This is a genomic window from Bacillus sp. B1-WWTP-T-0.5-Post-4 (assembly GCF_009183795.1).
GTDB lineage: Bacteria > Bacillota > Bacilli > Bacillales > Bacillaceae_G > Bacillus_A > Bacillus_A cereus.
In genome coordinates this window covers 633278-748620 of sequence record NZ_WEIJ01000002.1, presented here as the reverse complement: position 1 = coordinate 748620, position 115343 = coordinate 633278, and the positions used below count along the sequence as shown (strand labels likewise).

Here is a 115343-nt window from a genome sequence, read left to right as displayed (position 1 = left end):
TTTGTTTATAATAGCAGCTGGAATTTCTGGTTCCACTTTTTTATTTATTGCTACAGAAATATTTTCTTCCGTCTTTTCTTCTGTTTGATTAGAATGTATTACCTGTTCATCTTGATTTGAGAGCTGTTTATTTTTTTGTTGCATCTTTATTTTTCTGCGATCGATTATGCGGCTCATCACAGCCTTTTCTAAAGAGACATATGTTGGTTTTACTTTGCTTTTTTTTGATGACTCTTGTTCTTCCAGTTCTTCTATCGCTGCAGCCCGAATACTACACCAGTTGTTAATTCCGTACATGGGCAGATATAAAGGGGGAAATTTTCTTTTTTGTTTAGAAGATTTTTTCTTCATTCTGTCACCTCCTGCGACATTATATGTAGTGTAATTAAAAAAAGATGCACTTTATTGCATCTTTTTTTAATTACTTTACCTAGTTTTATATGAGATCTGCCTAAATAATACGGTAATCTTTCGCTAAGTAAGGTAGTTATGAAATTGGACGGAATTTCTCAGCGACAAAAGGTAAAGAAGAAGGAACAGAGATAGTCTCCATTTCAGGATAACGTAATCCGGTTAATTTGCCACCAAATACAGCACCAGTATCAATATTGACTGTCTGATTGACGAATCGAGGTTCTGCTACTGGTGTATGTCCATATACAATCCAAGCTTGCCCCTTGTACTCTTGCGCCCAATCGCGACGGACAGGTGAGCCATCGGCATGCTTTTCTCCTGTAATATCGCCATATAATACAAAGGTTTGTACTTTTTTATCTCGTCTTCCTATGTAATCTTGCCGAATCCCAGCGTGACATACGATTACTCTTTTTTCATCTAGTATGTGGTAGAGCGGTGATTGTTCATAAAGAGTGATAAACTTTTCTTTTATAACGTTTTGCTTATGAGAAGGAAGTGCCTCATATTCAGCAACAGTTGTTTCAAGTCCGTGAGCGACTGTTACATTACGCCCAAGGAAAAATCGATATAGTTTATTACAGTGATTTCCAGGAGCGTAATAAGCTTCTTTTTTATGTATGACAAGTTCCCATACAATTTCAATCATACGTAATGAATGAGGACCACGGTCTGTAATATCGCCAACGAATGCAAGTTTACGTTGGTCAGGGTGAACCGGTAGACCGCTACTCCAGTTATATCCTAGCTTCTCTGTTAAATTTTGAAACTCTTGGAAGCATCCATGAATATCTCCTATAATGTCATATTTCATATTTAAACCTCCATCGTATTTTTCATTAGTATATCTAAAAAAGGATAGAGATAAAAATATAGCGTTTTTGTGTTGTTCATTTAAACATAAAGATTTTCGTTCTTGAGCGAACATTTAAAATGAATCCAATCGCAATCATGTATGTAAGCAGTGAACTTCCTCCGTAACTCATAAGAGGTAATGTTATCCCTGTAATGGGGAGTAATCCGATTGTCATCCCGATATTTTGGAATACTTGGAAAGTAAACATTCCGATTGTACCAGCGCAAATGTAACTACCGAAAGGGTCATTACTTTCTAAAGCAATATGAATCATTCGAAAAATGAGTAAGAAAAAAAGAGAAATAATGACACTTGCGCCTAGAAATCCAAATTGTTCAGCGACATTAGTGAAAATAAAATCTGTATGTGGTTCTGGAAAATATACTTGTCCATTTTCCCACCCTTTTCCTTGCATTTCTCCGGATCCAGTCGCTAAGAATGCTTGTCTTAATTGATAGCCTTGTGCATCATATTTGTAAGGTGCTAACCATCCGTAGAAGCGATTTAATTGATATTCTTTTAAAATGTGTGCTTTAAAGAAATCTGTGTGAGTAAAAAAAATATATATTAATGTAGATCCAGCAACGAAAGTACCTGAAACTAATCCAAAAATAAAACGCCATCGTATGCCAGAAACTAGTATCATTGCTGCAAGCATCGCTGAAATGACCATTGTGTTTCCTAAATCTGGTTCTTTTGCAATAAGTAGTAGTGGTGGCAAGCTTGTTGCAAATATTTTTCCAAGTAGTAAAAAATCGTCATGTATCGTTTGGGAAAAATATTTCTCATTATGATTTGCTATAATTCGTCCAATGACGATAATTAAAAACAATTTCATAATTTCAGAAGGCTGAAAATTTCCGATGCCTGGGAGCCTGTACCAAGCGGTAGCGCCTTTAATTGTAACGGCACCTGGTACTTGAAGTTCTAGTCCAATAAGTAGTACCATTGCAAAGCTGTACAAATACCAAGCAATTTTTTGATAACGATCGAAGTCGATAATCATAATAACACCAATGGCTATAAATCCAATGAAATACCATTGGATTTGCTTTAGTACAAAATTGACGTTTTGTAAAAATGGCGGTAAAGAGGCTTGCGCACTTGCAATAGCACAACAACTAACAATCCCAATGGCAAATAAAATAAATAGTAATACGTAGTCTATTTGATATTGAGAATTTGGATCTTTCAATGTAGGTATTCCTTTCTACTGCTCTTTATAGTAATGGATTTTATCCCGCATTAATGGGCAGTAAGACCCCCACCTCAAAATTCAGCGAAAGCGAAGAAGTTAGGTGGGGGATCAACTGCCCGTAAAAGCCCGATTGGTGAGAGCTGATTAAAGTTTCACTTTATAGTATGAGAAAGAATGTATGAACTATACGAATGATTCACATATAGTCCATACACTTTTAATTTTGCAGAGTAGTTTAATTGTTTAGCTCTTTAATAATTATATCCAAACAATGAGAGAGACGTACATGTGCGTCAGGAAAAATATCTAGTTGATGAAGATAGTATTTTAAGGAACTTTTACACCATTGGTAAGCACTAAGTAGAGCTGCTCTATAGTCCGTAGTATTTTGTAAAAAGCCATATTCTTTTGCTGTTATAACAAGGTGTGTGAAATCTTCACAACCTTGAAGGAGCTTATTGTGTATTTGTTGTCCAGCATGGTAGCGAAATTGACTTAAAGGCTCAGAAATGTATATTGCATTTCCTTTAGAAAGTAAAGAAATCCATGAGGCCATATCAACACTACAAGAATATTGTCGCTCTTTAAGGGTGCCAAAAGGTTCAGTGAGCAATTCCTTTCGGAACAAAGTAGTTGTAGGCTCACCGATAATGTTGTGTCCGCCCTTTAACATCCAATTACCTAAAAATATCCCGTTTAATGGGGTGTCTTCACTATATAACCTTTGTGTTGGATGGGAATCACCGATTAGATTTCCATGATCATCAATGCGTACTCGATAAGAAGTAACAAGAGCAAGATTTTTATTGGGATCTTGCTCAAAATAGGTCATCATTTTTTGTATTTTATGCTTATAAAACACGTCATCGTCCATTAAAAAATTTATATACTCACCATTTGATTTTTCTATGAGCATAAGGTCATTGTGAAATTGTCCTAGAGTAGGGGTATTTCGAATGTATGTTATATTTTTATAATTTGGTAAGTATTGTTCGCGTATTAAAGTTGCTGTTTCATCATTTGTACTATCATCTCCGATGATGATTTCAATATTTGAATAAGTTTGTGCCAATGCACTTTCTAGAGCAATTTTGAAATAATGAGGCCGATTATAAGTAGGAATAAGGATGGAAACGAGAGGTGGATTTTTTTCATTCATCATACATAACTTCCTTTCAGAAGCTTTTTTTTGTAAGAACAATATCTTGGTAACTTGTATATTCATGTCTGCCGCACCATAAACCGTAATGCGGCTTATTGATTATTTCTAGGCCGTACTTATTCAATAGATTGCAAATATCTGTCTCAGGATAAGCAACTGCGAAATTCGGAATATCTTTATTTACAACGTAGCAATTTTCGATTCGATGATAAAAACCTAATGTACTTTGTCCTGCATTTAAATAATAGGACGATTCAGGGTTTATAAGAAAGAATGTAATGAAACATCTCCCGTCTTTTTTTAATACACGTACAATTTCAGATACGTAATGTTCTAATTCTTTTGGGAGAAGATGCGTAAATACAGAAGTTAAAAAGATAAAATCGAATGTTCCGTCTTCATAGGGAAAACGATATTGAGAGGCATCTTCTTTTCCTTCCGGATTATAGAATTGATTGTATATGTCAACATGTTCAAAGTGAAAATTATTACGCATAGTTGAAATGTTATTTTGACACCAAGTAATTCCATCTTTAAACAAATCAAATCCATAATACGCTCCATCATCATTTAAGTAATTCATTAATGGTACAGCCATTCGGCCGACACCGCAGCCTACATCTAATACTTTTTCATTTGATTTTAAAGCGCCAATTTGAATAAAATGCTTTAGGAACTCTTTTCCAACCTTTTTGAAGTCGCCACCTACATATTGGACGAGTTCAGGAGGGGGGAGTAAAGTCATTTCTTTGTTAAATTCGCTCATGAGTATACCCCTTTCTTATGTGAGAATATGCAGTAACTCTATTAATGAAATTTTCAATTTGTAGTGAGAGAACACAGGAAAACAATTGTTATATGTAGGGAGATTCCGAAAAAGAATACTTAATTGGATCAGAAGTAAGAGAAGAATGAGTGAAAATGGAATCTCCTATAGATTAAATCTTTTTTATTCTTTTCTCCAATAAACGCCAAATACATCAATTTTAGTAATAGGGGCTTTTAAATTCCGTTGATTTCTAAAGTCTGTCACAGCCTCAGCGCATGGTGGTAGCCCGTAGTCATCGATAATTATATAGCCACCTTTAGAAACTTTATCATATAAGTTCACGAGACCATCCATGGTGGATTCATACATATCACCATCAAGCCGTGCAATTGCTATTTTTTCAATTGGTGCTGTTGGTAAAGTATCTTTAAACCAACCTTTTAAAAATTTCACTTGATCATTTAGTAAATCATATTTTTTGAAATTCTCTTGTACTTGTTCTAAAGAGACGCGTAAGTAATCGAATGTGTGTAAATAATCACCGTAATCTTTTGGATATTGCTCTAGATTCGGTGCTGGCAAACCTTCAAATGAATCTGCAACCCACACATTACGATCCATAATGTTGTTTGCTTGTAAAAAACCATTCATAAAAATGCATGATCCTCCGCGCCATACACCTGTTTCAATAAAATCACCTTCTATATTTTCACGAACAACGGTTTCCATCGCCTCTTGTAATTGGTTCATACGTTCTCGACCAATCATGCTATGTGCTGCTCTTGGCCAATCCATTCCATCATGACGTTCACTTTTTGAGACATTTGGTTTTACAATTTTTAAGTTATGGTTTTCGGCATATTGCTTAATGAATAAAGGGAGGGGGACTGTAACTGGTTCGAATTCTAGTTCTTTCGAAATATGTAGAGATGCCGGTAAGTATGCCTCATATTCTAACCATATTTCAAATAAAATTGTCTTCTTGAGCAATTCGAGATAAAGCTGAACAGCAGATTTACTTTCCATATTTGTGCCTCCTGCAAAATGTCATACAACAATATGATTATGTAGATAGCGAATGTTTCATGATTGAATTTAAAATTGAAAAAGCAGTAAAACTGATAACAGTTCTACTGCTAAGTAAAAATTAAGCAACTTTTTCAATAATAATAGATGCATTTGTACCAAGAGCTAATGATAGCCCAAGTCCTGTAACGATTACTTCAACTAATGATGGAGTTGTCGTAATTTGCGTAATTGCTTGAACAACGATAGGTGCTCCAACTGAGATTAAAGTAGCCCCAGTACCTGGTACAGATACCCCATTTACTTGGATTGTAAGCCCCCCTAATACACTTATTGCCGCAGTATATACGATAACAGTGATTTTATAGAATCCAGTTTCAGCAATAACGAAAGTATCAGCATCTAATTGAGAAATTGCTGTACCAAACTGAGATCCAACAGTATTAAATGGTACTGGAGCATTAAGTCCAAGATCTAAAGAAATTCCAGCGGAGTTAAATGCATACAATCCTGCTGGAAGTCCTAGTCCGGATGGTCCAGTCGGTCCAGTCGGTCCAGTAGCCCCAGTCGGCCCCGTAGGTCCAGTAGCTCCAGTGTCACCAGTCGGCCCCGTAGGTCCAGTAGCCCCAGTGTCACCAGTCGGCCCCGTAGGTCCAGTAGCCCCAGTGTCACCAGTCGGCCCCGTAGGTCCAGTAGTCCCAGTGTCACCAGTCGGCCCAGTCGGTCCAGTCGGTCCAGTTGGCCCAGTCGGCCCCGTAGGTCCAGTTGGCCCGGTAGGTACAGTCGGCCCAGTCGGTCCAGTCGGTCCAGTTGGCCCGGTCGGCCCAGTCGGAAGGGTAAACGGTGGTATCGGTGGTAATGTAGGTCCTACAAGATTAGGGTCAAATGCACTAGCTGATAAAGATTCATCGGGATTTAATCCATTTGAATAATTATTATTTGACATAAATTCACCTCCATAAAGCGTTCATTATATAGTAGATGCAAAACCGAAAGAAAATGACACGGACATTTGAATTATTGAAAAGAAATCTTAAACTACTTGAACAATTTAAAAAAATGGAAAGTTTAGTATATGTATAACATATGATTGATTTGGAAGAGGGTGATTATGTTGAACAAGCAAGGAATTACAATTAGTTTATGTATGATTGTTCGAGATGAGGAGGAGACAATAGCCCGTTGTTTAGACACAGTTGAAAAAATTGTGGATGAAATTATAGTGGTTGATACAGGCTCCGTCGATCGAACGAAAGAAATCGTAGAGAAATACACTTCTAACATATATGATTTCCAGTGGATTGATGATTTTGCAGCAGCAAGAAATTTTTCTTTTTCAAAAGCGACGCAAGAGTATATATTGTGGCTAGATGCAGATGACGTATTATTAGAAGATGCTCAAGAAGCATTGAAACTTTTAAAAAGAGAATTAGATCCTAAAATTGATGCTGTTTCGATGCCTTATCATCTTGCGATGGATTCTAACGGGAAACCTTTATATTGTACAAAAAGAAATCGACTTGTAAAGCGTGAAAAACAATTCCAATGGTTTGGAAAGGTTCATGAGTATTTAGCTATTTCTGGTGAGGTTTTTAGTAGTAATGTTGCTATTACACATAAAAAAGAAAAAAAAGTAACAAATCGTAATTTGAAAATTTTTCAAAATACTGTAGCGGCAGGTGAAGAATTAAGTCCGAGAGATTTATTTTATTACGCAAATGAATCTACGGATAACCAAAAATATGATGATGCAGTTCTTCTATATGAAACATTTCTTAATCAAGACGAAGGATGGTATGAAGAGAAAATTTATGCATGTGGTAAGTTAGGAGATTGCTATGCAAAGCTCGGAATGTGGGAGAAGGCAATCGAATCTTGTGTGAAGTCGTTTCGGTATGGCGTCCCTAGAGGAGAGAATTGTACAAGAATAGGATATATATATATGGAACAAGAAAAATATAATGAAGCGATATTTTGGTTTAAACTTGCAACGGAAGTACCAATGGCAACGGAGAGTCCTTTCCATAGTCCAGCTAGCTACACATGGCTACCCTATTTACAAATGTGTATTTGTTATAGCAGGTTAGGGGAGCAGGATAAAGCGTATTATTACAATGAATTAGCAGCTTCTTATGTTCCGAATAATGCTGCAATTGAATATAACCGTAAATATTTTCGGGGAGTTTTTGATAAACCATATAAAGTGTAATAGGTTTCGTTTTTTAGAAATGATGTATCGTTATTCTAACTCTAATAGATTGGTTATATATTAGAGTATCAGTAACGTAACCAATATAAATAAAAGGTTTTATACTACTATTTGTGGGCTAATAATCAGTGGGGGATGAACAAAATCTGCACTTTATAGAATTCATATGAGATTTATATTTCTAATTCAATTTGCATAAGGAGTGTGTGAAATGAGTCGCGAAAAAAGTTCTTTATATGAAGAAAAATCCGAGCATTATTATAATGCAGCGAATCCGAATTTATTAAAGCATATAAAAAAGGAATGGAAAGAAGTTCTTGATATTGGTTGCTCGAGCGGTGCATTGGGAGCAGCTATTAAAGAAAACGGTACACGTGTATCAGGAATTGAGGCATTTCCAGAGGCGGCAGAAAAAGCGAAGGAAAGACTAGATCATGTTATTTTAGGGGATATAGAAAAAATAGATCTTCCTTATGAGGAGGGGCAATTTGATTGCGTCATATTTGGGGATGTATTAGAGCATTTATTTAATCCATGGGCTGTAATAGAAAAAGTAAAGCCATATATAAAGCAAAATGGTGTGATTTTAGCAAGTATACCAAACGTTGCTCATATTTCAGTATTAGCTCCCTTGCTTGCTGGAAATTGGACGTATACAGAATATGGTTTATTAGATAAAACACATATTCGTTTCTTTACATTCAATGAAATGCTAAGAATGTTTTTAAAAGCAGGATATTCAATTAGTAAAGTAGATCGTGTATATGTTGATCATAAAATGTATGAGCCGCTTATTGAGGAGTTATATGGAATTTGTAAAAAATATCGTCTTGGAAGTGGCTTCATGGCTGAGACAGTTGTATTTCAGTATATTATTGAAGCTGAAAAATCACAATTATGAGTGCTGCAGACAAAACAATATTATTTGTTACATGTATAAATGATCGGAAATTGTATGCAAACTGCGTGCGACATATATTGCAATTGTTAGTACCGCCAGGATATATTGTCCAATTTATGCCGATTCGAAATGCGAAAAGTATGACGAGTGGATACAATCAAGCCATTTCGCATCCAGCAAAGTATAAAGTGTATATACATCAAGATGTTTTTATTATAAATAGAGCCTTTTTATACGGATTACTTCAATTATTTGAGGAACATGAACATCTTGGTATGATTGGGATGGTTGGAGCGCAATATGTTCCTCCAACTGGTGTATGGAACGAAGGGCGTGGAATTGTAGGAAAGGTCATTGGTTATATGAATGATTTGTTTTATATGGCAAGTTTAGAACAACCGTATCATGAATCAAAAACATTTATTCCTGTAGAATGTATTGATGGTTTATTAATGGCGACACAATATGATGTTCCGTGGCGAGAAGACTTATTTGACGGATTTGATTTTTATGATGTATCTCAATCGTTTGAATTTAAAAAAGCAGGATATACAGTTGGTGTACCTGTACAGCGCGATGCTTGGTGTATCCATTATCATTTTGATGTGAATATGACGAACTATGAAAAGTATCGAAAAATATTTGTGGAACACTATATGTCAGATATAAATAAGGAAGAATAAAAGGGGGGACAAAAATGAAAGATCATACAATATTAGTCGTTGTTTGTGTAAATAATGAGGAGCTTTTCAAACAATGTGAGAGCCAAATAAGAAACATTTTTGTTCCCCCTGGTTATGTCGTACAAATTTTTCCGATACGAGATGCACAAAGTATGGCGAGTGCATACAACCGAGCCCTTTCATATCCAGCGAAATACAAAGTGTATATACATCAAGATACATATCTTATTAATCGAGACATGTTTTCTACACTTATATCTCTTTTTAAAGAAAATGAAAAGCTTGGTTTAATAGGAGTCGCTGGAGCTCAGTTTTTACCGAATAACGGGATATGGTGGGAAGGAAAAAATTTAGTAGGGAAAGTGATTGAGTATAGAAGACGGAATTATCAATTATTAAATTTAGATCAGGTTTTTTATGGTAATCAACCATTTTTGTCAGTTCAGGCAATTGATGGTTTATTCATGGCAACGCAGTATGATATTCCGTGGCGAGAAGATTTGTTTCAAGGGTTTCACTTTTATGATGTGTCACAGTCTTTAGAGTTTCAAAGGGCTGGTTATTTAATCGGTATCCCAAATCAAGCAAATTTATGGTGTATTCATTACAACGGGGATGAGTTTGATGCGGATACATATGAGAAGTACCGGAAAGTGTTTGTAGAACATTACAAAGATATATTATCTCCATCATAAAGGAGAGATGCAAAGTGAAAGGAATTATTTTAGCAGGTGGTACTGGATCGAGATTATATCCAATAACGAAAGTAACGAATAAACATTTACTTCCTGTTGGTCGGTATCCGATGATTTATCATGCGGTATATAAGCTAAAACAATGCGATATTACAGATATTATGATTATTACAGGTAAAGAGCATATGGGGGATGTTGTTAGCTTTTTAGGGAGTGGTCATGAATTTGGAGTGTCCTTTACGTATCGTGTGCAAGATAAAGCGGGCGGGATCGCACAGGCGTTAGGGCTTTGTGAAGATTTCGTCGGGAATGATCGTATGGTAGTTATATTAGGTGATAATATTTTTTCAGATGATATTCTTCCGTATGTTGAAGAGTTTGCAAATCAAAAAGAAGGTGCGAAAGTGCTATTGCAATCTGTAGAAGATCCCGAAAGATTTGGCGTAGCACATATTCAAAACCGAAAAATAGTTGAAATTGAAGAAAAGCCGAAAGAGCCGAAAAGTTCTTATGCGGTTACGGGAATTTATTTGTATGATTCGAAAGTCTTTTCTTATATTAAAGAATTAAAACCTTCTGCACGGGGAGAACTTGAAATTACAGATATAAATAATTGGTATTTAAAACGAGGGGTACTTACTTATAATGAAATGAACGGCTGGTGGACTGATGCGGGAACTCATGCTTCGCTTCAAAAGGCGAATACGTTAGCGCGTGATATTAATTTTGGGAAACAGTTTAACGGAGAATAGGTGAGAATATGAAAGTTGTAGAAACAAATTTTACCGATGCAAAATTGTTAGAACCGAGGTTGTTTGGAGACGAGCGTGGCTTTTTTTCAGAGAGTTATAATAAGCAGGTGCTAGAAACATTAGGGATAACGTATTCATTTGTACAGGATAACGTATCTTATTCGGCTAAGGCAGGAACGATTCGGGGACTACACTTTCAAAAAAAACCGAAAGCACAAACGAAACTCATTCAAGTTATGCAAGGGGCAATTTATGATGTTATCGTTGATTTACGAAAAAAATCACCAACATTTAAACAATGGAAAGGATATATTTTAAGTGGAGATAACCATCGGCAATTACTAGTGCCAAAAGGGTTTGCGCATGGATTTTGCACGCTTGTTCCGCATACTATCGTTATGTATAAAGTAGATGAATATTATAGCGCAGAGCATGACTCAGGATTACTTTGGGAAGATAAAGATTTAGCAATTCCTTGGCCAGTAACCGATCCTATATTGTCCGATAAGGATCAGATATTACCATTATTAGAGGAATATGAAGATAGTTTTTAAGTAGGAGCGTTGTTTATGAATATATTAGTAACAGGTGGGGCTGGATTTATTGGAAGTAATTTCGTTCATTACATGCTACAAAGTTATGAAACATATAAAATTATTAATTACGATGCATTAACATATAGCGGGAATTTAAATAACGTAAAATCTCTTCAGGATCACCCGAATTACTTTTTTGTAAAGGGAGAAATTCAAAATGGAGAGCTATTAGAACACGTTATAAAAGAGCGGGACGTACAAGTGATTGTAAATTTTGCAGCTGAATCACATGTGGACCGTAGTATTGAAAATCCGATTCCTTTTTATGATACAAATGTAATTGGGACGGTCACTTTATTAGAACTAGTTAAAAAATATTCGCATATAAAACTTGTGCAAGTATCAACGGATGAAGTGTATGGCTCTTTAGGAAAAACAGGGAAGTTCACAGAGAAAACGCCGTTAGCTCCAAATAGTCCATATTCTTCAAGTAAGGCGAGCGCGGACATGATAGCTCTATCTTACTATAAAACATATCAATTACCGGTTATAGTAACGCGTTGTTCTAACAATTATGGACCGTACCAGTATCCTGAAAAATTAATTCCATTAATGGTTACGAATGCACTAGAAGGAAAAAAACTACCGTTATATGGTGATGGTTTAAATGTAAGAGATTGGTTACATGTAACGGATCATTGCAGTGCGATTGACGTTGTTTTGCATAAGGGACGTGTCGGAGAAGTATATAATATAGGTGGAAATAATGAAAAAACAAATGTAGAAGTTGTGGAACAAATTATTACTCTTTTAGGAAAAACAAAAAAAGACATTGAATATGTTACAGATCGTTTAGGGCACGATCGTCGTTATGCGATTGATGCAGAGAAAATGAAGAATGAATTTGATTGGGAACCGAAATATACGTTTGAACAAGGATTACAAGAGACGGTGAAATGGTATGAAAAGAATAAGGAATGGTGGAAACCACTAAAAGACCAGTAAGGGGCATGTTAAATGAAAGAGAGGGTTATCATAACAGGAGCAAACGGTCAATTAGGAAAGCAACTATTTGAAGAGTTAGACTCTGAAGAATATGATATATATCCATTTGATAAAAAGTTATTAGATGTGACAAATATATCCCGAATACAACAAGTGGTACAAGAAATAAAACCACATATAATTATTCATTGTGCTGCCTATACGAAAGTAGATCATGCGGAGAAAGAACAGGATCTTGCATATAGAATAAATGCAATCGGAGCTCGAAATGTAGCGGTTGCTTCACAATTAGTAGGGGCGAAGCTAGTTTATATTAGTACTGATTATGTATTTCAAGGCGCCAGACCAGATGGATACGACGAATTTCATAGTCCAGCACCGATAAATATATATGGGGCCTCTAAGTATGCGGGGGAGCAGTTCGTCAAAGAGTTACATAATAAATATTTTATCGTTCGCACATCGTGGCTATATGGTAAATATGGGAATAATTTTGTGAAAACGATGATGCGATTAGGAAAAGAAAGAGATGAAATATCTGTTGTAGCGGATCAAGTTGGCTCTCCTACGTATGTGGCGGATTTGAATATGGTTATTAATAAGCTCATTCATACTTCTTTATACGGTACATACCACGTATCAAACAGAGGCTCATGCTCTTGGTTTGAATTTGCACAAAAGATATTTTCGTACGCCAATATGAAAGTGCATGTATTACCTGTTTCAACGGAAGAATTCGGGGCTGCGGCTGCGAGGCCCAAATATTCTATTTTTCAACATAACATGCTAAGATTAAATGGTTTTTCACAAATGCCGTCTTGGGAAGAAGGATTAGAGCGGTTTTTTATAGAAACCAAAAGTCATTAACAAATTTCTGTTAATGACTTTTTTGTTTGCCTTTAAGCGGTTTTATGGTACTATAATTATAGTATCAGGTACTAATAACAAGTATAAGTATTTCTGGGAGGATATATCATGGAACTATTACAAGGGAAAACATTTGTTGTTATGGGCGTTGCGAACCAAAGAAGTATTGCATGGGGAATAGCTCGCTCTTTGCATAATGCAGGTGCAAAATTAATATTCACATATGCAGGAGAACGTTTAGAAAGAAACGTTCGTGAATTAGCGGACACATTAGAAGGACAAGAATCACTTGTATTACCTTGTGATGTAACGAATGATGAGGAACTTACAGCTTGCTTTGAAACAATTAAACAAGAAGTAGGTACTATTCACGGTGTAGCACATTGTATTGCTTTTGCAAATCGCGATGACTTAAAAGGTGAATTTGTAGATACTTCTCGCGATGGATTTTTACTTGCACAAAATATTAGTGCATTCTCTTTAACAGCTGTAGCAAGAGAAGCAAAAAAAGTAATGACAGAAGGCGGAAATATTTTAACGTTAACATACCTTGGCGGCGAGCGCGTTGTGAAAAATTATAACGTTATGGGTGTTGCGAAAGCTTCATTAGAAGCGAGCGTGAAATATTTAGCGAACGATTTAGGTCAACACGGTATTCGTGTTAACGCTATTTCTGCAGGACCAATTCGTACGTTATCTGCAAAAGGTGTAGGCGATTTCAACTCAATCTTAAGAGAAATTGAGGAGCGCGCACCACTTCGTCGCACAACAACGCAAGAAGAAGTTGGCGATACAGCAGTATTCCTATTCAGTGATTTAGCTCGAGGTGTAACAGGAGAAAACATTCACGTTGATTCAGGGTATCATATCCTAGGATAAATATAATATTAAATTTTAAAGGACAATCTCTAAATGATGAGATTGTCCTTTTTATTTGTTCTGAGAAAGAACGATTTTTAACGAAAGTTCTTATCAGGTGATGAATATAACTATAATAGTACACGATTTATTTAGCTACGTATGGAAGTGGGAGGGACGAGTGTGAAGAATAAAAATAAAAGTTCAACAGTTGGAAAACCGTTGTTATATATCACGCAAGTAAGTTTAGAACTTGCTGCACCGAAAATAAAAAGGATTATCCTGACAAACTTTGAAAATGAAGATCAAAAAGAGAAAAGTAATAGACAAGAAAATATTGTAAGTAGTGCTGTGGAAGAGGTAATAGAACAAGAACAACAAGAAGAGCAGCAAGTGGAAGAAAAAATAGAAGAAAAAGAAGAACACGCAGAACAAGAAGAGCAAGAAGAGCAAGAAGAGCAAGAACCAGAACCAGTAAGAACTGTCCCGTATAATAAATCATTTAAGGATATGAATAATGATGAAAAAATTCATTTTTTACTAAACCGCCCTCATTACATTCCGAAAGTAAGGTGCAGAATAAAAACAGCTACAGTCTCATATGTTGGATCGATCATATCGTATCGAAATGGCATTGTATCTATTATGCCGCAAAATAGTATGAGAGATATTAGGCTGTCTATAGATGATATCCAATCGATTAGTATGGCCGGTTTTTAAATATGTAAAGGTGGTAGAAAGCTTCTACCACCCCAATAGTTTTTTAGTTTACTTTACGATAGAAACGTCGCGTAAGCATTGAATCGCACAGAAACAGCTTAAATCAACAGTAATGCAAGTAGTTGTAGATATTAATCTTGCATTTGGTACAGCTAAAAACGTACAAATTGGATCGTCACCAGGTGGTACCGGAGAACTGTCACCTAAAACTACAGTTAATACACGTAGTACAGCACAGCTATCGTCATCTACACTTTCCACACGGAAAATTGGAGAACGGCAGCTAGTAAGGCTTGATGATGGTGCAAATGCTTCAAAAGGTTCTCCAGTTTTTGTGTATAAAATAAAAGGGCGTGTATTAGCTACTGATGCAGTATTGTGTGCACCTAAGAATGGGATTTCACAACCAGATCCACATGTTGTTGTAGAACAATCTTGTAATTCATTGATGAATTTTACAACGTCAACTACACAATGAGAAGAGCCATGGTGTTTATTTTCGTTACAACTCATTAATGTCACTCCTTATCTTCTTGTTTGTATTTACATTAATAAGATATTGGAGTCGAGGAGATTTGGTCACAATCTCAAGACCTTTTTTTTTAAATAGGCGAAAGAGGATAAGGGAAGGTGGAATCATGCTGTTTACAAGCTGGCTTTTATTTTTTATTTTTGCGTTAGCTGCTTTTAGGCTCACTCGTTTAATTGTTTATGATAAAATTACAGCCTTTTTGCGAAGACCATTTATTGATGAATTAGAGATTACGGAGCCGGATGGAAGTGTATCAACGTTTACAAAAGTGAAAGGTAAAGGATTAAGAAAGTGGATTGGCGAATTGTTAAGCTGTTATTGGTGTACAGGTGTATGGGTTAGTGCTTTTTTATTAGTCTTATATAATTGGATTCCTATCGTTGCAGAACCGTTACTTGCATTATTAGCCATTGCAGGAGCAGCAGCAATCATTGAAACGATTACAGGATATTTTATGGGAGAATAATATATTTTCATAATAAGAGAAAAAGCGGAGTTTAAAAGAATGAGGGAACGGAAATAAAGAGTTGTTCATATAGTAAATAGACAGAATTGACAGTAGAGGAGATGTTTGCTGTGAGCAATAATCCAAGGCAAAATTCATATGACCTGCAGCAGTGGTATCATATACAGCAACAACACCAAGCACAACAACAGGCATATCAAGAACAATTACAACAACAAGGGTTTGTGAAGAAAAAGGGATGCAATTGTGGGAAAAAGAAGAACACAATAAAACAATATGAAGAATGAAACACTCATGCTACTGTGAGTGTTTTTTATTATATATAAAAAGCGGTATTTCTGTATTAGAAATACCGCTTTTTACTAGCTAATTTGTGCAACTGTTAATGCTGCAGCACGAATGTCTACAGTTCCAATTAACTGAACTGGCACAATTTGAATTAAGTCACCAGGATTTAAGTTAATAAGAATAACACCGCTGGATACGTCTACTTCACCAGTACCAATAACGTTAGAACGAACTGCTGTACCTGATCCAGGAATAATATTAGCTGGTGTATTTAATGATAAGAAGAAACGACCAGCTTCTGGTGCAACAGGTGAGTTATCAAGACTAATTGTTAATGTATAACTGATTTGATAAATACCAGCTCGTAGAATTCGAATGCCATCTCCGACACTTACTGTATCATTTATTACAGGAACAGTAATATTTGGGTTTGGACTTACGCTAGGTAATAATAGTGGTGTAAATAGTGAAGCAAACTGAGGTGCAGACGCGTTGAAAGCAAAACCAAAGGCAGGTAGTGTACTAGCTGGCTTCGCCTCGCAATCGATTTTAGTAAATTCGCAATCAGAAGAGAACATGTTTTTCACTCCTTTATCTGTTTCTACTTTCAGTTAATGAAAAGGACAGGTTCTATGTTCTAGACAAGTTCCCAATTTTAAGAAATTTACATAAGAATACTCTTTAAGCATGGATTGGGTGGCAGAATTATCTGCCACCCAATCCATGCTTAACTCATTATTTAGTTTTAAATAGAAACATCGCGTAAGCATTGAATAGCGCAGAAGCAACTTAAATCAACAGTGATGCAAGTGGAGGTTGATATTAGTCTTGCATTTGGTACAGCTAAAAACGTACAGATTGGGTCGTCACCAGGTGGTACAGCGGTACCATCACCTAAAACTACAGTTAATACACGCAATACAGCACAGTCATCATCATCTATACTTTCTACGCGGAAAATGGGAGAACGGCAGCTAGTAAGGCTTGAAGATGGTGCAAATGCTTCAAAAGGTTCTCCAGTTTTTGTGTATAAAATAAAAGGACGTGTATTCGCTACTGATGCATTGTTATGTGCACCTAAAAATGGAACTTCGCAACCAGATCCACATGTTGTCGTTGCACATTCTTGTAGTTCATGTATAAAACGAACAACATTCGATACACAGTTGAAATCACACTCATGTTGATGATCTTCATTACAATTGCAGCTCATTATGTTCACTCCTTCTCGTGAGTTCTGACATACACTATTACAATATGAGTGGAATATGGCTGATATTACGTTAATTCTCACGATAAAAACAAGGAATTTATATAGGAGGGATGTACATAACGTGATATAAAAAAAGACATCCTTATTTAGTGGATGTCTTTTCAGGTAAATCTTTTCGCACAGTATATAAAAAACGAGATATATCTAATTTCTTTCCTCTGAAAAATTGCGGAGAAGAAATATAAAGTTCTTCTTTCGCACGTGTAATGGCGACATACAGTAATCGGCGTTCTTCTTCTAACGCTTCAGAAGTTTCCGTAACACGATCATTTGCATCTTTTAAAGAAGAAGTATGAGGCAGGATTCCATCACTTGCTCCAAGTAAAAAGACACATGGAAATTCAAGGCCTTTTGCGTTATGGATTGACATAAGTGAAACGGCATCTTTTTGCGGCATTGTTTTTAATGCTTCCATTTCTTTTTGACCTTGAATCGCCTCGTCGATAAATTGTAAATAAGCTGGAATATCGGTGAAACGAGTTGCAGACTCCATTAATTCTTCCAACATTTCTTCTTGTATGTCTTTATGCATCGTAAAGGAAGAACGATCGTTACTTTGTAAGTACTCTAAATATTTTCCTTTACCATGAATGATTTCTTTTAATGCTTTTTTCGGTTCTAATTCTTTAATAAACTTAATAAAATCGATGCGCTCATTTACCTTTTTCACTTGAAAAGGTTTTAAGCTTGGATTTAATAGTAAGAAATGAAGAAGAGAAGGGAAGCGTCCCTCACCATATTTCCATTGTTCACGTTCAATAAATGAAATACAATCATCACGTCCGATATACATCGTCGGCAATATGTTTGAAAGTGATTCTAGTCGAAACGGCTCAATCACGAGTCTTAAATGATCTAATACAGGCTTGATTAAAGAATGTTCATAAAATGATTGGCTCGCCCCGTGTTTAATAAACGGGATTTTATGAATGGTAAGCTGATCAAGTAACGAACGACTTACAGAATGTGTGCGATACAGTAAACAAAAATCTTTAAAGTTACGTTCACCACTCTCTACTTTTTCTTGAATAAGCTGCAAAATTTGATTTGCTTCGTCAAGAGTCGTAGCAGGTCTTGCATAAAAAGGTTGTACACCTTCCTCACGAACAGAGTATAGCTCTTTATCAAAACGTTCTTGATTTAATTTTATAACTTCATTTCCAAGCCCGACGATAAAGGGATTGGATCGATAATTCGTATTTAGTGCAATGATTGTTGTGTTATCAAATTCTTTTGGAAAAGATAAAATAATTTGGTGACTTGCTCCTCGCCAGCCGTATATCGCCTGGTCGTCATCACCTGCGATAAATAAATTATTTCTTGGCGTGGCTAACAATTTTACGATTTCATATTGTGCATACGATGTATCTTGAAACTCATCTACTTCAATGTAGTGAAACCGTTGTTGTAATTGAGTTAGTAAAGGAGCATTATTTTCTAACATATAATATGTTTCCAATAAGATGTCATCGAAATCAATATAATTGTATCTTTGTTTTACCTCTTCAAAACGTTCGTATACTTCTTTAAATTCTTGTTCGACTGGTGTTTTCGCTTTTACATCTTTCGGACGATTTAATTTGTTTTTCTCAAGTGAAATCATCGCGAGCATCGTTTCCGCATCATAATCGTCTTTTAAACGCAATTCTTTTAAGATTTTCTTTATCATAATTTGTTTATGTTTTTCATTTGCTAAAATTTGCTGATTATACCCTTGGCTACGAAGCAATTTTAAGAAAACAGAGTGGAATGTACCAGCAACTACGTAGCTACTTGCTGCATGATTCATGCCTGGTAACTTCGCAACACGACTTCGTATTTCTTCAGCTGCTTTTTGTGTAAATGTAAGTAATAAAATATTTCGTGGATGAACTTGTTTTACATTTACTAAATAACCAACGCGAGTTGTTAAAACAGATGTTTTCCCGCTTCCGGCACCAGCTAGTGTAAGAACAGGACCTTCTGTTGTGCGCACGGCTTCTAATTGTTTTTCGTTTAAAAAAACATTTTGTTGTTCAAGAGCGCGGAAATAAGCCGCATCTACATCTTCTTCCATAATTAAATGGGTAGATGTTTTCGGAATATGATATGTCGCACGCGGAATATCAGCGTGTGTTAACGATTTTTGTGAAAATTTTTCTTGTGTCATATGTTCACCTTCAAAACTATAGCATCAACATTTAACTTTAGCGGAAGAAAAAGAAAATAGCAATGTAAAAAAACAGGAGGGGTCACCTCCTGCTTTCAAATTACAATTCTTTTATCATTACGACGTGCGGGATATTTGCTTCCATAAATACATCAGAACTTGTTACATATCCAAGTTTTTTATAGAAATCTTCAGCATGTGTTTGAGCGTGAAGTTTCAATTTTGGTAGCGAATTTTCTTTTGCATACGCTTCAAGCGAATCCATAACAATTTTTCCAATCCCTTTTTTGCGATGGGAATTTAGCACGCAAATGCGTTCCATTTTTCCTATACCATCAAGGATGCGAAAACGTCCAGCACCAACTGGAACATCATTGTCATATATAACAACGTGTGTTGAAGTTTCTTCAAACTCATCGTACTCTTCTTCAGCAGAGACATGTTGTTCATTTACAAACACTTGTTTACGTACAGAGAATGCATCTCTTAGTTGTTCGTCCGTTTGTACAATCTGTGCGTGCAAATTAGTTGTTCCCCTTTCCAAGACGGAATGTTTCGTGTACAGTCCATGTTCCATTTTCTAATTGATATAGAAGATGGAAACGATCAATTGGTTGTTCGTAATAGAAATCTTTCATACGTAATCGGCCCAACACATCAGCATGCTCTGCATCTGATAAGCCTTGTCCGATTGTTAAATGAGGTACGAAAGCATATTCGCGTTCTTGCGTGAATAACCCGCTATGCATTTCTTCATTTAAGAAAGTAAGTTCAGGTGTTTTTTCTACTTTAAAGTAAAGGACGTTATTAACAGGTGCGAAAGAACCAACTTTCCCAACATGAAGGGTGAAAGGGTTCGTTTTACTTGCGATTGTATGTAACTCGTTTACAATCGACTCTAATTGTTCATCTTGCGCCTCAAAGGGTGTTTTCAATGTAATATGTGGCGGAACTAATGCGTAGTGCGGGTCATAACGTTTACGCAATCCGTTCGCTTTATCTTGAATCATTTTAGATGGAAAAATTACAATGCCTAATTTCATGTTCCAATTCCTCCCTTTGTAAGTCTAGTTAGATTTTGAGATAAATAAATCTCTTTATCTATTATATCAAATTATTCTGAATACTGCTCTCTATTATTTCATTGATAGAATATGAGAGAAGGCTTTCGGTAAATCAGTCTGCCAATATTTCCAAGTATGATTGCCTTCAAATTCCTCGTAATGCGTGATGAAGTTTCTATCTGTAAGAAGCGTATTTAACTCACGGTTCGGCCCTACGAAATCAGATACTTGTCCATCAGTACGCTTTACAGCCGTTTCTTCTGTACCGATGACGTGATACAGTTCTAACGCCTGTGGATCTTTGAATTCTTTTGCTAAGTTCATCACTGTCTCATCCACAAATGGTGATTGCATAACGACTTTACCGAATGTATGCGGATACATAAGTGCAGTCATAAAGGAAACTGTTCCGCCAAGAGAATCACCAATTAAAACACGACCTTTTCCCATTTGATACGTTGGATAATTTTCATCAATATATGGTGCAAGTTCATGAGCAAGGAAACGAATATATGCAGCATTTTTCACTTCATTTGGGAAATATTTTTCTTTACGATCATGTACATTTTTATATGGAATACCGACAATAATTGTACGGTCAATTTCTTCGGTTTCACGAAGGCGCTCAATTACACGGTGCGCTTTACCGAGCTGAAAATAATCTCTACCATCTTGTGCAATTACAACTGTATGTTTGTGCAGTGGTGTGTAATTTACTGGTAAATAAACGAGAAGTGTAACATCTTCTTGAAGTGATGCGCTATAAAATGAAATTTCTTCAATTCTCCCTATTGTTTGACTCATGTAGATCCCCCTAAATAAAAATTTACTGTAACGATTGTAAGAGCGACGCTTGTAGTGAAAAGGAAAGAAATATTCACTAATTGGTGCCTTAATTTCTATTTTACCATAATGGTACGAAGAATCTAAAAAATTAGTATTTAAGTTACGAAAGAAAACGGATATAATGAAGTGGGATTTTTGACAGGTGAGAGGGGAGACAGGATTTGAAACAAGAAAAATCAATCGCACTACCATTGGCTATTTCTATAATTGCCATTTCCTTTGCAGCAGTTTTTGTAAAGATGTCCTCAGCACCATCTTCAATATTAAGTATGTACCGCTTATGGATTATCGTACTTATTATGCTGCCTATCGTATGGAAAAAAAGAGAGGAATTTAATAGGATTCAAATGAAAGATTGGGGCTTTTTAATTGGATCTGGTTTCTTTTTAGCACTTCATTTTCTTTTATGGTTTGAATCTTTAAAGCATACAACAGTTGCTAGTTCAACAATTATTTTGGCGCTTCAACCAATCGTATCTTTAGTTGGAGGTTTTTTTCTATTTAAAGAAAGAACAACATATTCAGCCATTGCAACGATGGGAATCGCTATTTTAGGAGTAATGTGCATTGGTTGGGGAGATTTAGGTTTAAGTAAGCAAGCAATTTATGGTGACATATTATCCTTTCTAAGTGTAATAGCGGTTGTCGGTTATTTATTTATCGGGCAAACGACAGTGAAGAAAGTATCGCACTGGATTTATAGCTTTACAGTCTTTGCGTTCGCAGGTCTTTTTATGGGGATTTATAATGTCATATTACAAATACCCTTTACAGGTTATACGAAGTGGGATTGGACTGTTTTTCTTTTACTTGCGGTTGTGCCGACAGTGTCACATGTAATTAATAACTGGCTATTAAATTATGTAAATGCAACGACAATTTCAATGAGTATTTTAGGAGAACCTGTTGGAGCATCTATACTTGCGTTCTTCTTACTTGGAGAAAAATTAAATGCAATGCAAATTATCGGTAGCATGCTCGTATTGTTTGGTGTATCTGTATTCTTACTGCAGCAACAAAAACGTACAGCAAAAAACGTCGTAAACGAGCCGGTGTATACACAGGAATTATAGTGTTAGGGGAGAAAAGAGAAGTTGTGATACTTCTCTTTTTGTTTTATAGAAATACGGGTGTAGAAGGGGGAGGAAAATGGAAGAAATATTAAAGAAGTATATGAATGGATTTACAACACTAAGTGAAGAAGAGCAGCAAATGATCCTCAGTGAATTACAAATTGAAGAATATAAAAAAGGAACAGTGCTCCTAAGACAAGGAAATGTTCCGTTAAAATGTTATTTTGTATTAAAAGGATGCGTTAGGCAACATAGTATAGATGAAGCAGGGAAAGAAGTTACATCAAATTTTTATACAGAAGAACAGGCAATTTCGAATTTCAACCATCATAAACAAGATAAATCTTCATCATATACGTTAACGTGTTTAGAAGATTGTACTGTAGTTGTTGGTGATCTACATAGTGAAAAGGACATGTATAATAAGTATTCACAATTAGAAGAAATGACGCGTAAAATGATCGAGTACAATTTCGGTGAAGTACAAGATGGACTTGCTGTATTTATCTCATCGACACCAGAAGAGCGATATAAAACATTGTTACGAAAACGCCCGTATTTAATTCATCGCGTTCCACAATATCAGCTAGCAAGCTATCTTGGCATGACACCAGAATCATTAAGTAGAATTAAGAAACGGCTTAATTAGAGTGTTTACCACCTTTCAATAGTAGCCATATCGCAAGTCCTAATTCACCTGCAATCATAGGTAATTGGAATAGTGATTGCATGATTGAAATCATTGTATCGTATTGTGTAAACATTGTATTCATGACGTGAATTAGCATATAACCGGTAGCAGCAATGAACAGCAGTATACTAATAAACTTTGGTATCTGTTTAGAGAGAAAAGCTACATAGCCTAAAACGAAAAGATGCAATCCAAAAATGATCAATCCTACAGACCAAATGTATTCGAATGCACTGAGAAACAACATTGTATATGTTTCTGGATTTGCAATTGTATTTTTTGAAAGCAATAATGCCAATATTAGATTGAATATAGCAATCCCAAGTACAGCTGTATACATAAGACGAAGCAAAGCGGCTAGTAATGAGAGGCTAGTATGAATTGGTTTTAGAAAGAAATAAAGAGCCCACGCAGCGACAATATCAGTGATAAAAATGATAATCCACCCAAAAACTTCCGCTTTGAAAAGTGAATTTGAAGTTTGGATATTATGGAATGTTGTACTCGCATCTCCTTGTATAACGAGGTTTCCATGAACAAAACCGTAAGAGAAAAATGCAATGAATGCCATAACAAGAAGAGATGTGCTAGCAAATAAGGCGTACTTTCGTTCAGTCATAATACGTCCTCCTTTTCTAATATTGTTTTCATTGTAATAGGGAAGAGGAGGAGATTCATTGACTTAAATCAAGAGAGGGAAAGTTTAGTGGAATTTCCATCAAAAAAAGATGTATGGTTATATCCAAGTTTTTTATTAACCTTGTAAAAAGTAAAAACTCAAATATTGAAATCAAGTAAAAGAGTGGCTATGAAGCCACTCTTTTACTTTGGATTTGTCATATAAGGTTGTACATGAATGACACATAGGTCACGAAATTTGCCTTCAGCAGTTGTGACAATTACGACTGCTTTACCTGCACTTTTTCCAGTAATCGTCACGGTGTCACCTTTTGGATATATGGTGATGATATCAGAATTCATATTTGACCAAATAAGCTCTTTATTCGTTGCTTGTATTGGTAAAATGGAAGCTGATAACACAATGTTTTGTCCTGTTTTTATTTTTAATTTATGTTTTTCCATATGAACACCGATGACTGAAATAACAGAAGGAGCAATTGAAATTTTAGGCGGGTTAGGTTGCATGTTTAAACAAGACGCAGAAGTATTTGTGATAGGTGAAAATTTTCGTGTTTGTTGTTGCTGGAAAGCTGCTAACATGTTGGAGTCCCCTTTCTGTATAAGTGCTGATACTCATACTATAAAGGAGTAGTGTTATGTTAAATTTAACGAAACATAAAGAATTTGTTAAATTTGATAAGAAGATTGTCGAACTGTAAAAAATCTCTGCTGTTATGATAACAGCAGAGATTTTTTTATAAATTATGACGATGTTGTTTTTCGAAATCCTCAAATTGCTCTTCAACTTCTTTTGAAGGTTGTGTTAGTAAACTAATAATTACGATGGCTAGTAAACTAATAGCGAAACCTGGAATCATTTCATATAAGAAATCTTTTAAGAATTTGAATTGAGTCCATATAATAACAGTAGCGGCACCAGAAATCATACCGGCAAGTGCGCCCCATTTCGTCATACGTTTCCAATATAAGCTTAATAAAATAGCAGGTCCAAATGAAGAACCGAACCCAGCCCAAGCGTATCCAACAAGAGCTAAAATTGTATCATTTTGTTTAAACGCTAAAGCGCATCCAACTAATGCAATAACAAGTACAGCCATACGACCGACAAATACAAGCTCTTTATCAGAGGCAGAGCGTTTAAAGAATGTACGATATAAGTCTTCCGTTACTGCACTTGAAGTAACAAGTAACTGAGATGAGATTGTACTCATAATCGCTGCTAAAATAGCGGCTAATAAGAATCCAGTAATAAGTGGATGGAATAAAATTTTTCCTAGTTCAAGGAAAATTGTTTCTGGGTTAGATAATGTTAACTCTTGTTGTGAATAGTAAGCAATACCGATAAGACCAGTAAACATAGCTCCGACAACAGAGAAAATCATCCAGCTCATACCAATTCTTCGTGCGCTTTTCAGTTCTTTTACGGACGAAATCGCCATAAAGCGTACGATAATATGAGGTTGTCCAACATAACCAAGCCCCCATGCGAATAAAGAAATCATTCCTAAAGTAGAGGCCCCTTTAAAAATATCTAGACGTGTTGGATCTACAGATCGAATTGTATCAAATGCAGGTCCAAGTCCGTTCGAATTCATAATTGTTACGATAGGAACAAGAATAAGAGCGACCACCATAATGATTCCTTGTACGAAGTCTGTCCAACTTACTGCTAAGAAACCACCAAATAATGTGTAAGCGACAACAACGCCTGCAACAATGAATAATCCAACATGATAGTTCATGCCAAATGAATTTTCAAATAATACAGCGCCTGAAACTAATCCTGAAGCTACATAAAAAGTAAAGAAAATCATAATAACAAGTCCGGATACTAAACGTAGCATATGAGATTTGTCGTGGAAACGGTGTTCCAAAAATTCTGGAATAGTAATAGAGTTGTTTGCAATTTCTGAGTAGGTACGTAAGCGAGGAGCGACATAAAGCCAGTTTGCATATGCGCCTAGTGTTAGGCCGATCGCAATCCAACTACTACTTAATCCAACGCTAAACATTGCACCGGGTAATCCCATTAAAAGCCAACCACTCATATCGGATGCTCCAGCACTTAATGCTGTTACTGCGGGGCCTAGTGTACGCCCGCCAAGCATATAATCTGTTAAGTTGGACGTTCGTTTGTAGGCGAAATAGCCGATTACTAACATCCCGAGCATGTAAATAGAGATAGAAGTTAAAGTTAACATCTGCGTACTCATGTAGTTCCCCTTTCTTTTGTCAGGTCTTTTGATGCGTTATGCATATTTATCCCGCATTAACGGGTAGCAAAACTCCCACCTTAAAATTGGCTGGGCAAGGAAGTTAGGTGGGAGATCAACTGTCCGTAAATGCCCGATTGGTTCAACTAATAATCAGTGGGGATGAACACCCCCCTACTGATTAAAGTTTCACTTTATAATCTATCATGATTATTCTGAAAAATCCATATAGAAATACGAATTTTCAGAAATGTAAGCGTTTTTTGATGTCATTTTACTTTTTTAATATATAATATTCATACAAAAAACCTTATTTTTAATAGAGTATTTATTATATTTACATAAAAAGAGGTTGTTTTGTCAATATAATATTGAAAGGAAAGAAAAATAAAATTTTTAAAAAAGTATTGACTTGTGAAAAAAGTCAGGTCTATAATGAGTGCAACTTAAAAAAATGCAAGCGTTGATGAAGAAGAGTACACATGATGAACATGTCAGAGAGCTGATGGTTGGTGCGAATCAGTATGGAATTGATGTGGAATGGGCTTCGGAGCTTCCAAACCGAAACGAAAGAAGTAGGCTTTGGCGACATGATCTCATCGATACAAGAGACACGTATTGTTTTTGATACGGTAAAGTGCGTTACATTTGTAACGAATTAAGGTGGCACCACGGGAGTACCCGTCCTTTCTATAGGATGAGTACTCCCTTTTTGTGTATAAAAAATTAAATAAATGAAATCGTTTAAGTAAGAAGAGTACGTATATTGGAGACGTTACAGAGAGCCGGGAATAGGTGGGAGCCCGGTACGGTGCCATATACGGAATGGGCTTACGAGAGGTATGCTGAACAATTATTTTTAGTAGGCAACCCGGGTTCCGCCGTTACAAGGATAAGGTATAAAATTTGTACCTGAACAAAGCGGGATGCTTTTGCATCCAACACGAGGTGGTACCGCGGTATATTTATCGTCCTCTACATATTTTCGATATGTAGGGGACTTTTTTATTTTTCAGAGTGAGGTGAAGGACATGATGACGAAAGAAGAATTTATAAAACAAAAAAGAGAGAGAAAGACATTTTTAGTAATTACTGAAGAAGAAGGAGATAGCATTACGCCAATTTCTTTATATAGACGTATGAAAGGAAAGAAGAAATTTTTATTAGAAAGTTCACAGCTTCATCAAGATAAAGGGCGTTATTCTTACTTAGGATGTAATCCTTATGGAGAAGTAAAAAGCGTTGGTACGGAAGTAGAACGAACGATTTTCGGCCGGGCAGAAAAGTTACAAGGTAACGTACTACAAGTGTTAGAAGAAATAATCGCACCATCACAAGTAGACAGCCCATTTCCATTTTGCGGAGGAGCAGTTGGTTATATTGGATATGATGTCATTCGGCAGTATGAAAACATTGGAGCGGATTTACACGACCCATTAAATATTCCGGAAGTACACCTCTTACTATATCGTGAGTTTATCGTTTACGATCATTTACGCCAAAGGTTGTCGTTTGTATATGTATGCAGGGAAGATGATTCAGCAGATTATGAGGAAGTATACGAAAGGCTACGAGTATACAAAGAGGAAGTGCTACAAGGAGAAGAAACTGAAGTAAATGCAATACAATCCACATTATCATTCACTTCTTCTATAACGGAAAAAGAGTTTTGTGAGATGGTAGAAATGGCGAAAGAATATATAAGAGCGGGAGACATATTCCAAGTTGTACTGTCACAGCGTTTACAAAGTGAATGTATTGGTGATCCATTCGCGTTATATCGAAAACTTCGAATTGCAAATCCATCACCATATATGTTCTATATCGATTTTCAAGATTATGTTGTACTCGGTTCCTCGCCGGAAAGTTTACTATCAGTAAGGGAGGATAAAGTGATGACGAATCCAATTGCTGGTACAAGGCCGAGGGGGAAAACGAAGAGGGAAGATGAGGAAATCGCAAAAGAACTGTTAGGCAATGAGAAAGAGCGAGCAGAGCATATGATGCTTGTAGATCTTGGGCGAAACGATATTGGTAGAGTGAGTGAAATCGGCTCGGTTACGATAGATAAATATATGAAAGTAGAAAAATATTCTCACGTTATGCACATTGTATCCGAAGTTTACGGAACATTGCAAAAACAAATGGGCGGATTTGATGCGTTAGCGTATTGCTTACCAGCAGGGACGGTTTCTGGAGCTCCGAAAATTAGAGCGATGGAAATTATAAATGAACTAGAAAATGAAAAAAGAAATGTATACGCTGGTGCAGTTGGATACGTTAGTTTTTCAGGAAATCTTGATATGGCGCTCGCCATTCGAACGATGGTCGTAAAGGATGAAAAAGCATATGTTCAGGCAGGAGCAGGAGTCGTTTACGATTCAGATCCAGTAGCTGAATATGAAGAAACATTAAATAAAGCGAGAGCGCTTTTGGAGGTAATGAAATGATTGTACTTATCGATAATTACGATTCGTTCACATATAACTTGTATCAACTGTTAGGCGAACATGAAGAAGAAATTGTAGTTGTAAGAAATGATGAAATAACGATAGAACAGTTAGAAGAGGTGAATCCAAGAGGAATTGTACTTTCACCAGGACCAGGAAAACCAGAGGATGCTGGCATTTGTATCGACGTCATCCGTCATTTTTATAAGAACGTTCCCATATTAGGGATTTGTCTTGGCCACCAAGCGATCATAGCTGCATTTGGAGGAGACATTGTTAGAGCAGAATGTATTAAACATGGAAAAACATCGCGTGTGAAACATAACGGAACGTCAATCTTTTCATACGCTACCCAGCCGCTAACGGCAATGCGCTATCATTCCCTTGTTGCAGAGCAAACGAGCTTGCCAGAGTGTTTTGACATATTAGCGACAGCGATGGACGACGGAGAGATAATGGCAGTCCGTCACAATTATTATCCGCTCTTCGGATTACAGTTTCATCCGGAATCAATCGCAACAGAAGAAGGCGGAAAGTTAATACGTGCCTTTTTAACAGAAATAAAAGAGGAGGAAAGAGTATGAATAACTATCTTCGTAAATTAGTGGAGGGTCAACATTTAACAGAAGAGGAAATGTATAAAGCAGGACTACTTTTATTAAGTGAAAACATATTAGAAAGTGAAATTGCAGCTTTCTTAGTCTTACTGAAAGCGAAAGGTGAAACTGCAGAAGAAATATACGGTCTCGTTCAAGCTCTTCGCGAAAAGGCATTGCCGTTTTCGAACCATATACAAGGAGCAATGGACAATTGCGGGACGGGTGGTGACGGTGCTCAAACGTTTAATATTAGCACAACATCAGCATTCGTACTGGCAGGAGCAGGTGTAAAGGTTGCAAAACATGGTAATCGTGCTGTTTCTAGTAAAACAGGAAGTGCAGACTTATTAGAAGAACTAGGTGTAAATATTAGTAGTACGCCAAACGAAATTGATTATTTACTAGAGCATGTGGGCATTGCATTTTTATTTGCACCAGTGATGCATCCAGCACTAAGGCGCATTATGAAAATAAGAAAAGAGTTAAACGTGCCGACGATCTTTAATTTAATTGGTCCTTTAACAAATCCAGTGAATTTAGAAACACAATTTGTCGGTATTTATAAACGAGATATGTTATTACCAGTTGCAGAAGTATTACAAAAGTTAGGCCGGAAACAAGCGCTTGTCGTAAATGGAAGTGGTTTTTTAGATGAAGCGTCATTACAAGGGGAAAATCACGTAGTCCTTTTAAAAGATAATGAAATAGTAGAAATGAGTATTGATCCAGAAAAGTATGGTTTTTCAAGAGTGAAAAATGAAGAAATTAGAGGGGGGAATTCAAAAGAAAATGCAAAGATTACGCTTGAAGTATTGAGCGGAGAAAAGAGTGTTTATCGTGATACAGTTTTATTAAATGCAGGTCTAGCTCTTTTCGCAAATGGAAAAACGGAAACGATTGAAGAAGGAATTAAACTCGCGGCACATAGCATTGACTCTGGAAAAGCATTAACCAAATTAAACTTATTAATTGCAGCAAGCAATGAAAAATTAGAAAGGGTGAACTAAAGTGGGGACGATTTTAGATGAAATTGTAGAACAGAAGAAAAAGGAAGTTGCGGAGTTGTATGAAATATATACACCAGTAAAAACAAAAAGAAAGACACATTCACTTGTAGAAGCGTTACAGCAGTTTACTGTCATTGCAGAAGTAAAGCGAGCATCACCATCAAAAGGAGATATCAATTTACACGTTGACGTACGAAAACAAGTGGGAACATATGAGAAATGTGGTGCAGGAACAGTATCTGTTTTAACAGATGGTCAATTTTTTAAAGGGTCGTTTCACGATTTACAAACAGCAAGAGAAGAAAGTAACATTCCGCTTTTATGTAAAGATTTCATAATCGATAAGATTCAAATTGATAGAGCATATGAAGCGGGAGCAGATATTATTTTACTAATTGTAGCAGCGTTAACGAAAGAGAAGTTAAAAGAGTTGTATAGCTACGTGTTAGAAAAAGGATTGGAAGCGATTGTTGAAGTTCATGATGAACAGGAATTAGAAACTGCGATTGTATTAAATCCGCACGTTATTGGCATTAATAATCGTAATTTAAAAACGTTCGAAGTAGATTTAAGCCAAACTGAAAAGCTTGGAAAAAGATTGAATGAGGAGAAACTACTTTGGATTAGTGAAAGTGGCATTCATTCAAAAGAAGATATTATTCGTGTTAAAAGAGCTGGGGCCAAAGGTGTATTAGTTGGAGAGGCGCTTATGACATCATCTTCTATTAGTAGTTTTTTTGAAGATTGTAAGGTGAATATATGAAAGTGAAAATTTGCGGCATCACTGATGTGGAAACAGCGAAAAGTGCGTGCGAATACGGCGCAGATGCACTCGGATTTGTTTTTGCAGAAAGTAAACGGAAAATCACTCCAAAGAGAGCGAAAGAAATCATTCAGGAGCTTCCAGCCAACGTGTTAAAAATCGGTGTTTTCGTAAATGAATCAGTAGAAGTGATCCAGAAAATTGCAGATAAGTGTGGGTTAACACATGTACAACTACATGGGGATGAAGACAATTACCAAATTAGAAGACTGAATATTCTGTGTATAAAGTCGCTAGGAGTAACTTCAGAGAGGGATATGAAAAACGCTCAAAGGTATGAAACGGATTATATATTATTTGATAGCCCGAAAGAAAAGTTTCATGGAGGAAATGGAAAGACATTTTCATGGGAACTACTTGGGCATATGCCAAAAGAATTGCGAAAGAAAACGATATTAGCTGGTGGATTAAACGCTCTTAATATAGAAGAAGCAATTCGAACTGTTCGGCCATACATGGTCGATGTGAGCAGCGGAGTAGAGACAGAAGGAAAGAAAGATGTAGAGAAAATAAAACAATTTATTATAAAAGCGAAGGAGTGTTCCAAATGAACTACGCATATCCAGATGAAAAAGGACATTACGGTATATACGGAGGACGATACGTTCCAGAAACGTTAATGCAATCTGTACTAGAACTAGAAGAAGCATATAAAGAAGCGATGCAAGATGAAGCATTTCAAAAGGAATTAAATCATTATTTAAAAACGTACGTCGGAAGAGAAACACCGCTTTATTTCGCTGAAAATCTGACGAAGTATTGCGGAGGTGCAAAGATTTATTTAAAACGTGAAGATTTGAACCATACAGGAGCTCATAAAATTAACAATACAATCGGTCAGGCACTACTTGCAGTGCGAATGGGCAAGAAAAAAGTTGTCGCTGAAACAGGAGCTGGACAACACGGAGTTGCAACAGCTACTGTATGTGCTCTTCTCGGATTAGAATGCGTCATTTTTATGGGAGAAGAAGATGTAAGACGTCAAAAATTAAATGTGTTCCGAATGGAATTACTCGGAGCGAAAGTAGAAAGTGTAGCGGCAGGTAGTGGTACATTAAAAGATGCGGTAAACGAGGCGCTTCGTTACTGGGTTTCACATGTGCATGATACGCACTACATTATGGGATCTGTTCTCGGACCACATCCATTCCCGCAAATTGTACGTGATTTCCAAAGTGTAATTGGAAATGAAACGAAAAAACAATATGAGGCGTTAGAAGGAAAGTTACCAGAAGCAGTCGTTGCTTGTATTGGCGGTGGCAGTAATGCGATGGGAATGTTTTATCCATTTGTACATGATGAAGAAGTTGCTCTTTACGGCGTAGAAGCAGCTGGAAAAGGCGTTCATACAGAAAAGCATGCAGCAACTTTAACGAAAGGAAGCGTTGGCGTTCTCCACGGATCACTGATGTATCTTCTGCAAAACGAAGAAGGACAAATTCAAGAAGCACACTCTATTTCAGCAGGACTTGATTATCCAGGTGTTGGTCCAGAACATAGCTTGCTAAAAGATATTGGCCGCGTTTCTTATCAGTCGATAACAGACGAAGAAGCATTAGAAGCATTTCAATTATTAACGAAAAAAGAAGGCATTATCCCGGCGTTAGAAAGCTCGCATGCTGTCGCATACGCATTAAAATTAGCTCCGAAAATGAAGGAAGATGAAGGACTTGTTATTTGTTTATCTGGCCGTGGTGATAAAGATGTAGAGAGTATAAAACGTTATATGGAAGAGGTGTAAAAAATGGGAGTAGAAAAAATTAAAGCAGCGTTTGAAAATGGCAAGAAAGCATTTATTCCGTACGTAATGGGCGGAGATGGTGGCCTTGAAAAATTAAAAGAAAGAATTCGTTTTCTAGATGAGGCTGGAGCAAGCATCGTTGAAATTGGTATTCCGTTTTCAGATCCAGTCGCAGATGGCCCAACGATTCAAAGAGCAGGAAAGCGAGCGCTAGAGAGCGGCGTAACATTAAAAGGCATTTTTCAAGCGTTAGCAGAGGTAAGGAAAGAAGTACAAATGCCCTTTGTTCTTATGACATATTTAAATCCGGTACTTGCATTCGGAAAAGAGAGATTCATCGAGAACTGTATAGAAGCAGGTGTAGACGGCATCATCGTTCCGGACTTACCGTATGAAGAACAAAATATTATTGCGCCGTTACTTCGAGAGGCAAACATTGCGCTCATTCCACTCGTTACCGTAACGAGTCCTATTGAAAGAATTGAAAAAATTACGAGTGAATCAGAAGGGTTCGTTTATGCTGTTACAGTAGCGGGCGTAACGGGAGTACGTCAAAACTTTAAAGAGGAGATTCATAGTTACTTAGAAAAAGTAAAATCACACGTCAACTTACCAGTAGTCGCTGGATTCGGCATCTCAACAAAAGAACATGTAGAAGAAATGGTTACAATATGCGACGGAGTTGTCGTTGGAAGTAAGATCATTGAGCTTTTAGAAAATGAAAAGCGAGAAGAAATATGTGAATTAATATATGCAACAAAACAAAAAGAAGAGGCGTAGTCTCTTCTTTTTGTTTTGCGTAATAAATGTTAAAATATACAGAAAATACATATAATTTAGAGGGTGAGAAGGCATGCTAAGACGTAAACTACTATATCTTCTTTTAACTGTACCGCTATACGCTTGGCTCATTAGCATGACGAAAATAGAGTTGATGGCTCTATTTTTAGGATATGTATTTATCTTTTCCAACTTAAATCGCATTCAAGAACAGTCTATTTTAGAAATATGTCTATTTTCGATTAGTATAGAATTATTTAGTATCGTTTCGATTGTATTATTAAACGAATTATTTCTACGGATTCATTCATTTACATTAATGAAATTTTGGAATATTGCATTGCAAGCAATATGTACTTACATTGTGTTTGTTGTGTTGAAAAAAATAATCGGACAGCAGACAGTTTTTCAGGATAATAGAAAATGGGAGTGAATGAAAAGGGGCCGTTTGGCTCCTTTTTTAAATCTGTTTTAAAAACAATTGAAAATTACAACATCTGTTATATAATAGTTAAAAATTGTATTTTAAATGAAATGAGATGATAATATGGCCATATTGTTGGCACTTATCCCAATTATGATGATTTTCATTTGTTTATTTTTATTTAAACAAACGTCATTAAGGTCTTCGTTAATTTCTTATGCTGTGTCTGTTGGAATCGTTTTACTCTCGCCAACGTTTCAATTAGGGATAAGTGAAACTGTACACGCAACGATTAAAGGATGGTTAATTTGTTTTATTGTAGGGTACGTTTTATTTTTCGGTATTTTTTTATTTCACCTCATGAACAAAATGGGGTACATCGATCAAGTAGCACGTTTTCTAGAAGAAGTTACTCAGGATCGCTTATTACAAATGCTGCTTATGTGTTTTGGCATTTGCCCGCTTATTGAATCAGTAAGTGGATTCGGTATCGGCTTCATGGTTGCAGCACCTATTTTTCTTTCACTAGGATATAAACCATTTCAAGCTGTACTGCTCTCATTCATCGGCTTACTAGCTAGTTCATGGGGCGCAATGGCAACTGGTACGATTATCGGTTCGCAGCTAATAAATATGCCTCTTACAACACTTGGTACAAATACAGCGCTATTAAGTATTCCGATGTTTGCTTACTTTGTTATTCTTTCTTTACACGTTGTTGGCGGCTGGCAAGCGGTTATAGAAAAGTGGAAAGAAGGAGTAGGATTCTTTCTATTATTTTCTCTCGGAATCTATCTTTCTAATGCGTACGTAAGTGTTGAACTAGCCGGGATATTAAGTTCTATCGTTACGATTACATTTGGCTTTCTTATCATTAAATTAAAAGGAAAAAGTGGGCAAAATCTTATAACAGAACATGCGGCTGCAACGGAGAGAGAAGTATCCATTATAAAAATTATTAGCCCTTATATATTTCTAACAGTTTGTATTTTACTTTCTCGCCTCGTTCCAGCATTACATGATTTGTTCAGATCATATGCGGTTCTTGATTTGAAATCATACTCTTACAAACTAGAGTTACTATATTCACCAGGATTTTGGCTCGGTATGACTTGCTTATTTACTATTATTTTCTTCCGCATCCCGTCTAATATTATTAAACAATCACTCTCGCAAACGATCAAACAATGGATTCCTTTTGCGATTACGACGACAATGTTTATCGCCATTTCAGAACTAATGGGTGCATCAGGCATGCATTCATTACTCGCAAAGACAGCTGGTGATACATTTGGAACATTTTTCGTTTTCGTTGCTCCGTTTATTGGCGCTATTGGTGGATTTTTAACAGGTAGTAACGCAGGATCAAATGCAATGTTTATAAAACTACAAATGCAAACCGCACAAAACGTAGCACTCCCGTGGCAATATGTCACAACCCTTCAAAACACTGCATCATCAGTAGCGACAATCGCTTGTCCATCACGGATTACATTAGGTGCTTACTTATGTAATATCCCTTACCGTGAAAATGAACTATTAAAGAAGACGACGTTAATGATCTTTGGTGCGGTTTTACTTGTAGTGGTAGAGGTTATTGTTTGGTATATGTTGAGAAATTAAAAATCCTCCTAACATAGGAGGATTTTTTTTATGAGTGGATAATGATTTAAATATGAATAGCTGCTACTAAATGAATAGGAGATGAAATGTATGCCCCTAAAAAACTACGGTGTGTTAAAAGGTACAGTTATACAATCAAAGATTGGAAAAGGGAAAACACCTCATTATCAAGTTCATTTACAGGGCGAGACAGGAGTAGATTATCGTATTGCAATTAACGTAAAATCGCAAAGTTATCCGTCGGAAGTTTTATATTTTGCGAGTAACAATATTAGGTCAGAGGCGATTCATATTTTACCGACATTACCATTCGGTTTTACAGAAATAAAAAACAATGAACCGAAAGTAGCTTTAGATTATGTAAGAGGAAATCTATTTGACTCAAAACAAATGATTCCTTTGCCTCCCGAAAAAGCAGGAGCAGATAATGATTTAAATGAAAAAATAGAACGTTATATAAAACGAGCGATAGAAGAAAAAGCAATTATTTACGCATTTGGCGAAAGATGGGGACCAGAAGAAAATACACCAGATTCCTATTTTCATTTCAAACCAGGAAACGGTATACATGATATTCACATGAATCAAGGGAATGTAGAAAAATGGCAAGGTGATGATGGCATATGGCAAGACGGAGGAATACTCATTCACTTCGAGAAGGAAGAAGAATGGATTGGTATCTTTCTTGCATTCCAATCACAGTCATGGTGTACCGATGAAGAGGGGCATGCTCGTGTTCCGGTTGAGCATTGTGATTATAAGGGGAATAATTAATAAGAAGAGGGCGTTCAAAAAGAACGCCCTCTTCTTATTTTATAAAACCCAAAACTTACAAGTGTAGAAATACAAGAGAAAAGCAGTGCTACACTAGAAAACGCAATGAGATACATATTATATTTCATAACCTGTCCAAGTAGCTGGTTACTGTCGTATTGAAACAGTCCCGCGATGATGTTGAATAAAAATAAAACGATAAACATGACGATAACTCCGTCTATTGATCCTTTAATGTCTGGTTTACTTAAAGCGATATGTGCGGAAATGCAAATGGCGATAAATAAAAATAACCAAAAGGAAGGATTCAATAAATTACCGATTGTAAATAAGCTTTTCAATAATACAAACGTCGACAAGAGCATGTTTTGGATCATTTCTATATTAATAGAGGTAGAAGCAATCGTTTTTTCGAGAGTTGTATTAAATAAAAAATATGATTCTGGTACGAAATAGCGCATTAAAAGGATTAGTGCAGTAATACCAGAAATAATAGGCCCAATGCCGATGAAGAAATTCCCAATCCGTTGATACACACTTTTTTGATTGTATTGATGTTGTACGTAACCTAAAGCCCCTTGACTTGTATCTGTCGGGAAGAACTGCGTTGCTACAATCTTATGACGGAACAGCACGCACATAATGGCATGTCCAAGTTCGTGAATCGGAACACCAATCCAAGCCGTTAATAGGAATCCTTTTCTTCCGAAAGCTCTCGACCAATACATGCGTGTGAGAGATTCTAAATAGCCTAATAGAAATCCAATTACAATGATAACGCCAATTAAAGATAATAATTGGATTACGCTTGTAAGGAGTATTTGAAAAATTGAGTTTACCAATTCCATTGCCAGTCATCCAATCTGTTAAAAATATTATTTATTCTGTTTCATAATAGCATTTTTTTTCAAGATTACTAGCACATATATTTTCTTTCGGAAGAAGGATTTCAGAATCTTTTTCTTGTAGTCATGTTTTATGTCCAAAGTCATATATTGAACTTGTAACACCCTATATGGTATATGCTTAAGGAGGGATAAGAGAATGAAATGTCCGTCATGTCATACAGAAAATGCAGCGGAGGCAAAGTTTTGCGGGAATTGTGGACATTCGTTAACGGAAGAAGTAGTGGCAAGTAGTGGCCAAGAAGAAGGGCCGGAACAAGCACGTGCGGCACAAGCAAAGGAAGCTCGGCCAAATGAAACGGTAGAGCAAGCGAAACGGTTTGCGAGCGGCTATTTTCAATTTTTTAAACATGCATTACAAGCACCGACAGCGATTATGAAAAGCGGCGCTATTGAAGTGCGAAATGGAATTGTAAGTCTTGTTCTTATTTGTTTTTTAGGAGCATGTATTTTTTATAGAATGATGAGTGCAGCATCAGCAGTTACGAGAACATTTGCACCAGATATATCTACTCCCACGTTTTTTGGAGAATCTATAACGGTCTTTTTCTTTTTATTAATTTTAATTTTATTTGTCGGATTTATTATTTTTGTAAGTGGCAAGATGATGAAATCATCTTTTTCGTTTCTTGAAGTATTTGGTATATGGGGAACGATAGCGACGCCGGCTATTGTCATATTAGTCCTTTCTTTTCTTTTTAGTTTCTTATTAATCTTTTTCTTACCTATATTATTATCCGTAGCTGCAACTTATATAGGGATTAGTATAACTGTAGCCGTATTAAAGCTAGACAATGGCGGATTAGATCTCGTTTACACACTTATTATTGCAAATGTTTTAATTGGAATTGCAACGTTCATTGTACTTTGGTCTTACATTAGCACGATAATTCAAGCCTTAACACAGGGAATAACTGGCTTCTAATGAAAAGGTGGTTGACTGAATGAATGTATGTACAAAGTGCGGAGTTCAGTTTGAAGATGGTTTGCAATTTTGTCAAAACTGCGGGTCGAAGAGGGGACGTCCTGTAGTAAAGAAGAACATGAGCGGTGGTGCAAAAGTTGGCATTACACTGTTAGCGTTATTTGTTATAGTGATTATTGGATTGTATTTGTACGGATCGTCGTATTATACGCAGCTGGCACAAGTAGACCGGATGATTACGATTTTACAAGAGAGGGACGGAGAGAAATTAGCTGAGATCGTTACGGCAGATGATCCATCGGTTATGATAACGAGAGAGAGTGTAAAGCCCCTATTTTCATATATAAAAGAAAATCCATCTTACGTAAATGAATTAAAAGGATATTTGAGACAAGGTGAAAAACAACGGGACGGAATAGAAAGAGCTGATTTTTCATTAACGAAAGACGGAAAGTATTTCTTTATATTTGATCGATATAAATTGAAAGCGAAGACGTACTATACAACTTTGCTTACAAATGAAAAAGGCGTATCGTTAAAAATGAACGGAAAAGAAATTGATAAGACAGATGACAAAAGGTTTGAGAAGCAATATGGGCCATTTCTTCCGGGAAATCAAGTGTTTCAATCAGATTATAAAAATGACTATGTAAAATTATCTCGTGAGGAAAAGGTTGTACTTATGAAACAGAGCCAAAATAACGTAACGATAGATTTAACGTTGCAAGGTCAATATATTACAGTTCAAACGAACGCGCCGGGTGCAACATTGTACGTAAATCAAAAACCGGTTACAGCGCTGGCAGGAGAAGAAATTACATGGGGGCCAGTAGCGACTGATGGAAGTGCGACGATTTATTTAGAACGAAATGGAGAAAGCGGACGGGAAACGACACAAGTAGAGACGGTAACGGCACTTTCGTCTTATAATCTTCCATTCCAAAAGAAAAGTACAGAAAAAACAGTTGTTTATAATGTTACTCCAACGCCCGCGACTGGGTATGTATATAATGGTTTCATCTTTCCTGATAGTGATATTCGAAAATTAACGAGCGCAGATTTAACATATTTATCGAAAGAGCAGTTGAAAATTGCTAGAAATGAAATATATGCAAGGCATGGACATATTTTTCAAACGAAAGATATGCAAGCGTATTTTGCAAAACAGTCTTGGTATAGAGAAAATCCTTATTTTAAAGGAAAGTTAACAGATATCGAAACTTATAATATTGAACTAATCAAATCAAGAGAATAGAACACAGGAAAAAAGGTACAGTGCATAACTGTACCTTTTTATGGTTTTTTATCTGAACCAGGATCCCTTGAGAAAAAGATATGAAAGAGAAATGTGACTTTACTTGCTCCTCCTGATGTACTTGCTTGCACATCAGATAAACCATTAGATGTTAAAACACCTTCAGAATGAGGGGGTACGACTATTTTGAGATTATCATCTGATTCTGATGATGCAGTAACTGTTATTGTATCATCAGATAAGTTCAAAATTTTTACAGTGCCGATTGGTAAGATGGACTTGCCAGCGTGTGATGCTGAAGCGAAGCGAGAGCCTTTCCAAATCGTTTGTGGGAAAGTCTCATCATTAGATAACCAAGCACGAGCACTATAGATGGTTGCGTTAATAGAGAATTCTTGATCAAGCGACAAGGCGGGTTTTGGTTCTTTCGGTTCCTCTGGAGTTTGAGCGAGAAGGCCGGCGCACATGTATGTTTCACCTACTTTCAATTGTTACTGTTATAGCATATTAAACATATTGTTTATAAGACACGACAGTTACCTATTCAAGCATAGGTTTGTGCACAAAATTTGAAGATGAAATTCTCTTTCTTTACAATGGAAGTAGGTGTTATTTCGATAAAATATGGAAAACGTAAAGAGTATGTAAAAAAGAAGGAGTGGTAAAGTGAACTATGTCATTATTGGCGGAGATGCAGCTGGTATGAGTGCAGCGATGCAAATTGTTAGAAACGATGAAAATGCAAATGTTGTAACTTTAGAAAAAGGTGAAATTTATTCATACGCTCAGTGTGGATTACCGTATGTCATTAGTGGTGCTATCGCTTCAACTGAAAAGTTAATCGCGCGTAACGTAAAGACGTTTCGTGAGAAATATGGAATTGATGCGAAAGTGCGTCATGAAGTAACGAAAGTAGATACGGAAAAGAAAATGGTGTACGCAGAGCATACGAAGACGAAAGATGTCTTTGAATTTCCGTACGATCGATTATTAATTGCGACTGGAGTGCGTCCTGTTATGCCAGAATGGGAAGGACGGGAATTACAAGGCGTTCATCTTTTAAAAACAATTCCTGATGCTGAGCGCATATTAAAAACGCTAGAAACGAATAAAGTTGAAGATGTAACGATTATTGGCGGTGGTGCCATTGGACTTGAGATGGCAGAAACATTCGTCGAACTTGGTAAGAAAGTAAGAATGATTGAGCGAAATGATCATATCGGTACGATTTATGATGCAGATATGGCAGAGTACATACATAAAGAAGCAGATAAACATCATATTGAAATTTTAACGAATGAAAATGTAAAAGCATTCAAAGGGAATGAACGAGTAGAAGCAGTTGAAACGGATAAAGGTACGTATAAAGCGGATCTTGTTTTAGTATCTGTCGGAGTGAAGCCAAATACTGATTTTCTTGAAGGGACAAATATACGTAAGAATCATAAAGGGGCAATTGAAGTAAATGCATATATGCAAACGAATGTGCAAGACGTATATGCAGCTGGTGATTGCGCAACACATTACCACGTTATAAAGGAAATTCATGATCATATCCCGCTCGGAACGACTGCCAATAAACAAGGGCGACTTGCTGGACTGAACATGCTGGATAAACGAAGAGCCTTTAAAGGTACGTTAGGTACAGGTATTATTAAATTTATGGATTTGACGCTTGCAAGAACAGGATTAAATGAAAAAGAAGCGAAAGGGCTACACATCCCGTATAAAACAGTTAAAGTAGATTCTACAAATATGGCGGGCTATTATCCAAATGCAAAACCACTTTACTTGAAATTACTATATCGATCCGATACGAAACAATTATTGGGCGGGCAAGTAATTGGAGAAGAAGGCGTAGATAAACGGATTGATGTGATTGCAATGGCACTTTTCAATAAAATGAGTATTCACGATTTAGAAGATGTCGACTTAAGTTATGCACCACCATATAACAGCGTTTGGGACCCAATTCAGCAAGCGGCAAGGAGAGCGGAATAGCACTTTTTAAAGTGCTATTTTTTTTACAATGAGGGAGTAAATAAAGTTTCACTTTATTTTGAATATACCCTTTCCCCTTGAAAACATATTACGTATCGCTTATATTTTCATATAGTATTTATTTTTTAAACGAAGCAATGAATGAACCAGGGGGCGCAGTATGGCAATTAACATGAAAACAATCGAAGAATGGATTGCTGAATCAAATGCAAGACATGAAGAAGACTTTGGACACGTTGTGGAAGAAATGAAAGAAGTATGTGTCGGACTTGATAACGCGACATTAATTTATACGAAAAATGTATTTTGTTTCGGTAAAAAAGTAGAAGTATTTTTCTTCTTCCAAGACCATGTCGTGATTGGACAAGAAAAAGACGAATATATTGAGATTGAAAAATTAAAGTATGATGACATTACAAATAGTAACTTAAAAACAAATGACAAAAATACTACGTTAGAATTAAAGTTTGCTAACGGACAATCTATCAATTTAGATAGTTTAAATGATAACTACGGTACGAAAAATTGGTTATTTGCTAGACAAATTAAGAGTATTTTTAAGTTAATCTAGTAAAAAAGCACGCCGATAGACGGCGTGCTTCTAACAATGCAAAGCCCCTTTTAACCAATTCCGCGCTCGATATGCCCCAACTGGAACTTGAATAAGAGATGTTTCATTCCCAGCATCTATTCCGTACAATTGATCACATGAATTTGTATCAAAACTAAGTAAAGGATGCCCGCCCATCCCCATCGCGGTCGCTGCAAAAACGAGTTTATGAACGAGTATACCTGCTTCCATTTGATGGATACGGTACCCTCTATAGCCTAATGCATTTGTATAATAATCTTTCTTTCCGACTACATGTAGGCAAAGTGGTACTTGAAAAAGGTTTACGTTATCCATCGTCATACTAGACTGAAGTGGGTAGCGAAGGTCTCCATATCGAATTGGTTGTATGGAATGTGTTTTACTGTTATAAGCGTAAGCTCCGTTTTCAATATTTTTCACGTTATAAAAACATCCATATAAGGAGACGCGTGTATTTTTATTTGTATACTTACCATCAAGGTCGTTGTAATAGGGGAAGGAGAGGCTCGCTTCTTGTAGTAAAGTAGCGAGCTCAGCTGCATCCCATTTCGTTAAAGTAAAGTCAGCATCAGGGGAATACCGTTTTCTGCAAAGTTGCAAGAAATCATAAGATAAACGCTCTACTTTCGGCAGTTGTACAGCATACTCATGATGTTGATAGTGCTCTTCATGAGCTAGTGTTTGGAAGTGTGCTGTCGATTCGATCATAGAAGCTTCATTTATTTTTGTTATCATCGGATATTCATCTACATGTTTTGAGCGAACGAAATGTTCATGTGCGAGCGGCGGAATTTGTTGCAACAACTCATGAGAAGTAACTGTTTTATTTTCACGGTAATCATTGTGAAACCAATTAGTTTCTGGCTCTGTACTTAAAGGGATAACGGCATACACACTTTCTTCACCTTCTGACAATCCGAGTAAATGGTTCAGTGCACGGTCTAGAAACTGAAAGTATACGCCATTTGTGTAACCGAATTGTTTGGCACATTCAAGTAATTGTCCGATGAGAACACCACTATCTAATCCTTGAAGTCGATATGAAAAGTTATTGTATTTAAAGAAGTTTTTCCAAAACATAGTGGATACGAATGCAGCACCGAAACAATCCTGTATGTTACAGCGATTACCGAGTGCGTCTGCTAAATAAGAATCGAAATTTCCTTCGCGAAGTAAAATAAGTCGGTGATGCGCGGCGTCATAATGGTAAATGCCGTCTGGATAATCGTCAATCTTTAAATAGATATACAATTCATTCGGGTATAAGGCACCACCTGAAGGAATGGATCTACGTAATACATTTCTCTCGCTATTTAGCTGACATAATTGTGTTACACCAAATGAATACCAAAGGTAGTGACCAATCTCATTTAGAGTAGGTGTAGTAGAAGAGTTCGATAAAGATAACGGGATTTCTAAGGAGAGCGGGATGGTAGGTACATTTCGATATAATTTATAAGGAAGCGGTGCGTCTTTCCAGTCCACCTCATGATTTGGCATAATTTCATCGATAGAGAAATGGAGATGATGTAAAAAAGTATCTAGCTGCATGAAATCCCTCCTTTACTATGGAAACGGATGTGGATGTGGATTTAATCTTTCATTTGTTAAAGGTTCGTCTGTATATCCAAGTGTCATCGGTACGGTATATACCCGGTCCAGTCCTGTAACCCGAGTAAGATGGTGTCCGAACGTCATCGGTAACATACCTGGAATAATAACTTTTACACAGTGTAGTCCGTTCTTTTCTATAAGGGGAACGGTTTGATCTACAACGATTACTTCAAGGTCAGATTGATGCAAACGATTTAAAAGTTGGTGGAGATCGGATGTTAAATCCATATCAAATGATTGTGATACATTTATTTCTTGGAACGTTTGCACCGGTGCATCTTCTCGTAAAAGGAAGTGAAGACGTTCTTCCGTTTCTTTCAATCCGTACAGCATACTATGGTCTTCCATTTTATTAACGAAATAAGGATCTTGTAAGCACTTTTCGTAGTATTCTCTTTTGTGCTCGAGCTCATCGTCTGTTATTAGTAACATGCCTGCTATTTCTTGAATGGCGCTTTTTAAGGCTCGAATAGGATCTAAATGAGCGCCTCCCGCACAAACAACGTTCATTCCATTTTCACGCGTATTTTTTGCAATTACCCATAAGCTCGGGATGCCGTGTTCCATCGTCGCATTAAAAGCGTGTAATTCATACCCGGTAATCGTACGTAACCGCTGGATCATTAATTGTAATTCTGTATCATTTGCTGAACTCAGATCAAGGCGGGGAAGAGGTAATTCTGCATACCAAGTGAGTAAGAAGGCATCACGCTCTACAATTTCTAAAATACCGTGAAAAATCGCTTCTTCTAAACTACCGCCAATTGCACATCCATTTGATGTTTCATACACGAAAGCATCTCGATGACCGAGGCTATAATAAGCAATTGATTCAGGAACTAAAAGCGGTCTGTTTTGTGATAAAGAATATCCCCATACCCAGTTTTGCTCATAATCAGGATCAAACGGCTTAAATGGAAAATTATCACGATTGTAATGTTCATTTGCATGTACACCGAGTGTGAGGGGATTTAGTGCATGTTCCTCTAAATCATGAAAACTACCATGCACATTTGTCTTTTTCCCGCGAGGCGACATACCGCAATATCGTTCTAAACCTTCTAAAATAGCAGTTGCTTCACTCACTGCAAATGAATGAGTTCGGCCTGCAACACCTTCATTTCCGAACATTAATGGCATGTTTATAATGACGTCAGCGAATGGTAATAATGAATGCTGCATTTTGCCGTTCAACATACCGACCCGATAATCTAAATAGTCTCGCGTTAAAAATGTGTTTAATTCATGAATGGAACGGCAGCGATACGTTTCGGTGCTTACTTTTAAACTCGGTTGTAAAGAAACTTCCGCCGCATCCGCAGTATCATCAGGTAAATTACTACATACAGGACAGAGAGGATCTGGAAGAAAAGAATGCCGCGTACATTGTAATGTTTGTAAGTTTAGTAAAATAAGTTCATTTTCTAAAGAAGAATGATTATGAGTTAATATTTTTTCTGTTTCTGCGCAAATAAGATGGCACATTTGTAACATTCCATTTTGGGTGGCACGTACATCACGCCTCGTTACATTATCTGCTTTAAAGGCATATTTCCGTTGTAGTTCCCACATTTCTTTTTGATCAAAGCCAGCGATAAAACGGCGTCCATCAGAACAATGGGAACATCCGGGCGTAAGAGGATGAATGTAAGGACCGATAATACCTTCGCCAAATGAAGTAAAACCACGTAACCACGGAATATGATTTGACCGAAAAATTAGCTCAGCGTCATGATGAATAGTAGAAGGAGATCCGTCATGTAATACGAGAGCGAGATGAATATTTTCAGGAAGTTCTTCTGTAAGGGTATGCTGACGAATGATGGAATATTGTTTGCATAATTGATCATGTACATAGTCTGCAAGAAGGCCATCCCCTATAAGTAATATATTTTGAGTCATAGACCGTCCTCCTTTGCAATTAATACCCCATACACACCGTCTAAGTTTTCTTTCAAAAATGGTTCGATTGCTAAATCAAACACGAAGGGATAAAAATTATGTTCTTCTAAATGCTGTAAGGCAAGCTGTAAAGATTGCACACTTGGAATTTCTTCTTCCGCTTGTATTTCCACTCTAAAAGAATCCGTGTCATATAAAATAATAGATGATTCAGGCAAGATATTAGCTCTGTAAGGAGTCTCTTCACTTTGAATGTGTAGCAGTGATAGTTGTAGTGCGCTTCGTAACGCTAACGTCATATTAATATTAGATGCACCGTACCATCTATCATTTATACCAATCCAAATGACTGGAAAACTGAGAATCTCTTCACTCATTGCAATTTTAGGTGTTTCATGAATTGTAGCAAGAGCATCGTAATAAAATCTACAATGTTTATCGTGAATATCAGTTAAATCAATCGTTGTAAGTTCTTCTAGCATATGTGACTGCCGCTCATACAGTTTATTGTTTAAATGTTGTTGTAGTGCCCGGTAAAATCCTTCTGTCATCGTTTCTCCAGCACCGATACCGATATCGTTATGTTCAGGAATAAGGCGGTGAATGATTTCTGCTACATATGTTTCAATTCCTGTTAAACCGGCTTCTCGGCGTGCTTCATTATGAGTCAATCCACTGCAAGTCATAAGAGGCAGAAGGGGAGCTGGGCCATCTGATAGTGGAGTGGCTACTTGAATATAGCACTGTGATAACGGTAATTGATATGAATCTTGTTCATCCCATACATGGAATATACCGGCTTCTTTAGAAGTTAATGAGTCGAAAAAGCGGAATACATCAGTTGAAGTATGTTGGTTCGACCGATGCTCAAGTTTTTCAGAAAGATTTTCTATCGTATCAATTGTAAAACTTTCATCAGTTGCAAGAGGGTGTTTTATAAAAGGATGCCACGTTCCTTCAAGTGTTTCATAGTTTAATAAAAAGAATTGTGATTCTTTTTCACGATATGAATCATCCGCGACATGTTTAAACAATTCAAAAACGATTACATTTGCTAACATGGCAGATGTAATTTGTGAGAAGGAATCCGATGAATTTTCATTTTGCAAAGTCGTTTCATGTAGTCGATGCCATGCGGATTCCCAGCATTCATCACGGTTTTCCATTACGACAGGTCCAGCTATACCGAGTGTTGATAAACAAATAGCTGGTATAAAATTCTTTTTCGTTTCTCTACAAATAGTGTGAACTGTTTTTAAACCGTCAATGTCTCCGTTTTGAGAAACATATAAAATCCAATCAAAAGGTTCGAATACTTCATGCAAGGGACGGTCAATTGTAGTATCGATTTCTTGAAGGAGTACACTGTTATCAACTTCATATGCACGTTCTATTAGCTCATGTATTCTGTCATAGTTTGTTTCATCCCGATCTGTAACGAGGTAATAAAATGTAGGTAAACCAGATTCTAATAAAGAAGAAACTAAGGAAGTGAGCATATCCCCAGAACCAAGTACAAGGACATTTGCTCCGCGGTACGTTTCGAATTTTAAAGCACCTGAATGAGAATCGGCTTCTAAAAATTCAATTTGCGAAGCATATCTGTCGAGTAATGTACTGTTTAATTCATGAGGTGCATCTTGATTTGCATCACGAACGAAACCATTTTCATATAAAATCTCTCCAATTTCAAATACACGGTTTTGATAGGGGAGAGGGAGGCCATCGGTTATTTCGGCTAAAGAATAATTCCCGTTAAACATTGGCATTAATTTTTCAATCCAGTCATAAATTCCATCACCGTCCATACGAAATGAACTGGCGTTATTTCGAAAATAGACACCCCCGTTTGAATCGGGGAGGAAGAAAGTATCCTTATTTACTTTAAGTTTTGCATGAATTGGAAGGTTATTCATTTTAATCCTCCTTACGTTTAGGCATACATTATTACCTTATGTCATGAAATTTGTCCCGTATGAACACAATAAAAAAAGGCTGTAGAATGAATCATTCTACAGCCTTTAATAGATTTTTAATCTATCAACCTTCTAATAATAATGACTTTGGATCTTCAAGCATATCTTTAACAGCAACAAGGAAGCTAACTGCTTCTTTACCATCAACAATGCGGTGATCGTAAGATAAAGCAATGTACATCATTGGGCGGTTTTCCATACGCTCGTTATCAATTGCAACTGGGCGTACTTGGATTTTATGCATTCCTAAAATACCAACTTGAGGGCTATTTAGGATCGGTGTTGACATTAGAGAACCGAATACACCACCGTTTGTAATTGTAAATGTACCACCTTGTAGTTCTTTTAATGAAAGTTTGTTATCGCGTGCTTTTTTACCTAATTCACGAATTTCGCTTTCGATTTCAGCGAAGTTTAATTGGTTAGCATCGCGTACAACTGGAACAACTAATCCATCTGGAGCTGCTACTGCAATACCGATATCATAGAATTTTTTAATGATAAGCTCGTCACCTTGAATTTCAGCATTTAATAATGGGAATTGTTTTAATGCTGCAACAACTGCTTTTGTGAAGAATGACATGAAGCCAAGACGTACATCATGTTTTTTCTCGAAAGCATCTTTGCGTTCTTTACGTAATTCCATGATCGCACTCATATCAACTTCGTTAAATGTTGTTAACATTGCAGATGTTTGTTGAACTTCTACAAGACGTTTTGCAATTGTTTGACGGCGGCGGGACATTTTCACGCGCTCAACTGGTTTTTCGAATTCCGTTTTTGCAACTGGAGCAGGAGCTGGACTCTTTGGAGCAGCTGGTGCTTCTTTTGGTGCTGCAGCATGAGCTTGTACATCATGTGGTCTCACGCGTCCAAGTGGATCTGTACTACGTACGTCGTTTAAGTCGATTCCTAATTCACGAGCCATCTTTCTAGCAGCTGGTGATGCGATAGGACGGTTTGTATTTGGTAACCCTTGTAGTGTTGCAGTTTGCTCAGCACTTGGTGCCGCAGCTTTCGGTGCTTCAGCTGTTTCTTGTTTTGGTTGCTCAGCCACTGGTGCAGGTGTACTTACTGCAACTGGTGCTCCATTAGCATCTAAAATTGCGATAGTTGCGCCAACTTCAACTGTATCCCCAGGTTCGCCTAGTAACTTCGATACAATACCTGAATCTTCTGCAATGATTTCTACATTGACTTTATCAGTTTCAAGCTCAACAACGCTGCCACCTTTCTCAACTTTGTCGCCTACGTTGATAAGCCATTGTGAAATAGTTCCTTCAGTAATAGATTCTGCAAGCTCAGGTACTTTAATTTCGATCATTTTAAATGTCCTCCCCTTATTTGCCTAACGGTGTGTTTTTTCTTCTTTTGTCTTCGGTAATCTCCATTTGTTAGCCTGGCCTTGGGCAGAATATCTGCCCAAGGAACAAGCTAGAAACCTTCATTGTTACTTTTTAGTTGCTGTAAACTTCAATTTCTTGTTTATCTTGACGGAAGTTATACTTTACATCTAAAGCATGTGCAACAATTAGCTCTTGCTCAGCTTTGTGAGCGAATGGATCGCCGCCAGATGGACTAGAGCGATCAGGACGTCCAATGTAGCCCGTTTTCACTTTATCTCCAGCAAGTTCGAACAGAATTGGAGCCATGTAATGCCATGCGCCCATATTACGAGGTTCTTCTTGAACCCAAATGATTTCTTCTAAGTTTTTAAAGCGTTTAATAATAGATTGAACTTTCTCAGCAGGGAATGGGTACAATTGCTCAATACGAACGACATGAACTTCGTCTAAGTTGTACTCATGTTTACCCGACTCGATTTCTGCTGCTAAGTCAATCGCCATTTTACCTGTGCTTAAAACAAGACGTTTTACTTTATTTGGTTTCATGCCAAGGTTTTCTTGTTCTAAAGCAGGTTGGAAACGTCCTTCGCTTAACTGACTAGCAGTTGAAAGCGTAAGTGGGTGACGTAATAAACTCTTCGGCGTCATCAATACTAATGGTCGAACAGCTTCTGTTCCTAAGATAGATGCTTGACGACGCAGGATATGGAAGTATTGAGCCGCGCTCGTTAAGTTTGCAACTGTCCAGTTATTCTCAGCAGCTAACTGTAAGAAACGCTCTGGACGTGCACTAGAGTGCTCTGGTCCTTGACCTTCATAACCGTGTGGTAATAGAAGAACTAAGCCAGATTTTTGACCCCATTTTGCTCTTCCAGCTGAAACATATTGATCAAATAATGCTTGCGCAGTATTTGAGAAGTCACCATATTGCGCTTCCCACATAACAAGAGTTTCTGGAGCGAATACGTTATAACCATATTCGTAACCAACAACAGCAGCCTCTGATAACGGACTGTTATGAACAGAGAACGATGCATTAATGTTTGGTAAGCGATGCAATGGTGAATATGTTTCGTTTGTATCAGTATCGTGTAATACGATATGACGGTGTGCGAATGTACCACGCTGTGAATCTTGACCAGTTAAACGAATTGGCGTACCTTCTTGTAAAATAGAAGCGAATGCTAACGATTCAGCAAGTGCCCATTCAATTTTACCGTTCTCTTCAAGAGCATCTTTACGGCGCTCAAGAATTTTCTTCACTTTCGGATATACGTTAAATCCTTCCGGCCAAGATAGTAGACCTTCATTAATTGCACGAAGTGAGTCAATCTCAACACCAGTATCAATTGACTGAATACCTTTTGCAACAACATCTGGTACTTTAACGTGAATTGTTGCGTCGCTCGTATCAGCTGGTGGTACTTGTGCATAGTCGGATTTTAATTGCTCTTGTGTAAACTGTGTAATTGTTTCAACCTCATCTGCATTTAGAACACCAGCAGCTTGTAATTGATCTGCATAAATTGCTCTTACAGTTGGATGGTTTTTAATTTTTTTGTACACTTGTGGTTGCGTAACTGCTGGATCATCCATTTCGTTATGACCGTAGCGGCGGTAACCAATTAAATCGATTAAGAAATCTTTTTTGAACAACATGCGATATTGAATCGCAAGGTTAGCAGCTGCAAGACAAGCTTCCGGATCATCAGCGTTCACGTGAACAATCGGAATATCGAAACCTTTTGCAAGGTCACTAGAATATTTCGTAGAACGAGAATCATAGCTATCAGTCGTAAAACCAACTGCATTGTTTGCGATAACATGAATCGTTCCGCCTGTTTGATACGCGTTCAATCTGCTTAAGTTGAGTGTCTCAGATACAATACCTTGACCAGGGAATGCAGCATCACCATGAACTAAAATTACGAATGATTTTGAAGTATCTTGATCTGGAAGACCAGATTTTTTACGATTCTCTTGAGCAGCACGTGCGAAACCTTCTACTACAGGATTCACGAACTCAAGATGACTCGGGTTATTTGCTAATGTCACGCGAGTGCTAACTTCTTCGTTACTAACGACTTGTTCTCTACCTAGGTGGTATTTCACATCGCCAGTCCAGCCAGAATTAGCCACTGCGCCTTCTATTTTTGCATGTTTGAACTCAGCAAACATGTGGCTATATGGTTTTTCTAATACGTGAGCAAGTACGCTTAGGCGACCGCGGTGAGCCATACCAATCATGACATCCTCAACGCCGTTTTTAGCACCTTCTAGAACAATTTCATCTAAAACAGGTACAAGCATATCAACGCCCTCGATAGAGAAACGTTTTTGCCCAACGAATGTTTTATGCAAGAATTGCTCGAAACCTTCAACAGCTGTTAAACGTTTTAAAAGAGCAGTTCGTTTTTTATTTGATAGTGGTTGACGCAATGAATTTGATTCCACCATTTGATGCAACCACGCGCGTTCTTCACTATCTTGTATATGAGAAAATTCATAAGCTAAAGATTTTGTATAAACGTCTTTTAATCTATGAATTACATCAAGTGCAGTGTGAATACCTTCTGGTGCATCTGGCCATACTGTTTTCGCTGGAATCGCTTTCAAGTCAGCATCGTTCAGTTCGCTCATTGCTTTCTCAAGAAGAGATTGTCCATTTGCAGCATCTTCCATCGGGTTGATGTGAGCCAACGTGTGCCCGAAAGAACGAATCTGCTCAACAAGTTGAACGACTTTAAGAATTTTTTCAATGTTACCTGTGTTTTGAGGAGAAAAATGTGTTGCTGTGTTGTCCCCTGTTACGACATCATCTTGAAACGAAGGAGCTCCAAAAATTTCAAAAAGCTCTTGTAATTCCGGATCAACAGAACCTGCTCCAGTTACGTAAAGATCATACTGTTCAATAACATAACCAAGGTTCGGACCGTGGAACTTGGCCCAAGGGTTTGTCGTTGTATTCTTCCTCGTCATTTGTTTAAACCTCCCAATGCATATAATCCTTTTCCATACAAAGGTGCATTTTGCTCTTTTTCAATAAGTAATGAATCAATAATCAATGTAAATGTTTTCTTTACTCTTATGTTATTACAATAATTTACATAATACCAAACACTATTACTTATCTGTTTTGTAAAAAAACATTCACAATAACTTATCACCCAAGTTAATCTTTCATGTTATAAAGTAATTTTACAGAAAAATGGGGTGGATATATTTGGTATGCCTATACTAATAGCTATAATTGTTGCATTTAAATATAGGTATAATAGTTAGAATGTTTCGATAAAATCAGTTTGAATTATGTATATTGAAATAATAAGCGCTTTCATAGATATTATACAACAATATAACGGAATATAGTATAAAAAATAAAAAATTATGAATTTATCGTAAACTTTATTTAGATAGTGTTAAATATTGAAAGGAAAGTGAAGGATTTCTACAAAAAAAGTTGCTAAACATAAAAAATGCTCCATAAACAGTTAGTTTCTATAAATATGACGAAAAACACCGTAAAACAAATAACGTATTTCGTGAAATAAAGAAATAAATGAAATATTTTAAAAGGATAAAACAAATATGGAGATATTAAATTTTAAAAAAAGAAGTGAGGAGATATAGTAACAGTTATTTACAGTGTTCCGTGTTTCGCTTCAAAATAGACGTGCTGAAATTGAAAAAAGTTTCTTCTATATAAATAGCGTGAATAATAATCAAAATATATGTAAAGGGAACTTGACGTAAAGTTTCCTTTACATATATACTCGGTATATGGAAGGAGGGAGAAATTTCCTTGGAAAATAAAATGGTCGAATACCGAAAAAAATTTGGACTATCTCAAGAAAAGTTGGCTGAGAAACTTGGAGTTTCCAGACAAACCATTATCTCAATTGAAAAAGGGAAATACGATCCATCACTTCCGCTAGCATTTGAAATAGCGAAAACATTTCAGACAACGATAGAACATGTATTTATTTATGAAGGAAAAGAAGAGGGGGAATAGGGATGAATTATTCACAAAAGTACTTTGTAATTATGGGGATTATTTTTCTATTTATGAGTGGATTTATGATATTAACAGGTATAATGACGCATTCTGCACCGCCAGCCATAACGTATCCATTGCTTGGGATTATGATTATGAGTTTCTGTCTAAGCTACTTGCACCCGCAATTTAAAGAAAAAGACGAGCGAATGAAACTTATTCGTTATAAGGGAATGTTTGTAACCTTTTTTGCATTAACGGCATATTATCTTCTTTTCTCTATCGGCTTAAACTTAAAAATACTTACACTTTCTGCTACTGAATTATTAAATATACTTATGGCACTTACAATGAGTACAGTTTTTATCTCATTTGTTGTTTTATCAAAAAGATATTAAGATGGAAGAGAGAAAGGAAGATTAACATATGCAAATGATGTATGCTTTTGGCATTGGGCTTGTATTATTTTTAGCTGTATTCTTATTTATTCGTAAAGACGTTCAAGGCGGGACGTTAACGAAACGAGGATTTTATAAATTAATCGCCTGTTTAGTTGTTATGCTTATAGCGATTATTGTAATGATCGTTTTAATAAGTCAGTCACTATAGAATGTAAAAACGGAACCTTACTTCGGTAAGGTTTTTCTTTATTATTCAACCTAAAAAATACTATTAAATCCATTTGCTGTAAATAACTTATATTATATAATCCAATGAAATGATAGATAAGGAGTGTAGTATATGAATAAAAAAACTATCTTCTATTTATTAACTTGTCTACTACTTGTAGCTAGTACTACTTATATAAATGGAAAGAATGAAAAATGAAAATCCACCAAGAATTAGGACAACACGTGCCGGTAAAATGCAATTTAAGGCAAGTGATGGAGTTTGGTATGATCTTAATAAATCAGATATGGCTCATCTAACCGATGCTGTCTCGTGGTGGAATAGTATTGGTAGGCATTATGGAGCAAAGTCTAAGGAAGTTAGAAAATGGATGCTAGATTCTGTTAATTATGAAATGGATCATTTTAGTTTAAATAGATCAGCAGGCGCTAAATTAGGTGAGAGATATTTGCCACCGACTAAAAAATAATTGGAGGTAAAGGGAATTGGAACTAGAACTAGATGACAAAATATACAATCAAATTGTACAACTATGTGAAGAGGGAGATATTCTATTTGAAGTAGAACAATTTGATCAAGCACTGGAGAAATATTTAGTGGCTTTAGATATGGTGCCAGCACCAAAGACGGATTGGGAAGCGAGTACTTGGTTATATACAGTAATAGGCGACACTTATCTTATTAAAGATGACTATGAAATGGCAAAAAGTAATTTTTATAATGCTTTAAACTGTCCAGACGGTATTTCGAATCCATTGATTTTATTGAGACTTGGAGAGAGCTTGTTCGAATGTGGAGAACTTGAAAAAGCTAAGGAATATTTATTAAAAGCATACATGCTAGAAGGTTATAAGATATTTTTTGAAGAAGATGATAAATATTTTGACTTGATTAAAGACATTATTTAAGGAGGAGCAATATGGCTATATTACAATCACCTTTAAAAGAGAAATTCGAAAGTCTAGTTAATCAGAGTAATGATGAATTTGATAAAGGTAATCATAATGAGTCTATTACATTATTAGAAGAGGCTTGGAGTGTATTGCCTACTCCGAAAGGTATTTATAATGAAAGTTATGATTTAGTGAATGATATTATTGATACTTGTTTTATTGTAAAGGATTTTAAGACAGCAAAAAAATGGTCAGATAAAATGTTTTTAACCGGATTTATGCGTATTGATACAGGTGAAAAAGAATTTATTTCAGGAAAAGTTGCGTATGAATTGGGTGATTTAGAAATAGCAAAAGAGTTTTTCTGCTTTGCTAACAAAAAATCGGAAGGAAGATGTTTTGAAGATGAGGATGTTAAGTATCTTAAATTCTTCAAAAGTTAAGAGTGTAGGCTAGGTGGTAGATAGCTAAGCATTTTATGTATGACGAAGATGAAGAATAAATAATAGCAGAATAATTGAAATATAGGCGTAAACCTCGGTTCACGTCTTTTTTGCGTTTTTTCAGTTTCTCCGCTACAAAGTCGACTTAGGATCGGATTTAATAGTGTGAGAGACGGGAGTAGTAGCTGGCCATCTTTCTACCGGCGCTTCTTCCAAGATATACGAATGAGAGGTTTTGAAGCTTTTTTGAAATTAACGTTACGAAGCAATTCAGGAGTCGGATTTATACATAGGAAAAAGAGTTTAATAAAAATCGGAGGTAGTTACTATTGAAAAATTAATTTCGCCATAACGAAGATGGCACAACGTCGATTTTTATGACTTATTTGGTTTATAATTATGGTCTTCAAATTGTATTTTCTCGTTCTCCATAAATACTACGTAGTTGCGGATTACATCACTCGTAATGGTATCTATATTTCTACTAAGACTTTTGTAATCGAGGAAATACGTAAAGTATCGAAAGTTTTCTTTAGACTGATGCAAAGTACGTGTAGCTCGTCCTTCAGCTAACTTGGCATGATAGAATTTCTCGAACAAGTCGTCGATCGTTTGTGTAGCAAATGTTCGTAACTCTTTCTTTACACGTTTCCCTTTACGTTTTGAAACAGTTCCTTCATTAATAGCTGTCATAAAAAAAACGCCTTCTATTTCGTTTTTGAAAACGAGACGAGAGACCTATAACGACCCGTTGTAGCTGACCGCCACCCTGGTTAAGTCAACGGAAAATAAAAAAACCGTATCAAACGTTAATCTGACACGGTTTACGATCATTTTATGACCCCGGAGAGGCTCGAACTCACGACCTCCACCCTGTCAAGGTGGCGCTCTCCCTGCTGAGCTACGGGATCCCAACTATAAATGTTACCATCAGCAATGTATTTTCATTTCATTCGTGTAATCGGAGGATTTGTACAATTTGTTGAGTATTGTAACATTTGATGTATTCCTATAATAGCAACGAACTTTAATGGTGTAAAGATGTAATTTTCCGAATGTTTATATTCTAATTTTTGTATAAAAAATAAGCCCCGAAGAGCTTATTTTAATAATAATATCAACGCAATTATCAATGATATTTTCAAAAATACAATCATAAATAATGGAGCTTGTTCATAAGCTATCGTCCTGTAACTGTCATTCCTGCTGTGTAAATTGTATCAATAGAACCGTCAGCGCCTTTTATTTCGACTTTATAACGATATGTTCCATCCTCATAAATATCATCGCCATATCCTGTGAAAGTTGCAATTTCATCATTGCTTCCAGCTGGGACCCATTGATTTTGCCAACGGAAGTTGGTTTCAAATTCTCCCCATCTATCGCCATATTTCTTTTCAAGGCTGACATTGTAATGAATTTCTTCAGCTCGGTCATTTGTAATTCTTGCAATTACGCTGTTACCAAAAGTAACTTGTGTAGAGTGTACCTGAACTGTAACACCGTTCACCGTTTCACCAGGACCACAAATGTAATGACAACCATCCCATTCGTCAGCATGTGCTTTTGGTGTTTCAATGTTCATAGCTGTTAAACCGCCTAAAGCTAAAGCTCCTGTTAATAATACTTTACTAAATGTTTTCACTTGAAATTCCCCCTAAGTATATTCTCAATTCGTTCGATAGATATCACATTAATCTAATGGAACGTTTTTTCCTTAAGTGTATTCGCTATGAATCTTTCATCTTGTAGTAATCTAATCTCTACATAAAATTTCATAGTTTTGATTCCATATATGTATCATGATTTACATAGAATAAATCTGTTAATACGTTTTGGGTATTTGCTTATCCCACTACTCTTTATTACCTTTTATTGGTAAAACGTTGATTTTATTATATACCATTATTATCTATTTACAAGAGAAAACAATACTGTATGCAAAAATGCATAATAAAAACACTACTTGTATTCTGAATTACAGAATACAAGTAGTGTTGGGTTTCAATTAATATTTAATTGGAACCCAATGCTAATTTTTTATGTTTAACAGTATACATATATCACTGATTTTTTAGTCATAATTGATAAAATTTGTTCAGGGGACGCTCTTCCTGTTGAGCTATGGGATCTTTAAAAGGGAAAGTATAAGCGATTATGAGAGTAATGTATGAAGGGATAATGATGAGAAGCGAATTTAGTAGAAAGTAGTCTTTGGATGTAGAGGTTATATTATTTCCGATACCAATCCAAAGGACCTTCATCACTCAAATCAACAAGAAAAGGGAACAAGAAGTGTAAAGGTAAGCTTATAAGTTCTGGCATAGCGTTCACTGTTTTCTTTGATAGATATTGCCTCCCAAAACAATACGGACAATCTTTTTCAAATGCCAAGAGTATCGACCATACGTCTTTTACTTTCCATTTCGTTTTACAATACGTACAACGCGCCATTGAGTTCCTCCTCAGTTTAAGGTGTTTTCTAATATATTCTACTTTATTGTACGAAAGTCATTTGAATTTGATGTGGTAAAATGCAAAACAAGCCTAACCTCTTTCTACATTCAGGAAGGGGTTAAGCTTGTTTTAATTCCGTTCAAAGTCTCTTTGTATCAGGCTGTTTATACATTGCCTAGATAGCTTCGCGTTAAATTCGGGAGAATAATTTTTCCATCTTTACTGTATTTTTCGAATAGCTCTGATAGGAGAAAAATAAAATTTTTATACTGTTCGTCATTTTCTTTCGGAGCATAAGATGCTGATAAATTCCTTCCCAAAAACCCTTCATAATCAAAAAGTAAATCATTTTGATATTCTTTAAAATCATACTTTCCATCTTTAAAAAAGTTCTTAAATACTTCTGGAGTTTCATCTATTCCACCGCTAAAGCCTTTAAAGTTTGGACAGGTTTTCTGGCAAATTTCTGCATTCTCTTTAATAAGTGGACTAGTTAAATCTCTACTATTCCAAACAAGTGCAACATTTTCTTTTTGTTTTAAAATTCGTTGGCATTCGATTTTGAAAGCCTCTTTATTAAACCAATGAAATGCTTGGGCAACAGTTACTAAATCTACACTATTTTCTTTTAAAGTGGTATGTTCAGCAGTTGCTTTTATGGATTGAAAACGAGAATATAGTTTTAACGATTGCTCAGCGATCTTCCTCATATCATCATTTGGTTCAACTCCAATAACATGTAAACCACTTTCAAGCAGCTGGTGGCTAAATATCCCCGTACCTGAACCAATATCAGCCACAATCCGATTCCCTTTCAGTTGGTTAGCTGAAAGCAAGTAATCAATATATTCATTAGGATAACTAGGGCGATATTTTGCATATATATCGGCCCTGTCAGTAAAATTTTCTGTTGTTTTCACAGTACTACCTTCTTTCTTACGATATGATGTACAGAAATAGAAATTAAATATGAATTCCGGCATCAGTCTCTAAGTCTACAACTTAAGAGTCCAGCTAAATAGAAAGCCTCAGTTTCTTTATTCAAATATCCTTTATCCGTTTAGTATACTATTTTAGATAATATCTTCCAAAAGACTATAATGGCTTACTCAATTATGTTTTAAAGTGTATATTTTTATGGATTTATTTAATAATTTATGAGCAATTGTATGTCGTATTACGTTTACGTAGGTAAGAGATTTTCATTTTTGCTATTTAAATTGGCCAATATATCCTTTTTACAATTTACTGAAAATCATGTATAACAGAGATACATGATTATTTTATCTCGCTATTTGCGGGCAGTAAGATCCCTTACCTCGAAATTCAGCAAAAGCAAAGAAGTTAGGTTGGGTCGGGATGGCCGTAAAAGTCCGATTCGTGAGGGTTGATTAAAGTTTCACTTTATAAATATTCAGAAGTAGAGGGAGAAAAGTTGTAATGGTAAGAAAAACGTTCAAGATGCGCGTGTCTAAAAATAGAACGATTTCGATTAATGGTTCGATTCTTGATGTAGATGTTACACATGATGAATTTTTACAAGAGTTTGTTGAGTGGGTCGATTCTAAAGGTTGGTCGTTTATGGGGATAACGGATGAGATTACGCCCGAGGAAGCTAGTCAAAAGTTAATAGATTCGTTGATTGATGAGAAGGATAAGAAAGAGTAATTCCTTCTTATTTTTATTGTATATTTATGTTCTTTATCGTAAAAATATGATATAGTAAAAAATAGTGAAAATTCTTCCAGTTTAATACAAATTACATATGATTGGTAGATTTATTATTTTGTTAGAGGAGTAAATGGAAAAGGGAGAGTCATATGGTAAATTTTAAGAAAATTTTGGTTTTTATTACAGTTATTTGTTTGTTTTTGTTGACACCTATGACATTGCGTGCTGAGACGAATATTGGAGTAAATCCAGAACAAGTTGCACCACCACCTGCAGAAGGACCGAATGTTTTTAGTCAGTTTGCAACGACAATTGATGCAAAAACAGGAGATGTTTTGTATGACAAAAACGCATATCACCGTGCATATCCTGCTAGTACGACGAAGGTGTTAACAGCGATTTTACTCATGGAGCATACAAAGCCAGAGGATCAATTTACATTTTCACAATTAGCATTAGATCAAGAGAAGAGTAATTATCAAATTGAGTTTCAACCTGGAGAGACAATTAATAGAAATACTGCGCTTATGATTTTAATGGTGCTGAGTGCGAATGATGTGTCGTATGCGATTGCGGAGCGGATTGGCGGGAGTGTTGAGAATTTCGCTAATATGATGAATGAGAAAGCGAAGCAATTAGGGGCGAAAGATAGCCACTTTGTAACACCGAATGGATTACATGATCCGAACCATTATACGACGCCGTATGATATGGCTATGATTACGAAGGGTGTGCAAAAGTATCCTGAAATTTTACAAGCGATGAATACGAAAAGAACGACAGTTACGACGTCTAGGCAGACGGTGTCTATTTTTAATAAATCTAATTTTTTTGAAAATCCATATAGCATTGGCGGTAAAACAGGGTTTACGAATGAAGCGCGTAATACACTTGTTTTATTAAATGAGAAAGATGGAAATCGTATTATAAGCGTAGTAATGGCTTCTCAAAGACCTGAAATTTATGAAGATTTGAAGCAGATGGCGGACTATTCTTTCGGTCAATTTACGAAGCAAATGGTGCTTGATAAACATAATTGGCATCAAAAAACAACATATTTAAATAAAGATGTTAATTCTGAGTTGGAACAAAGTGCAGAGCTTATGCTTAAGAAAGATGAAGGGAAAAATGTGAAAACTATTTTCCGGGCGGCTTCATTAGATAAAGAATCTTTATATCATAAAGGAATACATCGTGGTGAGGTAGTTGGTGCAGTTGATATTACGAAAAATAATCAAACAATTGCGACGGTAAATGTTCTTTCAACAGAAGATGTCACTTTTGCGATGCCTAGAAAAGATACAACTATGCCTGAAGTAAAAGACTCAAATATGAAAGTAATAAGTGTTGGGATAGGTGCGATTGTATTATTTGGAGCAATTTTATATGTAGTGTTGCGCCGAAATACAAAAGGAATGAAATCAGAAGGTAAATAAATTACTAATAAAAAGACTGTGTAAAATTTTGGCACAGTCTTTTTTATATATCTTAAATAACTAATAATTGTAAATTTTCTTATTGCAATAACTTAAAGTTCGTTATATCATTTACTTGTGTTCTTGTTAAAGAACGCAATGGATATTGCATACTTCAAATAATATAAAACAACGGAGAGGGAGAGAGACGATGAAATTAATATGGAAGATAATTAGCAACGCGATCTCATTTGTTTTATTTGCATTGATGGTTTTTTTAGCTTTTGTAGTTATTTCTTCAAAAGCAAGCGGTGGTGATCCGACAGTGATGGGATATCAATTTAAGAGCGTTCTTTCAGGATCAATGGAGCCGACGTTTTTAACAGGATCAATCATTGCAATAGAACCAAACAAAGATGGTTCTAAATATCAAAAAGGTGATGTTATTACCTTTAAAGAGAAAGATCAAAAAATTATCACTCACCGTATTATCGGTGTGAAAGATACAAATGGAAAAGTAATGTATGAAACAAAAGGGGATAACAACAACGGACCAGATTTAGAGCCAGTACTTGCAGAAAATGTAGTTGGAAAGTATGCAGATATTACAGTTCCATATGTTGGTTATTTACTGAATTATGCGAATTCGAAAGCAGGAGCAGCATTACTTCTTATTATTCCAGGAGTCTTTTTGCTTGGTTATTCCGCTATTTCTATTTTTGGTGCTATTCGTAGCATTGACGGAGAAAAGAAAGATAAAAAAGTAGAACAATCCGTCTAGTTCGTTTGGTTATACTTTCCGTTTAGGAAGTTAACAAATATATATTAAGGGGATATGGACATGACTTTAAAGAAAAAATTAGGAATGGGTATTACATCAGCAGTATTAGGAGCAGCTTTAGTTGGTGGAGGAACATTTGCATTTTTCAGTGATAAAGAAGTGTCAAACAATACATTTGCGGCTGGAACACTGGATTTAGCATTAAATCCATCAACAGTTGTTAACGTATCGAATTTAAAGCCTGGGGATACAATTGAAAAAGAATTTAAACTAGAAAATAAAGGCTCTTTAGATATTAAAAAGGTTCTACTGAAAACAGATTATAATGTAGAAGATGTAAAGAAAGATAATAAAGATGATTTTGGTAAACATATTAAAGTAACATTCTTAAAAAATGTAGATAAGCATGAGACAATTGTGAAACAAACTACTTTAGATAAATTAAAAGGTGACACACTTACAGCTGTAGATAATGATTTATCGGCTTGGTTCTGGGATGAAAAAGGTATTTCAGCAGGTAAATCTGATAAATTCAAAGTGAAATTTGAGTTCGTTGATAATGGAAAAGATCAAAATCAATTCCAAGGCGATAAGTTACAATTAAATTGGACGTTTGATGCACAACAAACAGCAGGTGAAGAAAGATAATAATAAAAAGGGCTATCACATGGATAGCCCTTTTTCTATTTTTCTAGTATTTGTCTATCAATTTTAATAGTTCTTTACTATAATATAGATAATGTTCTGTATAAAGAACGTAATGTTCGATGGGAGAGATTAAGATGCTGAAAAGACCGCGTAATTTTAAAAAGATGCTTATATTGCCGTGTATGTGTTCTATTACGTTTTATTTAGGATCTCAAATTATGACGCATACAGAAGCGGCGTTCATTCATGAAACGAAAGTAGAAGCGACGCTTTCTACAGCAATTATATTTCCGAAAACAGTTAATACGTTAAAAGAGCAATCTGAGAAACATAAACAGTTTATTGAGCGTGAGTATGGAACGATGAAGGGGAAATCGAAAGCAACTTCTATTGAAGAAATAAAACAGGCGATTTCTGTATGGCAACAAGGGCGTGAGAAAATTGTTGCTGAGAAGGAAGCTCTGCAAAATGTATATACTGAAATAGAAGCTCCTTACAATCAAATACAAGAAGAATTAAAGGTAAATAAAGATGAGTCGATGCAGCAAGTGTCCATATATGTAAATGAAGGCTTTCGCAGTATCAAAGAGAAGCGTGACTATATTGAGAAAGAAATTAGCTTGAAAGCTATTGATGAGCAAATTCAGGCTCTTCAGCAACAATTAAACGTTGCAATTGAAGCGGAAGGACAAAAGAAAGTAGAAGAACAAAAGAAAGCCGAAGAACAAAAGAAAGTAGAAGAACAAAAGAAAGCCGAAGAACAGAAGAAAGTAGAAGAACAGAAGAAAGTAGAAGAACAGAAGAAAGTAGAAGAACAGAAGAAAGTAGAAGAACAGAAGAAAGTAGAAGAACAGAAAAAAGTAGAAGAACAGAAAAAAGTAGAAGAACAGAAAAAAGTAGAAGAGCAAAAGAAAGCGGAAGAACAGAAAAAGCTAGAAGAGCAGAAGAAAGCGGAGGAACTGCTTTAGTGAAACAGCTAGAAAACAAGAATGTGGTGTAAGAGAGAGTGAACGAATAAGCAAGACTAGTAATATTTATACGAGTGTGAGGGAACGTTAGCCCTCACCTCTTTGTTTTTCTTTTTTCTTATAGTATTAAATGATTTGAGTGTGAAAAAAGTTATAAATTATCATCATTTTTTTCTGAAAAGTCTAAATAATATTGAGAAATAAAAATAACTGAAAATATTAATAAATATGTGTTGTGTTTATATAGGGTTGTTCGTTATAATGAACATAAGGTTTTTAAAAAAGAACACATATTAGCTAAGCTAATATAGTTTTCTTTACATCTCTTATTGAAAAATAAGTGATAAAAATATAAAAAAAAGCTAGGGGGAATTGATTGTGAGTCTGAAAAAGAAATTAGGTATGGGAGTTGCATCAGCAGCATTGGGGTTAGCTTTAATTGGTGGAGGAACATTTGCATTCTTTAGCGATAAAGAAGTATCAAACAATACATTTGCAGCTGGGACGTTAGACCTTACATTAAACCCTAAGACGCTTGTAGATATTAAAGATTTAAAACCAGGGGATTCTGTTAAGAAAGAGTTCTTATTACAAAACAGCGGTTCGTTAACTATTAAAGATGTTAAATTAGCAACAAAGTATACTGTTAAAGATGCAAAAGGTGATAATGCTGGTGAAGACTTTGGTAAGCACGTTAAAGTAAAATTCCTTTGGAACTGGGATAAACAAAGTGAGCCTGTATACGAAACAACTTTAGCAGACTTACAAAAAGTTGATCCAGATCTTTTAGCTAAAGACATCTTTGCTCCTGAGTGGGGAGAAAAGGGTGGATTAGCAGCTGGTACAGAGGATTATCTATGGGTACAATTTGAATTTGTAGATAATGGAAAAGATCAAAATATCTTCCAAGGTGATACATTGAATTTAGAATGGACATTCAATGCTAACCAAGAAGCTGGGGAAGAAAAATAATAAAAAAGCGGGTATCCCCCGCTTTTTTTATAAAGAAAAAGAAGTGCTACTTGTAAGCACTTCTTTCTATTTATTATTTTGCTTCCACTTTGTAAATTCAAGAAATTCACGAAATTGTTCTTTGGAGACACCAGAGTTCATTGCATCTTTAACGAGTTGTGTCCATTCGGAGTCTAGGTTAGTTTCCTTTGTTGTTTCATCATGAAGTAAAGTATCAACTGGAATTTGTAGAACTGCTGCGATCTTTTCAAGAAACTGAATGGAAGGGTTTTTTTGTAAATTTCGTTCTATAGAACTAATGTAAGATTTAGCAACGCCAGCTTTTTCGGCAAGTTCAGTTAATGAAATCCCTTTTTGTAAACGAAGGCGTTTTATACGTTCTCCAATCATATTTGCGCACCTTTCTATCAATATGTAGTTGTCTTATGATGTCATTATTATAACATAAACTTCGTTAAAAAGAACAAACCTATTGAGCCTGACTGGATGGCTTCATACGTTGGAAAAATTGCTCGATGTCTTGCATGGCGATACCGGCATCTAGAGCTTCAAGTATTAAATCAATCCATTCTTGATCCAGTGCGTCTGTCTTATCTTTGTACAAATGTAATTCCTCCCTAATTATCGGTCATAATTGCTGCTACAGAATACATGATAATGCAATTGGATTTTGTGTTTTATATAGTGAATTATCAAATATTGTGTAGATGAAACAAAGATAAAATCCCCATTAAACTCCCTCTATGGAAATTATAAATTGTTCGATAAAAACTTTCAATATTTTCAGAAAACATTGTTGAATTGTGATATATTCGTATGCTAACTATGAAATTTTTACAAATATATTAAAAATATTACATAATATGACTAAATATTGAAAAAATATTGAATTTTTAATAAAATTCAATTTGTAATACATATTATTTATTAGGGGAGGAAATAAGGGATGAACAAGAAACCGTTCAAAGTTTTGTCATCAATCGCTTTAACAGCTGTATTAGGCCTTTCATTCGGGGCTGGCACTCAATCTGCATATGCTGAAACGCCTGCGAATAAAACGGCTACGAGCCCAGTTGATGATCACTTAATTCCGGAAGAACGTTTAGCAGATGCGCTAAAAAAACGTGGGGTAATTGATTCGTCAGCTTCAGAGAAAGAAACAAAGAAAGCTGTCGAAAAGTATGTAGAGAACAAAAAGGGTGAAAATCCTGGGAAAGAAGTATCAAATGGGGATCAACTTACGAAAGAAGCATCTGATTTTTTAAAGAAAGTGAAAGATGCGAAAGCAGACACGAAAGAAAAATTAGATAACCCTGCAACAGGAACACCTGCAGCGACAGGCCCAGTTAAAGGCGGTCTAAATGGTAAAGTACCAACTTCTCCAGCGAAACAAAAAGACTATAACGGTGAAGTTCGTAAAGATAAAGTACTCGTTTTACTTGTAGAGTACGCTGACTTTAAACATAATAATATCGACAAAGAGCCTGGATATATGTATTCTAACGATTTTAATAAAGAACATTATGAAAAAATGTTATTCGGCAACGAGCCGTTTACATTAGATGATGGAAGTAAAATTGAAACGTTTAAACAATATTACGAAGAGCAATCTGGTGGTAGTTACACAGTGGACGGAACAGTTACAAAATGGTTAACAGTTCCTGGTAAAGCTGCTGATTACGGTGCAGATGCTGCTAGCGGCGGTCATGATAATAAAGGACCAAAAGGCCCACGTGATTTAGTAAAAGATGCATTAAAAGCAGCTGTAGATAGCGGTCTTGATCTATCAGAGTTTGATCAATTTGATCAATATGATGTAAATGGTGATGGAAATAAAAATCAACCGGATGGTTTAATTGATCACTTAATGATTATTCATGCAGGTGTTGGACAAGAAGCAGGTGGGGGTAAATTAGGTGATGATGCAATTTGGTCACATCGCTGGACAGTTGGACCAAAACCATTCGCAATTGAAGGTACACAAGCGAAAGTTCCATATTGGGGTGGAAAGATGGCAGCGTTCGACTACACAATTGAACCAGAAGATGGAGCAGTTGGTGTATTCGCGCATGAATATGGTCATGATTTAGGTTTACCAGATGAGTATGATACACAATATAGCGGTGCTGGTGAGCCAATTCAAGCTTGGTCTATCATGAGTGGCGGAAGCTGGGCTGGTAAAATTGCAGGTACAACACCAACGAGCTTATCACCACAAAATAAAGAGTTTTTCCAAAAAACAATCGGTGGTAACTGGGCAAATATCGTAGAAGTAGATTACGAGAAATTAAATAAAGGTATCGGCCTAGCAACATATTTAGACCAAAGTGTTACGAAATCTAACCGTCCAGGTATGATTCGTGTTAACTTACCAGACAAAGATATAAAAACAATTGAACCGGCATTCGGAAAACAGTATTACTACAGCACAAAAGGTGATGATCTTCATACGAAGATGGAAACACCACTGTTCGATTTAACAAATGCAACGACTGCAAAATTTGACTTCAAATCATTATATGAAATTGAAGCAGAGTATGATTTCCTTGAAGTACACGCTGTAACGGAAGATGGTCAACAAACGTTAATTGAAAGACTTGGTGAGAAAGCAAATAGTGGAAATGCAGATTCGACAAATGGAAAATGGATTGACAAATCATATGATTTAAGCCAGTTCAAAGGTAAGAAAGTAAAATTAACATTTGATTACATTACTGATGGTGGTTTAGCATTAAATGGTTTCTTACTTGATAATGCTTCATTAACAGTAGATGATAAAGTAGTATTCTCTGATGACGCAGAAGGTACGCCACAATTCAAATTAGATGGTTTTGCTGTTTCTAACGGAACAGAGAAGAAAAGCCATAACTACTATGTTGAGTGGAGAAACTATGCTGGTTCAGATAACGCGTTAAAATTTGCACGTGGTCCAGTATATAACGCTGGTATGGTCGTATGGTATGCAGATTCAGCTTATACAGATAACTGGGTTGGTGTACATCCAGGACACGGTTTCCTAGGTGTAGTTGATTCTCATCCAGAAGCAATTGTAGGAACTTTAAATGGTAAACCGACAGTGGAAAGTAGTACACGATTCCAAATCGCAGATGCGGCGTTCTCATTTGATAAAACGCCAGCTTGGAAAGTCGTATCTCCAACGCGTGGAACGTATACGTATGATGGTTTAGCAGGTGTACCGAAGTTTGATGATTCTAAAACGTATATTAATCAACAGATTCCAGATGCAGGACGTATTTTACCGAAGCTTGGTCTGAAGTTTGAAGTAGTAGGACAAGCTGATGATAATTCTGCAGGTGCTGTTCGTTTATATCGTTAATACTGTAAAACTACCGAGAGATTTTCTTTCGGTAGTTTTTTTGTGAGCAATGAATTTTATATAGCTGAAAAAGTCATATATAATGTAACCTTAAGAATAGAAATTTGTTATATATGAAGTCTATATAAATAATGAAAGAATTGGATAAAAATAGTGGGAGAAGGTGAGTGAATGAGTATTTCCTCTATTGTAAGTAGGCAAAAGGAATATTTTTTAAAAGGGCATACGAGAAGCATCGAAATGCGAAAGAATAATTTGAAGAAGCTTTATGAAGGCATTCAGCATTTTGAAGAAGAAATATTTCAGGCATTGAAATTAGATTTAAATAAGTCAGTTCACGAGTCGTTTACAACGGAAGTTGGATATGTATTAAAAGAAATTTCCTTTCAATTGAAACATATTTCATCGTGGAGTAAACCGAAACGAGTTCGAACAGCACTTACTCATTTGGGATCAAAAGGAAAAGTAGTGCCAGAACCGTATGGTGTGACGCTTATTATTGCACCGTGGAACTATCCTTTTCAATTAGCAATTGCACCACTTGTAGGAGCACTGGCAGCTGGAAATACAATCGTTTTAAAGCCGTCAGAGTTAACACCAAGCGTTTCAAAAGTGCTTAAGAGAATGTTAGATGAATTATTCCCAGAAGAGCTTGTAGCGGTAGTAGAAGGTGGCGTTGAAGAGAGTACATCTTTGCTGAGGGAACCGTTTGATTATATTTTCTTTACTGGTAGTGTTGGCGTTGGAAAAGTTGTAATGGAAGCAGCAGCGAAGCAGTTGACGCCGCTCACTTTAGAACTTGGCGGGAAAAGTCCTTGTATTGTACATAAAGATGCAAAGATAGAGATGACAGCAAGAAGAATTGTTTGGGGTAAGTTTTTAAATGCGGGGCAGACGTGTGTAGCGCCTGATTATATGTATGTGCATTCTTCCGTGAAAGAAAAGCTAATTGAGGCACTGCGACATGAAATTATAGAGCAGTATAGTAAAGAACCTTTGCAAAATGAAAATTATGTGCGTATTGTAAGTGAGCGCCATTTCGAACGATTATGTGGATTTTTACAAGATGGTCAAGTCGTAATTGGTGGAAACTATAAGAAAGATACATTACATATTGAACCGACAGTACTAGCGGATATTACATGGAAAGATACTGTTATGGAAGATGAAATTTTTGGTCCGATTTTACCAATCATAGAGTACGACAACATAGAAGATGTAATTGGCACAATCCAGCAACATCCGAAGCCGTTAGCGTTATATGTATTTTCTGAAGATAAAGAAGTACAAAAGAAAGTGACGAGTAATATTTCATATGGTGGAGGCTGTATTAATGATGTTGTCTATCATCTTGCCACGCCATATTTACCTTTTGGGGGTGTTGGAAGTAGTGGATTAGGGGGTTATCATGGGAAAGAAAGTTTTCGGACTTTTTCACATTATAAAAGCATTTTAGCCCAATCTACAGCATTCGACATGAAAATTCGTTACTCTTCTACAAAAAGTGCTTTAAAATTCATACGAAAGTTGTTAAAATGATGATGGTGTTTATCAGTAGGCGTAGCCGTATGATAATAGCCCCTTCGCAATGGAAGGGGTTTTTCTGTTCGACGTTATGTATCATGCGAAAATGAATCAAACATACTACATAAAGAATAGAAACGAACGCTTGTTAAATAACCATTTTTGTTTGGATCGAAACAAAAAATAGTCTATAGAACATAAATATTTATTCATGAATATAAAAATTTAAAATTTAAGGTAGATAGGACGGGAAAATGAAAAAGATTATTAAAGTTGAAGCAGTTGAAAAACATTTTGGAAATCAAGTGATTATCCCACCTCTTTCTTTAGATATTAAAGAGGGAGAGTTTTTAACAATTTTAGGGCCGAGTGGCTGCGGGAAAACGACTTTACTTCGTATGATCGCAGGATTTGAAACTCCAACTAAAGGGAATCTTTTATTAGATGATGAAAGAATTAACGATTTGCCGCCATATAAGCGTCATATGAACCTAGTGTTCCAACATTACGCACTATTCCCACATATGACAGTAGAGAAGAATATTTGTTTTGGTATGAAAATGCAGAAAGTATCAGCAGCAGAGCAGAAAGAGCGTGCTGAAGAGGCAATGCGTTTAACGCAGTTACTTGAGTTCCGTAATCGTAAACCTGCGAAGCTTTCTGGTGGACAACAGCAGCGTGTTGCAATTGCAAGAGCGATTGTAAATAATCCGCGTGTATTACTATTAGATGAGCCACTTGGAGCGCTTGACTTTAAGTTACGAAAAGACTTGCAACGTGAATTGAAAAACTTACAACGTAATTTAGGAATTACGTTCATATACGTAACGCACGATCAAGAAGAAGCAATGAGCATGAGCGATCGTATTGTCGTTATGAATAAAGGACATATCGAACAAATCGGAACGCCGAAAGAAATTTATAATAAGCCGAAAACATTGTTCGTTGCGACATTCATCGGTGAAAATAATATTGTGAAGAACGGGGAAGGCTATGTAGCAATTCGCCCTGAAAATGTAAAAGTACGTTCGGTTGAAGAACCAATTTTAAAAGAATACCATCTTGGACATATTGAAGATATTGAGTTTGTCGGAAATATGGAGAAGCTTTATGTACGTGATGAGAAAACATCAGAATTACTAATGGCATATCAAACTGCTGAAGAGGCAGCGCAGTGGAGCATTGGAGATAATGTATATGTAGGCTGGGAGCAAGAGGACGAGGTGACCTTAAATTGAAAAAAGGGAAATTACTCGCACTACCTACAGTCGCGTGGCTGTTAATTTTCTTCCTAATCCCGCTCGTATTCGTATTAGGATTCGCCTTCATGCAGCGCGGAGCTTACGGGACAGTAGAAATGCAATTTACGCTGGAGAATATATCCCGTGTATTTGATCCATTGTACTTAGGAACGTTATGGGAAACTGTTAAGATCGCAGTTATTACAACAGTAATATGTTTATTAATTGGTTATCCGTTTGCGTATACAATTACAATTGTTGACCGCAAATACCGCTCTATTCTTTTATTATTGGCAACGATCCCGTTTTGGATTAACTTTCTTGTTCGTTCATACGCATGGATTGTTATTTTACGTTCACAAGGTCTTGTGAATACGTTGTTATTAAAGCTTGGCATTATTAGTGAACCGTTAAATTTATTATATAATACTCCTTCTGTAATACTCGGAATGGTCTATTCTTTATTACCATTTATGATTTTACCAGTGTATGCAGCAATTGAGCAGCTGGATAAGCGTAAGCTAGAAGCGGCTTATGATTTAGGAGCAACACCAATAAAGGCATTTTGGAATATAACAGTGCCGATGACGATGTCAGGAATTGCGACTGGTTCTATTTTAGTATTCGTTTCTTCTATCGGAATGTTTGTTGTATCAGACGTGATGGGCGGATCGAAAGTAGCATTAATCGGAAACGTTATTCAAAATCAATTCTTAGGTGCACGTGACTGGCCGTTTGGATCTGCGTTATCGATTATCGTTGTTCTATTCTCTGTTCTGTTAATTTACTTATATTATCGTGCAACGAAAGTATATAAATATAATGAGAACGGAGGGGAATAGGCAAAGATGAAGAAGTTTTTAGTTTCTTATTCTTGGTTAATTTTGTTATTCTTGTATTTTCCAATGATGGTTTTAATGGTCTATTCTTTCAACGACTCTCGCATTAATGCGGAGTGGGAAGGTTTTACATTCCATTGGTATACAGATTTATTTCAAAAACAAGATGTTATTGATGCATTTGTAAATAGTATTACGATTGCAGTTATAACAACGATTGTGACAACGGTACTTGGTGTATTCTTTGCAATTGCTTTACATCGTTATAAATATCGTTTCGAAGGGGCTATTAATGGCCTTGTATATTTACCAATTTTAATTCCTGATATTTTAATGGGATTATCTTTACTAATTCTTTTCAGTCAGTTAGGAATGGAACTTGGACAAACAACGATTATTATTGCACATATTACATTTAGTATTTCGTTTGTTGTTGTTATTTTAGCTGCGCGTCTTTCAAGTATGGGACGTGACTTAGAAGAAGCTGCAAATGATCTAGGAGCAACACCTTGGCAAACGTTTCGTTATGTAACGTTCCCAGCAATTGCACCGGGAGTTATTTCGGCAGCATTATTAACATTCACATTATCAATTGATGATTTTGTAATTAGTTTCTTCGTATCAGGACCAGGATCAACAACATTGCCACTATACATTTACAGTATGGTTAAGCGCGGAGTATCACCAGAAATTAATGCTCTTTCTACAATTTTAATTGTTGCTATCGTAGGATTAATGGTTCTATCTGAAATCTTCCGGAACAAAGGTGCAGATGGTGAAGAAAACTCTGGAGGACACCTTCCTTTATAATACGAACGATATAGAAAGTACAAGGGGGTAATAAACCGATGAAATTAATGAAAAGAATAGCTGGCGCAGCAATTAGCTTTAGCCTTGTTGCTGGTGTGCTTGCTGGTTGTGGTGAAAAGAAAGAAGAATTAAATATTTATAGTTGGGCTGACAATTTTGATGAGCAAGTGCTAAAAGATTTTGAAAAGAAGTATAATGTGAAAATTAACTATGACAAGTACGCAAGTAATGAAGAAATGCTTGCGAAATTACAAGCTGGTGGCGCAAAGTATGACTTAATTCAGCCGTCGGATTACATGGTTAAAACAATGGCGAAAATGGACTTATTAGCGCCGTTAGATAAAAAGAATATCCCGAATATCGAAAATATGGTTTCTAATTTTAAAACACCTGCGTTTGATCCAGAGAATAAATATTCTTTAGTGTACACTTGGGGTGTAACAGGGATTGCATACAATAAAAAGTATGTGAAAGAAGCACCTACAAGCTGGGCGGACTTATGGAATGAGAAATATAAAGGACATGTAACGTTACTGAACGATTCTCGTGAAGTATTAGGAGTGGGTCTTAAGAAGCACGGGTTCTCAAACAGTACGAAAGACGATGCACAATTAAAGACAGCAGCAGATGATTTAAAGAAGCTGCTTCCAAACTTATTAGCATTTGATACAGATAACATTAAACAAAAATTCATTACAGAAGATGCTTGGATCGGAACAGTTTGGTCTGGAGATGCAGCATTTATCGCAAAAGATAATAAAGATGTAGAATATGTTGTACCAAAAGAAGGCGGCACAATTTGGGCTGATACGTTAGCAATTCCAAAAGGTGCAAAACATAAAGAGCTTGCTGAGAAATTTATGAACTACTTACTAGATGAAAAAGTAAGTGTGAAAAACTACGAGTCAATTGGTTACAGTAATCCAAATGAAAAAGCTCATCCTCTTCATAGTAAAGAATACCGTGATAATCACATGATTTTCTTAACGAAAGAAGAGTTAGATCGTACAGAATGGCTTGTTGATGTAGACGATAAGTTAAAAGACTATGATCGTTACTGGACAGAGCTAAAAACAAAAGGTAAATAAGCAAGGAAATGCGGTTTCTAAAGTAGAAATCGCATTTTTTCATAGTAGGAGGAAATCGTTTGAAGAAGAAGTTACATCAGTATGAGGTAATGTGTATCGGTTTGTTATTTGCTGTATTTGGTATTGTTGCTTGGCGCGTACATGCAGGTGGCGTTACAGTGATGGATACATATGTCCGTGGATTAGTAAGAGGGCTACAAACGGAAAGTTCGCTTACATTTTTCTCGTACTTTACAAAATTGGGATCAGCAATTGGGATAGTCGCTACGCTCGTTATAAGTTTGCTTGTTTTTTGGAAGAAGCGTTATTATGCTGCGATGATTGTATATCCAATGGGAATTTTAATAACACATCTTGTGAATAAAGGGATAAAAGAGATTGTAAAGAGAGAACGTCCGTCATTAAATGAAGCGCTAGATGCACTTGGGTATAGTTTTCCTAGTGGACATGCAATGTTATCGATTATGACATTTGGATTTCTTACTTATATCATTGCTGCTAATTTGAAAAGCGTAGCTGGGAAATGTGTCACAACGATTTTGATGGGTATAGTAATTCTATCGATTGGATTAAGTAGAGTCATTTTAAATGTACATTACCCAACTGATATTTTAGCTGGTTACTGCGTAGGTGGTATTTTGTTAATTATCGCGATTTACTACCATCGTTTACTTACTGAGAGATTAGGGCTTAATAAAGAGAGATAGAAAAACGTCTGGAAAAACTATTATTATAGTTTTTCCAGACGTTTTTTGTTTATATCAAGATGTGATACAGTATAAGTGACAATTGAATTATGTAAAGTAGGTGAAAATGTGTGAAGACAAATGTACATAAAGTTGATAAGTGGGGGAAGTTAGGAGCCTTTTTGTATCAGTTTCGTTATACAGTAATTGTAGCGTTACTGTTGCTCGCAATCGCACTTGGGATTTTTGCTCCAAAGCTACCGGGAGTATTAGGTGGTGACGGTTTCCAAACGGAAGGCGACTATCAAAAAACGAAAGAAATTTTAGATAAAGATTTTAAGAAGTCTCAAGATACGCTGCTGCTCGTTTTTGAGAAAAATAAAGATGCTTCGCATGAGGAATTTAAAAAGCGAATAAATGAAATTGTAAAGAATGTTCAAGAGAAAGAGAACTATGAATCTTTCCATCACCCAATCCAAAATAAAGAAATGCTACAAGATGACATCGGCTATGCGACAATTTTATTTTCCGGGAAAACAAATAAGGAACGAATGGAAAAGACATTACAATTTGCTGATGAGATTGAGAAAGAAAGTAATATAGCATTAAAAGTAACACCTACAGGGTTTCCGAAAATTAATAAAGAGATTAATGAAAGAACGCAAAATGATTTAAAAGTAGCAGAGATGATTGGATTACCAATTGCGTTTCTTGTATTACTATTTTCGTTTGGTAGTCTTTTGGCATCAATTTTACCGATTTTGAATGGGGCGCTTAGTGTTATTAGTACGATGGGTATATTGTATTTCATCGGTGTTGATAAAGAACTATCTATTTTCGTGTTAAACGTTGCACCGATGATTGGACTTGCATTATCTATTGATTTTGCGCTATTATTTGTGAACCGTTTTCGAGAGGAAGTTGCTAAACGAACGGTAAAAGAAGCGATAGCAATTACATATCAAACGGCAGGACGTGCGATTGTATTTTCAGGATTATGCGTATTTGTTGGGTTATCCGGTTTGTTTTTCTTTAAGATAGATTATATTCAATCTGTCGCGATTAGCGGAATGATTGTTGTCATTATGAGTATTTTATTCTCACTCACACTTCTTCCAGCACTATTATCGTTAATCGGTAAAAGAATATTAAAAAAGAATCAAGTAGCACATACGCCGGCAAAAGCATGGCGTAAATTTGCACAATTTGTGATGAAACATCCAATTGCAATGATTATTGTTGTTACAACATTTATTGTTATTTGCTTATTACCGTTACGTACAGCTAATTTGCAGTTCCCTGGTGTTGAAGCTTTACCTGAAAAGAGTGATACAAGGATTGCATATGAAAAGTATGAAGAAGCATTTAATGAAACTGTCAAAACACACGCTGATGTTACATTAGTTGTAGAGACGAAAAAAGATATGAAAGAAAAAGAAAGTCTACAAAAGATAGAAGAAGTCGTTCAAAAGTTAAAAGATGATAAGAAAGTACATGAAGTAAGAAGTTTATACGACGGGTTAACTGGAATGAAAGCAGATCAAGTTGTTGGAATGTTGCAGTCGCCAGAATCAGCGAAACTAACTCCTGTATTTGAAGCATACACGCAAGGGAATAAGACGACGATAGAAATCTTTTTGAAAACAAAACCACGTACAGAGACTGCAAAACAGTGGGTACGTGACTTTAAAAAGAACTATAAAGAAACGGATGTTACGTATTATCTAGGCGGAATGACGACGTTTCAACAAGAATTAGAAGATGAAATTAAAGATAAAGTTGTAATTGGTATGTCTGTTATATTTGGATCGACCTTTGTTATATTATTATTTGCATTCCGATCTATACTCATTCCAATTAAGGCAATTGTTATGAATATACTTAGTTTAAGTGCAACCATTGGAATTGTTGTTTGGTTATTTGAAGGTGGTCATTTCGGTTTAGAAGCAAGTCCGGTTCTGTTTGTCTTACCAATCTTCATTTTTGGCCTCGTATTTGGGCTTAGTATGGATTATGAAGTATTTCTTATTTCACGTATTCATGAGCTCTATGAAGAAACAGGAGATAACGATCAAGCAACGTTAGAAGGGCTCGTTTCAACAAGTAGAATTATTACATCAGCTGCTTTAATAATGATTGTTGTAACTGGTGCATTCGCATTTACTGATATTTTACCAGTAAAGCAGATGGGTCTTGGCGTTGCATTAGCAATATTTCTTGATGCAACAATTATTCGTCTTATGCTCGTACCAAGCTTAATGAAGTTATTTGGAGACTGGAACTGGTGGTTACCATTTCGAAAAAAAAGAGAAAAAGCATCATAAAAAATGCTCATCAATATGATGAGCATTTTTTATGAATAGCAAAGCCTACATTTTGCAAATAGTATGTGATAAGAACATTACATAATAAGTAGGTGAAGGCAATGTTTCGTTATTTTAAGTTTAAGTTAAATGATACAGTACAGTTTGCCGAGAACGATGGGCATATGTATCGCATTGTCGGTTATCGGTTAGAAAAAGGGTTTTATCCAAAAGATGAATGGACTCATATCATTTATGAACTACTTAGAGAATTTGACGGGTATACGATGGATGCAGAAGAGGAAGAACTTGTAAAGGTCGTTCAAGTAGAGGATGAGTATTACAAAATACAAGAAGTATCAGGTTATCGCTATCCAGTAAAAATGAAACAAAAACAACAAGTGATGAAAATAGAAAAGATGGACGATTTATTAGATGCTTACAATGATTATAAAAGGTTGGCGGATTTCTTTAAAGATTTATCGTATGAACAAAAAGCTGAAGAAGTATTGTTAGAAATGAAAAGACTTAGAGCTTGAGGGGCAGTCTATTATAAGACTGTCCTCTATTTTTGACGGTGCATCAAAGTGTGTTTTCCGTTACAATGAGAGAATCAATAGAAATAAGGTGATAAACAGTATGGAAACAAAGAAAAAGGGTGAATGGTGTGAAATTACCGTTCCAGCTAAATGGAATGGTATAAGTATTGAATCGGTATTAAAAGTAGAATGGGAAATACCGAAAAAGCTATTACATCAGCTTCGTATGGAAAAAGGTGTTACGGTTAACGGGGAACAAAGAAGATGGAATGAGCTTTTAAAAGAGAACGATAAGTTACAAGTCCATATGTTTGCTGAGGAAGAGTACGGTGTAGATCCAGAATATGGTGAATTACATGTAGTATACGAAGATGATCACGTACTGATCGTAAATAAACCAGAGCAAATGGACACGCACCCTGCTGAAAAAGGTGGAACCGGGACGCTTGCAAATCTTGTTGCTTTTCATTTTCAAATGCAAGGTTTAGAGACGAAGGTGCGTCATATTCATCGTTTAGATAAAGATACGACAGGTGGTGTCGTGTTTGCTAAGCATAGAATTGCTGGTTCAATTATGGATCGCTTATTAATGGAAAGAAAAATTAAAAGAACGTACGCAGCGCTCGTTGAAGGGAAAGTAAAGAAGAAAAAAGGAAAGATTGATGCTGCTATCGGAAGGGATCGCCATCATGCTACAAGGCGTCGTATTTCTCCAAAAGGTGACCAAGCTATCACATATTATAAAGTAGAAAAGTATTTTAAGAAGCAAAACACGACTTTCGTAACGTTACAATTAGAAACGGGTAGAACACATCAAATTCGTGTTCATATGAGTCATAATGGTAATCCATTAGTTGGGGATGTATTATATGGTGGACAAACAAAATATATGTCCAGTCAGGCATTGCATGCGATGAAGATAAATTTCTTGCATCCAATTACGAAAGAAGCGATTGAAGTTGATGTGCCGTTTCCTACAAAGTTAAATAATAAAATAAAAGAATTTCAAAAAGAAAATGCGTAAAGTATAAGTTTTAACTTGAAAAAAGTAGATTTTTGCAGGGATTTCTCTAAAAGAAGCGAAGCCGTTAAGAGAAAAGAGAGGTGAGAATCACTTGATTAAATATAAGTATGTACTGGGAATATTTTTCGCTTGTCTTTTACTTACTCTATTTCTCTATCCCTATTTACCAAATCGTATGGCAGTACATTGGAATGTAAATGGTCAGCCAAACGAGTTTATGAGTAAACAAGTCGTTGTAGCATTTATTCCCTGTTTTATTATTTTTTCATATGGATTTTTGTATATTATTTCACATAATATATTTAAGTTTAATGAAAGAGAGCATGGTATTATAGGCGGATTTATAAAGAAAATTACGTTATTTATGTTGTTTATTCATACGCTTATCCTCTTTATTAATTTTGGGGATTTGATATCCTTTCAAACAGGATTAACGATTGGGATTAGTATGTTTCTTTTTATGCTGAGTAAAGAATTTAAGAAAATAAAAGGCAAAGAAAAAGAAAAAGATCCAATTAAATTACAAAAAATTTGTTTAGTGAGTAGACGGATTTTTCAAGTGATGGCATGCGGCATATTGTTTTCATTGTTTTTGAACTTAGAGTGGGGATTTTATGTATTGCTTAGTGTAATAAGCTGTGGATCTATGTTGTTTATGTTATATATTTTCTATTCATACATAATAGAAAGCTATGAAACTTAAAAAAGAGTCTTCTCATTATGAGAAGACTCTTTTAATCTATTTACTTCGTAATAAATTGTTGTGTCCAGTAGTTGCCGCTTTCTACATAACCAACACCGATGTGAGTGAAGCCGTTATTTAAGATGTTTGCACGGTGTCCAGCGCTGTTCATCCAAGCTTGTACTACTTCTTCAGGTGTACGTTGACCTTGAGCGATGTTTTCACCTGCAGATGTATAAGAAATACCAAATTTCTTCATCATGTCAAACGGAGACCCGTATGTAGGGCTGTTATGATCAAAGTAGTTGTTTTTTTGCATATCTTCAGACTTAATACGTGCTACTTTGCTTAATTCAGTATCGATTTTTAGTGCTGGTAAGCCTTGTTTTGCACGCTCAGCGTTTGTTAATTCAACAACACGTTGTTCAAACTCGCTTAAAGATTTTGCTTCTTCAGCAGGCTTTTGCTCAGCTGGTTTTTGCTCAGCTGGTTTTTGCTCAGCTGGTTTTTGAGTATTGTTGTTTTCAGCAGGCTTTTGAGCTTCTGGTTTTTGAACTTCTTCAGCAGGCTTTTGCTCGGCAGGTTTTTGCTCAACTGGCTTTTGAGTTTCTGGCTTAGCTGTTGGTTGCTCAGTTACAACATTTTCAGTAGGTTGTTGACCAGGAATGAAGCAGTTTGGTTGGAAGTTTCCTTGTTGCCATTGTGCTAATGATTCAACTCCCATAGATTGTAAGAATGCTTGTAATTCTTGTTGGCTCATTTGTTTCATCATTACTTTTGAATGCTGAATATTTTGAACCTTTACGTTAGATGGTTGTACTGTTGCAGCTTGTGCATCTAGAGAAGATACTCCTAAAGTAAGAGCTGTTGCAGCAGCTACAGATAATAAAACACGCTTTTTCATGATGTGTGTCCCCCTATATAAAGTTTTAATTTGTTTTCACACGATTTGTTTTTGACAGCCTGTCTGACTGACAAATTCATCGTAGCATACAATTTGCGAGAAAAAAGATGGAAAAAAATTCATAGACTTTAAAATTACCTAATTTATCCTAAGAGAAGAAGGGGGTAAAAATAAGAGAAATATAGAGTATAAAAGGAATTTATAGTGTTTTTATACTTGGTTTTAAGAGGGGATTTTTGGATAAAGTTACCTAAATAGAAAATGAAGAATCCTATTGTATCAATGGTTTGAACGATTTTTAGAGGAATATAATGGATTGATTTTTACAAAACTGTAATGTTTCTGTTGTTCTTTTTTATAATAAAGTAACATATTTTTAATGTTGTAGCAGACAAAAAAGCGGCTATCTCTTTACATAGACGAAGGAGATAGCCGTTTTCCTATTATTACGTATGTTACGAGTTATTACGAGTTAGTTTCAATTGCTTCTAATAATAAATCCACAATGTGAATTCCTCTCATTTTATGAGAAAGCCCTTCTCGCTCAATGCCCAATTTCATTTGTAATAAACAACCTGGATTTGCAGTAACAATGGTTGCTGCTTCTGTTTCATGCACACGGTCCATTTTGTAATCTAGAAATTCCATTGATAACTCTGAATGAACAATATTGTAAATACCAGCAGAGCCACAGCAGCGGTCGGCATCTTTCATTTCTCGATATGTTGCAACTTGGATAGCCTCTAGTAACATACGAGGTTCAGAAGATGTGCGCATAACATTGCGTAAATGACAAGAGTCTTGATACGTAATAACCTGCGGCGTGAGTCGTAAGTCAGTTCGCTTATGGAAGTCTAGTTCTACTAGTATAGCAGTAATATCTTTAATTTTAGAAACAAACTGCTTAGCACGTTCAGCCCAATCCGGATCATCCTTTAAAAGATAATCATAGTCTACAAGATAAGCCCCGCAACCACCTGCATTCGTAATAATGTAGTCGATGTTTAAATTTTCGAATGCTTTTATATTTCGCTTTGCTAATTCTTTTGCTCCACTCTTTTCACCAGCATGTCCATGCAATGCACCGCAGCAACTTTGTGTTTTCGGAATAACGATATCACAACCAGCTAATTGAAGAAGTTTCATCGTTGCATTATTTGTTTCTAAAAACATCGTATCCATTAAGCAGCCTGTAAAGAATGCAACTTGTTTTTTCTTTGTACTTTCTGCAGGTAAAAATGAAGGACGATCTTTCATCGCTTTCATTTTAGGGACTTTTGGTAAAACGAGATCCATCGTTGCAAGGGTTTCAGGGAATAACTTCATAATCCCTGTTTTATGTGTTAGCGTTTGTAAACCAGAACGTTGATAAAATCCGATTAGTCCAGTTAATGTTCTCATTCGATTTTGATGGGGGAATAATCCTTCAAAAACGACTTTTCGAACAGCTTTCACTGGCACTGAGAATTTTTTATTTTGATTAATAATATCACGAGTTTCTTCTAATAAATGTCCATAATTTACACCAGATGGACAAACAGGCTCACAAGCACGGCAACCAAGACAAACGTTTAATGTATTTTCAACATCTTCATCTGGTTCGATTAAACCATCAACGACTGCTTTCATTAATGCAATACGTCCGCGCGGTGAATGTGACTCTTTATATCCGGATTGAATGTAGGTAGGACAAGTAGGTAAACAAAAACCGCATCGCATACAGTTTAGTAATTCATCTTCACTTAATCGTTCTTTAAATTCTTTTTGAATATTTTCTTTATTTAATGTGGTCATCGCTCAACCACCACTCTTTTTCGAGTGTCTTTCGCGAACATTTTTCCAGGATTCATAATGTTATTTGGATCGAAAGCTTGCTTTATTCCTTGCATAGCTGCAATACCTTCTTTACCTAATTTCATTTCTAAATATGGAGCTTTCATTGCACCAACACCATGTTCACCAGTAATTGTGCCACCAAGTTCAATTGCTTTCGCAAATATTTCAGCAAAAGCTTGCTCAGCTCGGTGCATCTCTTCTGCATTACGAGCGTCTGTCATACAAGTTGGATGTAAATTACCATCACCAGCATGTCCAAACGTACAAATAGGAATATTATATTTTTTTGCAATGGCATTAATAGCTTCAACCATCGGAGCGATTTGTGAACGTGGTACAGTCGCATCTTCTAATATTGTAGTAGGTTTTAATCGTGCGAGCGCTGATAGAGCACTACGGCGAGCGGTACGAAGCGCATCTGCTTCTGTTTCACCTTTTGCAACGCGAACATCAACCGCATTCATAGAGTGACAAACGTTAGCCATTTTTTCAATATCTCGATTGACTACTTCGGGCGGACCGTCTTGTTCGATTAATAAAATTGCTTTTACATCTGTAGGTAAACCGATTTGTGCAAACGCTTCTACTACTTCAATTGTCGGTTGGTCTAAAAACTCCAGTGTTGCTGGAATGATTTTATTTGCAATAATAGAAGAAACAGCACGTGCAGCTTCATTAATATCTTCATATAGTGCAAGCATTGTTTTCTTTGTTTCAGGCATAGGAACAAGTTTTAATATAGCTTCTGTTACCACGCCAAGTGTTCCTTCAGAACCGATAAATAAACGAGTTAAATCGTAACCAGCTACATCTTTTGCTAATTTACCACCAGTGCGAATAATATCGCCATTTGGTAAGACAAGTTCAAGCCCCATTACATAATCACGTGTTACGCCATATTTCAAACCGCGTAATCCACCTGAGTTTTCATTAATATTACCGCCGATTGTAGAAATTTTCATCGAGCTTGGATCTGGTGGATAAAATAAACCTTTTTCTTCTACCGCTTTAATAATATCAAGTGTAATGACACCAGCTTGTACAGTAATTGTTAAGTTTTCTTCATCAATTTCTAAAATATTGTTCATATGGCGGAAAATAAGGACGATACCGCCTTCAAGTGGACATGTTCCTGCGCAAAGGTTTGTTCCAGACCCGCGCACATACACAGGGATTTTGTGAGTGTTACATACTTTTAACACTTCAGCTACTTCATTTGTATTACGAGGAGCAATGACTGCATCAGGCATTGCTTGGAAGTTTGGAGTGGCATCATAACTATAAGTTAAACGCCCCATATTGGATGTATCTACATTATCTTCGCCAACAATAGATACGAATGAATGAATAATTTGTTTTTCTAACATTGGAAATCCCCCTCAAACTGTTAACGTGTTTAGTTATAATAAACAACGTGGTAACAGTGCTTTCATTATAATGATAAAAAAGTCGAGGGATTCTTTCTATGTATAATCATCTAAAGATTAATCTGTTTTATCATTCTTTTTTGTATAATTATCTAATAGGAGAAGTGCGAAGTACAAAACGTTTAAGTCTTTGAATTGTTTTGGATCAAGTCCTGTATGTTCTTCAATCTTTTTTAGCCTGTAATGTAATGTGTTAATGTGTATATGTAATTGTTTAGCCGTCTGTTTATAAGATTGGTTATAATCGACAAATAAGCGTAAAGTTTGCATAAGCTCAGGAAATGATAATAAGTTTTCGATGGTACGCTCTAGAAATTGTTCACGCGTTTCGACAGAAATATCTTGTAAACACATTTCTAAACGTAAATCTTCATTAAATACAATTTTTTTCGTCTCCAATGATACAGAAAGAGCGCGTAATGCTTGTTCGTAACATATGCTCATATTGTTTGGGGTAACTGTTTGTCCAATCCCTATATATAAAGGAATAGAAAATAAAGTTTCGCAGTCTTGTTTTAACCGTTTTAAAAATTGATAAGTTTGTTCTTTGGAGCTCATCGCTGTAAATAAAATAAAACGATCATTTCCCCAGCGAACAAATAGATGCTCTTTTGTTAAAATATTACGTATGTGTTGCCATATTTTACGCTGGAGCATCGTGTCATTTTTGCCAATAGAAAACAAAATAAGTTGTTTTTTCTTATATAAATCAATGCCAAGTGTTTTGGCGCGATCAAGAAAACTTGGAGACCACTCTGTATTTTGAAGCCAATCAAAGACAAAAGCTTCATAAGAACGGTGCTCAAGTTCTAGTTGCTCTAAAAAGTAGTTTTCATGAATTAATAATTCGGTCATCTTACGCAATATTTCTCCGTAGCGTGAAATATTTTCAGGTTCTCCTGTAATTCCAATGACACCAATTACTTCATCATGAAATAATAAAGGAAGATTCATCCCAGCCTTTACACCTTGCAATCGCCTTTCATCTTCTTTTGTAATGATGACGGTTTTCTTTTGTTTGGCACAGCGGAGTGCACCTTCATGAAATTGACCAATTCTTTCTGTATCTGTACTTGCGATAATAACGCCTTCTATATTAATGATAATAATATTTTCTGTAATTAGTCTGCGTACTTCTCGTACAATTTTATTCGCTAAATCAGGAAATAGCATAATTGACACACCTCAAATTCTATTTGTTGTACATTATATATGTAAATTGAGTAAGAAAGGGAAATTTCACACTTTCCACACATTTATTTGTTATTTTACAATTATAACGAAATCATCCGAAGATGGAGGGAATCTTTTGAGAAAGTATGTTTTTCTTCTCTGTTTTTTATTTCTACTAGTAGGGTGTCAAGGAAGTTCATATACACCAATTGCTAAAGATAAAAATGTTATTATAACTACGAATATAAAAGAAGGCAGCATTAGTTTTATTGATAAAAAAGATAAAAAGTTAATTACGACATGGGAACTAAATGAGCCAATGGCCGGAATCACACTGCTTCCAAATGGCGATGAAATACTTGTATACGGTAAGCAATTAGAATATATGTATGTATATTCACTAGCGGAAGGAAGGCAAGTGGGAAAATATAAAACTGGAAAGGGCATTGTAAATGTGGTCGTATCAGCAGATAAAAAACAATTATTTGCTGCTGATCAAAATGTTCAAAAGGTAAGGTTCTTTACGATAAATGGGAAAGAGACAGGAAATGTTTCAACAGGAAAAGGGCCTATAACGATGGTAGAGTATCAGAATCGGTTATCTGTACTAAACTTTTATGATACGAAACTAACGACAATTGATACGAAGAAAAAAGAAGTTATTCAATCCTTTATGATTCCGCCAGCATCAACAGGAGCGACGATTAGTCCTGATGGGAAAGAAATATGGATTGGCGGACATGGTGATGGAAATCAAGTAAATGAGAAAGTGTTAGTGTATTCTTTACAGAGTGGAGAAATGGTGCGTTCTTTACACGCTCCATTTATGCCTGTGAATATAACGAGGGATAGTAAGTACGTATATGCACTCAGTCATGGGTCGAATACACTTAGAAAGTTTGATATTAGAACATATAAAGAAATAGCTTCTGTAGAAGTAGGGTCGAATCCATTTGCATTTTTTGAGAGCGGAGCAGAAGGGTATGTAGCCAGTTATGATAGTGATGAAGTGTGCGTTATAGATATGAAGAATTTGAAAATAAAACAAACAATTAAAGTCGGAAAAGGACCGTTTCAACTCATAGAGAGGGAAGGGAAGGACAATGAATAAATATAGAGTGCTAGTTGTAGATGATGAAAGTGATATGAGACAGCTTGTTGGAATGTATTTGGATAACTTTGGATATGAGTGGGGAGAAGCTGAGAATGGAAAAGAGGCTCTTAAAAAACTAGAAACGGATCATTATGATTTCGTTGTATTAGATATAATGATGCCAGAAATGGATGGACTTTCAGTTTGTAAAGAAATTAGAAAAACGTCAGATGTGCCGATTATATTTTTAACGGCAAAAGGTGAAGAGTGGAATAGGGTGAACGGCTTACGTATGGGAGCAGATGACTATATTGTAAAACCGTTTAGTCCTGGTGAATTGGTTGCCCGTATGGAAGCTGTGCTAAGAAGATATACAAAGCAAGAACAGCAAGAAGAGATTCAATTTGGACCAATTCTTATCAATGAAAAAAGTAGACGAATAGAGGCGGATGGTGAGTCGATTTCTCTTACTGTAAAAGAGTTTGATTTATTATATTTTCTTTGCCAACATACAGGACAAGTATTTAGCCGGGAGCAATTACTTGAAAAGGTATGGGGATATGATTATGCCGGAAGTACAAGAACGGTAGATACGCATGTGAAAACGATGCGCTTGAAGCTTGGAGAAAGTGGAAACTACATTCAAACTGTTTGGGGTGTAGGCTATAAATTTGAGGTGTAACGTATGTTTACGATGGTACAAAAACTTTGGCTTACAGTAGTATGTGCAGTATGTGTAACAGTGTCCTTTCTTTATTTCGTATCTTTATACTCGTATGAAAAATTATACGTTGATAATTTAAAAGCTTCGTTAGTAATGGAAGGAAAAAGTCTTGCTGCTCAATATGATAAGCGTGAAGGAATATCAACTTTTGAAGAGAAAGTAAGATCGTTTGATCAAATATCTAGTTCAGACGTTATTTTCGTGTCTAATCCGCGTGATTTAAGCGCATGTTTGCCTTTTGATGTGCATCATCATTCTCTTATAAGTGAAGGAGATAGGCAAACGCTATTAGACGGGAAAACTGTGACAAAAATAGGATATGAAGAACATTTTGACCGTAATATTATGGGGGTTGTCATCCCTGTATTGGAAAATAAAAAATTAGTCGGAATTGTCTATTCGTATATTCCTTTAAAAAGTATAAAAGATTTAATCTATGATATGGGTCTTATTTTAGCACCGTTAGCAATTGCTATGATTTTAATTACGATATGGGTTGGAAGGAAAATTATAATTGCAATTACGAAGCCACTTTCGCAAATGGAGCGGGTTGCAAATCATTTGGCTACGGGAGATTTTTCGGAGCGGATTACAGTTTCTTCAGAGGATGAAATTGGACGATTAGGAAAAGCATTTAATAAAATGGCAAATTCATTAGAGACAGAAGATGTAAAGCGTAAGGAATTTTTAGCAAATGTTTCGCATGAACTTAGAACACCACTTAGTTATATAAAAGGGTATAGCGAGGCTATTTTAGATGGTGTTGCAAAGGGACCGCAGCAGGAAAAAGTAACGCAGCTAATTCATAAAGAAGCAGGTCGTATGCAGCGTCTCGTTCATGACTTGTTAGACTTAGCACAATTAGAAGGTGAGCACTTTCCGTTAAAGAAGCAACCTATCGTTTTTTCACAGCTGATTGAAGACGTATTAGATACGTATGAGATTAAGTTTATAGAAAAGGAAATTCATATTTCAACTAATTTAAATCCAGAGGTCATTGTCATGATTGATGAAGATCGTATGCAACAAGTGCTTCATAATGTGTTAGATAATGCGATACGGTATACAAATCAAAAAGGAAATATCGTTATAACTTTAGAGCAAATCGATGATTACTGTGAATTAAAAATAAAAGATACAGGAATTGGTATTGATATAGAACATTTGGAGAATCTTGGAGAACGCTTTTACCGAGTTGATAAAGCGAGAAGTCGTCAACACGGTGGAACAGGTTTAGGCCTTGCTATTGTGAAACAAATTGTTCATATACATGGTGGACAGTGGAAAATTGAAAGTGAAAAAGATAAGGGAACAACGGTTATTATTAAACTGAATGTACAGGATGAGGGGAGCATGTTCTAATTTTTAGGACATGTTCTTTATATTGAAGAAAATATTTATCCCGCTATTCGCCGGGCAGTAAGACCCTCACCTCAAAATTCAACGGAAGCAAAGAAGTTAGGTGGAGGTCCTGCTGCCCGTAAAAGTCCGATTCGTGAGGGCTAATAATCAGTGGGCGATGAACAAAACCCCCACTGATTAAAGTTTCACTTTATACGTAAAAATATAAATTAATATGTAATAAATATCGAAAATTTGACTATTTTATGAACAAAACATTTGTACTTCTTATCAATTCGGTCTAAAATAGTTATGATGCAAAGTTCTTATAAATCGTTTCAATTGTTGTTTGGAAGATACTGAGGTGATTTAACTGGAGTACAAATCTATTAAACCGAAAAAAATTTACGAAGAAGTATCTGAAGCTATTTTAACAATGATTAAAAATGGTACGTTAAAACCTGGTGACAAACTACTCCCTGTGCATCAATTAGCTGAGCAGTTTCAAGTTGGCAGATCTGCTGTTCGTGAAGCGCTAAGTGCGCTAAGAGCGATGGGCTTAATTGAGATGAAACAAGGAGAAGGTACATATGTGAAGAACTTCGATTCTTCTTCATTAACGAAATCATTAAACAATAGATTATTAATGAAGAAAGAAGATATTTTGAATTTATTAGAAGTACGAAAGGTGCTTGAAGTGGGGGCAGTTCGAGTAGCGGCGGCAAAACGTACGGAAGATAATTTACAAAATATGAAACATTGGTTAGATGAAATGGCAAAGAGCATTGGAGATGAAAAGGCTGGCGAAAAAGCCGATTTTCAATTTCATATGGGAATTGCAGAGTCTTCGCATAATAACATTTTGCTTGAACTCATGAATCATGTTTCAGAGATGATTGCTGAAACAATTGGTGAATCAAGACGCATTATTTTATATGGTGAACAAACGACATCAGAACGACTTATAGAAGAGCATCAAGTTATATATGATGCGGTGTTAAAACAAGATGTAGAATTAGCGCAGCAAGCAATGCTAGATCATTTAACAAATGTAGAACATATTGTCACAGGTAAAAACGATATAAATTCGTAATTTAATCTTTTAAAAATTTAATTTTCTGATAAAATAGAGAAAGATTAAGTAAGCGTTTTCTTTAGAAGAGGGAGAGGATAGGCCATGGTTGAGCCTATTTCTTCTCTACTAAGTCATCTGATGACCATATGTTTGTTGGTGAAGTTGTAAAAAGGGGGAGTAATAGTTATGAAAGTTACTTTATTTGTTACTTGTTTAGTCGATATGTTTGAAACAAATGTCGGCAAAGCAACAGTTGAAGTGTTGGAGCGTTTAGGTTGTGAAATTGAATTTCCAGAAGCACAAGTTTGTTGTGGTCAGCCTGCTTATAATAGCGGCCATGTAGAAGCAGCAAAAGAAGCGATGAAACATATGATTGAAACTTTCGAAGATGCAGAATATATTGTTACGCCATCTGGTTCTTGTGCGACAATGTTTCATGAGTATCCGCATGTTTTCAAAGATGATCCAAAGTGGGCTAAACGTGCACAAAAAGTTGCTGATAAAACTTATGAATTTACACAGTTTATTGTAGATGTTTTAAAAGTTACAGATGTTGGTGCAAGTTTACCAGGGATAGCTACTATTCATAAATCATGTCATATGACGCGTATGCTTGGAGTAAAAGAAGCACCAGGAATTTTATTATCAAATGTAAAAGGATTAACTGTGAGAGATTTGCCAAACGTGCAAAATTGTTGCGGGTTTGGGGGAACGTTTTCAGTTAAGATGACTCCAATTTCTGAGCAAATGGTAGACGAAAAAGTAGATAGTGTCATGGAAACAGGTGCAGATTATTTAATCGGTGCAGATTGTGGGTGTTTGTTAAACATTGGCGGACGTATTGAGCGTTTAGGAAAAGAAGTAAAAGTAATGCATATTGCTGAGGTACTGAATAGTCGCTCATGAAGGGGGAACATAAGCTATGTCTATGAAAATCAGTGAGAAAAAATTTAATGATCGCGTTGGTGATGGAATTCAAGATTCGTTTATGCGCGGAGCAGTATCTTCTGCACAAACGCGTTTATATACGAATCGCTTAAAAGCTGCAGATGAATTAGGAAACTGGGAAGAGTGGCGTGAACTAGGTGAACAAATTCGTCAACATACGTTAGAAAATCTGGATTATTACTTAATGCAGTTAAGTGAAAATGTATCAAAAAGAGGCGGACACGTGTACTTTGCGAAGACGAAAGAGGAAGCTGCAAAGTATATTCAAGACGTTGCCAAAAAGAAACAAGCGAAAAAAGTAGTAAAATCAAAATCGATGGTAACAGAAGAAATTAGTATGAACCATGCGCTTGAAGAGATTGGCTGTGAAGTGTTAGAGAGTGACTTAGGAGAGTATATTTTGCAAGTAGATAACGATCCACCTTCACATATTATTGCACCTGCACTTCATAAAAATAGAACGCAAATTCGCGATGTATTTAAAGAAAAGCTAGGCTATGAAAATTCTGATGACCCATATGAAATGACAAAGTTTGTTCGTAAACAACTTCGTGAGAAATTTATGGATGCAGAAATTGGTGTAACTGGTTGTAACTTTGCTGTTGCAAATACTGGATCTCTTTGTTTAGTAACGAATGAAGGTAATGCAGATCTTGTTATGTCAATTCCTAAAACACAAATTGCGGTAATGGGTATGGAACGTATGGTTCCGACAATGGAAGAATTAGATGTTTTAGTTGGTTTACTATGTCGTAGTGCAGTAGGTCAAAAATTAACAAGTTATGTAACAGTAGCAGGACCAATTCAAGAAGAGGAAGTTGATGGACCTGAAGAATTCCATTTAGTGGTTGTTGATAATGGTCGCTCTCAAATTCTTGGATCTGAATTCCGTTCCGTATTACAATGTATTCGTTGCGCTGCTTGTGTTAACGTATGTCCTGTATATCGTCACGTTGGTGGACATTCATATGGATCGATTTACTCAGGACCAATCGGTGCGGTATTAACACCGCTTCTAGGTGGATATGATGATTACAAAGAGCTTCCTTATGCATCTAGTTTATGCGGAGCATGTACAGAAGCTTGTCCAGTAAAAATTCCATTGCATGATTTATTATTAAAACATCGTCAAGTCATCGTTGAGCAAGAAGGTCGTGCACCACTTGCAGAAAAACTAGCGATGAAAATGTTTAGTATGGGTGCTTCTTCAGCTGCTTTATATAAAATGGGTTCAAAAATGGCACCAGCGGCAATGAGTCCATTTACATCTGGTAATCGTGTATCAAAAGGTGTTGGACCACTTAAAAACTGGACGGATATTCGTGAATTCCCAGCTCCAAGTAAAGAACGATTCCGTGATTGGTATAAAGATCATAAGAAAGGCGGGGATAAATAATGACAGGATTAATTCAAAACCGTGATGCCTTTCTAGATAACATTGCAAAAGAACTTGGGCGCGCACGTAAAACAGAAGGTGTAGAGCGTCCAGTATGGAAAAGTAATGTGAATATAGAAACGTTAAAAGATTATTCACAAGAAGAATTACTAGAAGTGTTTAAAAAGCAATGTACAAACATTCATACAACTGTAGTAGAAACGACAAATGACCGTTTAGGTGAAGACCTTCAAAAAGTAATCATGGAAAACGGCGGGGGACCTATTTTATTATCAGCAGATGATCGTTTTGATGCATATGGTTTAACATCTTTATTTAAAGAAGAACTTCCAAAGCGAGACGTTGAAGTAAACGTATGGGATCCAGAGAGAAAAGACGAAAATATGCGTTTAGCTGAAAAAGCGAATATTGGTATTGCATTTAGTGATTATACATTAGCCGAATCTGGTACAATTGTTGTACAAAGTCATAAAGGGCAGGGACGTTCTTTACACTTTTTACCGACTGTATATTTTGCTATTATTCCACGTGAAACACTTGTGCCTCGTATTACACAAGCAGTTCAGGATATGAACTCACGCGTAGAAAATGGGGAGACAGCGGCATCTTGTATTAACTTTATTACAGGGCCAAGTAACTCGGCTGACATTGAGATGAATCTTGTTGTCGGAGTACATGGACCATTAAAAGCAGTATATTTCATCGTATAAAAGAGGGGAAAGCAGGCCGGAAAATGGCCTGCTTTTTTAGTAGAATAAAGGATAATATGAAGTAGAAGTTCTCTCCTTTTTTTGCTATGTTTTTTTGGAAAGGAGAGGAAGGGATGTTCACTTATTTATATGCACTGTTAGCAGGGATGGTGTTTGGTTCTTTTTTTATGTTAGTTGCGGTGAGGGTTCCATTAGGTGCGTCTATTATTACCCCGCGTTCACATTGTTATTATTGCAAATATGTGCTAAGGCCAAAAGAACTAATCCCCATCATTTCATTTTATATACAAAGAGGCTGTTGTACGAATTGTAAGAGGAAAATTCCAATTATATATGTAGCATTTGAATGTATAACAGGAAGTATATTTCTTCTTACCGTGTATATGATTGGAATAGAACGAGAACTTATTATCGTTTTATCCCTTTTTTCGCTACTTCTTATTATTTCAGTTACAGATTACTTATATATGTTAATTCCTGATTGTATTTTAATTTCGTTTGCCGTTTTACTCATTCTCGAAAGTATTTTTGTACAATTAGTTACTTGGACAGATAGTATAGTTGGTAGTGGTGTTATATTCCTTTTGTTATATTGCATGCAAAAGATATATCCAGAAGGGCTTGGCGGAGGAGATATAAAACTACTTTCGTTACTTGGTTTTATAGTAGGAGTGAAGGGAGTTTTTATCGTTTTATTTTTAGCATCTTGTTTTAGTCTTTGTTTTTTCGGGATTGGTATCGTATTAAAACGTATAGAAGTAGGAAAGCCAATTCCATTTGGTCCTTTTATTAGTCTTGGGGCAATGTGTTATGTATTGGCCGCATATTCAAATTAGAGAGGGAGTCAAAAATGAACGTATATATGGATGATCAAAGAAGTTGCCCGTTCGGGTATGTGTCCGCAACTACGGTAGAATGTGCCTTGCAAATGGTTCGGAATTATGATGTGAATATTCTTTCCCTTGATTTTAATATGGGGTGGAGAGCAAAAAATGGACTAGATTTTGTAGAAGCTTTTTGTACAGAGGGATTATATGTGAATGAAATTCACCTTCATACGAATGATGTCATCGGTATGCACAAGATGAAACAGAGAATGGATAAGGGAAAAGAAGAAGGAGAAATTAATCCTCACCTTGTTGTTAAATACGTGGGAAGCTAAAAACTCCAAAGTAAAACTTTGGAGTTTTTAATGTTTCATATGTGCTTGTAAAGGAATAATCTCTTCTTGTTGAGCTGCTGCGATTTCAGTTTCTTCCTGTTGAACTTCAGGTGTTTTCTTTGTTAAGTAGTGGTATACCATACCGACAAATACTGATCCGCCAATAATGTTACCGATTGTAACAGGAATTAAGTTATGAATAGCACCTGAAAAAGAAATTGTCTCAGGATGCGGTGAAACTAAAGATAAAGCAAAGAGTGATAAGTTTGCAATACTATGTTCGTAACCAGATAAGAAGAATGTGAAAACAAGTAGCATCATGACTATTATTTTTGCTGTGTCACCTTTAACCTGAGAAGGTAAGAAACAAGCAAGACATACGAGCCAGTTACATAAAATGGCTTTAAAGAATAACTGCATTGTAGGTGTGTTCATCTTTCCTTCAACGACTTTACTCATTAAGTGACCGTGATCAATTGCTTCAAAAATTCCAGTTGCGTAAAATAGTAAGGCAAAGAATAACGCGCCGGCTAAGTTACCTGCATAACAAGCAACCCAGTTACGTAGTGTATCAGAAATCGTTGTTTCTTTTCTTAAAGTTGCTACAGTAAAGTACATTGTGTTCCCAGTAAACAATTCAGCACCGCCATATATAATAAGTACGAGAGCAATCCCGAAAAACATAGAAGCAGCTAAATAAGTTGCTGGTGAATCTGCAATGTGAAAAAAGTTACCTAATTTAAAACATAGTACAATAATAAAACCGATATAAATACCCGCAAGTGCAGCACGAATGAAATATTGCATTGGGTTTGTATCTAGTATTTTCTTTTTGCTTTTAGCCAGTTTGACAACATAATCTAGTCCTTGTTCTAGCATGAGTAATACGCTCCTTTAGTAAATCTTCTATAAATACTCCTTATATGAATAAAGTACATGGAATTGTTCTCACTTTCAATAAGTTTGTGCAATGTTTCACAAAAAGGACATACATACATTAAGAAAACGTTTACAAAAGGTAGTATAATGGAATTTTTTCTGGACATTGGGAGGAAGAAAGAAAAAGAAAAAGCGCTGTAATTACAGCGCTTTTTCGTCTAAATTCTTTTCTACTTTTACTTCTACTTCTTTTGAGAAGAACCAACCACCAACTGCGATTCCGACTAATACAATCCAGAATGTAAGCTTCCACGGAGTGGATTCTGGGAATGAATGTGGAATTACATTTAATGCAGGGTGTGCTAATGTATAAACTGCTAGCTTCACACCAACCCAACCTACAATTAAGAATGCTGCGGTTTCAAGTCCTGGTTTACGTTTTAAGATTTGTACGAAAGCAGTTGCTGCAAATCGCATAATGATTAATCCGATAAGTCCACCTACAAAGATAACAACGAATTGCCCAGTATCAAGACTACCAATTGTACCTAATCCTGTTTTTGGTAAAGTCATTGCTAGTGCAACAGCAGCTAAAATTGAATCAACTGCGAAGGCGATATCAGCAACCTCAACTTTAAATACAGTCCACCAAAAGTTCTCTTGTTTTTTCTTTGCTTCTTTTTCTTCTGTTTCTTCATCTGTGTTCTTTTTAACATATGTTTTAAATAAGTGATTACCAGCGATAAACATAAGGTAGATGGCACCGATTGCTTGCACTTGCCATACATCGACTAAGAACGAAATCATAAATAACGATCCAAATCGGAAAACAAATGCCCCCGCTAATCCATAAAATAGTGCTTTCTTTCTTTTTTCTTCTGGTAAATGTTTTACCATAATTGCAAGAACAAGAGCGTTATCAGCCGCTAAAATCCCTTCAAGTGCAATTAGGATGAGTAATACCCAACCATACTCCAATAATAATGATACATCCATGTACATTCTCCTCTCATTTCTATAAGTTCTAAATAAGTGAAGAATTTCCCCACTATTTAGTTTCCCCATACTCCTGCCTATTAACTTTGGAAGAATCTGGAAGTGAATGCAAAAAAGACCTCTGCCGTTAATAGGCAAAGGTCTTGCTAGACATATGTAATAAAAAATGCCAACAAAGCCGGAAGAACTAAGTTCTACGTAATGACGACTTTGTTTCCAAGAAATATTCTTGGACGCTACTCCCCTTTGGAGATATGTTATTGTATTCTCATTATATGGATAATTTATACGGTTGTCAACCTGTTAAAATATCTTCATTCGGATATTTTATTTTCAGGTTCTTTTTACGAGCAAATGAAAAAGCCAATGTTAAAGGACCCATTTTCCCGAAAAACATCATAAAGATAATAATAGCTTTTCCGATTATAGTTAAGTGGGGTGTTAAATTCATACTGAGGCCAACAGTCCCAAATGCTGAAAATACTTCGAAAGCACTCATCAATAGAGGAACTCGCTCAGTGATACTCAAAATTAAAATAGCAAAAAAGATAAATGAAATTGAAATAATAGTAATGGTTAATGATTTGACAATGAGAGTATCTTTAATGGATTTTTTAAATACGACAATATCCTCTTGTTGTTGTAAAAATTTAAATACGCCAAAAAATATGATTAAAAATGTTGTTAACTTAATCCCACCACCAGTTGAAGCGCTACCAGCACCAATAAACATAAGGAGCATCATTAATAGAAGAGAAGGTTTTGACAATGTAGAAATATCAACTGTATTAAACCCGGCAGTTCGCGTTGAAATTGCTTGAAAATAAGAGGCTAATCCTTCTTCAAATGGGGTAAAACCTCTCATAGAAAGGGAGTTATGGAACTCGAATATAAAAATAAAAAGGGTAGCAATAATGTTGACGATTAGAGTAGAAGAGAGCATAAGTTTTGAATGTAGTGTAAGGTTTTTAAAGTTTTTCTTTCTTTTTATGTCTACGATTACTGTAAAACCAATTCCACCTAAAATGATGAGAGAGGAAATGACGAGATTGACAAGAATGCTATGAGAATGGGACATTAAATTATCGCTCCACACAGAAAAGCCAGCATTGTTAAAGGCTGAGATTGAATGGAAAAAACTATAATAGATCCCTTTCATAACCCCATATTTTGGTACCCATTCAAAAGAAAGAATTATAGTAGCGATACATTCGACTGTAAAAGAGAATAAAAATAATGCTTTGGCAAGACGGATGATGCCGCCGATATTCGTTTGATTTAATGCTTGTTGCAGTAAAATCCGATTTTGAAGACCGATTTTTCTTCCGAGCATAATCGCAATTAAGACAGCAAAGCTCATAATGCCAAGCCCGCCAACTTGTATAAGCGTTAAAATGACACATTGTCCAAACAAAGTAAATACTTTTCCAGTATCTACAACACCAAGCCCAGTAACAGTACAAGCGGAAACGGTTGTAAATAAGGCATCGAGCCATGAAATGGACGTTGTCGTAGCAATGGGTAGTTTTAATAAACATGTGCCGACAACTGATAATACAAGAAAAGACAAAGTAAGAACGCGGGGAGGGCTCATGCTAATATTAATCCGTTTCATTTCACATATCGCTCCTTTCGTTTTGCTTTGATTAGTATGTGAAAAAGCACCATTATGTATGTTGAAAATAGAAAGAGGCAGAGAATATCTGCCTCTAAGCCATATGTTATATTATTATCCACGTAATTGTTGTTGAGCTAAAGCAACAAGACGTTTTGTTACTTCACCGCCAACTGAACCGTTAGAACGAGATGCTGTATTAGATCCTAAACTTACACCAAATTCTTGTGCAATTTCATATTTAAATTGTTCAAGTGCTTGTTCTGCACCTGGAACTAATAATTTGTTTGTTTTTACCATGTTGATACACATCCTTATGAGTAGTCCAGTTCAGCTAAGTTCTTATCTAAACTGGTAACGTTATTTTATGTGGAAACGACGTACTCATACGCGGAAGTAATCGGTGCGATTAGAAGTTCTTGGATAGAAAAAAGAGTAGCAAATTTGCTACTCTTTTTTTAGTATTGTCGCTGTTCCTTCCACGACAATATCATCTGATTGATTATATATGTTTGTTTGCAGCGTAATGATTTTTTTATCATCACGCTTCTTAATAACCTCTGCCACAACGCGAAGTGTATCACCGATTTTGACAGGGGCACGGAATGAAACATTTTGGGATAAATAAATCGTATTTTTGCCTGGGAGTTTCGTTCCAAGGATGGTAGAAATAAAACTCGAAACGAGCATACCGTGAGCAATACGTTCTTTAAACATTGTCGTTTTTGCAAAAGAATCTAAAATGTGAATAGGATTCACATCCCCAGTCAATTTTGCAAAATTGATAACATCTTCATCTGTAATTGTTTTTGTAAGGGATGCTTGATCACCGACTTGAATCTCATCATAACGAAGCTCCGGAACAGTTTGTGCTTCTTGAAATGGATTCATTTTGTCCTCCTTCTTTTCCATATCGAAAAATGTTAGCCATCTTGATGTAGTAGGAGGAAGAAAGAGTTTTGTTTGTGCTGCGGTTAGCTCCCACATTTTTCTTACTTGATGGAAGTAAATAGATTTTTTGAGTTTTCCTCGAACTTTTTTGCGAGTTCCAACTGTTTTGACTTGAACTCTTCCAAAAAACCCTCTAACTGTTTTTGAGCCTCTTCACGTTGTAATTGTTGTTGCTCAATAAATTGTTTTGTTGTTTCTTCAAATTGGCCGCTTGTTTGGGTAAGAATTGACAATGATGTTTTTGTAGGAGAAACAGTAAGCTGATGCATATGAGCAGAAAGTTCCTTCCATTTGTCCTGCCACTCGTTAATTTGATCATTTAAGGAGTTTCCAGTTAATTGTTTCACGTAATCTGTATATTGGTTATTGAACTGAGCAGTGAGTTGTTGTAGTTCTTTTTCTAGTTCATCTACTCCTGATGTTAATTTATGCAAAGCGTCTTGTTGTTGTTTTAATGTTTCTAAAGTAAGTTGCTCTAATTGCTTCCCAGCTGAAGAGAAAAGGGAAAGTGATTGAGACCAGTTTTTCCAAAATGCATCGACTAATTCGTATGGTTTAGTTTCCATTGTTTGACCCCCAAATGTTTTTTTGCATATTGTGAACGCAGATTACTCTGCTGTACCACCAGGTGAAGATGAAGAATCCGTTTCATCCTTTTCTGGAGAAGTAGAAAATGGAAAGAATGCATTGGTGTATAACGTGAAAAACGTTCGCAACATATTTTGATAATGTTCAAAAGAAGTCGCACATGTTGTTAAATATTGCTCTCCATATTCAGTTAAAGAATAAATTCTTTTTGCCGGCCCTCCATCGCTTGTATCCCAAGTAGAAGAAATAAGGTTTTCTTTTTCTAATTTGCGTAGTGTTCTATAAACATTACCTTGGTCAACAGAAGAAAAGCCGATATCCATTAGCATTTGAATAAGTTTGTAACCATGAAGACTCCAGTCTTTTAGACAGAGAAGTAAGAAGGGAACTAAGAAGTTTTTTGGCATGGAGTTTGGTTGTTTCGCTTGGTTGCTCTCCAAACTTTCGCGTTGTTCTGGTTCATTTTGTAGCATGATTGTGCATCACCTCATGAATCAGTTAGATGGAATTTTTTGCTTATAAGTGCAATTTACACCTATCTGTTTTTAAAGTCAACACATTTGTTAGAAAATAGAAAAAAATAAAATATAGACTTGAAGTTTTATTCAGAATATTAGAAAATAGTGAATAGGTTGAATTGTTTCAAAAACGAAAAAGGGAGTGTAGGTAAAGTGATTGATCAAAAATTCGATCCACTACAAGCATGGAAAAATGCTTATGAACAAACCGAAACATTTTGGGGAAAAGCGCTCAATGAAACAATTAAAACAGAAGAATATTCTGCTTGGATGGGCAGCGTTCTAGATTTGAATTTGTTTTATCAAAAAGCATTAAATGATACGACAAAAAACTATTTAGAACAAGTAAATGTGCCGACGAAAGAGGATATCGCAAGAGTGGCTACGCTTGTTATTAACTTAGAAAATAAAGTAGATAACATTGAGGAGTTTCTAGAGGAGAAAGTAGATTCTTTAGGGCAAGCTCCTACATTAAAGCGTGATGTAACGAAAGTAAAACAAGATATTCGTACGCTTGAAACAAAAGTAGATCAAATTTTAGAATTGCTAGAAAAGCAAAATGCAGTACTAGCTAAACTACAAGTACCTGTAAAAGAAGAGGTAAAGCCTGCGAATAAACCAGAAAATAAAAAATGATAAAAGCGCTTGTTTATAACAGATAAAAGAGAGAGGGAGAATCTCTTTTCACGTATAAACAGCGAAACATAATTATATATGGACTCTATAGTATGAGTACCAAAATGATTCATAACAATCGTTCACAAATTCATTTAAGGGGGAAAAGAAATGGTTCAATTAAATGGAAAAGTAGCAATCGTAACAGGTGGAGCAAAAGGAATTGGAAAAGCAATTACAGTAGCATTAGCACAAGAGGGAGCGAAAGTAGTTATTAACTATAATAGCAGTAAAGAAGCAGCTGAAAATTTAGTAAATGAATTAGGAAAAGACGGACATGACGTTTATGCAGTGCAAGCGGATGTTTCTAAAGTAGAAGATGCAAACCGACTTGTAGAAGAAGCTGTGAATCATTTTGGTAAAGTTGATATTCTTGTTAATAATGCTGGTATTACAAGAGACCGTACATTCAAAAAGTTAAATCGTGAAGATTGGGAGCGCGTAATTGACGTGAATTTAAGCAGCGTATTTAATACGACAAGTGCGGTTCTTCCATACATAACGGAAGCAGAAGAAGGAAGAATTATTAGCATTTCTTCTATTATTGGTCAAGCAGGTGGATTTGGCCAAACAAACTACTCAGCAGCAAAAGCGGGGATGTTAGGATTTACAAAATCATTAGCGTTAGAACTTGCAAAAACAAATGTCACTGTAAATGCTATTTGCCCAGGATTTATTGATACTGAAATGGTAGCAGAAGTACCAGAAGAAGTACGTCAAAAAATCGTTGCAAAAATCCCGAAAAAACGTTTTGGTCAAGCTGATGAAATTGCAAAAGGTGTAGTATACCTATGCCGTGACGGTGCGTATATCACAGGTCAACAATTAAACATTAACGGCGGATTATATATGTAATGAAGTAAGAAAAAAGTGCATATCCATAGCAGGAATGCACTTCTTTTTTTTAAGAAGGAAATCGACCAAAAAGGAGATAGAAAAATGACTACATTCGCAACAGAATGGGAAAAGCAATTAGAGCTATACCCAGAAGAGTACCGAAAAGCATACCGCCGAGTGAAAAGGGCGAGTGAAATTTTATTACGTGAACCAGAGCCGCAAGTCGGATTAACGCCGAAAGAGGTTATTTGGACGAAGAATAAGACGAAGCTTTATCGCTACATTCCAAAACAAGAAAAAACACAAAGAGTTCCAATTCTGTTAATATATGCTCTTATTAATAAACCATATATTATGGATTTAACTCCTGGAAATAGTTTAGTGGAATATCTAGTGGATCGTGGTTTTGATGTATATATGCTTGATTGGGGCACATTTGGTTTAGAAGATAGTCATTTGAAATTTGATGATTTCGTGTTTGATTATATTGCAAAAGCAGTAAAAAAAGTAATGCGAACTGCAAAATCGGACGAGATTTCTTTACTTGGTTATTGCATGGGTGGAACGCTAACTTCTATTTATGCAGCGCTTCATCCGCACATGCCAATTCGTAATTTAATTTTCATGACAAGTCCTTTTGATTTCTCTGAAACAGGATTGTATGGTCCTTTATTAGATGAGAAATACTTCAATTTAGATAAAGCGGTTGATACATTTGGAAATATTCCGCCAGAAATGATTGATTTCGGAAACAAAATGTTAAAGCCAATTACGAACTTTGTTGGTCCATATGTTGCTCTAGTAGATCGTTCAGAGAATGAACGCTTCGTCGAAAGCTGGAGATTGGTTCAAAAGTGGGTTGGTGATGGTATTCCGTTCCCAGGTGAATCATACAGACAGTGGATTCGTGATTTTTATCAAAATAATAAATTGGTTAAGGGTGAACTCGTTATTCGCGGACAAAAGGTAGATCTTGCAAATATTAAGGCGAATGTCTTAAATATTTCCGGGAAACGTGATCATATCGCTTTGCCATGTCAAGTAGAAGCATTACTAGACCATATTTCTAGCACAGATAAACAATATGTATGTTTACCGACAGGGCATATGTCTATCGTTTACGGTGGAACAGCTGTAAAACAAACATATCCGACGATTGGAAATTGGCTTGAAGAGCGTTCTAATTAAAAATAAAAAATCCAACTAGCCTATGTTAGTTGGATTTTTTTATGAAAAATAACAAAACATAGAAAGGAGAAATTTATATTTTAGGAGTATAATTATGAAACTTATGATGGGTAAGTTGTTTTGGAATACAGGAGTTTCTGTACCTTGTTATCCACTGTTAGAAAATGATATGATATGTGATGTGCTCGTAGTCGGAAGTGGCGAAGCCGGTGCTCATATAGCGCATTCGTTAGCGAAAATTGGCATGAGTGTTACACTTATTGAAAAAAGAGTAATTGCATGTGGTAGCACAGCTGCTAATACAGGTTTACTACAATTTCTTCATGATAAATCGTTAACCTCTCTTATCCATACATTGGGTAAAGAAAAAGGGGTACGAGCATATAAGCTTTGTTATGAAGCGCTAAGAACAATGGAAGAGGTTATACCGACTCTTGATATTAATCCCCATTTTATTCCGCGAAATAGTTTATATTATGCAAGTAAAAGTGAGGATGTCTCATTTTTACAAGAGGAGTACAATACGTTACAGAATTATGGATTTCCTGTTGAGTATTTTACAGAATCTGATATTAAGAAACGTTATCCTTTCATAAAACAAGCGGCATTATATACACACGGTGATGCCGAGGTGAATCCGTATTTATTAGCGCACAGTCTTTTGCATAAAGCAAATCAAATGGGAGCTAATATATATGAACATACAGAGGCAATACATATAAAGAAACGCAAAAATGATTTAATTTGTTACACGAAAACAGGAAATCAAATTGTAGCAAAGAATATTATTATGGCGACAGGTTATGAAGCGCTTTTTGGAAAGAAAGAAAGAAAAAATACAACAGTAGACACCTCTTATGCAATTGTAACAAATGAAATAGATCAGTTTGAAGGCTGGCATGAGCGATCGTTAATTTGGGAAACGGCACGGCCCTACTTATATTTTCGAACGTATCGAAACCGCATTATTGTAGGCGGATTAGATGAAGCGCTGCAAATTCAAACAATTGGTGATACGAAATTATTGCATAAGCGTGATATCCTTATTAATATTGTAAAAGAGATGTTCCCGCAGTATAAAAATATACAGGCAGACTACTATTGGGCAGCTGCATTTGGTGGTACTCATGATGGTCTCCCCATTTTAAAAGAAGACGAAAAGATACATAATTTGTTTTACGCATTGCCGTATGGAGGTAATGGAACTGTATATGGAATGGTCTTTGCCAAATTATTTGAGCAGTTACTTACAAATAAAGAAAGTAAAGATTTTTCTTTATTTAATCGATAGAAAAAAGGTAGCGAAGTGATGGAATGAGAGATATAAAAAAGTTTTTACAAAAATTACGTCCTGTACAACTCATCGTTTTGTTTTATTTGTTAGCAGTAGTTGTATCGGTGATATTGCTTAGTTTACCGTTTGTTACGAAGCCTGGTGTGAAATGGACATTTATAGATGCGCTTTTTACATCGGTTAGTGCGGTAAGCGTTACGGGACTGTCTGTTATTACGATTTCAGATACGTTTACTACAGCAGGAATTATTGTTTTAGCCCTTATTCTACAATTAGGCGGCTTAGGAATTATGGCGCTTGGTACATTTGTTTGGATCATTACGGGGAAAAAGATTGGTTTGCAAAGAAGAAGATTAATTATGGCAGACCATAATCAAGGGAATTTATCGGGTCTTGTAGAATTGATGCGTTCTATTTTGATTGTAATTATTTCAATAGAACTTATTGGAGCAATCCTATTAGGTACAAGATTTTTACTTTACTTTCCGACTTGGCAAGAAGCTTATTTTCACGGTTTCTTTGCAGCTGTTAGTGCAACTACGAACGGCGGATTTGATTTAACAGGACAATCATTAATTCCTTATAAAAAGGATTATATTGTTCAAATGATTCATATGTTACTAATTATTTTAGGAGCGATTGGTTTCCCTGTGCTAATGGAAGTGAAACAATTCCTTAGTAAAAGGAGACAACAATTATTCCGTTTTTCATTATTTACAAAATTGACGACAACAACATTTTTTGCACTCGTTGTTGTTGGTACAATTATGATTTTTTTACTGGAGAGAAATCATTTTTTAGTAGGAAAGTCATGGCATGAAACTGTCTTTTATACATTATTCCAATCTGTGACGACGCGAAGTGGTGGACTTGCTACGATGGATATACGTGAATTGTCACAACCGACGCTTTTATTTATGAGTATATTAATGTTTATAGGGGCATCTCCAAGTTCGGTTGGGGGCGGAATACGTACAACAACATTTGCTGTTAGTATATTGTCACTATACACCTTTGCAAGGGGCGGTAGAACAGTTAGAGTCTTCAAACGTCAGCTACATGAAGAGGATGTACTGAAAGCATCTGTCGTTATGACGATGGGGATTTTGTTATGTGCTACTGCGCTATTCATTTTATCTATTACGGAAAATGTACCGCTTATGAGCCTAATTGTTGAAGTTTGTTCTGCTTTCGGAACGACGGGACTATCAACAGGTGTTACGCCTGATTTAACAACTGTTGGGAAACTTGTACTTATTGTGCTTATGTTTATCGGACGCGTTGGCATTTTAACATTTATTTTAGCTAGTGGTGGAAGGGAACAACCACCTCGCTATAAATACCCGAAAGAGCGGATTATTATTGGATAGTATGAAACCATTCTACCTACGTTAGGTAGAATGGTTTTTTAGTCGTTAATGCCAAATTGTGGATGCATAAAAGCTTCATTTTTATTATCCGCTTCGTTTTTTAGCAATTCTTGATTTTCTTCTGAAATCCAGCCAATATCATTTGTAGGATGGATCCACTCATCGCCAGCCATAATGGCAGGATCTACTTCATCACTCCAATTGTTAAGCGGACTGTTCTCGGAATTATATTTACTGTCTCCAATTACAACATCATATTGATTCACAAAAGGTTGTTGCATCGTTTTTCCTGTTCCTTTAAAAGATGGAAAATTCATTTGATGCGGGAGCGTTTCGTCTAAAATCGGTGATTGAATCTTTTCTTTTTTCTTCAAAATCATCGCTCCTTTTTATAATGGTTTCTTCATATGTAGTATTTCCATCGAACGCCTCTTATGTACTTGTTAACACTTGCCAGTAATAATTATTTTAAGTTGTTTCAAAATAGAGTAGAAAGTGATTTCTTGAGAGCAGGTGAATGTATTGGTAAAAAGAAAAGTGAAACAAAATGCGGCAATCAATAATAATAAAACTCCGAAAGAAAGCTTACCAGATGCAGAATTTGCATTAGAGTATGAAGGAGAAAATAGCGCAAAGTATGCTAATCGTAATTCAAAAAAAGGGAAACAAAAATGAGGCGTTTTTTACAAACGCCTCATTTTTTTGTGGGATTATAAAGGTTTTTTTAATTATTTGTAAATTTAGTGTTTTCTATTAGCAGAAAAATGCGAAAAAACATAGAAGTAGCAACGTATTACACAAAAACAAACAACAAACAAAAGATTAATGTTGGTTTAATACTGCTTTTACACTAGTTGTTTATATTTGAGTTGTACATAAGATTTGTAAAAGGAGAGAGAAACAGTGAAAAAAACAATCTTTAAAGCTGTAGCGACTGGAATGGTATTTTCGTTATTAATGGGGTGTGGTGCAAAGAAAGAAGAAAGTGCTGGAGCGAAAGTGAAAGATGACAAATTATCTGGATCATTAACTGTTTACACAGCCATTGAAGAAGAGCTTGTACCAATTTATCTTGATTCCTTTAAAAAGAAATATCCTGATGTGAAATTGAACATTGTACGTGATTCAACAGGAGTTATTACTGCGAAATTACTAGCTGAAGGGAAAAATACACAAGCAGATGTTGTATGGGGAACTGCGGCATCAAGTCTATTAGCTTTAGATAAAAAAGATATGTTAAAAGGATACTCTCCAAAAGGAGCAGATCGTGTTCTTCCACAATTTAAAGATGATAAGCAACCTGAAAAATGGGTAGGAAATACTGCATTTATGACGGGGATTGCTGTAAATAAAGAAGAGTTAAAGAAGAAAAATTTACCGATGCCAGAATCATATGAAGATTTAACGAAACCAGAGTATAAAGGAACACTTGTTATGCCACATCCAGCATCATCTGGAACAGGATTTTTAACAGTTTCTGCATGGCTACAAATTATGGGTGAAGATAAAGGCTGGGATTACATGAAGAAACTTCATGATAATATGGCAAGTTATACGCATTCAGGTTCAAAACCAGCGAAATTAGCAGGAGCAGGTGAATATCCAGTCGGTGTATCAATGGTTTATAGTGCTTTAAAAGAGAAACAAAAAGGTGCACCAGTTGAAGTTGTACTGCCGAAAGAAGGATTAGGATGGGAAGTAGAAGCGAACGCACTTATTAAGAAAGATAATGCGAAAAATGATAAATTAGCGCAAGCATTTTTAGATTGGGCAATTACTGATGATGTAATGAAGTTATACTTTGAGAAAAATGGATTTGCGACAATTAAAAATGACTATAAACTTCCAGAGGGATTCCCGAAAGATGTTACGGAAAAATTATATAAAAAGAATGACTTTAAATGGGCAGCAGAAAATCGCGACAAAATTTTAGAAAAATGGGAAAAAGAGTTTGGCCAAAAAGCAGAACCGAAAAAGTAAGTGAGTGGGAGAGAGAAAAATGAGCGAATATTTATCAATTCAACACATTCAAAAACAGTTTGATGCATTTACAGCGTTAAAAGATATTTCTTTTACTGTGAAAAAAAATGAGTTTGTTTGTTTATTAGGCCCAAGTGGCTGTGGGAAAACGACGTTGCTTCGCATTTTAGCGGGACTAGAGGAACCAACGACTGGCAGTATAGCTGTGAATGGAAAAGATATTACAGCATTGCCTCCTGGAAAGAGAAACTTCGGAATGGTTTTCCAATCGTATGCTTTATTTCCGAATTTAACAGCACTTGAAAATATTGAATACGGCTTAAAGACAAAAAAATATGGGAAAGCAGAAGTGAAAGAGAAAGCGCTAGATGCGTTAAAACTTGTAGATTTGCTGAATGTAAAAGATAAATATCCTGCTCAAATGTCTGGTGGACAACAGCAGCGAGTAGCACTTGCACGTGCGCTCGCTCTGTCTCCAGATATTTTGTTACTCGATGAGCCGTTATCAGCTTTAGATGCAAAAGTGCGTGAAAAATTACGTAGGGAAATGCGTGATTTGCAAGAGAAAATAGGAGTAACGACGATTATGGTAACGCATGATCAAGAAGAGGCATTAACGATGGCTGATAAAATTGTTGTAATGAATCATGCGGAAATTATGCAGATTGGAACACCAGAGGAGATTTATCAAAGACCAGCCAATCCGTTTGTGGCAGATTTTATTGGTTCTATTAATTTCTTTTCGAAAAATAACGAAGAACATGCAATTCGTCCTGAACATGTAACAATTGTACAAAAGGACGGTATTAAATCAGTTGTGGAAAGTATGGAATTTCGCGGATCTGTATATCGGACGGAAGTGCGAGTCTTAGAAGAAAACACACACCTTTATAATGAGAAAATTGTAGTGGATATATTAGCATCAGAAGTAGAAGCAACGGCTATTAGAAAAGGAAAGCCGATTCAAATCTCTTTCTCAGAAAATCATATGTTGTCATATGGAAAGAAGGTCATTGTATAGATGGAGATGTTAGAAAACTATAAGGTAGAAAGTACGAAAAAAAAGATTAAGAGAAGTATAGGGAAAGAGGAATGGATCCAAAGGCTCGTAATTATCGGTATGATTTTTTCTTTCCTTATCATACTTGTATTACCGCTATTACAACTATTTACACAAGCTTTTTATAATAAAGATGGAGTTTTCGTTGGTTTATCGAATTTCAGTAAATATTTCACAACACCAACTTTAGTTCAGTCTTTACAAAATACAGTATGGATTTCGGGCGCAACAACAATTATTTCAGTTGCAATCGCATTCGTTTACGCATATGCAATTGCCCGTACGAATGTTTTTGGAAAGCGTGTATTTCAGTATGTAGCGTTATTACCATTGTTTGCACCAACGATGATGCACGGTATAGCACTTACATATTTATTTGGTAATCAAGGGCTAGTAACGAAAGGAATGTTTGGTTTATTTGAAGGTATACAAATCCCTTTATATGGACCAGTAGGAATTGTAATAGCTGAAGTTATGTATACATTTCCGCAAGCCTTTCTCATATTGCTAATTGCCTTTCAAGGATCAGATTATCGTTTATATGAAGCTTCTAATATGTTAGGAGCCAGTAAAACAAAGCAATTTTTCACGGTTACTTTACCTAGTGTAAAGTACGGATTAATTAGTGCAATGTTTGTTGTGTTTACACTTAGTTTTACTGATTTTGGGGCACCAAAAATTGTTGGTGGGCAATATAATGTGCTTGCTACTGACGTATACAAACAAGTAATTGGACAGCAAAATATGCCGATGGGTGCAACTGTCGGAATGATTTTATTAATCCCAGCTATATTCGCATTTGTAGTTGATCGTATTACGCAAAGAAAGCAGGCGAATTTCTTATCTTCAAAAGCAGTACCATACAGAATAATAGCTAATAAGAAAAGAGATGTAATCTCATTCATATATTGTAGTGTGATTACCCTTATGATCATTCTATTATTTGTTGCAGTTGGTATTGCTGCAAGTGTGAAAGTATGGCCATATAATATGAGTTTTACATTTGAGCATTTTAATTTTTCAAGTTTAACAGGAGATGGACTTGAAGCATTTAAAAATAGCGTAATTGTTTCAGCAGTTACAGCAGTTATTGGGGCGATTTTAACATTTGCATTCGCATATGCAATTGAGAAAATAGACCAGCTACAATTTTTTAGAAAAACAGGTTACTTTTTCTCTATAGTGCCGTTAGCGATACCAGGTTTAGTACTCGGATTAGGATATGTCTTTTTCTTTAGTCAACCAACGATTCAAATTCTTGGACTATCAGTAACGAATCCGTTTCATTCTTTATACGGAACAATCGCTGTATTAGTACTAGTAAATATCATTCATTTTTATTCTGTAACATTTGTCACGGCAACGACTGCCTTAAAGAAATTAGACCGAGAGTTTGAGCTTGTTTCGCAGTCGATGGGTATTCCGTTTTATAAAACATTCTTCCGAGTAACAGTACCAATGTGTTTACCAGCAATTTTAGAAATGGTAATGTACTACTTCGTAAATTCAATGGTAACTGTATCGGCAGTTGTATTCCTATATGCAGCTGATTTTAAACTAGCTGCCGTATCAATCGTAAATATGGATGATGCAGGAAATGTAGCGCCAGCAGCTGCAATGAGTGTACTTATTGTTGTTACAAATATTGTAGTGAGAGTTGTATATGAATGGGGAACGAAAGCACTTCGTAACCGAACTTCACAATGGCAAAAAAGATAAGTAAGAAGGGTGATGGACAGAATGAAAATTGAAGCAGTTATTTTTGATTGGGCAGGTACGACGGTTGATTACGGATGCTTTGCACCGCTAGAAGTATTCATGAAGATTTTTCATAAACGCGGCGTTGAAATTACAGCAGAAGAAGCACGTAAGCCAATGGGATTATTAAAAATAGATCATGTAAGGGCACTAACAGAAATGCCTCGTATTGCGGATGAGTGGAAGCGTGTCTTCGGTCAATTACCAACAGAAGCAGACATTCATGAGATGTATGAAGAGTTTGAAGAAATTCTCTTTTCTATTTTACCAAGTTATGCTACGCCGATTGATGGGGTAAAAGAAGTAATCGCTTCTTTACGTGAGAGAGGCATTAAAATCGGTTCAACAACGGGCTATACGAGAGAAATGATGGAAATTGTAGCAAAGGAAGCAGTGTTACAAGGATATAAACCTGATTTTCTTGTTACGCCAGATGATGTTCCAGCAGGCCGTCCATATCCATGGATGTGCTATAAAAATGCAATGGAACTTGGTGTGTATCCGATGAACCATATGATAAAAGTAGGGGACACAGTATCAGATATGAAAGAAGGTAGAAATGCTGGAATGTGGACAGTTGGTGTAATTCTTGGAAGTAGTGAGCTTGGTTTAACGGAAGAGGAAGTGGAGAGTATGGATTCGGTAGAGCTTCGTGAAAAAATAGAAATAGTTCGTAATCGGTTTGTTGAAAATGGGGCTCATTTTACGATTGAAACGATGCAGGAGCTCGAAAACGTAATGGAACATATCGAGAAACAAGAACTTATTATTTCATAAAAGGGGCACGGGATCATGAATGAAAATCACTACTTATTATTAACACCAGGACCATTAACGACAACAAAATCAGTAAAAGAAGTTATGCTATACGATTGGTGTACGTGGGATGATGAATATAATACGATGGTGCAAGAAGTAAGAGCTAAACTTGTATCGTTAGCGACGAAGGAAGAAGAGAAATATACAACAGTGTTAATGCAAGGAAGCGGTACGTTTTCAGTTGAAGCAGTAATTGGTTCTGTTATTCCGGCAAATGGGAAGCTTCTCGTTTGTACAAATGGTGCGTACGGTAAGCGAATTGTGCAAATGGCAGAGATGTTACAGATTGATGTAGTGATCAGTCAAACAGAAGAGTGGGAACCTACTAATATTGTAGAAGTAGAAAAGTTATTGCAAGAAGATAAAGAGATTACGCATATTGCAGTTGTTCATTGTGAAACAACGACAGGAATTATAAATCCAATTGTAGATGTATGTAAATTAGGACAACAGTATGGAAAGGTTACAATTGTTGATGCGATGAGTAGTTTCGGCGGGATTGAAATAGACATTGCTGATTTACAAATTGATTTTTTAATTAGTAGTGCAAATAAGTGTATTCAAGGGGTTCCTGGATTCGGATTTGTAATCGCAAAACGTGATGAATTATTGAAGTGTAAAGGGCAAGGACGCTCTTTATCTCTTGATTTATATGATCAGTGGGAAACGATGGAAAAACAAAATGGGAAATGGCGTTTTACTTCGCCTACACATGTTGTACATGCTTTTTATCAAGCGCTACTTGAGCTAGAAAAAGAAGGTGGAGTAAGAGCGCGTTACAATCGATATTACAACAATCAAAAACTACTAGTGAATAGAATGGGAGAAATCGGATTTAAGCCACTAGTAGATAAGAAATATCAATCTCCTATTATTACATCTTTCATTTATCCAAAAGAGGGGTTTGAGTTTCAACAGTTATATAACGAATTAAAGCGTTATGGATTTGTTATTTACCCTGGGAAAATTTCGAAAGTAGATACGTTCCGCATTGGAAATATCGGTGATGTACATGAAGAAGATATTAATCGCTTAGTTGATTGTATGGCTAAAGGAGCTGTTATTGGGTGAAAGTATTTTGCTTAGGTGGAGCAGGTAAAATTTGTCGTGAAGCTATTTTGGATTTAGTTCAATTTTCATCTTTTGAGACGATTACTGTAGCCGATTTTAACGAGGAAGAGGGCCGTAAAGTAGTAGAATGGCTCAACGATCCTCGTGTTGATTTTGTAAAAGTAGATGTAACGAATCACGAGGATACGGTTGCAAAAATGAAAGGTTATGACATTGTAATGGACGGTACGACGATAAAGCTAAACGGATTGTCGACTCGCTGTATTGCAGAAGCAGGCTGTCACGGTGTGAACTTAAATGGATTTGGTGAAGAAAATGAATCGCATGCTATATTTGTTCAAAATGAAAAAACATGTTTACCTGGATTTGGCATGACGCCAGGTGTAACGCAAATGATGGCAATGCATGCAGCAAATCAACTGGATACTGTAGAGTCCGTCCGTGTAAGTCACGGTTCGTATCGTCCGATTGCTTTTTCTGCTTCAATTACAGAGACAACGACATATGAATATGATCCACATTTATCATCGCGTATAGTGTATGAAGATGGTGAATTTAAGCAAGTACTTCCGTTTGCGCGTCCGAGAGAAATAGAGTTGCCAGCGCCTTATGGTAAGGCAACACAGTATATCATTCCGCATTCTGAAACGATTACGTTAGCAAAGGCACTAGAAAATAAAGGTGTCAAACTGATAGAGACGAGAGGAACTTGGCCAAAGCAAAATATGCAACTTGTACGTGCTTTATATGATTACGGCATATTGCGTAATGATCAGATTGAAATAAACGGGAAAGAAATAGGAATTATGGATTGTATTTCGCAGTATTTATTGCAATCGAAAGAAGGTCAAGAAACAGAGCTTTATGGTTATGCACTTCATGTAGAAGTAATAGGTATGAAAAATAATGAGAAGCAAAGACATGTGTTATATCATACACATCCGTTATCTGATGGTTCTGTTGTAGGATGGGAAAAATTAAGAGCGTATACGAGAAACGTCGGTATTCCATTTGGTGTTGCTACAGAGTTAATTGCAAATGGAAATGTAAATAGGGTGGGTGTTGTTACGCCTGAAGAAGCCTTTGAAAATCCACAATTGATTTTTGATGAGCTAGCAAAGCGCGGTATTCATATTCATGAAGAAGTTTCTACTTATAAAGAAAATTATAACTTTGTATAAGTAAGGAAGTTTATAAGGGAGATATAAATGAGGTGAAGCTATGTCTGTAGTAGGAGAAGAAAGAAAGCGAACCATTCTTGAAAAGGTAGAATTTAAAGGGAAAGTAAAGGTCTCAGAATTAGCGAGAGAATTTGCTGTATCAACAGAAACGATTCGTCGATATTTAGAAGAATTAGATCGTGAAAAGAAGCTGAAAAAAGTGTATGGTGGAGCTGTTCAACTTCCAGGCGCTGGAGTAGAGGCACCAATGTTAGAAAGAGAAATGCTACATATAGAAGAGAAGAAAAGAATTGGTTATAAAGCAGCGACATTTGTAGAAGATGGTGATGTCATTGCAATTGATGATGGAAGTACACCGCTTCAGATGGTTCCATACCTTGTTCATCGTAAGAACTTAACAATTGTAACAAGTTCATTTCCAGTCGCAACACAATTAATTTCTTCTATTAATAAAAAGATGTTTCATGGTGAAGTTTTATTTATAGGTGGAAAAGTATCTCCAAAGCATTCGCGTGTATCAGGGTCTATTTCTCAGCAAGTCATACAGCAATTCCATTTTCATAAAGCGTTTGTTTCGATTGATGGGTTATTACCTAGTTTTGGAGTTTCCAGCTTTGAATTAGAGAAAGCGAAATTGTCAGAGGCGATGATGAAATTAGCTGAGAAAACATATATTTTATGTGATCATACGAAGGTAGGCGTGAAAGGGAATTATCGTATAGCAGCAATTTCGCGTATTCAACACGTAATTTGTGATAAAAAAATGCCATATAGCTTTGAAGAAGAACTTATGAAGCATAATATTCAGTGGACAGTTTGTTAAATACAGTGAAAGCACATAAACTCCCACCTAATTTTTAGGAGGGAGTTTTATTATCTGTAAATCGTAAAATAAAAGATTTGCAGTTATGCAAAAAGTGGACACATTTTCTCACCTCTTTCATATAATTTACCAATACAAAAAAAGTTGGTCGAAGGAAAGAAGGGAGAACATGTCAGAACGAATATATAATAAACTTGTATTGTACGCGAATATTTTGCAAAAAATAGGTGTCATCAATGAGAAGGAAAAAAGTGAAATTCTTCATACGATAGGTAAAAAAGCCCTTTGAATAAAGGGCTTTTTTATTTTGTACCTTTAAAAATATAAATTTAATGTAATATTCTCATTGACAATGATAATGAGATTCATTATCATTTATTTGTGATTAATTGATAAATGTTATCAATTGTGAAAATTATATATGATAGGGGATATTATTTTGAAAAAAAATTATATGAAGGCGCTAGTAGTAGCGACAACATTAGCGATTCCATTTGCTACGTACTCTACTCCAGCATTAGCGGCATTAAAAGTTGAAGCAAATCAATCGGTAGCAGCAGCGAGTGATCGCACGTATGATACTGAGATTAAAATATATAAGGACCAAAAAGATGAGCCATCTATGGTTTCTCAATATATAAAAAATCCTAAAGTAACGATTGCAGCTGGCAAAAAAATTGTCACTGTAACAATGCAAGATAGCGATTATTTTCAATATCTTAGAATAGAAGATAAAAACCAGCCTGGTGTATTTCATGATGTGAAGGTTTTGTCAGAAGATAAGAGGAAGAATGGAACGAAGGTAGTTCAATTTGAAATTGGCGAGTTTGAGAAGAAGCACAATATGCAAATGCATATACTTATTCCAGCTATTGGATATGATCACAAATATCAAGTTCAATTTGAAATTAAAGATCCAACTGTAGGTAACAAAGAAACAGAGAAACCAGATGATAACTCTAATTCAGGAAATACGGAAACGGATAATCCAGTTGATAATCAAAATATGATAACAGATAACAAATTAAGAGAGCTTGTTAATAAAAAAGTATTTAATAGAAAAGATTTAAATACACCAATTACGAAAGAAGATTTATTACAAGTAAAGGATTTGTTTTTAAATACAAATGAGATACTTGATTATAGTGCATTAAAATATATGCCAAATTTAAAATCTTTAACAGTTGCGAATGCGAAGATAAAGGATCCGTCGTTCTTTGCGAACTTAAAGCAATTAAATCATTTAGCTTTGCGTGGTAATGAATTTGCAGATGTAACGCCACTTGTTAAGATGGATAATTTAGAATCCCTTGATTTAAGTAATAATAAAATTACAAACGTTGCACCACTAACTGAAATGAAAAATGTAAAAAGTTTATTTCTATCAGGCAACCAAATAGAAGATGTAACAGCATTAGCGAAAATGGAACAACTAGATTACTTGAATTTAGCAAATAATAAAATTACGAACGTTGCTCCATTAAGCAATTTGAAAAATGTAACATACTTAACTTTAGCAGGTAATCAAATTGAAGATATTAAACCGCTTTATACGTTACCGTTAAAAGATTTAGTATTAACACGTAATAAAGTGAAAGATTTATCAGGCATTGATCAATTGAATCAATTACAAGAGCTATGGATAGGGAAAAATGAAATAACAGATGTTACTCCTCTAAGTAAGATGACACAGTTGAAAATTTTAAACTTACCCAACAACGAGTTAAAAGATATTACTTCATTATCAAGTTTAGTAAACTTACAAAAGCTTGATTTAGAAGCGAATTATATTTCAGACTTATCACCAGTTAGTAATTTGAAAAAATTAGTATTTCTAAGTTTTGTTGCAAATGAAATCCGTGATGTCCGACCAGTTATAGAACTAAGTAAGACGGCTTATATTAATGTCCAAAATCAAAAAGTATTTTTAGAGGAAACAGAAGTAAATAAAGAAGTAAAAGTACCTATATATGAAAAAGATGGTGAGATTTCTACGAAAATCCGTCTGAAGAGCGATAATGGTACGTATAGTAATGGTGTAGTGAAATGGAGTACACCAGGTGAGAAAGTATATGAATTTGGTTTGAAAGATCCATTCGCGGATACAGGAATCTTCTTTACAGGATCTGTTATTCAAAATGTAGTAGAAAGTAAAGACGGTAATACATCTAAAGAAGATGAGAAAACAGAAGTGGTAGAATTTAAAGATGTACCAAAGGGACATTGGTCAGAAGAAGCAATTAATTACTTAGCGAAAGAAAAATTATTTATAGGCTATGGAAATGGTGAATTTGGATTTGGTGATAACATTACTCGTGGACAAGTAGCACTTCTAATACAAAGGTATTTAAAATTAGAAAATAATCTAGAACAAAAAACGGCATTTACAGATACGAAAGGAAATATGTATGAAACGGCTATTGATGCAGTGGTTCAAGCTGGAATTATGACAGGCTATGGAAATGGTATGTTCCGTCCGGATGGAGTATTAACTCGATATGAAATGTCAGTAGTACTACAAAGAGTATTTCAGTTAAAAGAAAATGAAAATAGTGCAGAGAATTTTAAAGATGTACCAAATGGCCATTGGGCGAAAGGATATGTGAAAGCTTTAGTGGATAATAAAATATCAAAAGGCGACGGGGAAGGGAATTTTTTAGGAGATAATTTCGTAACACGTGAACAATACGCACAGTTTTTGTATAATGCAATAAAGAAATAAAGTGAAACTTTATTCAGTGGGGGTTTTGTTCATTCCCCACTGATTAGTAGCCCTCACCAATCGGGCTGCCCGTTAATGCGGGATAAAAAATGAGGAAAATACGCTATTCTTTAATTAAAGAATAGCGTATTTTTTATGTGCAAAATGAAATAGGAAATAGATAGGAGTATAGACATATGAATAGCCTATTTTAAAGAAGAACCACGAAACTATATTGACAAAAAAGCGTTCTCATGTGATAATTCAATTAAATTTTTAGAATAATCAAAAAATATTCCTTTTACATAGAAAGGATTCGAACCTTATATGAATATTATGCCGGGGGTGACGAAATGTTATTTTTTCTGAAGAAATGGAATGAATTAAAAGATGTGAAATCTGAATTGGCACTTCGTGATTGGTTTTATGGTACCAAAATTAGCTTATCGCTATGTACGTCAAAAGAGCCGTTAACATTTTTAGTAAATGTTGAGGGAAGAGATAAAGGGCTATTTTCGGAAGAAGATTTTATTGTCGTAAATTGCATGTGCGAGTCAGTATTTGAAAATGAAGAAAAACCAGCTGCAGAGTCATTTATGCATGCGGATATTTATAAAAAAAGTAGTGCAGGATGTATTTTACAAGTGCAGACTGTAGATAGTCATTTAATATCAGAGTTATATGGGGAAGAAGGAGAAGTAACGTTCGATAAACGCAGTGTGGAGCGTGTTTTCGGAAAAGAAGGTATAACAGAAATGACAATTCCAATTGTAGAAGATGAAAAAAAATTCGCTGATTTATTAGAAAGCAATGTTCCGAATTTCATTGAAGGTGGAGGAGTAGTTCTTGTTCATAATTACGGCATGATTGTGTGGGGAAAAACGCCAGAAGAAGCGAAAAAATGGCTAGAGGGTATAGAATATTTAATGAACTATCATGTAAAGTTATTAATGATTAAGGGTGCAAGGAGCTCTGTTATATAAAAATGGATGTGATATGGATACAAGTTAATAAACAAATGAAAGCGTTTTAAAAATAATTTCACTCATAAAATATAGGTCTCCTTATTATATATAGATTACATGTTGACATGTAAGGAGGAACATATTTTGCGAGTTAAATATCATTTTCTGCCAAAGCAGCAAGTAACATTTTGCAAGATAAATGATTCTGGTGAAGAGGCACTGCAAATGATGAACGAAACGGGATTTCGAGCCATCCCGGTATTAGCAGAAGATGAGAAGAAATTCACGGGGATTATTTATAAAGTAGATTTATTAGAAAAAAAATGCAATAGCGGATTAGAGCATGTAAGTGCAGGGGATATGCTTGATGATTCCAATGCATTTATTTTTGAAAAGGATTCATTCTTCAGAGCTTTTTATGTAATTCGTCGGCTTCCGTTTTTAGCCGTGCTAAATGATTATAATGAATTTGTCGGTATGTTAACGCATTCGAATATATTTGATGTTATTGAAGATTCATTTGGTATGCGAACAGGTGGTTATATATTAACAATTGCAACACAAGATTGTAAGGGAACGATTAAAGAGCTTGGGACATTGTTAAAAGCATATAATATCGGTGGCCTATTTACGTTAGATAACGGTGATCAATATATCCGCCGCGTTATTGTAAATATATCAGATGAGTTAGATGAAACAAGATTAAAGCAATTAA

The 115343-nt window shown here is 35.8% G+C and carries 118 protein-coding genes, 1 tRNA gene, 1 riboswitch and 2 other annotated features (2 of these 122 running past the window's edge); of the genes, 76 read left to right on the top strand and 43 right to left on the bottom strand.

All coding sequences use genetic code 11. From position 1 onward, the window contains the following. From GBN91_RS09515 to GBN91_RS09485, 7 genes are all read right to left on the bottom strand, one after another. Nucleotides 1–351, bottom strand: the beginning of a protein-coding gene (locus GBN91_RS09515; protein WP_152121410.1) for a peptidase G2 autoproteolytic cleavage domain-containing protein. It extends 1038 nt beyond the left edge of the window; 351 of the gene's 1389 nt are visible here — the first part of the coding sequence; its start codon is at nucleotides 349–351; its stop codon lies off the left edge, out of view. Nucleotides 352–487: 136 nt separating this feature from the next. Continuing rightward, nucleotides 488–1228, bottom strand: coding sequence for a bis(5'-nucleosyl)-tetraphosphatase PrpE (gene prpE / locus GBN91_RS09510; RefSeq protein ID WP_000872700.1), 741 nt, complete (start codon nucleotides 1226–1228; stop codon nucleotides 488–490). Between the two features lie 76 nt (nucleotides 1229–1304). Further along, nucleotides 1305–2465, bottom strand: coding sequence for an FtsW/RodA/SpoVE family cell cycle protein (locus GBN91_RS09505; RefSeq protein WP_000654702.1), 1161 nt, complete (start codon nucleotides 2463–2465; stop codon nucleotides 1305–1307). Nucleotides 2466–2703: 238 nt separating this feature from the next. Continuing rightward, the gene (locus tag GBN91_RS09500) at nucleotides 2704–3630 is read right to left on the bottom strand and encodes a glycosyltransferase family 2 protein (RefSeq protein WP_000980807.1); all 927 of its coding nucleotides are present in this window, start codon (nucleotides 3628–3630) and stop codon (nucleotides 2704–2706) included. Between the two features lie 13 nt (nucleotides 3631–3643). Continuing rightward, on the bottom strand, nucleotides 3644–4396 hold the full coding sequence (locus GBN91_RS09495; RefSeq protein ID WP_001288765.1) for a class I SAM-dependent methyltransferase: 753 nt from the start codon (nucleotides 4394–4396) through the stop codon (nucleotides 3644–3646). A gap of 183 nt (nucleotides 4397–4579) precedes the next feature. Further along, on the bottom strand, nucleotides 4580–5425 hold the full coding sequence (locus GBN91_RS09490) for a TylF/MycF family methyltransferase (RefSeq protein ID WP_048558815.1): 846 nt from the start codon (nucleotides 5423–5425) through the stop codon (nucleotides 4580–4582). Nucleotides 5426–5546: 121 nt separating this feature from the next. Then, a complete protein-coding gene (locus GBN91_RS09485; RefSeq protein WP_152121409.1) occupies nucleotides 5547–6371 on the bottom strand; it encodes a BclA C-terminal domain-containing protein in 825 nt (274 codons plus the stop codon). Nucleotides 6372–6536: 165 nt separating this feature from the next. Here GBN91_RS09485 and GBN91_RS09480 point away from each other — a divergent pair, with 165 nt between their 5' ends. From GBN91_RS09480 to GBN91_RS09435, 10 genes are all read left to right on the top strand, one after another. Next, on the top strand, nucleotides 6537–7634 hold the full coding sequence (locus GBN91_RS09480; RefSeq protein ID WP_000932908.1) for a glycosyltransferase: 1098 nt from the start codon (nucleotides 6537–6539) through the stop codon (nucleotides 7632–7634). Between the two features lie 211 nt (nucleotides 7635–7845). Further along, nucleotides 7846–8535 carry a class I SAM-dependent methyltransferase gene (locus tag GBN91_RS09475; RefSeq protein ID WP_000085805.1) on the top strand — a complete coding sequence of 230 codons (690 nt, stop codon included), beginning with the start codon at nucleotides 7846–7848 and terminating at the stop codon, nucleotides 8533–8535. Beyond that, nucleotides 8532–9218 (top strand): glycosyltransferase family protein, encoded by a 687-nt coding sequence (locus GBN91_RS09470; RefSeq protein ID WP_001271180.1) that lies wholly within the window; start codon nucleotides 8532–8534, stop codon nucleotides 9216–9218. Before GBN91_RS09475 ends, GBN91_RS09470 begins: the two co-directional genes overlap by 4 nt. A gap of 14 nt (nucleotides 9219–9232) precedes the next feature. Further along, on the top strand, nucleotides 9233–9913 hold the full coding sequence (locus GBN91_RS09465; RefSeq protein ID WP_000651527.1) for a glycosyltransferase family protein: 681 nt from the start codon (nucleotides 9233–9235) through the stop codon (nucleotides 9911–9913). A 14-nt stretch (nucleotides 9914–9927) separates the two neighbouring features. Next, complete coding sequence (locus GBN91_RS09460) at nucleotides 9928–10665, top strand: sugar phosphate nucleotidyltransferase (RefSeq protein ID WP_000676157.1); 738 nt, start codon at nucleotides 9928–9930, stop codon at nucleotides 10663–10665. An 8-nt stretch (nucleotides 10666–10673) separates the two neighbouring features. After that, nucleotides 10674–11219 (top strand): dTDP-4-dehydrorhamnose 3,5-epimerase, encoded by a 546-nt coding sequence (gene rfbC, locus GBN91_RS09455; RefSeq protein WP_000869418.1) that lies wholly within the window; start codon nucleotides 10674–10676, stop codon nucleotides 11217–11219. Between the two features lie 15 nt (nucleotides 11220–11234). Continuing rightward, the gene (rfbB, locus tag GBN91_RS09450) at nucleotides 11235–12206 is read left to right on the top strand and encodes a dTDP-glucose 4,6-dehydratase (protein ID WP_001024166.1); all 972 of its coding nucleotides are present in this window, start codon (nucleotides 11235–11237) and stop codon (nucleotides 12204–12206) included. Between the two features lie 12 nt (nucleotides 12207–12218). Further along, complete coding sequence (rfbD, locus tag GBN91_RS09445) at nucleotides 12219–13073, top strand: dTDP-4-dehydrorhamnose reductase (protein ID WP_000664652.1); 855 nt, start codon at nucleotides 12219–12221, stop codon at nucleotides 13071–13073. 108 nt (nucleotides 13074–13181) lie between these two features. Beyond that, nucleotides 13182–13952 (top strand): enoyl-ACP reductase FabI, encoded by a 771-nt coding sequence (gene fabI / locus GBN91_RS09440; RefSeq protein ID WP_000421886.1) that lies wholly within the window; start codon nucleotides 13182–13184, stop codon nucleotides 13950–13952. Nucleotides 13953–14093: 141 nt separating this feature from the next. Further along, on the top strand, nucleotides 14094–14651 hold the full coding sequence (locus GBN91_RS09435) for a spore coat CotO family protein (RefSeq protein WP_076876595.1): 558 nt from the start codon (nucleotides 14094–14096) through the stop codon (nucleotides 14649–14651). A gap of 48 nt (nucleotides 14652–14699) precedes the next feature. Here the strand turns inward: GBN91_RS09435 and exsY are convergent, their stop codons facing one another. Then, on the bottom strand, nucleotides 14700–15164 hold the full coding sequence (gene exsY / locus GBN91_RS09430) for an exosporium assembly protein ExsY (RefSeq protein WP_001277744.1): 465 nt from the start codon (nucleotides 15162–15164) through the stop codon (nucleotides 14700–14702). Nucleotides 15165–15289: 125 nt separating this feature from the next. On the opposite strand from exsY, the gene GBN91_RS09425 reads away from it, so the two are divergent. Both GBN91_RS09425 and GBN91_RS09420 read left to right on the top strand, forming a co-directional pair. Beyond that, nucleotides 15290–15649, top strand: a complete 360-nt coding sequence (locus GBN91_RS09425) for a DUF1360 domain-containing protein (protein ID WP_000899662.1) — start codon at nucleotides 15290–15292, stop codon at nucleotides 15647–15649. 101 nt (nucleotides 15650–15750) lie between these two features. Continuing rightward, nucleotides 15751–15936: a hypothetical protein gene (locus GBN91_RS09420; protein ID WP_029948404.1), complete on the top strand. Its 186-nt coding sequence runs from the start codon at nucleotides 15751–15753 to the stop codon at nucleotides 15934–15936. Nucleotides 15937–16011: 75 nt separating this feature from the next. Here the strand turns inward: GBN91_RS09420 and exsF are convergent, their stop codons facing one another. The 6 genes from exsF to GBN91_RS09390 form a co-directional block, all read right to left on the bottom strand. Then, entirely contained in the window at nucleotides 16012–16515 is a 504-nt protein-coding gene (exsF, locus tag GBN91_RS09415) for an exosporium protein ExsF (RefSeq protein WP_000492939.1), read from the bottom strand. A 167-nt stretch (nucleotides 16516–16682) separates the two neighbouring features. Next, nucleotides 16683–17150, bottom strand: a complete 468-nt coding sequence (gene cotY, locus GBN91_RS09410) for a spore coat protein CotY (protein WP_001277719.1) — start codon at nucleotides 17148–17150, stop codon at nucleotides 16683–16685. A gap of 142 nt (nucleotides 17151–17292) precedes the next feature. Further along, nucleotides 17293–19359 (bottom strand): ATP-dependent helicase, encoded by a 2067-nt coding sequence (locus GBN91_RS09405; RefSeq protein ID WP_000191204.1) that lies wholly within the window; start codon nucleotides 19357–19359, stop codon nucleotides 17293–17295. 100 nt (nucleotides 19360–19459) lie between these two features. Beyond that, a complete protein-coding gene (locus tag GBN91_RS09400; RefSeq protein WP_086389268.1) occupies nucleotides 19460–19882 on the bottom strand; it encodes a GNAT family N-acetyltransferase in 423 nt (140 codons plus the stop codon). Nucleotide 19883: 1 nt separating this feature from the next. After that, entirely contained in the window at nucleotides 19884–20402 is a 519-nt protein-coding gene (locus GBN91_RS09395) for a YjcG family protein (protein ID WP_000765863.1), read from the bottom strand. A gap of 93 nt (nucleotides 20403–20495) precedes the next feature. Continuing rightward, complete coding sequence (locus tag GBN91_RS09390) at nucleotides 20496–21227, bottom strand: alpha/beta hydrolase (protein WP_000084013.1); 732 nt, start codon at nucleotides 21225–21227, stop codon at nucleotides 20496–20498. 203 nt (nucleotides 21228–21430) lie between these two features. Here GBN91_RS09390 and GBN91_RS09385 point away from each other — a divergent pair, with 203 nt between their 5' ends. Next, the gene (locus GBN91_RS09385; RefSeq protein ID WP_152121408.1) at nucleotides 21431–22342 is read left to right on the top strand and encodes a DMT family transporter; all 912 of its coding nucleotides are present in this window, start codon (nucleotides 21431–21433) and stop codon (nucleotides 22340–22342) included. A gap of 76 nt (nucleotides 22343–22418) precedes the next feature. After that, nucleotides 22419–22991 (top strand): Crp/Fnr family transcriptional regulator, encoded by a 573-nt coding sequence (locus tag GBN91_RS09380; RefSeq protein WP_152121407.1) that lies wholly within the window; start codon nucleotides 22419–22421, stop codon nucleotides 22989–22991. Here the strand turns inward: GBN91_RS09380 and GBN91_RS09375 are convergent. The 3 genes from GBN91_RS09375 to putP form a co-directional block, all read right to left on the bottom strand. Continuing rightward, a complete protein-coding gene (locus tag GBN91_RS09375) occupies nucleotides 22984–23652 on the bottom strand; it encodes a DUF4386 domain-containing protein (protein WP_152121406.1) in 669 nt (222 codons plus the stop codon). The genes GBN91_RS09380 and GBN91_RS09375 overlap by 8 nt on opposite strands. Before the next feature lie 203 nt (nucleotides 23653–23855). Then, complete coding sequence (locus GBN91_RS09370; protein WP_000878734.1) at nucleotides 23856–24254, bottom strand: Ig-like domain-containing protein; 399 nt, start codon at nucleotides 24252–24254, stop codon at nucleotides 23856–23858. A gap of 155 nt (nucleotides 24255–24409) precedes the next feature. Next, nucleotides 24410–25888: a sodium/proline symporter PutP gene (gene putP / locus GBN91_RS09365; RefSeq protein ID WP_000107209.1), complete on the bottom strand. Its 1479-nt coding sequence runs from the start codon at nucleotides 25886–25888 to the stop codon at nucleotides 24410–24412. 454 nt (nucleotides 25889–26342) lie between these two features. Beyond that, nucleotides 26343–26580 (top strand) — a binding site (T-box leader). 42 nt (nucleotides 26581–26622) lie between these two features. Further along, nucleotides 26623–26867: a binding site (T-box leader), on the top strand. Nucleotides 26868–26919: 52 nt separating this feature from the next. On the opposite strand from putP, the gene trpE reads away from it, so the two are divergent. The 10 genes from trpE to GBN91_RS09315 all read left to right on the top strand — a co-directional run bounded on the left by trpE (nucleotide 26920) and on the right by GBN91_RS09315 (nucleotide 36109). Then, the gene (gene trpE, locus GBN91_RS09360; RefSeq protein ID WP_152121405.1) at nucleotides 26920–28338 is read left to right on the top strand and encodes an anthranilate synthase component I; all 1419 of its coding nucleotides are present in this window, start codon (nucleotides 26920–26922) and stop codon (nucleotides 28336–28338) included. Continuing rightward, nucleotides 28335–28922 carry an aminodeoxychorismate/anthranilate synthase component II gene (locus GBN91_RS09355; RefSeq protein ID WP_000636322.1) on the top strand — a complete coding sequence of 196 codons (588 nt, stop codon included), beginning with the start codon at nucleotides 28335–28337 and terminating at the stop codon, nucleotides 28920–28922. Before trpE ends, GBN91_RS09355 begins: the two co-directional genes overlap by 4 nt. Beyond that, nucleotides 28919–29944, top strand: coding sequence for an anthranilate phosphoribosyltransferase (trpD, locus tag GBN91_RS09350; protein WP_152121404.1), 1026 nt, complete (start codon nucleotides 28919–28921; stop codon nucleotides 29942–29944). Before GBN91_RS09355 ends, trpD begins: the two co-directional genes overlap by 4 nt. Before the next feature lies 1 nt (nucleotide 29945). Next, nucleotides 29946–30707, top strand: a complete 762-nt coding sequence (gene trpC, locus GBN91_RS09345; protein ID WP_000536676.1) for an indole-3-glycerol phosphate synthase TrpC — start codon at nucleotides 29946–29948, stop codon at nucleotides 30705–30707. Further along, complete coding sequence (locus GBN91_RS09340; protein WP_152121403.1) at nucleotides 30704–31318, top strand: phosphoribosylanthranilate isomerase; 615 nt, start codon at nucleotides 30704–30706, stop codon at nucleotides 31316–31318. Before trpC ends, GBN91_RS09340 begins: the two co-directional genes overlap by 4 nt. Further along, nucleotides 31315–32508 carry a tryptophan synthase subunit beta gene (trpB, locus tag GBN91_RS09335; protein ID WP_152121402.1) on the top strand — a complete coding sequence of 398 codons (1194 nt, stop codon included), beginning with the start codon at nucleotides 31315–31317 and terminating at the stop codon, nucleotides 32506–32508. Before GBN91_RS09340 ends, trpB begins: the two co-directional genes overlap by 4 nt. 3 nt (nucleotides 32509–32511) lie before the next feature. Further along, nucleotides 32512–33288 carry a tryptophan synthase subunit alpha gene (gene trpA, locus GBN91_RS09330; protein WP_078993529.1) on the top strand — a complete coding sequence of 259 codons (777 nt, stop codon included), beginning with the start codon at nucleotides 32512–32514 and terminating at the stop codon, nucleotides 33286–33288. A gap of 73 nt (nucleotides 33289–33361) precedes the next feature. Next, entirely contained in the window at nucleotides 33362–33721 is a 360-nt protein-coding gene (locus GBN91_RS09325; RefSeq protein ID WP_000946150.1) for a DUF4029 domain-containing protein, read from the top strand. Nucleotides 33722–33835: 114 nt separating this feature from the next. Then, nucleotides 33836–35335, top strand: a complete 1500-nt coding sequence (locus tag GBN91_RS09320; RefSeq protein ID WP_000996262.1) for an L-lactate permease — start codon at nucleotides 33836–33838, stop codon at nucleotides 35333–35335. Nucleotides 35336–35425: 90 nt separating this feature from the next. Next, nucleotides 35426–36109, top strand: a complete 684-nt coding sequence (locus GBN91_RS09315) for a DUF2278 family protein (protein ID WP_001128608.1) — start codon at nucleotides 35426–35428, stop codon at nucleotides 36107–36109. Between the two features lie 14 nt (nucleotides 36110–36123). On the opposite strand, the gene GBN91_RS09310 is transcribed toward GBN91_RS09315, so the two are convergent. Next, on the bottom strand, nucleotides 36124–36957 hold the full coding sequence (locus GBN91_RS09310; protein ID WP_000424525.1) for a hypothetical protein: 834 nt from the start codon (nucleotides 36955–36957) through the stop codon (nucleotides 36124–36126). 196 nt (nucleotides 36958–37153) lie between these two features. On the opposite strand from GBN91_RS09310, the gene GBN91_RS09305 reads away from it, so the two are divergent. Both GBN91_RS09305 and GBN91_RS09300 read left to right on the top strand, forming a co-directional pair. Beyond that, nucleotides 37154–37939 carry a zinc ribbon domain-containing protein gene (locus tag GBN91_RS09305; protein WP_152121401.1) on the top strand — a complete coding sequence of 262 codons (786 nt, stop codon included), beginning with the start codon at nucleotides 37154–37156 and terminating at the stop codon, nucleotides 37937–37939. 19 nt (nucleotides 37940–37958) lie between these two features. Next, complete coding sequence (locus GBN91_RS09300; RefSeq protein WP_001099934.1) at nucleotides 37959–39194, top strand: TcaA 3rd/4th domain-containing protein; 1236 nt, start codon at nucleotides 37959–37961, stop codon at nucleotides 39192–39194. A gap of 38 nt (nucleotides 39195–39232) precedes the next feature. Here GBN91_RS09300 and GBN91_RS09295 read toward each other — a convergent pair whose 3' ends face one another. Continuing rightward, the gene (locus GBN91_RS09295) at nucleotides 39233–39661 is read right to left on the bottom strand and encodes a hypothetical protein (protein ID WP_000332414.1); all 429 of its coding nucleotides are present in this window, start codon (nucleotides 39659–39661) and stop codon (nucleotides 39233–39235) included. A gap of 199 nt (nucleotides 39662–39860) precedes the next feature. On the opposite strand from GBN91_RS09295, the gene GBN91_RS09290 reads away from it, so the two are divergent. Then, nucleotides 39861–41195, top strand: a complete 1335-nt coding sequence (locus GBN91_RS09290) for a CoA-disulfide reductase (protein ID WP_001110231.1) — start codon at nucleotides 39861–39863, stop codon at nucleotides 41193–41195. A 160-nt stretch (nucleotides 41196–41355) separates the two neighbouring features. Beyond that, nucleotides 41356–41766 (top strand): DUF3908 family protein, encoded by a 411-nt coding sequence (locus tag GBN91_RS09285; RefSeq protein ID WP_000996781.1) that lies wholly within the window; start codon nucleotides 41356–41358, stop codon nucleotides 41764–41766. A 30-nt stretch (nucleotides 41767–41796) separates the two neighbouring features. On the opposite strand, the gene GBN91_RS09280 is transcribed toward GBN91_RS09285, so the two are convergent. The 5 genes from GBN91_RS09280 to odhA all read right to left on the bottom strand — a co-directional run bounded on the left by GBN91_RS09280 (nucleotide 41797) and on the right by odhA (nucleotide 51604). Next, entirely contained in the window at nucleotides 41797–43338 is a 1542-nt protein-coding gene (locus GBN91_RS09280) for a SagB family peptide dehydrogenase (RefSeq protein ID WP_152121400.1), read from the bottom strand. 15 nt (nucleotides 43339–43353) lie between these two features. Beyond that, a complete protein-coding gene (locus tag GBN91_RS09275) occupies nucleotides 43354–45303 on the bottom strand; it encodes a TOMM precursor leader peptide-binding protein (RefSeq protein ID WP_069604603.1) in 1950 nt (649 codons plus the stop codon). Next, a complete protein-coding gene (locus GBN91_RS09270) occupies nucleotides 45300–47219 on the bottom strand; it encodes a putative thiazole-containing bacteriocin maturation protein (protein ID WP_001061566.1) in 1920 nt (639 codons plus the stop codon). Before GBN91_RS09270 ends, GBN91_RS09275 begins: the two co-directional genes overlap by 4 nt. 124 nt (nucleotides 47220–47343) lie before the next feature. After that, nucleotides 47344–48603, bottom strand: coding sequence for a 2-oxoglutarate dehydrogenase complex dihydrolipoyllysine-residue succinyltransferase (gene odhB / locus GBN91_RS09265; protein WP_000569922.1), 1260 nt, complete (start codon nucleotides 48601–48603; stop codon nucleotides 47344–47346). A gap of 133 nt (nucleotides 48604–48736) precedes the next feature. Then, nucleotides 48737–51604 (bottom strand): 2-oxoglutarate dehydrogenase E1 component, encoded by a 2868-nt coding sequence (gene odhA, locus GBN91_RS09260; RefSeq protein ID WP_152121399.1) that lies wholly within the window; start codon nucleotides 51602–51604, stop codon nucleotides 48737–48739. A gap of 823 nt (nucleotides 51605–52427) precedes the next feature. Here odhA and GBN91_RS09255 point away from each other — a divergent pair. The 6 genes from GBN91_RS09255 to GBN91_RS09230 all read left to right on the top strand — a co-directional run bounded on the left by GBN91_RS09255 (nucleotide 52428) and on the right by GBN91_RS09230 (nucleotide 54585). Further along, nucleotides 52428–52637, top strand: coding sequence for a helix-turn-helix transcriptional regulator (locus tag GBN91_RS09255; RefSeq protein WP_000428506.1), 210 nt, complete (start codon nucleotides 52428–52430; stop codon nucleotides 52635–52637). A 2-nt stretch (nucleotides 52638–52639) separates the two neighbouring features. Further along, on the top strand, nucleotides 52640–53017 hold the full coding sequence (locus tag GBN91_RS09250) for a permease (protein WP_152121398.1): 378 nt from the start codon (nucleotides 52640–52642) through the stop codon (nucleotides 53015–53017). Nucleotides 53018–53045: 28 nt separating this feature from the next. Then, nucleotides 53046–53228: a DUF3976 domain-containing protein gene (locus GBN91_RS09245; RefSeq protein ID WP_001178291.1), complete on the top strand. Its 183-nt coding sequence runs from the start codon at nucleotides 53046–53048 to the stop codon at nucleotides 53226–53228. Nucleotides 53229–53436: 208 nt separating this feature from the next. Next, entirely contained in the window at nucleotides 53437–53718 is a 282-nt protein-coding gene (locus GBN91_RS09240; protein ID WP_152121397.1) for a GH-E family nuclease, read from the top strand. A gap of 16 nt (nucleotides 53719–53734) precedes the next feature. Further along, entirely contained in the window at nucleotides 53735–54157 is a 423-nt protein-coding gene (locus GBN91_RS09235; RefSeq protein WP_017672819.1) for a tetratricopeptide repeat protein, read from the top strand. A gap of 11 nt (nucleotides 54158–54168) precedes the next feature. After that, entirely contained in the window at nucleotides 54169–54585 is a 417-nt protein-coding gene (locus GBN91_RS09230; protein WP_152121396.1) for a hypothetical protein, read from the top strand. A 375-nt stretch (nucleotides 54586–54960) separates the two neighbouring features. Here GBN91_RS09230 and GBN91_RS09225 read toward each other — a convergent pair whose 3' ends face one another. The 5 genes from GBN91_RS09225 to GBN91_RS09205 form a co-directional block, all read right to left on the bottom strand. Continuing rightward, entirely contained in the window at nucleotides 54961–55278 is a 318-nt protein-coding gene (locus GBN91_RS09225; protein ID WP_226800145.1) for a hypothetical protein, read from the bottom strand. Between the two features lie 145 nt (nucleotides 55279–55423). Continuing rightward, nucleotides 55424–55496: transfer RNA gene (locus GBN91_RS09220), tRNA-Val, on the bottom strand. A 269-nt stretch (nucleotides 55497–55765) separates the two neighbouring features. Next, nucleotides 55766–56230, bottom strand: a complete 465-nt coding sequence (locus GBN91_RS09215) for a hypothetical protein (RefSeq protein ID WP_048534153.1) — start codon at nucleotides 56228–56230, stop codon at nucleotides 55766–55768. 587 nt (nucleotides 56231–56817) lie between these two features. Further along, nucleotides 56818–57039: a hypothetical protein gene (locus GBN91_RS09210; protein ID WP_000090211.1), complete on the bottom strand. Its 222-nt coding sequence runs from the start codon at nucleotides 57037–57039 to the stop codon at nucleotides 56818–56820. 167 nt (nucleotides 57040–57206) lie between these two features. Continuing rightward, the gene (locus GBN91_RS09205) at nucleotides 57207–57962 is read right to left on the bottom strand and encodes a class I SAM-dependent methyltransferase (protein ID WP_152121395.1); all 756 of its coding nucleotides are present in this window, start codon (nucleotides 57960–57962) and stop codon (nucleotides 57207–57209) included. Between the two features lie 520 nt (nucleotides 57963–58482). Between GBN91_RS09205 and GBN91_RS09200 the strand changes: the two genes are divergently transcribed. The 6 genes from GBN91_RS09200 to calY all read left to right on the top strand — a co-directional run bounded on the left by GBN91_RS09200 (nucleotide 58483) and on the right by calY (nucleotide 63497). Beyond that, complete coding sequence (locus GBN91_RS09200) at nucleotides 58483–58710, top strand: hypothetical protein (protein WP_000251856.1); 228 nt, start codon at nucleotides 58483–58485, stop codon at nucleotides 58708–58710. A gap of 152 nt (nucleotides 58711–58862) precedes the next feature. Then, nucleotides 58863–60149 (top strand): D-alanyl-D-alanine carboxypeptidase family protein, encoded by a 1287-nt coding sequence (locus GBN91_RS09195; protein ID WP_000247021.1) that lies wholly within the window; start codon nucleotides 58863–58865, stop codon nucleotides 60147–60149. A 190-nt stretch (nucleotides 60150–60339) separates the two neighbouring features. Next, nucleotides 60340–60909 carry a signal peptidase I SipW gene (gene sipW / locus GBN91_RS09190; RefSeq protein WP_000767792.1) on the top strand — a complete coding sequence of 190 codons (570 nt, stop codon included), beginning with the start codon at nucleotides 60340–60342 and terminating at the stop codon, nucleotides 60907–60909. A 60-nt stretch (nucleotides 60910–60969) separates the two neighbouring features. Next, nucleotides 60970–61557: a CalY family protein gene (locus tag GBN91_RS09185; RefSeq protein ID WP_000172852.1), complete on the top strand. Its 588-nt coding sequence runs from the start codon at nucleotides 60970–60972 to the stop codon at nucleotides 61555–61557. A gap of 134 nt (nucleotides 61558–61691) precedes the next feature. Then, nucleotides 61692–62525, top strand: a complete 834-nt coding sequence (locus GBN91_RS09180) for a DUF4047 domain-containing protein (RefSeq protein ID WP_152121394.1) — start codon at nucleotides 61692–61694, stop codon at nucleotides 62523–62525. Between the two features lie 378 nt (nucleotides 62526–62903). Next, nucleotides 62904–63497, top strand: coding sequence for a biofilm matrix protein CalY (calY, locus tag GBN91_RS09175; RefSeq protein ID WP_000053714.1), 594 nt, complete (start codon nucleotides 62904–62906; stop codon nucleotides 63495–63497). A 66-nt stretch (nucleotides 63498–63563) separates the two neighbouring features. Here calY and GBN91_RS09170 read toward each other — a convergent pair whose 3' ends face one another. Both GBN91_RS09170 and GBN91_RS09165 read right to left on the bottom strand, forming a co-directional pair. Continuing rightward, on the bottom strand, nucleotides 63564–63887 hold the full coding sequence (locus GBN91_RS09170; RefSeq protein ID WP_000578884.1) for a helix-turn-helix domain-containing protein: 324 nt from the start codon (nucleotides 63885–63887) through the stop codon (nucleotides 63564–63566). Between the two features lie 79 nt (nucleotides 63888–63966). Then, complete coding sequence (locus tag GBN91_RS09165; protein ID WP_000276219.1) at nucleotides 63967–64101, bottom strand: anti-repressor SinI family protein; 135 nt, start codon at nucleotides 64099–64101, stop codon at nucleotides 63967–63969. 342 nt (nucleotides 64102–64443) lie between these two features. Here GBN91_RS09165 and inhA1 point away from each other — a divergent pair, with 342 nt between their 5' ends. The 11 genes from inhA1 to GBN91_RS09110 all read left to right on the top strand — a co-directional run bounded on the left by inhA1 (nucleotide 64444) and on the right by GBN91_RS09110 (nucleotide 77591). Further along, on the top strand, nucleotides 64444–66834 hold the full coding sequence (gene inhA1 / locus GBN91_RS09160; protein WP_152121393.1) for a M6 family metalloprotease immune inhibitor InhA1: 2391 nt from the start codon (nucleotides 64444–64446) through the stop codon (nucleotides 66832–66834). A 171-nt stretch (nucleotides 66835–67005) separates the two neighbouring features. Further along, the gene (locus GBN91_RS09155) at nucleotides 67006–68373 is read left to right on the top strand and encodes an aldehyde dehydrogenase (protein ID WP_000028370.1); all 1368 of its coding nucleotides are present in this window, start codon (nucleotides 67006–67008) and stop codon (nucleotides 68371–68373) included. Nucleotides 68374–68612: 239 nt separating this feature from the next. Then, the gene (gene potA / locus GBN91_RS09150; RefSeq protein WP_000720333.1) at nucleotides 68613–69596 is read left to right on the top strand and encodes a spermidine/putrescine ABC transporter ATP-binding protein PotA; all 984 of its coding nucleotides are present in this window, start codon (nucleotides 68613–68615) and stop codon (nucleotides 69594–69596) included. Further along, nucleotides 69593–70441, top strand: a complete 849-nt coding sequence (gene potB, locus GBN91_RS09145) for a spermidine/putrescine ABC transporter permease PotB (protein ID WP_000715500.1) — start codon at nucleotides 69593–69595, stop codon at nucleotides 70439–70441. Before potA ends, potB begins: the two co-directional genes overlap by 4 nt. A 6-nt stretch (nucleotides 70442–70447) precedes the next feature. Next, on the top strand, nucleotides 70448–71248 hold the full coding sequence (gene potC, locus GBN91_RS09140; RefSeq protein WP_000714192.1) for a spermidine/putrescine ABC transporter permease PotC: 801 nt from the start codon (nucleotides 70448–70450) through the stop codon (nucleotides 71246–71248). A 38-nt stretch (nucleotides 71249–71286) separates the two neighbouring features. Continuing rightward, on the top strand, nucleotides 71287–72336 hold the full coding sequence (gene potD / locus GBN91_RS09135; RefSeq protein ID WP_000772485.1) for a spermidine/putrescine ABC transporter substrate-binding protein PotD: 1050 nt from the start codon (nucleotides 71287–71289) through the stop codon (nucleotides 72334–72336). Nucleotides 72337–72395: 59 nt separating this feature from the next. Beyond that, a complete protein-coding gene (locus tag GBN91_RS09130; RefSeq protein ID WP_000727792.1) occupies nucleotides 72396–73043 on the top strand; it encodes a phosphatase PAP2 family protein in 648 nt (215 codons plus the stop codon). Nucleotides 73044–73153: 110 nt separating this feature from the next. Continuing rightward, a complete protein-coding gene (locus tag GBN91_RS09125; RefSeq protein WP_000856409.1) occupies nucleotides 73154–75346 on the top strand; it encodes an MMPL family transporter in 2193 nt (730 codons plus the stop codon). A gap of 101 nt (nucleotides 75347–75447) precedes the next feature. Continuing rightward, nucleotides 75448–75864: a hypothetical protein gene (locus GBN91_RS09120; protein WP_000490301.1), complete on the top strand. Its 417-nt coding sequence runs from the start codon at nucleotides 75448–75450 to the stop codon at nucleotides 75862–75864. Between the two features lie 100 nt (nucleotides 75865–75964). Then, nucleotides 75965–76888, top strand: coding sequence for an RluA family pseudouridine synthase (locus GBN91_RS09115; protein ID WP_000448349.1), 924 nt, complete (start codon nucleotides 75965–75967; stop codon nucleotides 76886–76888). Between the two features lie 91 nt (nucleotides 76889–76979). Next, entirely contained in the window at nucleotides 76980–77591 is a 612-nt protein-coding gene (locus tag GBN91_RS09110) for a DUF1648 domain-containing protein (RefSeq protein ID WP_006917704.1), read from the top strand. Nucleotides 77592–77631: 40 nt separating this feature from the next. On the opposite strand, the gene GBN91_RS09105 is transcribed toward GBN91_RS09110, so the two are convergent. The 4 genes from GBN91_RS09105 to GBN91_RS09090 all read right to left on the bottom strand — a co-directional run bounded on the left by GBN91_RS09105 (nucleotide 77632) and on the right by GBN91_RS09090 (nucleotide 82919). Continuing rightward, on the bottom strand, nucleotides 77632–78474 hold the full coding sequence (locus tag GBN91_RS09105) for a CAP domain-containing protein (RefSeq protein ID WP_000747597.1): 843 nt from the start codon (nucleotides 78472–78474) through the stop codon (nucleotides 77632–77634). A 465-nt stretch (nucleotides 78475–78939) separates the two neighbouring features. Next, the gene (locus GBN91_RS09100) at nucleotides 78940–80268 is read right to left on the bottom strand and encodes a (Fe-S)-binding protein (RefSeq protein WP_152121392.1); all 1329 of its coding nucleotides are present in this window, start codon (nucleotides 80266–80268) and stop codon (nucleotides 78940–78942) included. Continuing rightward, nucleotides 80265–81677 carry a glycolate oxidase subunit GlcD gene (glcD, locus tag GBN91_RS09095; protein ID WP_000890752.1) on the bottom strand — a complete coding sequence of 471 codons (1413 nt, stop codon included), beginning with the start codon at nucleotides 81675–81677 and terminating at the stop codon, nucleotides 80265–80267. Before glcD ends, GBN91_RS09100 begins: the two co-directional genes overlap by 4 nt. Nucleotides 81678–81794: 117 nt before the next feature. After that, a complete protein-coding gene (locus tag GBN91_RS09090; protein ID WP_002023601.1) occupies nucleotides 81795–82919 on the bottom strand; it encodes a CdaR family transcriptional regulator in 1125 nt (374 codons plus the stop codon). A 127-nt stretch (nucleotides 82920–83046) separates the two neighbouring features. Here GBN91_RS09090 and GBN91_RS09085 point away from each other — a divergent pair, with 127 nt between their 5' ends. The 9 genes from GBN91_RS09085 (at nucleotide 83047) to GBN91_RS09045 (ending at nucleotide 91359) form a co-directional block, all read left to right on the top strand. Further along, nucleotides 83047–84021: a YncE family protein gene (locus GBN91_RS09085; RefSeq protein ID WP_001234152.1), complete on the top strand. Its 975-nt coding sequence runs from the start codon at nucleotides 83047–83049 to the stop codon at nucleotides 84019–84021. Then, entirely contained in the window at nucleotides 84014–84685 is a 672-nt protein-coding gene (locus tag GBN91_RS09080; protein ID WP_001046397.1) for a response regulator transcription factor, read from the top strand. Before GBN91_RS09085 ends, GBN91_RS09080 begins: the two co-directional genes overlap by 8 nt. A gap of 3 nt (nucleotides 84686–84688) precedes the next feature. Next, the gene (locus GBN91_RS09075) at nucleotides 84689–86089 is read left to right on the top strand and encodes a sensor histidine kinase (RefSeq protein WP_000494796.1); all 1401 of its coding nucleotides are present in this window, start codon (nucleotides 84689–84691) and stop codon (nucleotides 86087–86089) included. A 382-nt stretch (nucleotides 86090–86471) separates the two neighbouring features. After that, the gene (locus GBN91_RS09070; protein ID WP_254904515.1) at nucleotides 86472–87161 is read left to right on the top strand and encodes a FadR/GntR family transcriptional regulator; all 690 of its coding nucleotides are present in this window, start codon (nucleotides 86472–86474) and stop codon (nucleotides 87159–87161) included. Between the two features lie 168 nt (nucleotides 87162–87329). Continuing rightward, nucleotides 87330–88049: a (Fe-S)-binding protein gene (locus tag GBN91_RS09065; protein WP_000869148.1), complete on the top strand. Its 720-nt coding sequence runs from the start codon at nucleotides 87330–87332 to the stop codon at nucleotides 88047–88049. Between the two features lie 16 nt (nucleotides 88050–88065). Then, the gene (locus GBN91_RS09060) at nucleotides 88066–89487 is read left to right on the top strand and encodes a LutB/LldF family L-lactate oxidation iron-sulfur protein (RefSeq protein WP_000061930.1); all 1422 of its coding nucleotides are present in this window, start codon (nucleotides 88066–88068) and stop codon (nucleotides 89485–89487) included. Beyond that, nucleotides 89487–90197, top strand: a complete 711-nt coding sequence (locus GBN91_RS09055; RefSeq protein WP_000147187.1) for a LutC/YkgG family protein — start codon at nucleotides 89487–89489, stop codon at nucleotides 90195–90197. Before GBN91_RS09060 ends, GBN91_RS09055 begins: the two co-directional genes overlap by 1 nt. Before the next feature lie 113 nt (nucleotides 90198–90310). After that, on the top strand, nucleotides 90311–91033 hold the full coding sequence (locus GBN91_RS09050; RefSeq protein ID WP_016122146.1) for a prepilin peptidase: 723 nt from the start codon (nucleotides 90311–90313) through the stop codon (nucleotides 91031–91033). Between the two features lie 14 nt (nucleotides 91034–91047). Then, entirely contained in the window at nucleotides 91048–91359 is a 312-nt protein-coding gene (locus GBN91_RS09045; RefSeq protein ID WP_001103771.1) for a cyclic-phosphate processing receiver domain-containing protein, read from the top strand. A gap of 27 nt (nucleotides 91360–91386) precedes the next feature. On the opposite strand, the gene GBN91_RS09040 is transcribed toward GBN91_RS09045, so the two are convergent. From GBN91_RS09040 to phaQ, 7 genes are all read right to left on the bottom strand, one after another. Then, complete coding sequence (locus GBN91_RS09040; protein WP_000893026.1) at nucleotides 91387–92238, bottom strand: formate/nitrite transporter family protein; 852 nt, start codon at nucleotides 92236–92238, stop codon at nucleotides 91387–91389. 201 nt (nucleotides 92239–92439) lie between these two features. Continuing rightward, nucleotides 92440–93234 (bottom strand): TerC family protein, encoded by a 795-nt coding sequence (locus GBN91_RS09035; protein ID WP_000383326.1) that lies wholly within the window; start codon nucleotides 93232–93234, stop codon nucleotides 92440–92442. Nucleotides 93235–93324: 90 nt separating this feature from the next. Beyond that, a riboswitch (yybP-ykoY riboswitch) is annotated at nucleotides 93325–93491 on the bottom strand. Between the two features lie 38 nt (nucleotides 93492–93529). Next, nucleotides 93530–94849 carry a TrkH family potassium uptake protein gene (locus GBN91_RS09030; protein WP_000822361.1) on the bottom strand — a complete coding sequence of 440 codons (1320 nt, stop codon included), beginning with the start codon at nucleotides 94847–94849 and terminating at the stop codon, nucleotides 93530–93532. Between the two features lie 114 nt (nucleotides 94850–94963). Continuing rightward, nucleotides 94964–95149 (bottom strand): alpha/beta-type small acid-soluble spore protein, encoded by a 186-nt coding sequence (locus tag GBN91_RS09025; protein WP_000241212.1) that lies wholly within the window; start codon nucleotides 95147–95149, stop codon nucleotides 94964–94966. Nucleotides 95150–95296: 147 nt separating this feature from the next. Next, nucleotides 95297–95740, bottom strand: coding sequence for a MaoC family dehydratase (locus GBN91_RS09020; protein WP_001067916.1), 444 nt, complete (start codon nucleotides 95738–95740; stop codon nucleotides 95297–95299). A gap of 101 nt (nucleotides 95741–95841) precedes the next feature. Continuing rightward, a complete protein-coding gene (gene phaP / locus GBN91_RS09015) occupies nucleotides 95842–96366 on the bottom strand; it encodes a polyhydroxyalkanoic acid inclusion protein PhaP (protein ID WP_000448594.1) in 525 nt (174 codons plus the stop codon). A 42-nt stretch (nucleotides 96367–96408) separates the two neighbouring features. Beyond that, complete coding sequence (phaQ, locus tag GBN91_RS09010) at nucleotides 96409–96861, bottom strand: poly-beta-hydroxybutyrate-responsive repressor (protein ID WP_000939956.1); 453 nt, start codon at nucleotides 96859–96861, stop codon at nucleotides 96409–96411. Nucleotides 96862–97059: 198 nt separating this feature from the next. Here phaQ and phaR point away from each other — a divergent pair, with 198 nt between their 5' ends. From phaR to GBN91_RS08985, 5 genes are all read left to right on the top strand, one after another. Further along, on the top strand, nucleotides 97060–97542 hold the full coding sequence (gene phaR / locus GBN91_RS09005) for a polyhydroxyalkanoic acid synthase subunit PhaR (RefSeq protein ID WP_000566942.1): 483 nt from the start codon (nucleotides 97060–97062) through the stop codon (nucleotides 97540–97542). 150 nt (nucleotides 97543–97692) lie between these two features. Then, nucleotides 97693–98436, top strand: coding sequence for an acetoacetyl-CoA reductase (locus tag GBN91_RS09000; RefSeq protein WP_000250407.1), 744 nt, complete (start codon nucleotides 97693–97695; stop codon nucleotides 98434–98436). Nucleotides 98437–98520: 84 nt separating this feature from the next. Then, on the top strand, nucleotides 98521–99606 hold the full coding sequence (phaC, locus tag GBN91_RS08995) for a class III poly(R)-hydroxyalkanoic acid synthase subunit PhaC (RefSeq protein WP_000206336.1): 1086 nt from the start codon (nucleotides 98521–98523) through the stop codon (nucleotides 99604–99606). Between the two features lie 94 nt (nucleotides 99607–99700). Continuing rightward, nucleotides 99701–100897: an NAD(P)/FAD-dependent oxidoreductase gene (locus GBN91_RS08990; RefSeq protein ID WP_152121391.1), complete on the top strand. Its 1197-nt coding sequence runs from the start codon at nucleotides 99701–99703 to the stop codon at nucleotides 100895–100897. A gap of 23 nt (nucleotides 100898–100920) precedes the next feature. Continuing rightward, the gene (locus GBN91_RS08985) at nucleotides 100921–102270 is read left to right on the top strand and encodes a TrkH family potassium uptake protein (protein ID WP_001204707.1); all 1350 of its coding nucleotides are present in this window, start codon (nucleotides 100921–100923) and stop codon (nucleotides 102268–102270) included. 38 nt (nucleotides 102271–102308) lie between these two features. Here GBN91_RS08985 and GBN91_RS08980 read toward each other — a convergent pair whose 3' ends face one another. Beyond that, a complete protein-coding gene (locus tag GBN91_RS08980; RefSeq protein WP_000726024.1) occupies nucleotides 102309–102644 on the bottom strand; it encodes a DUF3905 domain-containing protein in 336 nt (111 codons plus the stop codon). A gap of 148 nt (nucleotides 102645–102792) precedes the next feature. Here GBN91_RS08980 and GBN91_RS28790 point away from each other — a divergent pair, with 148 nt between their 5' ends. From GBN91_RS28790 to cbpA, 11 genes are all read left to right on the top strand, one after another. Next, complete coding sequence (locus GBN91_RS28790; RefSeq protein ID WP_000240799.1) at nucleotides 102793–102945, top strand: hypothetical protein; 153 nt, start codon at nucleotides 102793–102795, stop codon at nucleotides 102943–102945. Nucleotides 102946–103173: 228 nt separating this feature from the next. Further along, the gene (locus tag GBN91_RS08970) at nucleotides 103174–104250 is read left to right on the top strand and encodes a putative 2-aminoethylphosphonate ABC transporter substrate-binding protein (RefSeq protein WP_000750893.1); all 1077 of its coding nucleotides are present in this window, start codon (nucleotides 103174–103176) and stop codon (nucleotides 104248–104250) included. Nucleotides 104251–104269: 19 nt separating this feature from the next. Then, nucleotides 104270–105271, top strand: a complete 1002-nt coding sequence (locus GBN91_RS08965) for a putative 2-aminoethylphosphonate ABC transporter ATP-binding protein (RefSeq protein WP_000006189.1) — start codon at nucleotides 104270–104272, stop codon at nucleotides 105269–105271. Further along, entirely contained in the window at nucleotides 105272–107029 is a 1758-nt protein-coding gene (locus GBN91_RS08960) for a putative 2-aminoethylphosphonate ABC transporter permease subunit (RefSeq protein ID WP_000425523.1), read from the top strand. Between the two features lie 21 nt (nucleotides 107030–107050). After that, a complete protein-coding gene (gene phnX / locus GBN91_RS08955; protein ID WP_006917745.1) occupies nucleotides 107051–107845 on the top strand; it encodes a phosphonoacetaldehyde hydrolase in 795 nt (264 codons plus the stop codon). Nucleotides 107846–107860: 15 nt separating this feature from the next. Next, entirely contained in the window at nucleotides 107861–108958 is a 1098-nt protein-coding gene (phnW, locus tag GBN91_RS08950) for a 2-aminoethylphosphonate--pyruvate transaminase (protein ID WP_001004775.1), read from the top strand. Further along, nucleotides 108955–110139: a saccharopine dehydrogenase family protein gene (locus GBN91_RS08945; RefSeq protein WP_000862165.1), complete on the top strand. Its 1185-nt coding sequence runs from the start codon at nucleotides 108955–108957 to the stop codon at nucleotides 110137–110139. The genes phnW and GBN91_RS08945 overlap by 4 nt, the downstream gene beginning before the upstream one ends. 40 nt (nucleotides 110140–110179) lie before the next feature. Next, nucleotides 110180–110962, top strand: coding sequence for a DeoR/GlpR family DNA-binding transcription regulator (locus GBN91_RS08940; protein WP_000117668.1), 783 nt, complete (start codon nucleotides 110180–110182; stop codon nucleotides 110960–110962). 421 nt (nucleotides 110963–111383) lie between these two features. Continuing rightward, nucleotides 111384–113684, top strand: coding sequence for an NEAT domain-containing leucine-rich repeat protein (locus GBN91_RS08935; RefSeq protein WP_086411850.1), 2301 nt, complete (start codon nucleotides 111384–111386; stop codon nucleotides 113682–113684). Between the two features lie 332 nt (nucleotides 113685–114016). Continuing rightward, nucleotides 114017–114646 (top strand): class II aldolase/adducin family protein, encoded by a 630-nt coding sequence (locus GBN91_RS08930; protein ID WP_000896006.1) that lies wholly within the window; start codon nucleotides 114017–114019, stop codon nucleotides 114644–114646. Nucleotides 114647–114772: 126 nt separating this feature from the next. Next, nucleotides 114773–115343, top strand: the 5' portion of a protein-coding gene (cbpA, locus tag GBN91_RS08925; RefSeq protein ID WP_001264208.1) for a cyclic di-AMP binding protein CbpA. Its footprint extends 53 nt past the window's final position; 571 of the gene's 624 nt are visible here — the first part of the coding sequence; the start codon lies at nucleotides 114773–114775; its stop codon lies beyond the right edge, outside the window.

Excerpts from the sequence above, each read along its gene's own strand:
- GBN91_RS09035 (WP_000383326.1), bottom strand. The coding sequence starts at position 93,234 with ATGGATGTATCATTATTATTGGAGTATGGTTGGGTATTACTCATCCTA.
- GBN91_RS09355 (WP_000636322.1), top strand. The coding sequence starts at position 28,335 with ATGATTGTACTTATCGATAATTACGATTCGTTCACATATAACTTGTAT.
- phaP (WP_000448594.1), bottom strand. The coding sequence starts at position 96,366 with ATGGAAACTAAACCATACGAATTAGTCGATGCATTTTGGAAAAACTGG.
- GBN91_RS09390 (WP_000084013.1), bottom strand. The coding sequence starts at position 21,227 with ATGAGTCAAACAATAGGGAGAATTGAAGAAATTTCATTTTATAGCGCA.
- GBN91_RS08935 (WP_086411850.1), top strand. The coding sequence starts at position 111,384 with ATGATAGGGGATATTATTTTGAAAAAAAATTATATGAAGGCGCTAGTA.
- GBN91_RS09465 (WP_000651527.1), top strand. The coding sequence starts at position 9,233 with ATGAAAGATCATACAATATTAGTCGTTGTTTGTGTAAATAATGAGGAG.
- glcD (WP_000890752.1), bottom strand. The coding sequence starts at position 81,677 with ATGTTAGAAAAACAAATTATTCATTCATTCGTATCTATTGTTGGCGAA.
- GBN91_RS08960 (WP_000425523.1), top strand. The coding sequence starts at position 105,272 with ATGGAGATGTTAGAAAACTATAAGGTAGAAAGTACGAAAAAAAAGATT.
- GBN91_RS09245 (WP_001178291.1), top strand. The coding sequence starts at position 53,046 with ATGCAAATGATGTATGCTTTTGGCATTGGGCTTGTATTATTTTTAGCT.
- potD (WP_000772485.1), top strand. The coding sequence starts at position 71,287 with ATGAAATTAATGAAAAGAATAGCTGGCGCAGCAATTAGCTTTAGCCTT.
- trpD (WP_152121404.1), top strand. The coding sequence starts at position 28,919 with ATGAATAACTATCTTCGTAAATTAGTGGAGGGTCAACATTTAACAGAA.
- odhB (WP_000569922.1), bottom strand. The coding sequence starts at position 48,603 with ATGATCGAAATTAAAGTACCTGAGCTTGCAGAATCTATTACTGAAGGA.
- GBN91_RS08990 (WP_152121391.1), top strand. The coding sequence starts at position 99,701 with ATGAAACTTATGATGGGTAAGTTGTTTTGGAATACAGGAGTTTCTGTA.
- rfbC (WP_000869418.1), top strand. The coding sequence starts at position 10,674 with ATGAAAGTTGTAGAAACAAATTTTACCGATGCAAAATTGTTAGAACCG.
- GBN91_RS09475 (WP_000085805.1), top strand. The coding sequence starts at position 7,846 with ATGAGTCGCGAAAAAAGTTCTTTATATGAAGAAAAATCCGAGCATTAT.
- GBN91_RS09045 (WP_001103771.1), top strand. The coding sequence starts at position 91,048 with ATGAACGTATATATGGATGATCAAAGAAGTTGCCCGTTCGGGTATGTG.
- cotY (WP_001277719.1), bottom strand. The coding sequence starts at position 17,150 with ATGAGCTGCAATTGTAATGAAGATCATCAACATGAGTGTGATTTCAAC.
- GBN91_RS09100 (WP_152121392.1), bottom strand. The coding sequence starts at position 80,268 with ATGACCACATTAAATAAAGAAAATATTCAAAAAGAATTTAAAGAACGA.
- GBN91_RS09495 (WP_001288765.1), bottom strand. The coding sequence starts at position 4,396 with ATGAGCGAATTTAACAAAGAAATGACTTTACTCCCCCCTCCTGAACTC.
- fabI (WP_000421886.1), top strand. The coding sequence starts at position 13,182 with ATGGAACTATTACAAGGGAAAACATTTGTTGTTATGGGCGTTGCGAAC.
- GBN91_RS09485 (WP_152121409.1), bottom strand. The coding sequence starts at position 6,371 with ATGTCAAATAATAATTATTCAAATGGATTAAATCCCGATGAATCTTTA.
- GBN91_RS09315 (WP_001128608.1), top strand. The coding sequence starts at position 35,426 with ATGCCCCTAAAAAACTACGGTGTGTTAAAAGGTACAGTTATACAATCA.
- GBN91_RS09280 (WP_152121400.1), bottom strand. The coding sequence starts at position 43,338 with ATGCAGCTAGATACTTTTTTACATCATCTCCATTTCTCTATCGATGAA.
- potC (WP_000714192.1), top strand. The coding sequence starts at position 70,448 with ATGAAGAAGTTTTTAGTTTCTTATTCTTGGTTAATTTTGTTATTCTTG.
- GBN91_RS09055 (WP_000147187.1), top strand. The coding sequence starts at position 89,487 with ATGACAGGATTAATTCAAAACCGTGATGCCTTTCTAGATAACATTGCA.
- exsF (WP_000492939.1), bottom strand. The coding sequence starts at position 16,515 with ATGTTCTCTTCTGATTGCGAATTTACTAAAATCGATTGCGAGGCGAAG.
- GBN91_RS09380 (WP_152121407.1), top strand. The coding sequence starts at position 22,419 with ATGGAAGAAATATTAAAGAAGTATATGAATGGATTTACAACACTAAGT.
- GBN91_RS09170 (WP_000578884.1), bottom strand. The coding sequence starts at position 63,887 with ATGATTGGAGAACGTATAAAACGCCTTCGTTTACAAAAAGGGATTTCA.
- GBN91_RS09065 (WP_000869148.1), top strand. The coding sequence starts at position 87,330 with ATGAAAGTTACTTTATTTGTTACTTGTTTAGTCGATATGTTTGAAACA.
- GBN91_RS09395 (WP_000765863.1), bottom strand. The coding sequence starts at position 20,402 with ATGAAATTAGGCATTGTAATTTTTCCATCTAAAATGATTCAAGATAAA.
- GBN91_RS09030 (WP_000822361.1), bottom strand. The coding sequence starts at position 94,849 with ATGAAACGGATTAATATTAGCATGAGCCCTCCCCGCGTTCTTACTTTG.
- GBN91_RS09420 (WP_029948404.1), top strand. The coding sequence starts at position 15,751 with ATGTTTGCTGTGAGCAATAATCCAAGGCAAAATTCATATGACCTGCAG.
- GBN91_RS09370 (WP_000878734.1), bottom strand. The coding sequence starts at position 24,254 with ATGTTAGCAGCTTTCCAGCAACAACAAACACGAAAATTTTCACCTATC.
- GBN91_RS09270 (WP_001061566.1), bottom strand. The coding sequence starts at position 47,219 with ATGAATAACCTTCCAATTCATGCAAAACTTAAAGTAAATAAGGATACT.
- GBN91_RS09080 (WP_001046397.1), top strand. The coding sequence starts at position 84,014 with ATGAATAAATATAGAGTGCTAGTTGTAGATGATGAAAGTGATATGAGA.
- GBN91_RS09435 (WP_076876595.1), top strand. The coding sequence starts at position 14,094 with ATGGAAGTGGGAGGGACGAGTGTGAAGAATAAAAATAAAAGTTCAACA.
- GBN91_RS09000 (WP_000250407.1), top strand. The coding sequence starts at position 97,693 with ATGGTTCAATTAAATGGAAAAGTAGCAATCGTAACAGGTGGAGCAAAA.
- phnX (WP_006917745.1), top strand. The coding sequence starts at position 107,051 with ATGAAAATTGAAGCAGTTATTTTTGATTGGGCAGGTACGACGGTTGAT.
- rfbD (WP_000664652.1), top strand. The coding sequence starts at position 12,219 with ATGAAAGAGAGGGTTATCATAACAGGAGCAAACGGTCAATTAGGAAAG.
- GBN91_RS09375 (WP_152121406.1), bottom strand. The coding sequence starts at position 23,652 with ATGACTGAACGAAAGTACGCCTTATTTGCTAGCACATCTCTTCTTGTT.
- GBN91_RS09200 (WP_000251856.1), top strand. The coding sequence starts at position 58,483 with ATGGTAAGAAAAACGTTCAAGATGCGCGTGTCTAAAAATAGAACGATT.
- GBN91_RS09025 (WP_000241212.1), bottom strand. The coding sequence starts at position 95,149 with ATGGTAAAAACAAACAAATTATTAGTTCCAGGTGCAGAACAAGCACTT.
- GBN91_RS09185 (WP_000172852.1), top strand. The coding sequence starts at position 60,970 with ATGACTTTAAAGAAAAAATTAGGAATGGGTATTACATCAGCAGTATTA.
- GBN91_RS09480 (WP_000932908.1), top strand. The coding sequence starts at position 6,537 with ATGTTGAACAAGCAAGGAATTACAATTAGTTTATGTATGATTGTTCGA.
- GBN91_RS09230 (WP_152121396.1), top strand. The coding sequence starts at position 54,169 with ATGGCTATATTACAATCACCTTTAAAAGAGAAATTCGAAAGTCTAGTT.
- trpB (WP_152121402.1), top strand. The coding sequence starts at position 31,315 with ATGAACTACGCATATCCAGATGAAAAAGGACATTACGGTATATACGGA.
- GBN91_RS08930 (WP_000896006.1), top strand. The coding sequence starts at position 114,017 with ATGTTATTTTTTCTGAAGAAATGGAATGAATTAAAAGATGTGAAATCT.
- GBN91_RS09285 (WP_000996781.1), top strand. The coding sequence starts at position 41,356 with ATGGCAATTAACATGAAAACAATCGAAGAATGGATTGCTGAATCAAAT.
- GBN91_RS09105 (WP_000747597.1), bottom strand. The coding sequence starts at position 78,474 with ATGAAAAAGCGTGTTTTATTATCTGTAGCTGCTGCAACAGCTCTTACT.
- GBN91_RS09240 (WP_152121397.1), top strand. The coding sequence starts at position 53,437 with ATGAAAAATGAAAATCCACCAAGAATTAGGACAACACGTGCCGGTAAA.
- sipW (WP_000767792.1), top strand. The coding sequence starts at position 60,340 with ATGAAATTAATATGGAAGATAATTAGCAACGCGATCTCATTTGTTTTA.
- exsY (WP_001277744.1), bottom strand. The coding sequence starts at position 15,164 with ATGAGTTGTAACGAAAATAAACACCATGGCTCTTCTCATTGTGTAGTT.
- GBN91_RS09115 (WP_000448349.1), top strand. The coding sequence starts at position 75,965 with ATGGAAACAAAGAAAAAGGGTGAATGGTGTGAAATTACCGTTCCAGCT.
- GBN91_RS09250 (WP_152121398.1), top strand. The coding sequence starts at position 52,640 with ATGAATTATTCACAAAAGTACTTTGTAATTATGGGGATTATTTTTCTA.
- potA (WP_000720333.1), top strand. The coding sequence starts at position 68,613 with ATGAAAAAGATTATTAAAGTTGAAGCAGTTGAAAAACATTTTGGAAAT.
- putP (WP_000107209.1), bottom strand. The coding sequence starts at position 25,888 with ATGAGTACGCAGATGTTAACTTTAACTTCTATCTCTATTTACATGCTC.
- GBN91_RS09225 (WP_226800145.1), bottom strand. The coding sequence starts at position 55,278 with ATGACAGCTATTAATGAAGGAACTGTTTCAAAACGTAAAGGGAAACGT.
- GBN91_RS09425 (WP_000899662.1), top strand. The coding sequence starts at position 15,290 with ATGCTGTTTACAAGCTGGCTTTTATTTTTTATTTTTGCGTTAGCTGCT.
- inhA1 (WP_152121393.1), top strand. The coding sequence starts at position 64,444 with ATGAACAAGAAACCGTTCAAAGTTTTGTCATCAATCGCTTTAACAGCT.
- GBN91_RS09310 (WP_000424525.1), bottom strand. The coding sequence starts at position 36,957 with ATGGAATTGGTAAACTCAATTTTTCAAATACTCCTTACAAGCGTAATC.
- odhA (WP_152121399.1), bottom strand. The coding sequence starts at position 51,604 with ATGACGAGGAAGAATACAACGACAAACCCTTGGGCCAAGTTCCACGGT.
- GBN91_RS09180 (WP_152121394.1), top strand. The coding sequence starts at position 61,692 with ATGCTGAAAAGACCGCGTAATTTTAAAAAGATGCTTATATTGCCGTGT.
- GBN91_RS09470 (WP_001271180.1), top strand. The coding sequence starts at position 8,532 with ATGAGTGCTGCAGACAAAACAATATTATTTGTTACATGTATAAATGAT.
- rfbB (WP_001024166.1), top strand. The coding sequence starts at position 11,235 with ATGAATATATTAGTAACAGGTGGGGCTGGATTTATTGGAAGTAATTTC.
- GBN91_RS09500 (WP_000980807.1), bottom strand. The coding sequence starts at position 3,630 with ATGATGAATGAAAAAAATCCACCTCTCGTTTCCATCCTTATTCCTACT.
- phaC (WP_000206336.1), top strand. The coding sequence starts at position 98,521 with ATGACTACATTCGCAACAGAATGGGAAAAGCAATTAGAGCTATACCCA.
- phaQ (WP_000939956.1), bottom strand. The coding sequence starts at position 96,861 with ATGCTACAAAATGAACCAGAACAACGCGAAAGTTTGGAGAGCAACCAA.
- GBN91_RS09275 (WP_069604603.1), bottom strand. The coding sequence starts at position 45,303 with ATGACTCAAAATATATTACTTATAGGGGATGGCCTTCTTGCAGACTAT.
- GBN91_RS08940 (WP_000117668.1), top strand. The coding sequence starts at position 110,180 with ATGTCTGTAGTAGGAGAAGAAAGAAAGCGAACCATTCTTGAAAAGGTA.
- GBN91_RS09325 (WP_000946150.1), top strand. The coding sequence starts at position 33,362 with ATGCTAAGACGTAAACTACTATATCTTCTTTTAACTGTACCGCTATAC.
- GBN91_RS09075 (WP_000494796.1), top strand. The coding sequence starts at position 84,689 with ATGTTTACGATGGTACAAAAACTTTGGCTTACAGTAGTATGTGCAGTA.
- GBN91_RS09120 (WP_000490301.1), top strand. The coding sequence starts at position 75,448 with ATGTTTCGTTATTTTAAGTTTAAGTTAAATGATACAGTACAGTTTGCC.
- prpE (WP_000872700.1), bottom strand. The coding sequence starts at position 1,228 with ATGAAATATGACATTATAGGAGATATTCATGGATGCTTCCAAGAGTTT.
- GBN91_RS09210 (WP_000090211.1), bottom strand. The coding sequence starts at position 57,039 with ATGGCGCGTTGTACGTATTGTAAAACGAAATGGAAAGTAAAAGACGTA.
- GBN91_RS09405 (WP_000191204.1), bottom strand. The coding sequence starts at position 19,359 with ATGACACAAGAAAAATTTTCACAAAAATCGTTAACACACGCTGATATT.
- GBN91_RS09340 (WP_152121403.1), top strand. The coding sequence starts at position 30,704 with ATGAAAGTGAAAATTTGCGGCATCACTGATGTGGAAACAGCGAAAAGT.
- GBN91_RS09060 (WP_000061930.1), top strand. The coding sequence starts at position 88,066 with ATGTCTATGAAAATCAGTGAGAAAAAATTTAATGATCGCGTTGGTGAT.
- GBN91_RS09195 (WP_000247021.1), top strand. The coding sequence starts at position 58,863 with ATGGTAAATTTTAAGAAAATTTTGGTTTTTATTACAGTTATTTGTTTG.
- GBN91_RS09020 (WP_001067916.1), bottom strand. The coding sequence starts at position 95,740 with ATGAATCCATTTCAAGAAGCACAAACTGTTCCGGAGCTTCGTTATGAT.
- phnW (WP_001004775.1), top strand. The coding sequence starts at position 107,861 with ATGAATGAAAATCACTACTTATTATTAACACCAGGACCATTAACGACA.
- trpA (WP_078993529.1), top strand. The coding sequence starts at position 32,512 with ATGGGAGTAGAAAAAATTAAAGCAGCGTTTGAAAATGGCAAGAAAGCA.
- GBN91_RS09295 (WP_000332414.1), bottom strand. The coding sequence starts at position 39,661 with ATGTGCGCCGGCCTTCTCGCTCAAACTCCAGAGGAACCGAAAGAACCA.
- GBN91_RS08965 (WP_000006189.1), top strand. The coding sequence starts at position 104,270 with ATGAGCGAATATTTATCAATTCAACACATTCAAAAACAGTTTGATGCA.
- GBN91_RS09155 (WP_000028370.1), top strand. The coding sequence starts at position 67,006 with ATGAGTATTTCCTCTATTGTAAGTAGGCAAAAGGAATATTTTTTAAAA.
- GBN91_RS09490 (WP_048558815.1), bottom strand. The coding sequence starts at position 5,425 with ATGGAAAGTAAATCTGCTGTTCAGCTTTATCTCGAATTGCTCAAGAAG.
- trpE (WP_152121405.1), top strand. The coding sequence starts at position 26,920 with ATGATGACGAAAGAAGAATTTATAAAACAAAAAAGAGAGAGAAAGACA.
- GBN91_RS09300 (WP_001099934.1), top strand. The coding sequence starts at position 37,959 with ATGAATGTATGTACAAAGTGCGGAGTTCAGTTTGAAGATGGTTTGCAA.
- GBN91_RS09305 (WP_152121401.1), top strand. The coding sequence starts at position 37,154 with ATGAAATGTCCGTCATGTCATACAGAAAATGCAGCGGAGGCAAAGTTT.
- GBN91_RS09320 (WP_000996262.1), top strand. The coding sequence starts at position 33,836 with ATGGCCATATTGTTGGCACTTATCCCAATTATGATGATTTTCATTTGT.
- GBN91_RS09040 (WP_000893026.1), bottom strand. The coding sequence starts at position 92,238 with ATGCTAGAACAAGGACTAGATTATGTTGTCAAACTGGCTAAAAGCAAA.
- GBN91_RS09050 (WP_016122146.1), top strand. The coding sequence starts at position 90,311 with ATGTTCACTTATTTATATGCACTGTTAGCAGGGATGGTGTTTGGTTCT.
- GBN91_RS08985 (WP_001204707.1), top strand. The coding sequence starts at position 100,921 with ATGAGAGATATAAAAAAGTTTTTACAAAAATTACGTCCTGTACAACTC.